This window comes from Fructobacillus papyrifericola (genome assembly GCF_018437235.1).
GTDB lineage: Bacteria > Bacillota > Bacilli > Lactobacillales > Lactobacillaceae > Fructobacillus > Fructobacillus papyrifericola.
Map to the genome: position 1 here is coordinate 1 of NZ_JAAMFJ010000007.1, position 102,105 is coordinate 102,105.

Sequence of the window (102,105 nt, forward strand, 5' to 3'; positions counted from 1 at the left end):
GCGCTGTGTTGATAACGCAGAGGTCCCTGGTTCGAATCCAGGATGGCCCATAACAGTCGACTTCGGTCGACTTTTTTTGTGCCTAAAAAGCGCTTGTCAAAGTCTTCTTTCTAGCATACAATAAGGGTATCAACTCATCATAAGTAGGTCATTTCAGAAAGGTAGCGGTTGTTGCGAGCTGCCAGACCGAAACTCCAATGAGTCACGCTTAGCAGGTAATGCTGCTCGGTTTCCACCGTTATCGGATAATGAGTGCTGCATTTATGCAGAAACTGGGTGGTACCACGGATTGCGTCTTTTTCGTCCCTGACTTTTGTTGGATGAAAAGGCGCTTTTTGTATAGAAGGAGAATAGTATTATGCTTGATATGAAGTACTTACGTAAGAATAAGGAAGAAGCAGCCAAGAAGTTGCAGGACCGTGGTGTTGAAGCTGGCACTTTGGAGGCTTTGCTTGAAAAGGACCAAAAGCGTCGTGACCTGATTGCCAAAGTCGAAGAAATGAAGGCCAAGCGTAACGAAGCCTCTGACAAGATTGCCTTTGCAAAGCGCCAAAAAGAAGACGCTTCAGCTGCCATTGCTGAAATGCAAGAAGTGGCCAAGCAGATTAAGGATATGGACCAAGAGTTGGCCGACCTTGATGCAGAAGTCAAGGAAGTGGCCGCTCACTTGCCAAACATTGCCGAAGACGATGTACCGGTTGGACCGGATGAAGACAGCAACGTTGAAGTGCGCAAATGGGCACCGGCCGACTATGAGGGCCGCCCAGAAGCCTTAACGGAAGCCCCTGCCTGGTTGAAGCCCCACTTTGAAATTGGGGAAGACTTGGGCATCTTGGACTTTGAACGCGGTGCCAAGGTTTCTGGAGCCCGCTTCCTTTACTACGTTGGTGATGGTGCTCGTTTGGAACGGGCCGTTTACAACTTTATGTTGGACGAACACCGCAAGGAAGGTTACACGGAAATGATCACGCCAATCGTGGTCAATGATTCCGCTATGTACGGAACGGGTCAGTATCCAAAGTTTAAAGACGACGCCTACCGTGTCCAGGACTTGGATCAAACTTACATTCCAACGGCCGAAGTGCCACTGACGAACTACTATTCTGGTGAGACTTTGCCAGCAGAAGATTTGCCAATCTCATTCACGGCGCTGTCACCATCCTTCCGTAAGGAAGCTGGGGCTGCCGGTCGCGACACCCGAGGCTTGATCCGCTTGCACCAGTTTAACAAAGTCGAAATGGTCAAGTTTGCCAAGCCAGACGATTCCGACAACCAACTGGAAATCATGACGAAGAATGCCGAAAACATTCTGCAAAAGTTGGGCTTGCCCTACCACGTGATTACGCTTTCAACTGGTGACATGGGCTTCTCGGCTGCCAAGACCCACGACGTGGAAGTTTGGATTCCGGCACAAAACTGCTACCGTGAAATTTCATCGGTTTCAAACACCCGGGACTTCCAGGCCCGCCGGATGCACATCACTTACCGCAACGATGAAGGGAAGTTGGAACTGGTTCACACGTTGAACGGATCTGGCTTGGCCGTTGGTCGTACGGTTGCCGCCATTTTGGAAAACTACCAAAACGAAGACGGTTCTGTGACGGTCCCAGAAGTCTTGCGCCCATACCTGGGTGGTCAGGAAAAATTGAACAAGACACCACACCACTAAAAAGCCCTAAAAGCGCGAAATTGACGGATGGACCATCTGTTTTTTTCGGGCTTTTTTTGCTATAATTAAGCTTAGTTTCTAAATTATTTCAGATTAAGTATGACTTTTATGAAAGGGGCGTATCTGGGCAACTAGATACCGAACATTCGATGGCAAATCCAATTCGTAAGGTGCTTGACAACTCCAAGCACAAATTAAAGAAAATTGACAAGGTGGCAAACCAGGTCGAAGCGTTGGCCGATGACATGGCTTCTTTGTCCGATGAGGCCTTGCAAAAGAAGACCCAGGACTTTCAAATTCGAATCCAACAGGCTTTGGCCGGTGTAAAGGATGAAAAGGCCAAGCAAAAGGCGACAGCCAAAGTCTTGGACGAACTCCTCCCCGAAGCCTTTGCCGTTGCTCGTGAAGGGGCCAAGCGTGTGCTTGGGTTGTACCCTTATCACGTCCAAGTCATGGGTGCCATCGTCTTGCACGGTGGAAACATCGCCGAAATGAAGACTGGTGAAGGTAAGACCTTGACGGCCACGATGGCAGTTTACTTGAACGCCCTTGCCGGAAACGGTGTGCACGTTGTTACGGTTAACGACTACCTGTCAAAGCGAGATGCTGAACAAATGGGTCAGCTCTACAACTGGCTTGGCCTTTCTGTTGGAATCAACGTTGGTGACGATTCACCCGATAAGAAGCGGGCCGCCTACGACGCTGACATCACGTATTCTACGAACTTCAACATCGGATTCGATTACTTGCGCGATAACATGGTGGCCCGTGCCGAGGACCGTGTGATGCAGCGTGGTTTGAACTACGCCCTGATTGATGAGGCCGATTCAATCTTGATCGATACGGCCCGGACGCCGTTGATTATTTCCGGTCCTGGTTCAGGCATTTCTCCACTCTACCAGCGTGTTGACCGTTTCGTTAAGACCTTGACCCGCGATCAGGATTACAAAGTCGACGAAGAATCAAAGAACACGTCCTTGACGCCGGAAGGAATCAAGAACGCCGAAGTCTTCTTCAATTTGGACAACATTTACGGCAGTGAAAACACGGCGTTGACCCACCACATTGACCAGGCCTTGCGCGCCAACTTTAACTACTTGCGCGACAAGGATTACGTGGTTCAAGAAGGCGAAGTCAAGTTGATTGACCAGTCAACCGGTCGTATTTCGGAAGGAACTCGTTTGTCCGATGGTTTGCACCAAGCCATCGAAGCCAAAGAAGGCGTCGAGATCAAAGAAGAAAACAAGTCAATGGCCCAAATTACCTACCAGAACCTCTTCCGGATGTACAAGAAGTTGTCTGGTATGACGGGAACGGCCAAGACCGAAGAAGAAGAACTGCTTGAAATCTACAACATGGAAGTCATCGAGATTCCAACGAACCGTCCGGTTCAACGAGTTGACATGCCAGACCTCTTGTACCCTTCACTGAAGTCCAAGTACAACGCGGTGGTCAACCGGGTGGCGGAGCTGCACAAGAAGGGCCAACCAGTCCTCTTGGGAACCGGTTCCGTTGAATCTTCTGAATTGGTTGATAAGCTGCTGACGGCACACAACATTCCGCACAGCGTTTTGAACGCCAAGAACAACGAAAAAGAAGCCGATATCATTGCTAACGCCGGTCAAAAGGGCGCCGTTACCGTTGCCACCAACATGGCCGGTCGTGGAACCGACATCAAGTTGGGCCCTGGAATCGATCAGCTTGGCGGCTTGGCCGTGATTGCAACCGAGCGACACGAATCACGACGGATTGATAACCAGCTGCGTGGTCGTGCTGGACGTCAGGGAGACAACGGTTTCTCACAGTTCTACCTGTCTTTGCAAGACGACCTGATGATTCGTTTCGGTGCTGAAAAAGTCCGCGCCCTCTTGCAACGGATGAACATGGATGATGACGAAACGGTCATCACCCACCGCTGGATCACTCGTTCCGTTGAATCCGCACAGAAGCGTGTTGAAGGAAACAACTACGATACGCGTAAGAACGTCTTGCAGTACGATGACGTTGTCCGGGAGCAGCGTGAATTGATTTATAAGGAACGCGATCAAGTTTTGGATGAAACAAAGTCATTGGATAACGTGTTGATGCCAATGGTTAAGCGGACCATCGACCGAGTGGTTGACGCTCAAACGCCTGGTAAGGACCAAAAGGAATGGCACTTGGATGCGATTAACGCCTTCATTGAGTCTTCCTTGACCTCACCAAAGCACGGGTCCGTTCGCTTGCAGAACTTAAACCGCGATGAAATCAAGGACAAGCTCTACACCCTTGCCCAGGAAAACCTGGATGAGAAGAAGCAGGACTTGCCAGACGAAGGCCAGCTCTTGGCCTTTGAACGCGTGGTTATCCTGCGTTCCGTTGACCAACACTGGACGGATCACATCGATGCCTTGGACCGCTTGCGTCAGGGAGTCGGACTCCGTGGTTACGGTCAGTTGAACCCATTGGTTGAGTATCAAAACGAAGCCTTTGCAAACTTTAACAAAATGATTGCTGACATCGAATACGATGCCACTCGGACTTTCATGAAGGCCGAGATTCGCACCAACATGTCAGCCTAAAAACAAAGCGAACGATGAGTTCGCTTTTCTTATGGGAGGATCGCCATGGAAGTAGTGGCAGCCAAACAGGCCTTAGCCGGTATTCGAGAAGAAGTTGCCGGTTTTGAAAAAACATTGGATTTGGATGCATTGACGGAAGAAATTGCCGACTTTGAAAACCAAATGACAGAACCTGGTTTCTGGGACGACCAGCAAAAAGCACAGGGCGTCATTGATGAAACCAACGTCTTGAAGAAGCGCCGTGATTCCTTTTTAGCGCTTGGTGAAGCGGCCGACGAAATTGAAATGCTCATCGAAATCGTCAACGATGATCCGGAAGATGCCGATTCTGCTGAAGAACTTGGTAATTTGGTCGAAAAGACCCAGGACGCTGTGACGGCCTATAACCTGGAGCAGTTGTTGACTGGTGAATACGACGCCAACAACGCTATCTTGGAAATTCACCCGGGATCGGGTGGAACGGAATCAACGGACTGGGGTGAAAAGCTCTACCGGATGTATACGCGTTGGGCTCAGGCCCACGACTTTAAAGTCGATGTCTTGAACTACAATGCCGGTGACGAAGCCGGGATTGATTCAGCCACGATCAAAGTCTCCGGCCACAACGCCTACGGCTTCCTGCGCTCTGAAAAGGGTGTGCACCGCTTCGTCCGTATTTCACCCTTTGATTCGGCCGGCCGTCGGCACACCTCCTTCGTTTCGGTTGATGTGATGCCAGAATTAGACGACTCAATCGAAGTCGAGGTTCGCGATGACGATATCAAGATGGACGTTTTCCGTTCCGGTGGAGCCGGTGGTCAGAACGTCAACAAGGTGTCAACCGGAGTCCGCTTGACCCACGAACCAACCGGGATTGTGGTGTCATCGACCGTTGAACGAACGCAGTATGGTAACCGTGATTACGCCATGCGCCTGTTGAAGGCCAAGCTTTACCAACTGGAGTTGGAGAAGAAAGAGGCCGAACGTGCCGCCTTGGCTGGTGAAAAGAAGGAGAACGGCTGGGGTTCCCAGATTCGTTCCTACGTCTTGCACCCCTACCAAATGGTTAAGGATCACCGGACTAATTACGAGACCAACCAACCACAAGATGTCTTGGATGGGAACTTGGATCCTTTCATCAATGCCTACCTCCAGTGGCAGTTATCACTGAAGAATCCGGATTAATCAAAAGAGCAGCCGCAGCTGCTCTTTTTATTTTGACCGGGTCAGACTTTATGAAGAAAGGTCCCTGCGTTATAATAGAAGCCAACAAAGTAAACGAAAGAAACAAAGGAGCAGAACATGGCTAATCAGTATACGAATTCCGCAAAGACTGCCCTGACAATTGCGCAGGACCAAGCCAAGTACTTCCGTCACCTAGCGGTTGGCACCGAGCACCTGCTCCTGGCCTTGGCCATGGAAAAGCAGGGCGTGGCCGGTAAGATTTTGGCCGAATTCTCAGTTGGACCAAAGGATGTCCAAGAAGAAATCGAGCACTACACCGGTTTTGGTATTGAACAGGCCTTTGATAACGACCTGTATTTGCCTTACTCACCAAAGGCTGGAACGGTGTTGAACTGGGCCAAGGAGCAAAGCGAAACCCTCAATCAGGGTGAAATTGGCACTGAACTGCTTTTACTCGCCTTGATTCAGGATCAAAGCATCCTGGCAGCCCGGGTGCTGCTGGCCTTGGATGTCAACTTGATGGACTTGCAAAAGGCCATTCTGCGCCGCCTTGGTATCTCGGACTTGCGTAAGCAGATGAAGCGGGGCAAGCCCGCACAAAAGCCTTTGGAGGGCACGCCAACCCTTGATAAGTTGGGTCGGGACCTGACGCAGGTGGCTCGTAGTGAACACTTGGATCCGGTCATTGGCCGCGATCAAGAGGTGCGCCGCGTGGTTCAGATTCTGTCCCGACGGACGAAGAACAACCCTGTCTTGGTTGGTGAACCAGGGGTTGGAAAAACGGCCATTGCCGAAGGCTTGGCCCAACGGATTGTCAAAGGGCAAGTGCCGGATAACTTAAAGCACAAGCGCCTCATGGTCTTGGACATGGGTTCCTTGGTGGCCGGAACCAAGTACCGTGGTGAATTTGAAGCCCGCTTGAAGCAGATCATCGATGAAATTGAGCAGGATGGCCAGGTCATTCTCTTTGTTGATGAATTGCACACCCTTGTTGGGGCCGGTGGTGCCGAAGGGGCCATTGATGCTGCTAACATTTTGAAGCCGGCTTTGGCCCGTGGCGAATTGCAGTTGCTTGGGGCCACGACTTTTGATGAGTACCAGCAGTCGATTGAATCCGACGCTGCTTTGGAACGGCGCTTTGCCAAGGTGACGGTTAACGAACCATCCACCAACGAGGCCGTTGCGATTTTGAAGGGCATCCGGCCCAAGTTTGCCAATTACCATCGGGTCAACATTTCAGACGATGCCATTGAAGCAGCCGTCAAATTGTCCGCCCGCTACATCACGGACCGCTTCCTGCCCGATAAGGCCATCGACTTGATGGATGAGGCCGCTGCCAAAGTCCAAATCGACGCCGTCGATCGGCAGACACCCCTTCATAAGGAACGGGCGGCACTGGCCAAGATTGTCAACGATAAAGAAAACGCCATTGCCGAAATGGACTTTGAGCTGGCTGCGGACTTGCGCTTAAAGGAAATCGCCCTTCGTCAAAAGATTGAAAAGGCGGTTGCTCGAGCTGAAAAGAAGCAAGGCCAACAGGAAGAATATAGCATGGAAGTGACCAAGGAAGACATTGCCACGGTCATTTTTGAACAGACCGGTGTGCCCTTGACCCAGGTCCACGAAAGCGAAACCGACCAGTTGATTAACTTGGAAAAGGAATTGGGCAAGCGGGTGATTGGTCAAAAGGATGCCGTTTCAGCAGTGTCTCGCGCCATTCGTCGTTCCCGTTCTGGCTTAGCGGATCCAAAGCGGCCAATGGGAACCTTTCTCTTCCTTGGCCCAACCGGGGTTGGAAAGACGGAATTGGCAAAGGCCCTGGCAGAACTGGTCTTTGGTTCAGAAGACAACATGATTCGAATCGACATGTCCGAATACCAAGAACAGTACTCCGCCTCCCGCTTGATTGGTTCGGCCCCTGGATACGTTGGCTACGATCAGGGTGGCCAATTGACGGAGCAGGTGCGCAAGCACCCTTACTCCATCATCTTGTTAGATGAGCTGGAAAAGGCCAACAAGGACATCTATAACCTGATGCTCCAGGTCTTTGACGATGGCTTCTTGACCGACGCCAAGGGTCGTCGCGTGAACTTCCGTAACACCATCATCATCATGACGTCAAACCTCGGGGCCACCCGCCTCCGTGATGAGAAGACGGTTGGCTTTGGCTCGCTTGACCAAGCGGAAAACAACGAGGCCGTTGCCGCCAAAATCAAGGAAACGGTGAAGGAAACCTTCCGCCCCGAATTCGTTAACCGAATTGACGAAGTGCTGGTCTTCGATGCCTTGGAAGAAAAGGAAGTCGAACAGATTGTGCGCCTCTTGTCCAAGTCGCTGCTCGAGCGAGTAGCCGAACAGGGTGTCAAAATTAAGATTACCAAGGCGGCCGTTCAGGCGATTGCCAAGGATGGCTATGACCGTGAGTACGGTGCCCGTCCAGTCCGGCGCTTGATTCAAACCGAGATTGAAGATAAGCTTTCAGAGGCGCTTTTGTCCGGTGAAATCGAGACGGCTGACATGGTAACGATTGGCGCAACCAAGGGTAAGGTTACCCTAAAGATTCAAAAGGCCAAGGACCCGGTCCAAGCCTAATAAACATTGAAAAAGTCCCGCTACGAAAGTAGCGGGACTTTTTTTACTCTTTACATCATATCTAAGTGAAGATCGTTTTCCTTGGTTAAGCCAGCCTTCTTCAATAAGAAGTAGTAGGCAAATCCGGCAGCTGCTGGCAACAAAGCGCCGAAGACCATGACCAGTACCAAAGCATGCACGTTAGTACCCAGCAAGGCCAGGGGTGCGATTAGCGAGGTGAGACCCAAGCCGGCGATGGTGAAAGGCACCTTCAAATCAAAGACTCCAACGGCCAACATAGCGGACACACCGGCAATAACCGCAGGACCGAAGAAGAGCAAAGGGCTCTTTAACAAGTTAGCAAACTGGATTTTCGGTGTCACGATGGTTTGGGCAACGTTGGCACCGACGTTGTTTTGACGAAAGCCCATTACGGTATACATGACAAAGCCGGCGGTTGTACCAACCAATGCGGCCCCACTGGAAAGGGGGTCAAGCATGACGGCGATGGCAAGGGCGGCAGACGAAGCCGGTGTCATCAAGAAGAGGAACCAGAAAAAGGAGACGACAAAGGCGCCTAAGAAGGGACTCACGGCCATTGTCTTGGCAAGGTTTTCAGAAACCCAGTTCAAAAACGGTGTCGTGTAGGTTGCGGCCACTAAGCCGGTAACGGTACCTGTTAAGGCTGCAGAAAAGGGAACGAGTAGCATGTCCAAGGCCGTTTTGCCGGTTAGGTAATTACCGACTAAGACCGCGACAACGGCGGCAAAGACGGCAGAAACCGGTTGGCCCGAGGTCATGACCAAAGAGCCGACGGGCTGTGTTGCGGCCCAATTGGTCGCTGTGTGCGTGTTTGCAATCGCTGTGCTAGCAAAGTAGACGGCGTTTGAACCAACTGTTGCGGCAATTAAGGCAGCCCCGGTTGTTAAAACGGTGGCATCAAGGGCCATGGCGACACCGACACCGAGTGCGGGGGCCAACATCTTTTGCCCCATGGCACCGGCCTGGACTAATGCGGGAAGGTGCAGGATGTTGCCCAGTGAACTAAGCAGTAAGCCCATTCCTAAAACAGATAGGATGGCGTAAGTGATTCCCTGTGAAACAGCGTAAAAGGCTGATTGTTTCTTTTTGTTTGGTGTAGCCATTTCCTGTGGGCGAACATCCGCCGCTTGTAAAGTTGTTGCATCCATCGATACTTCCTCCAAATTTCTTCTCCAACAAAAAAGACGCCAGAAACTGGCGCCTTCCCATAGCATTGGATAGAAAGTAGAGGATTGGCCGCCAGCCCAAGTCAATGTGCTGGCAGCTAAAAAGGTGACCAGCAGTTATCAAATAATGATAATGCTAATCACGATTGCGTTATTCAATTGAGTTGATTGCTGATTTGTTGTCATCATCTTTTCTCCTCGATTGGTTGTATTCACTATACTAAGATTAAAAATAAATGTCAATCTTTTAATAAAACTTTTATTTAAACCTGAAAACAAGCAAGGTAAACAGCCAACTAAAAAGGAGAAAAGGAATCATCGGCATTTTTTTGTGTTGATATTGAAAGAAAGCAAAAAGGCCGCTGGTTGATGCCAAAAAGAGTAGGAATAATACATGGTGAAGATCAAAAACCAGAAAAGAGAGCAAAAAGACCGGCAGGTCCCCCAAACCGAGACTTTCCTGTAAAACAAAGAACAGGAGTAGGAGGAAAAGGAGAACAAGGGGCCAGTTGAAGGCGGGTGGCTGAAAGATTAAAAGGAGGGAGTCAATGACCCAGACAAAGTCGGTATGGGCAGCCATGCCTTGCGAATCCTCGCGTGCTAAAAACAAAAGGGGGTAGGCCAGGAGGTAAGGCGTTTGGAAGTCGAATGGCAGGCTGGCCATGACCAGGGGAAATAAAAGTTCGAACAGAAAACACTCGCCAAGGGAACCAAAGGCCTGCTGACAGTTGGCGCAGCGAAAACGGAGGAACAGGGCGGAAAGAAAGGGGATGAGTTCGTACCAGGAGAGGTTGTGTCCACAAGAAAAACAGTGGGAACGGGTTGAAAAAAGTGGTCGCTGATGGATAGCCCGGTCGGCCAAACAGAGGATGGTCGATGCCAGCGTTGATTGTAATAGAAAGTAAAGAAGGAAGGTCATACTATATAGTACGAAAGCAAAGGGCAAAAGTTTGCTTGTCCTTTGTTCTTTCTTAAGAAAAAAGACCGAAAAAACGTCAAAAAGCGCCTTGACTTTACCGGTAAACCTGCTATTATATTCAACGTGCTTTTAAGACATTCAGCTCGGATGTCGCAATAACTGCGACAAAGAGCGGTGTAAAGGCAAGTCTAAGCAGGACTTCCGGGAGCACTTTTGTTTAATGACAAAAATGATACACCTGGAACTGTGAAATGAAACGAAGGAGAATAGTAGGATGCCTACAATTAACCAATTGGTTCGTAAGTCACGTAAGTCTCAAGCGACTAAGTCAAACTCACCCGCTTTGAACTTCGGCTACAACTCAATGAAGAAGCAAGCAACAAAGAATGCTGCCCCACAAAAGCGTGGTGTTGCCACTCGTGTTGGAACTTTGACGCCAAAGAAGCCTAACTCAGCTTTGCGTAAGTACGCTCGTGTACGTTTGTCAAACCTGTATGAAGTAACGGCTTACATCCCAGGTATCGGTCACAACTTGCAAGAACACTCGGTTGTTTTGATCCGTGGTGGTCGTGTTAAGGATTTGCCTGGTGTGCGTTACCACGTTATCCGTGGTGCACTGGATACTGCCGGTGTTGACGGTCGTATGAGCTCACGTTCTAAGTATGGAACGAAAGCTCCTAAGAAGTAAAAAGGAGAGGAAAACTTATGCCACGTAAAGGTTATACGAAGCGTCAGGAAGTTTTGCCTGACCCAATTTACAATTCAAAGCTGGTTTCCCGTTTGATCAACAAGTTGATGATCGATGGTAAGCGTGGAACGGCATCAACGATCTTGTACGATGCCTTCGACCGTATCAAGGAAGCAACTGGTAACGATCCATTGGAAGTTTTCGAACAAGCCATGGAAAACATCATGCCAGTCTTGGAAGTTAAGGCCCGCCGTGTTGGTGGATCAAACTACCAGGTGCCAATCGAAGTTCGCCCAGACCGTCGTACGACTTTGGGACTCCGTTGGTTGGTTAACTACGCCCGTTTGCGTAACGAACACACAATGGACGAACGTTTGGCCAAGGAAATCATGGATGCAGCCAACGAAAACGGTGCATCTGTTAAGAAGCGCGAAGACACGCACAAGATGGCGGAAGCCAACCGTGCCTTTGCTCACTACCGTTGGTAGGATTAGCTGGACTAGCTTGCTAGCCCATGCTTCTTAGCAAGGAATATTCTTTTTAAAAAGCGAACTGAAACTAGGTCGCTTTTTATTGCAATAACGAAAAATTTTAGGAGATCACAATGGCAAAGCGTGAATATCCGCTTAACCGTACTCGTAACATTGGTATCATGGCCCACATCGATGCTGGTAAGACGACGACGACTGAGCGTATCTTGTACTACACTGGTAAAATCCACAAGATTGGTGAAACGCACGATGGTGCTTCACAAATGGATTTCATGGACCAGGAAAAGGAACGTGGAATCACGATCCAGTCAGCCGCTACGACGGCCGTATGGCGTGGATTCTTTGACCAATACGAAAAGGATCCTTTCCGTGTTAACATCATCGATACTCCAGGTCACGTGGACTTCACGATCGAAGTTGAACGTGCCCTCCGTGTCTTGGATGGTGCCGTAGCCGTGTTGGATGGTGCTGCTGGTGTTGAGCCACAGACTGAAACTGTTTGGCACCAAGCCACGACTTACAACGTCCCACGTATCGTCTTCGTTAACAAGATGGATAAGTTGGGTGCTGACTTTGGTATGTCAGTTGAATCAATGCACGAACGCCTCCGCGTTAACGCCGAAGCCATCCAATGGCCAATCGGTGCTGAAGACGACTTTGCTGGTGTGATTGATTTGATCACGCAGGAAGCTTACTACCCAACCGATGATCTTGGATCAACTTGGGAACCAAAGCCAATTCCTGACGACTACAAGGACATTGTTGCAGAACGTCGCGAAAAGTTGATTGAAGCAGTTGCTGATGTCGATGAAGACTTGATGAACAAGTACCTTGAAGGGGAAGAAATCTCAGTTGACGAATTGAAGGCGGCTATCCGCCGTGCAACGTTGGCCTTGGAATTCTACCCAGTTCTTGCCGGTTCTGCCTACAAGGATAAGGGTGTTCAAATGATGTTGGATGCCGTTGTTGACTACTTGCCATCACCTTTGGAAGTTCGTCCTTACGTCGCTACTGACCCTAAGACGGACGAAGAAGTTGACTTGGTTGCCGATGACTCAAAGCCATTTGCTGCCTTGGCCTTCAAGATCATGACGGACCCATTCGTTGGTCGTTTGACATTTATGCGTGTTTATACTGGTTCTTTGCAAGCCGGTTCATACGTACAAAACACTTCTTCAGACTCACGTGAACGTGTTGGTCGTTTGCTCCAAATGCACGCCACTTCACGTACTGAAATCGAAGAAGTCTTCTCTGGTGATATCGCCGCTGCCATCGGTTTGAAGAACACGACGACTGGTGATTCTTTGACGGCCGTTGACCACCCATTGATCTTGGAGTCAATGGAATTCCCAGAACCAGTTATCGAATTGGCCATCGAACCAAAGACGAAGGCCGATCAGGACAAGTTGGCAACTGCTTTGCAGAAGCTTGCTGAAGAAGATCCTTCATTCCGTGCTACGACGAACCAGGAAACTGGTGACACGTTGATCGCCGGAATGGGTGAATTGCAGTTGGACATCATGGTTGATCGTATGAAGCGTGAATTCAACGTTGAAGCCCAAGTTGGTGCCCCTCAAGTTGCCTACCGTGAAGCCTTCACCAAGGACGTTAAGGCGCGTGGATTCTTCAAGCGTCAGTCCGGTGGTAAGGGACAGTATGGTGATGTTTGGATCGAATTCTCACCAAACGAAGAAGGTGCTGGATTCGAATTCGAAGACGCCATCGTCGGTGGTGTTGTTCCTCGTGAATACATCCCTTCTGTTGAAGCAGGTTTGAAGGATGCTTTGAACGCTGGTCCTTTGGCTGGCTTCCCATTGGTTGACTTGAAGGCCAAGTTGTACGATGGTTCTTACCACGATGTCGATTCTTCTGAAGCTGCCTTTAAGATTGCCGCTTCATTGGCATTGAAGGAAGCATCAAAGACTGCCGGTGCCGTTATTTTGGAACCAATCATGGCCGTTGACATTGTTGTTCCTGAAGAAAACCTTGGTGATGTGATGGGACACGTTTCCGCACGTCGTGGTTTGATTGAAGGACAAGAAAACCGAGGACCTGTTTTGGCCGTTAAGGCTCAGGTGCCATTGTCAGAAATGTTCGGTTATGCAACGACTTTGCGTTCAGCTACGCAGGGACGTGGAACCTTCCAGATGGTCTTCGACCACTACCAGGCCGTTCCAAAGAACGTTCAAGAAGAAATTATCAAGGAACACGGCGGCGAAGCATAAGCTTTCCCCCATTTTCCTTAAAGCAGATGAGCTTGCTCGTCTGCTTTTTTCGTACATAAAAGTCGGATGAGTTCGCTAAAATCACGGCCAAAGGGCTATACGCCACCCGCGGGGCGTTGTAAAATGGAAACACTGACTGATTGGAGAAAAGTAATGGCAGAAGTAGAAAAGATTCTTGAATTTAAGCAGGTTGCCCTTTCCTTTGGGGAGACCGAAGTCTTAAAAAACATCGATTTGAGCTTGGATTCCGGCCAGTTTTACACCCTCTTGGGCCCCTCTGGTTCTGGTAAGTCGACGATCTTAAAGTTGATTTCCGGCCAACTCCAGCCCTCAGCCGGACAAGTCGTCTTTGACGGTGCGGTCATCAACGACCTGCCTGCAGAAAAACGGCGGGTGAACACCGTCTTTCAAAACTACTCGCTTTTTCCAAACATGAACGTTTACGACAACGTGGCCTTTGGTCCCCGTTTGAAGAAGATGCCAGAGGAAGCCATCGAAGAAAAGGTCAAGGAGATGCTTGGCTTGGTCAAGTTGGCCGGTTATGAAAACCGGGAAATCAACGAACTGTCCGGTGGTCAGCAGCAGCGCGTGGCCATTGCCCGGGCGCTGGCCAACGATCCGGAAGTGCTGCTCTTAGACGAACCGCTTTCCGCCTTGGACTATAAGCTACGCAAAGTCTTGCAGACGGAACTGCGGACAATTCAACGGCGCCTGGGAATTACCTTTGTTTTCGTAACTCACGATCAAGAAGAGGCCCTGGCCATGTCGGACTGGATCTTTGTCATGAACGACGGGGTCATCCAGCAGCAGGGAACGCCGGAAGACATTTACGATGAACCGGTCAACCACTTTGTCGCCGACTTTATCGGAGAATCGAACATCGTGCCCGGGGTGATGAAGGGAGACTATTTGGTTCACTTTGTCGGCAAGGACTTTGAAAACGTGGATGCCGGCATGCGGCCAAACGAAGCGGTCGAAGTCGTCTTGCGCCCGGAAGACTTGGATTTGACCACGCCCGAGGAGGGAAAGCTGGTGGTCACCATCAAGAACCAGTCCTTCCGCGGGGACTACTATGAAATCATGGCCCAGGATGACGACTTGAACCTCTGGCAGGTTCAGGTCACCAATCCGGCCGTCATTGGGTCTCGGGTGGGGCTGACTTTTGACCCGGAAGACATTCACATCATGCGCTACAACGAGTCCGAAGAGGACTTTGACGCCCGGCTGGAAGCCTACGAGGATGACGAAACGCCAACCGATCCGTCGGGTTCCGCTGACAAAGTCCCCGAGGTGTTCAACCATGAATAAGACCAAGAAACGTTTTACGGAAGCCTACCTCGGCATTTACGGCCTCTGGCTGCTGGCCTTTGTGGTCGCACCACTGTTGCTCCTCTTGATTCAGTCGCTCAACGTGCCTGGTAAGGGCTTTTCCCTCGAAAACTACCGGGACTTTTTCACATCTGGTCCCTACTTAGCCATGACGGTTAATTCGATTTGGTACGCCTTTTTAATCACGGTGATTACGCTGGCCATTTCCTATCCGTTGGCCATTTGTCTAACCAAGCTCAAGCACCGGCAGTTCTGGCTTCTGCTGGTCATCTTGCCAACCTGGATTAACCTTTTGCTCAAAACCTACGCCTTCATCGGGCTGCTTGGCAAGGGGGGCTTGCTGAACCAGGCCTTAAGCAGCATGGGCTTTGGTCACAGTCAGCTCCTCTTTACCAACGGAGCCTTCTTGTTGGTGGCTGCCTACATTGAACTGCCCTTCATGGTGCTGCCGATCTACAACGCCCTGCTGGACATCGATCCCCTGTTGCCAGCGGCCTCCCGTGACCTGGGGGCCTCGTCCTTTGACACCCTTAAAAAAGTCATCTGGCCACTGTCCATGCCCGGGGTAAAAACCGGTGTGCAAACCGTCTTTATCCCCAGTCTTTCCCTCTTTATGATTACCCGCCTGATTGGTGGTAACAAAGTCATCACGCTGGGAACGGCAATCGAGGAACACTTTTTGGTTACCCAAAACTGGTCTTTTGGTTCGACCATCGGCGTTGTTCTGATTATTGCCATGGCCCTGACCATGGCTTTGACAACCGATAAGAAGAAAACAAGAAAGCGAGGTCGCAAATGAAAATCATTGAACGTTCCTGGCTGACCTTCTGCTTCTTCCTGCTCTATGCACCAATTCTCTTCTTGGTCGTCTACTCCTTTAACTCGGGGGAGGCCATGCAGGGCTTTGCTGGCTTCTCCTTCGTTCACTATCAAGAACTCTGGCAGGACACCCGACTCTTGCAGATTGTTTTGAACACGCTGATTCTGGCCCTGTCCGCCGCCCTGATTGCGACAGTCATTGGGACTATTGGCGCTTTGGCGATTTACCGGACGGAACGGCAGCTATTGAAGCAGTCCTTGCTTAGCCTAAACAACGTCTTGCTGGTTTCGCCCGATGTCATTATCGGTGCCGCCTTTTTAATTTTGATGACGGCCCTAGGCTTGAAACTGGGCTTTTTGACGGTTTTGATGGCCCACGTGGCCTTTTTGATTCCAATCGTTGTTTTGATGGTCTTGCCCAAGCTGCAGGAAATGAACCGGGATTTGGTTCTGGCGGCTTCCGACTTGGGGGCTAAGCCGACCGAGGTGCTGACAAAAGTCACGCTGCCGGTCATTACGCCGGGGATTTTTGCCGGCTTCTTCATGGCATTGACCTATTCCTTGGACGACTTTGCCGTGACGTTTTTCGTTACCGGAAACGGCTTTTCAACGCTGGCCGTTGAAGTCTACTCCCGGGCCCGGCAGGGGGTCTCACTTGAAATCAACGCCCTGTCGACGATCATGCTTGGCCTGGCCTTTATTCTGGTCTTGGCCTACTATGCCTATAGTCAAAAGCGGCGCGGGCAAAAGCCAACCAAGCTAAAGGAGAAAGTCAAATGAAGAAACTACTGATGACTTTTCTAGCGGTTTGCTGCCTGATTTTGGCCCTGCTTGGCCTGGACTTTGCCCTGACGGCAAGTCGGGCACAGCCAAGTAGCCAGAAGGGGCAGACGCTGACTTTTTACAATTGGGGCGATTACATCGACCCAAGCATCCTGTCCGACTTTGAAAAGGAGACGGGCTATAAGGTGAACTACCAGACCTTTGACTCCAACGAGGCCATGTACACGAAGATTCAGCAGGGTGGAACCAACTATGATTTGGCCGTGCCTTCGGATTACATGGTCGCCAAGATGAAGAAGGCCGGCTTGCTGGCAAAATTGGACAAGAGCAAGCTGACTGGCATGGATAACTTAAACAAGCAGTTCCTAAACCAGTCCTTTGATCGAGGGAATCAATACTCGGTTCCATACTTCTGGGGAACGCTTGGCATTTTATACAATACGAAGCGGGTCAAGGGTTCTGACCTCACGAGTTGGTCCTCGCTTTGGTCCGACCGCTACAAGAACCGGTTGCTTCTGGTTGATTCGGCCCGTGACATTTTGGGGATGACTTTGCTCTCCCAGGGAAAGTCGGTCAATGATCAAAACAAGGCCGACTTGGCCGCTGCCCAGGGTAAGCTGTCCTCGCTCATGCCAAACGTCAAGGCGATTGTCGGCGATGAGTTGAAGATTTACATGGCCCAGGGGGAAGGCGACTTGGCCGTGACCTATTCTGGCGAGGCTAAAAACGCCATTGAGAAGAACTCGGACCTGGCCTACACCGTGCCAGAAGACGGCTCCAACCTCTGGCTAGATAATTTGGTCATCCCAAAGTCGGCCGAGCACAAGCAGGCCGCTTACGCCTTGATCAATTACTTGAACCGACCAGACGTAGCAGCAAAGAACGCCAAGTACATTGGCTATGCCACGGCCAACCAGGCCGCCTACCAGCAGTTGCCAAAGTCAATTCAAAACGACAAGGCCTTCTATCCAAAGCAAGCCATTTTGGATAAGCTGCAGGTTTATCAAAATTTCAATTCCTATTGGACCCAGGCATACAACGATGCCTTTTTGGAGTTTAAGTTGGGAAAGTCGTAAAAAAATAAGTGATTTTGTCAAAAAACGACTTTGACAAAGCGAGTTAAAATTTAAGCAAAAAAACATGATAAATCCACGAAAAACCCTTGTATACCAAGGGTTTTTCTGCTATTATATTCAAGTACGCCTTTTGGGGATGCCGATGCAAACCCGCTAAAAAGACTGGTGTATCAACGTTTAGCGATGATGATTAAGGTTGCGACACGCGCGGCCGCGTTGCCATGGGCGCGCAAACACAACAGTGTTGTCGGTTTTTGATCGGAGTTAGCTGATTTACAAAATCAACGAGGAGGCAGAAAATGGCACAAAAGAAGATCCGTATCCGCTTGAAGGCATACGAACACCGTATCTTGGACCAATCAGCGGACAAGATTGTTGAAACGGCAAAGCGTACCGGCGCAGAAATCGCTGGTCCTATTCCGTTGCCAACTGAACGCTCTTTGTACACGGTGCTTAGCTCACCACACAAGTACAAGGATGCCCGCGAACAGTTCGAAATGCGGACGCACAAGCGTTTGGTCGACATTGTGAACCCTACTGACAAGACAGTTGACGCATTGCGTAAGCTTGAATTGCCAGCAGGTGTTGCAATTGAAATCAAGCTCTAATAAATAAGTACCACCCCGCTGGACATGAGTTCAGCGACGAAATGAAGGAGATTAGTCATGACTAAAGGTATCTTAGGCCGTAAAGTCGGTATGACTCAGGTTTTCACTGAATCTGGTGAATTGATCGCCGTGACTGCTGTCGAAGCAACGCCAAACGTTGTCTTGCAAGTAAAGACGCAAGCAACTGATGGTTACAACGCTTTGCAGTTGGGTTACCAAGACAAGCGCGAGATTTTGTCAAACAAACCTGAACAAGGCCACGTTGCAAAAGCCAACACAGCCCCTAAGCGCTACATTCGTGAAATCCGTGATGCGGAAGGCGAATACAGCGTTGGGGATGCAATTGCTGTTGACACTTTCCAAGCCGGTGAATATGTTGATGTTACCGGTGTTACTAAGGGACATGGTTTCCAAGGTGCAATCAAGAAGCTTGGACAATCACGTGGACCTATGAGCCACGGTTCCCGTTACCACCGTCGCCCAGGTTCAATGGGTGCCATCATTAACCGTGTTTTCCCTGGTAAGCTTTTGCCAGGTCGCATGGGTAACAACAAGCGTACGATGCAAAACATTGCGATCGTTCACGTTGACGTTGAAAACAACCTCTTGTTGTTGAAGGGGAACGTTCCTGGTGCCAACAAGTCATTGTTGACCATCAAGTCAACGGTTAAGACAAACGCAAATCACCCTGAAATCAAGATGGCCGGTTCAAAGCCTGCTGCTGATTCAGAAGAAAACTAAACTAATAGAAAGGAGAACAATCAATCATGACTAAAGTTGCTGTATTAAAGCAAGACGGTTCAAAGGCTTCTGACTTGGAATTGAACGAAGAAGTTTTCGCCGTTGAAGCAAACAACGCTGTGATTACTGATGCCGTATTGATGCAACGCGCTTCAATGCGTCAAGGTACGCACGCTGTCAAGAACCGTTCTGCGGTTTCTGGTGGTGGACGTAAGCCTTGGAAGCAAAAGGGTACTGGTCGCGCACGTCAAGGTTCAATCCGTGCACCACAATGGCGTGGCGGTGGAATTGTCTTCGGACCAACTCCTCGTTCATACGCATACCGTATCAACAAGAAGGCCTACAACTTGGCCTTGAAGTCAGCCTTGTCACAAAAGGTTGCCGACAACAAGTTGGTTGTAGTTGACGCTTTGGCCTTTTCAGAAGCTAAGACAAAGGACTTCAAGCAAGTTCTTGCAAACTTGGCAGTTGATTCAAAGGCCTTGGTAATCGTTGACGAAGACAACGAAAACGCAATGCGCGCTGCTCGTAACTTGGCAAATGTTCAAGTAATGACTGCTGCAGGCGTTAACGTCTTGGACGTGGTAAACGCGGACAAGCTGGTGGTTGTTCAATCAGCGATTGAAGAAATCCAAGGAGGTCTCGCCTAATGGATGCACGCGATATTATCCGTCGCCCAATCATTACCGAAGCTTCAATGGCGCAAACTGAAAACAAGCGCTATGTCTTTGAAGTAGACGTACGGGCAACTAAGCCAGAAATCAAGCGAGCTATCGAATCAATCTTCGATGTACAAGTTGCTCGTTTGAACACCGCTAACGTAAGCGGAAAGAAGAAGCGTCAAGGTCGCTACGTCGGCTTCACTCGTAAGATGAAGAAGGCTACGGTTACTTTGAAGGCTGATTCAAAAGATATTCAAATCTTTAACGAAGGTTAATTTTAATAGGAGGATAAGACATTGGCTATCAAGAAGTACAAGCCAACCTCGAACGGACGACGTAACATGACTTCTTCTGATTTCTCTGAAATCACGAAGTCAACGCCCGAAAAGAGTTTGTTGGAAAAGAAGTCAAAGACCGGTGCCCGTAACGCACAAGGTCGCATGACTGTTCGCCACAAGGCTGGTGGACACAAGCAAGCCTACCGTATTATCGATTTCAAGCGTGTCAAGGACGGCAAGTTCGCGACTGTTAAGGCGATTGAATACGATCCAAACCGTACGGCTAACATTGCTTTGATCGTCTATGAAGACGGAATCAAGAGCTATATCTTGGCGCCTAAGGGATTGAAGGTTGGCGATAAAGTTCAATCTGGTCCTGATGCCGATATTAAGATCGGTAATGCCTTGCCATTGAGCGCTATCCCTGAAGGTACTTTGATTCACAACATCGAATTGAAGCCTGGTAAGGGTGGTCAATTGGCCCGCTCAGCCGGTGCATCAGCACAGGTTTTGGGACGTGACGGCAAGTACGTTATCGTTCGTTTGACTTCAGGTGAAGTACGTTTGGTCTTGGAGACTTCACGTGCAACTATCGGTGAAGTTGGTAACGCAGAACACTCATTGATCAACTGGGGTAAGGCTGGTCGTAACCGTCACCGTGGTATTCGTCCACACGTTCGTGGATCAGTTATGAACCCTAACGATCACCCACACGGTGGTGGTGAAGGTAAGGCACCTGTTGGTATGCCTAGTCCACTTTCCCCATGGGGTAAGAAGACTGCTGGTAAGAAGACTCGCGACAAGAAGAAGAGCTCAACGAAGTTCATTATTCGTGGTCGTAAGAAGAGTAAGTAAGGGAAAGGAGATAACTAATGGCTCGTAGTTTGAAAAAGGGACCATTTGCGGACCCGCACTTGCTTAAGAAGATCGAGGCCCAAGCGGACCAAGAAAAGAAGTCAGTGATCAAGACATGGTCACGTCGTTCAACGATTTTCCCAAGTTTCATCGGCTTCACGATCGCAGTTTATGACGGTCGTAAGCACGTTCCTGTTTATGTCCAAGACGACATGGTTGGTCACAAGTTGGGCGAATTCGTTCCAACGCGTACTTTCCGCGGACACAAAGTAGACGATAAGAAGACTAAGTAAGGAGGAAATGCAAAATGGCTGAACAAGTAACATCAGCTCGGGCGACTGCCAAGATCGTTCGCGTTGCCCCTCGTAAGGCACGCTTAGTTCTTGATACGATTCGTCGGAAGAATGTCAACGAAGCCTTTGCAATCCTAAAGTTCTTGCCAAATACTTCTACTGAAGATATTTACAAGGTATTGAACTCAGCAGTTGCAAACGCCGAAAACAACTTTTCACTTGACCGTGAAGATTTGATCGTTAAGGAAGCATTCGCAAACGAAGGACCTACGCTTAAGCGTTTCCGTCCACGTGCGAAGGGATCTGCTTCCGCTATTAACAAGCGCACTAGCCACATTACGATTGTGGTTGCTGAGAAGGAGGAAAAGTAATGGGTCAAAAGATTAACCCAACTGGCTTCCGTGTCGGTGTCATCCGTGACTGGGATGCGAAGTGGTTTGCTGACAAGGCAGACTTTTCTAACCAACTTCTTGAAGACTTGCGTATTCGCAAGTACATCGAAGAAAACTTAACGGATGCGTCAGTTGACCGCGTTGAAATCGAACGCTCAACGAAGTCACGTATCGATTTGACTTTGCACACTGCCAAGCCAGGAATGGTTATTGGTAAGGGTGGTTCCGAAGTTGAAAAGTTGCGTACGCAATTAGCTAAGTTGACGGATGTTGACTCACGTGGCCGTCACAAGCGCGTGTTCATCAACATCGTTGAAATCAAAAAGCCAGACTTGTCTGCTCACTTGGTGGGTCTTCAAGTTGCTGGTGATTTGGAACGTCGTGTTGCCTTCCGTCGTGCAATGCGTGGTGCGATCCAACGTGCCCGCCGTGCCGGTGCTAAGGGAATCAAGATTGTTGTTTCAGGTCGTTTGAACGGGGCAGATATGTCACGTATCGAACAGTACACTGAAGGAACTGTTCCGCTCCACACACTCCGTGCCGATATCGATTACTCATGGGACGAAGCAGTTACTGCTTACGGAAACTTGGGTATCAAGACTTGGATCTACCGCGGTGATGTGTTGCCAAAGAAGAAGAACAAGTAAGGAGGGAAGCAAACATGTTAGTACCAAAGCGTGTTAAGTTCCGTCGTGTACACCGTGGCCACATGCGTGGTGAAGCAAAAGGTGGAAAGACGGTTGCCTTCGGTGACTACGGCTTGCAAGCAACGACTTCAAGCTGGATCACTAACCGGCAAATTGAAGCTGCCCGTATTGCAATGACCCGTTATATGAAGCGTGGTGGTAAGGTCTGGATCAAGATTTTCCCACACAAGTCATATACATCGAAGGGTGTTGGTGTTCGAATGGGTAACGGTAAGGGTGCTCCCGAAGGATGGGTTGCCCCAGTTAAGCGTGGTAAGGTAATGTTCGAAGTTGGTGGCGTGGCTAAGCCTGTTGCCTTGGAAGCATTGCGTCTTGCCTCACACAAGTTGCCTGTACGTACAAAGATTATTGCTCGGGAGGCTGAATAATGGCTAAAGCAAATGAATTAAAAGCTTTGTCACTTGCGGATTTGCAAAAGCGCGAAGCCGAATTCAAGGAAGAATTGTTCAACCTTCGTTTCCAATTGGCTACTGGTCAATTAGAAAACACGGCCCGTATTTCAAAAGTTCGTAAGGACATCGCACGTGTGAAGACTGTCATTCGTGCACAACAGTTGGCAGAAGCCAACAAATAAGACGAAAGGAAGAAGCTGAATAATGAGTGAAGAACGTAACGCTCGTAAGGTCTACCGTGGCCGCGTCGTTTCCGACAAGATGGAAAAGACGATTACTGTTGCTGTTGACACTTACGTCAACCACCCAGTTTATGGTAAGCGAGTTCGCTATACGAAGAAGTTCAAGGCCCATGATGAAAAGAATGTTGCCAAGCAAGGCGACATCGTCCAAATCATGGAAACTCGTCCTTTGTCTGCAACGAAGCACTTCCGTTTGGTTAAGGTCATTGAAGAGGCCGTTATCCTTTAATTTGGGTTAACCATTCGTCTGTAATAATTGCTAACAAGGAGGATGAACCATGATTCAACAAGAGAGTCGTTTGAAAGTGGCTGATAACTCTGGCGCACGTGAAATCTTGACGATTAAAGTGCTCGGTGGTTCTGGCCGTAAGGTTGCTGGCATCGGTGACATGATTGTTGCTACTGTTAAGCAAGCTATTCCTGGTGGTACAGTAAAGAAGGGTGACGTCGTTAAGGCTGTCATCGTGCGAACTGTTTCTGACGTACGTCGTACGGACGGTTCATACATCAACTTCGATGAAAACGCTGCTGTTATCGTAAAGGATGACAAGTCACCAGTCGGAACGCGTATCTTTGGCCCTGTTGCACGTGAATTGCGTGACAACAACTATACGCGTATCGTTTCATTGGCACCAGAAGTGCTCTAATACTGACAAGGAGGAGCCAATCATGTTTGTAAAAACAGGTGATAAGGTTCGCGTCATTGCAGGTAAGGACAAGGGTAAGGAAGGAACAATCACTAAGACTGTTGCCTCAAAGAACCGCGTCGTTGTCGAAGGCGTAAACCTCGTTAAGAAGCATCAAAAGCCTTCTAACGAATATCCACAGGGTGGTGTTATCGATACTGAAGCACCTATCCACGCATCAAACGTGCAAGTACTTGACCCTTCAACCAACGAACCAACGAAAGTTGGATTCAAGTTTGAAGACGGCAAGAAGGTACGTTTTGCCAAGAAGTCTGGCAACAAGCTGGGCTAATTAAGCTAACCATTTGAAAGGTAGAAATCATTATCATGGCAAATGAATTGAAAGAAAAATATGTTAATGAAGTTCAACCTGCTTTAATCAAGAAGTTTAACTTCACGTCAATCATGCAAGTACCCAAGATCGAAAAGATCGTTTTGAACATGGGTGTTGGTGATGCCGTGTCAAACTCGAAGAACCTCGATGAAGCGGTTGAAGAATTGAAGCTGATCGCTGGTCAACAACCAGTTATCACGCGTGCTAAGAAGTCAATCGCCGGTTTCCGTTTGCGTGAAGGTATGGCAATCGGAACCAAGGTTACTTTGCGCGGAGAACGTATGTACGAATTTTTGGACAAGTTGATTAACATCTCCTTGCCACGTGTTCGTGATTTCCACGGTGTTTCTGGTAAGGCCTTTGACGGTCGCGGAAACTACACGTTGGGTATCCGTGAACAGTTGATTTTCCCTGAAATCGACTTTGACAAAGTGAACAAGGTTCGCGGTTTGGACATCGTTATCGTAACGACTGCCCAAAGCGATGAAGAAGGTCACGAATTGTTGGCTCAACTTGGCATGCCATTTGCTAAGTAAGACAACTTTGAACGGTCACTCATTTGAGTGACCCGTTCTTAAGTCTGGTAGACGTTGGTCTACTGGACTTAAGAACGTATCAATTGTTGTTACGTTCAAATTAAAAAGGAGGATATCGATAGATGTCTATGACTGATCCAATTGCTGATTTTTTGACTCGGATTCGTAACGCCAACTTGGCCCGTCACGCTTCCGTATCAATTCCAGCATCAAAAATGAAGAAGAGCATGGCTGAGATCTTGAAGCAAGAAGGTTTCATCCGCGACTTTGAATTCGTTGAAGACAACAAGCAAGGTGTTATCAACGTATTCTTGAAGTACGGGGAAGATCAACAGCGTGTCATCACTGGAATCAAGCGTGTGTCAAAGCCAGGTTTGCGTAAGTACGCCAAGGCCGAAGACATGCCTAAGGTTTTGAATGGCCTGGGTATCGCTATCGTTTCAACATCAATGGGTGTTGTCACTGATAAAGTCGCACGCGCTAACCAAGTTGGTGGCGAAGTGCTGGCTTACGTTTGGTAATATATCTAAGAAAGGAGACTTACCATGAGCCGTATTGGTAATAAAGTCGTTACGATTCCTGCTGGCGTTGAAGTTAAGCAGGACGGACAACACGTCACGGTTAAGGGACCTAAGGGTGAATTGTCATACAACATCAACCCTGAAATCACCATGCACATGGATGGAACGGAAGTTCGTTTCACTCGTGCAGCCGAAGACAAGAAGCACCGTGCCTTGCACGGAACAACCACTGCTAACTTCTTGAACATGATCGAAGGTGTAACTAATGGTTTCACTAAGACGTTGAAGATGGTCGGTGTTGGTTACCGTGCCGCAAAGAAGGGTTCAGTATTGAACCTGTCAGTTGGTTATTCACACCCAGTTGACTTTGAAGACCGCGAAGGATTGACGGTTGAAGTGCCTGACGCTTTGACGATCAAGATTTCTGGAATTTCAAAGCAAGCCGTTGGTGACTTTGCCGCTGAAGTTCGCGCTATCCGCCCACCAGAACCATATAAGGGTAAGGGAATTCGCTACGAAGGCGAAGTTGTTAAGCGCAAGGAAGGTAAGACTGGTAAGTAAGCTTTACGCTCTACGAACAGTTTTCACCGATTTAATTAATTATTTTGAACAGGCAATTCCGATTGCCTAGAAAAGGAAAGCACAGCTATGATTTCAAAACCAGATAAGAACAAGCTCCGTGCACGTCGCCACAAGCGCGTCCGCGGAAAGGTCTCTGGTACTGCTGCTCGCCCACGTTTGAACGTTTTCCGTTCTAATGTAAACATCTACGCTCAATTGATTGATGACGTAGCGGGTGTAACGCTAGCAAGTGCCTCATCACAATCTGCCGATGTTACCGGTACTAAAGTCGAACAGGCCGTTAAGGTTGGTGAATTGATCGCCAAGAACGCCAAGGCTGCTAAGATCGAAGAAGTTGTCTTTGATCGTGGTGGTTACGTCTATCACGGACGTGTGAAGGCTTTGGCTGACTCAGCCCGTGAAAACGGCTTGAAGTTCTAAGGAAAGGAGGAATAAACAAATGGTTGAATTCGTAAACCCTAAAGAATTAGGTGAATTAGAAGAAAACGTTGTCGCAATTAACCGTGTTACCAAGGTTGTTAAGGGTGGACGTCGTTTGCGTTTCGGTGCTTTGGTTGTCGTTGGTGACAAGCAAGGACACGTTGGTTTCGGAACTGGTAAGGCGCAAGAAGTGCCTGAAGCCATCCGTAAGGCCGTTGAAGATGCAAAGCGCAACTTGATTACTGTCCCAATGGTTGGTACGACTATTCCTCACGATGTTCTTGGAGAACACGCTGGTGGTAAGATCTTGATCAAGCCAGCCGAAGAAGGTGCCGGGGTTGCTGCCGGTGGTTCTACCCGTTCCGTTATGGAATTGGCCGGAATCTCTGATGTGACTGCTAAGTCACTTGGTTCATCAACTCCAGTTAACGTTGTCCGCGCAACTTTTGATGGTTTGTCAAAGTTGAAGGATGCAAACGACGTTGCAAACTTACGTGGTGTTTCTTTGGAACACTTGGCTGAATAAGGAGCGATAACATGGCTGATTTGAAAATCACTTTGATTAAGAGTGCGGCTCATCGCTTGCCTAAGCAACGTGCCATCGTTAAGTCACTTGGACTTAACCGTGTGTCAAGCTCAGTGGTGAAGCCAGATAACGCAGCGACTCGTGGCGCAATCTTCCATATTGCACACTTGATCTCTGTTGAAGAAGTAAAGTAAAAAAATTAAGAAAAGGAGGGACCAAACCATGGATTTGAACGAATTACAACCTGCTGCTGGCTCACGTTCAGTACGCAACCGTGTTGGTCGTGGTACATCATCTGGAAATGGTAAGACTGCTGGTCGTGGACAAAAGGGTCAAAAGGCCCGTGGTAAGACACGTCTTGGCTTCGAAGGTGGTCAAATGCCTTTGTACCGTCGTATTCCAAAGCGTGGATTTACGAACATCTCACGCAAGGAATTCGCTGTTGTTAACTTGGACAAGTTGAACAACTTCGATAACGGTACTGAAGTTACGCCTGCTTTGTTGATCGAATCTGGTCTCGTTAAGAACCAAAAAGACGGTGTGAAGATCTTGGCCAACGGACAACTCGACAAGAAGTTGACTGTTAAGGCACACAAGTTCTCAGCATCTGCCGTAAAGGCAATCGAACAAGCTGGTGGAAACACTGAGGTGATTTAATGTTTCGCACGTTATTTAATGCCATCCGACAAAAAGATATTCGCAAGAAGATGCTCTGGACGGTGTTTCTGATTTTCGTTTACCGAATCGGAACACACATTACGGTGCCTGGTGTGAACCCTGCTGCTCTGCAGTCAGTGGCAAACTCTGGCCTCTTGAACATCTTAAATATCTTCTCGGGTGGGGGATTGTTGAACTTCTCCCTCTTTGCGATGGGAGTGTCACCCTATGTGACCGCACAAATCGTTGTGCAGTTGCTGCAATTAGATATCGTGCCACGTTTTGTCGAATGGAGTAAGCAAGGTGAAGTCGGTCGACGGAAGCTGAATCAAGCGACCCGTTATTTGACCATTGTCTTTGCCTTTTTGCAATCAGTCGGAATTACGGCTGGTTTCAACTCCTTAGCCGCCTATGGCCTGGTACAGCATACCAACAACGTGACCTCCTTCTTATTGATTGGGTCGGTCATGACAATGGGTACTTTCTTTGCCATGTGGCTTGGTGAGATGATCACTGAAAAGGGTCTTGGAAACGGTGTTTCCATGATTATCTTCTCCGGTATCATTTCCCAAACTCCTTCTTCGTTCAAGGAAATCTTTACTGAAAACGTTTTGCAGGCGTCAAAGTCGCAAGTCGTTAACGGTTGGATTTTCGTGACAGTTTTGCTTTTGGCCATTATTTTGGTTATCGGAATCACGACTTGGTTCTACGAAGCTTCCCGTAAGCTGCAGATCCAATACACGCGTTCCGCTGCCTCATATGGTTCCGAAGCCTACCTGCCCCTAAAGTTGAACGTTTCCGGTGTTATTCCGGTCATCTTTGCTTCGTCATTGATTTCCACACCGCAAACGATTCTCTTTGCCTTCCAAAGTAAGTATGCGAGTGCCCAGTGGTTTAAAGTCTTGAAGGAGGTCTTCTCCATGCAGACAACCACCGGTGCCATCTTCTATACGGTGATGATCATTCTCTTTACTTACTTCTATGCCTTTGTTCAGGTTAACCCGGAGAAGCTTTCCGAAAACTTGCAAAAGCAGGGTGCATACATCGTGTCGGTTCGACCTGGTATCGAAACACAAAAGTTCATCACGAAGCTCTTGCTTCGTCTGTCCTTTGTCGGTGCCCTCTACCTTGGCTTTGTTGCCCTGGTACCGTTGATTGCCTCCGATGTTTGGGGATTGAACGAAAAGATTGGTCTGGGTGGAACATCCCTGCTGATCACCATTGGAGTTACGCTCGATTTGCTTCGTCAAATCGACGGTTTGCTGCAGAAGAAGAACTACGTGGGCTTTATCCACTAGTCTGCTAAAGGAGTCTCGTCATGACAAAAAACTTAATTCTTTTGGGCCTGCCTGGTGCGGGTAAGGGAACCCAAGCAGAGAAGATTGTTGCCGATTATCCGATGGTTCACATCTCAACCGGTGATATCTTCCGTGCCAACCTCCGTGATAACACGCCTTTGGGTGAAAAAGCCCGGGCCTACATGGACGCTGGAAACTTGGTGCCTGATGAAATCACAAACGCCATGGTTGCCGATCGGTTGACCAAGGAAGACGTGGTGGAAAACGGCTTTATGCTGGATGGCTACCCCCGAAACGAAGACCAAGCAAAGTTCTTGGATCAATTCCTCGCAGAACGAAACGAAGCCGTTTCGGCTACTTTGTACTTCAAGGTAGCAGACGATGTTTTGGTTCAACGTCTCTTGGGACGTGGCCGTGCCGATGACACAAAAGAAGTCATCGCACACCGCTTGGAAGTCAACAAGAAAGCGAACTTACCATTGGTTGACTACTATGAAAAGCACAAGGTCTTGCACACGATTGATGGTGAAGGCGACTTGGATACGATTTATTCAGCCGTTAAGACTGTCTTGAATGGCTTGAACTAAGCATTTCTTGTCAGCTATTGATAATTCTGGTATAATTTGATAGGTTAAGCACTTATCGATTATGTTGAAGCATGGTTACATAGGAGGTAATCTGCGTGGCCAACGATGTCATTGAAATTGAAGGCAAAGTCAAAGAGACGATGCCAAACGCAATGTTTCAAGTCGAACTTGAAAACGGGGCGGTAATCCTGGCGCATGTTTCCGGTAAGATTCGAAAGAACTACATCCGTATCTTGCCAGGTGACCGCGTCACAGTTGAGATGTCACCCTACGACTTGACAAAGGGTCGTATTACTTACCGTTTCCGTTAAGGAAGCGGTCAATAATCAGTTAACCGAATAGGAGGAATAGATTATGAAGGTACGTCCATCAGTAAAAAAGATGTGTGAATCTTGTCGCGTAATCAAGCGTAACGGCCGGACAATGGTTATTTGCCCAGCTAACGCTAAGCACAAGCAACGCGCAGGTAAGTAAAACTTACCACTTAATAACACTTGAAAATGAACCTAAAAGTTCTTTCAAAATATCAAAAGGAGGTAAATTGTTATGGCTCGTATTGAAGGTATCGATTTGCCACGTGACAAGCGAATTGTCATTGGCTTAACATACATCTACGGAATCGGTGCAAACACTGCACAAAAGATCTTGAAGACGGCCGGTGTGTCAGAAGACATCCGTGTTCGTGATTTGTCAGTTGATGACGAAGACAAGATCCGTGAAGCAATCGCTTCATTGAACTTGCAGTTGGAAGGTGATTTGCGTCGTAAGGTATCACTTGATATCAAGGGACTCCAAGAAATCGCTTCGTACCGTGGTATTCGTCACCGTAAGGGCTTGCCCGTTCGTGGACAACACACGAAGAACAACGCCCGTACTCGCAAAGGCCCAGCTACGGCAATTGCAGGTAAGAAGAAGTAATTTTTCTTACCATCTCTTTAATGAAAAAGCGGCTTAAGCCAATTTTTAAAAGAGCCTCACTTTCGTGAGAAATGATTATCACAACCAAAGTTGTGTAATGTTGATGAGTTTGACTCATCCGAGAAATTATAAGAAAAAGAAGGAGGCATATTATGGCAGTTCGCACTACGCGCAAGCGTCGCGTCAAAAAGAACATTGAATCTGGTGTGGCACACATCCACGCTACTTTCAACAACACGATCGTCATGATTACCGATGCACAGGGTAACGCTGTTGCCTGGTCATCAGCCGGTGCCCTTGGATTCAAGGGATCCCGTAAGTCAACGCCATTCGCTGCTCAAATGGCAGCGGAAGCAGCCGCAAAGTCAGCATTGGACGTTAACATGCGTACCGTTGCTGTTACGGTTAAGGGCCCTGGTTCCGGTCGTGAATCAGCCATTCGTGCATTGGCCGTAGCTGGTCTTGAAGTAACGTCAATCAAGGATGTTACCCCAGTTCCCCATAACGGATCACGCCCACCAAAGCGTCGTCGTGTATAATTGATTTTCATTGCGCTTTGCTTTGAAAAGAGGGGGGTTAGAGTTAACAGATGATTGAATTTGAAAAGCCAGATATTCATAACATCGAAGAGGATGCCAACTACGGTAAGTTTATCGTAGAACCTCTTGAGCGTGGCTATGGGACGACATTGGGAAATTCCCTTCGTCGTGTCTTGCTGTCATCGCTTCCTGGCGTAGCAATCAACACCGTTCAAATTGACGGCGTTGTTCACGAATTCTCCACCGTTGACGGTGTTGTAGAAGACGTTACGCAGCTGATCTTGAACTTGAAGAAAGTTGTCTTTGCTACGGATTCAGCTGAAGAACACGCTTTGGAAATTGATGTTCAAGGTCCAAAGGATGTTACGGCTGCCGACTTGGTCGGTTCTGCTGACATCGAAGTGTTGAACCCTGATTTGCATATTGCGACTTTGGCAGCTGGTAAGTCATTACACATGACGGTTACTGCTGTTAAGGGCCGTGGTTATGCTTCAGCTGAAGAAAACAAGCAATTACGTGATGAAATGCCAATCGGTGTTTTAACGGTTGATTCAATTTACACACCAATCGAACGAGTAAACTACCACGTTGAACAAAAGCGTGTTGGTGCTCGTGATGACTTTGATAAGTTGACGATGGAAGTTTGGACCAACGGTTCAATCAAGCCATCCGATGCTTTGAGTCTTGGTTCAAAGATTCTAACAGAACACCTGAACTTGTTCACGGATATTTCCCCAGTCGCACAAGAAACCAAGGTCATGGTTGAAGCCGAAGCTCCTGTTAACGCAGCTGCCGATGCCGCACCAATCGAAGACTTGGACTTGTCAGTTCGCTCATACAACTGCTTGAAGCGGGCCGGCATCAACACCATTGAGGAGTTGACTGACCGTTCCGAAGCCGACATGATGAAGGTTCGCAACTTGGGCCGCAAGTCATTGGACGAAATTCAAGAAAAGTTGACTGAGATGGGCTTGGGCTTCCGTCAAGAAGATTAATTCATCAAAAGTTTAGAAAAAAGGAGGATTAACCGATGTCATACCGTAAGTTAGGCCGTACTTCATCACAACGTAAGGCAATGATGCGTGATTTGACTACTGACTTGTTGATCAACGGCCGGATTCAGACCACTGAAGCCCGCGCTAAGGAAATCCGCAAGACAGCAGACCAAATGATCACGCTTGGTAAGAAGGGTGACTTGGCTGCACGTCGTAAGGCTGCCGCCTACGTACGTAACGAAGTTGCTGACGTCAAGGAAGACGGTGACAACATCCGTATCCAAACGGCTTTGCAAAAGTTGTTTGAAGATGTTGCACCTCGTTTTGCTGACCGCAATGGTGGTTACACGCGCATCATGAAGACTGTTCAACGTCGTGGAGACGCTGCACAAATGGTTATCTTGGAGTTAGTCGACTAATTTCCTCGTAACCTTTAACCTCCGACTTTTGGGTCGGGGGTTTTTCTTTTGCCTATAATTCAAGGACGGCATATGAAGGAAAATCATAAATGGGGCTGAGAGGCATTCTCAGCCCTTTTTACTAGCTGCCAAAGTCGTCTCCGCCCCGGCAATATGGTAAAATAACAGGTAATGACAGACGCAATCACAATCAAAAATCTGACTTATTCCTACCCGGAGCAGGGGGGGCTTTTCCAGGACTTTAGCTTGTCGGTCAAAGAGGGCGAGTGGCTGGCCATCGTTGGCCACAACGGTTCTGGTAAGTCAACGCTGGCCAAGCTAATTCTGGGTCTTTTGGACTTTGAAGAAGGGCGGATTAAGGTCTTTGACCAAGTCCTTTCGGAACAGACTTTGGCAGCCGTTCGATCAACGGTCGGGATGGTTTTCCAAAACCCGGACAACCAGTTTGTCGGGGCAACGGTGGCTGACGACGTCGCCTTTGGCTTGGAGAACCGCCAAATTCCTTCGCTTGAAATGCCAGCCAAGATTGAAAAGGCTTTGAAGCAAGTTGGCATGAACGCCTACGCCGACCGAGAGCCGCACACCCTGTCCGGTGGGCAAAAGCAGCGGGTGGCCATGGCCTCCGTTTTGGCCCTGGAGCCCAAGGTTATTATTTTAGACGAAGCAACGGCCATGCTGGACCCCGAGGGGAAGCAAGCTGTTTTGCAGAACCTGAAGGAACTAAAGGCCCGCTACCAAGACGAACTGACCCTCATCATGATTACACACGATATGGAAGAGGCCGCCATGGCTGACCGCGTGGCCGTCATTGATGATGGCAAGCTGATCTTTGATGAAAAGCCGGAAACGCTCTTCTTGAAGGGGGAACGCTTACGGGAACTGGGTCTGACGCAGCCCTTTGCCATGGCCCTTCGGGAACAACTGGGGATTCAAAACCCAGCCTATCAGACAACGCAGGAGTTGGTCGCATGGTTATCAACATTGAAGGCTTAGACTTTGCCTACGGGGCCGGCAAGCAAACCGTCCCGGTCTTAAAAGACATTAATTTAACAATTGAATCGGGTAAAATCACCGCCATCATTGGCCAAACTGGATCGGGTAAGTCAACCTTAGTCCAACAGTTAAACGCCCTGCTGAAGCCAACGGCCGGCCAGGTGGTCGTCGGTGAACAGGTCGTTACCAGCCAGACCAAGGAAAAGGACCTGGCCCCCATCCGGGCAAAAGTCGGGATGGTCTTTCAGTTCCCTGAATCTCAGCTCTTTGCGCCAACGGTTCTAGAAGACGTCATGTACGGGCCGCTGAACTTTGGCGCCAGCCAAAAAGAAGCAAAGGAAGCGGCTGAAAAGGCGTTAAGCGCCGTTGGCTTTGACCAAAAGCTCTACGAGCAGTCACCCTTTAATTTGTCCGGAGGGCAGATGCGCCGAGTGGCACTGGCAGGGGTCTTAGCTATGAATCCAGAAACCATGGTCTTTGACGAGCCGGCTGCCGGCTTGGACCCAGCGGGCCAGGCAGAATTGCTTCAGCTCTTAAAGGACCTCCGGGATTCTGGTAAGACCATTGTGCTGATTTCTCACCAGATGGAACAGGTGCTGGCCTTAGCCGATCAAGTGGTCGTCATGAAGGACGGCCAGGTGGCCGCTGCCGAGGCAGTCGATACGCTCTTTTCAAGGCCCAAAGCCTGGTTTGAAGAGCAGCACCTGGACCTGCCGGAAACGATTGCCTTTCAAAAGGAAATGGAAGCGGCCGGCTTTACCTTTGACCACCTAGCCAAGACGGGCGCTGATTTGGCCGCTCAATTGAAGGGCCAGCTGGATCTGTCGAAGTTGGGAGGTGACCACCATGAATAACCTCGTAATTGGGCAATTTGTGCCGGGTGATGGCCTTCTATACCGCCTGGATCCACGAACCAAAATTTTGATGACCATCGTATACGTCTTCATGCTCGTTTTCGCTAACGGCTGGACGACCTATCTTTGGTCCGCCGCCTTCCTGCTGCTGGCACTGATTCTGACCAAGCAGGGTCTGGGCTTGTACTGGCGGGGCATCAAGCCAATCCTCTGGCTGATTCTCTTCACGGTCGTCTTGCAGCTGCTCTTTTCCGGTGGCACACCGGTTCTCTTTGCCCTTGGCCCTGTCAAAGTCACCGCTCCTGGCCTAATGAATGCCATCTACGTGGTCGTGCGCTTCGTTTTGATCGTCCTCATGTCGACCATTCTGACGATCACCACGCCACCGACGGCCATTGCTTCGGCCATTGAGTCGCTCTTGAAGCCATTGAAAGTCCTCCGGGTACCAGTCGCCGAGTTAGCCCTGATGCTGTCGATTGCCCTGCGTTTCGTGCCACTTTTGATGGGCGAAACCGACAAGATTATGAAGGCGCAAAAGTCCCGGGGCATGTCACTGTCAACCGGCTCGCTGGTTAAGCGGGCCAAGGCCGTGATTCCCTTGCTGGTCCCGCTCTTCGTCGGTGCCCTGCAGCGGGCTCTGGACCTGGCCAACGCCATGGAAGTCCGCGGCTTTGAATCGGCTGAGGGACGGACCCGCTACCGCGAGCTGGCCTACGGGCGAGACGACACGCTGGCCTTTTTTGCCACCTTACTCTTCTTCCTGGGCTTCATTTGGCTCAGCATTTTATAAGACAAAATCATTGAAAGGAGCCCGGTATGCCACGCTACCGTGCAGTTGTTTCATACGATGGCTCGGATTTTCTGGGCTTCCAAATCCAATCGAAAAACGGGGTTGAACGGCACCGAACGGTTCAGGGTGAACTGATTAAGGCCGTCAACCAGATGGGCAAAAATCCTGCCGAACGAATCAAAGTCGTCGGTGCCTCCCGCACCGACACCGGAGTCCATGCCAATGGCCAGGTCATTCACTTTGACCTGCCCTATGATATTCCCGGTGAGGGTGTTCGCAAGGGCTTGAATACCATCTTGCCCAGAGATATCTTAATTAAAGAAGTCCACCAGGTCGATGAGGACTTTCATGCTCGTTTTTCCTCACACAACAAGCGTTACTACTACCGGGTTTCAACCTCTGATTACGTCAATCCCTTTAAGCGCCGCTACACGGGCCACTTCCACTGGCACCTGGATCCAAAGCGGATTGAACAAGCCCTACCCGACCTGATTGGTGAGCAGGACTTTGCCACCTTTGCTGCTTCGGGCAACCAAACGGCGACGACCGTTCGGACCATCACCCGGGCGGAGGTCGAGGTGAAGGAAGATGAGCAGGAACTAGTCTTCACCTTTGAGGGCAACGCCTTCTTGTACAACCAGATTCGCATCATGGTTGGCGTTTTGCTTGAAATCGGCACGGGCCGTCGCGAGCCCGACTGCATTCCGACTTTGATTGCCGCGCGGGACCGTGAGCAAGCGCGCTATACGGCACCGGCTGCGGGTTTATATTTGGATCATATTGACTATAATGGAAGTAGTGACATTGAAGGGGGAAGCAAATGACCTTGTTTGAAGAATACGCGCAGGCCGCAAAGGGCTTGCTATACGTCGCAACGGAAAAGGATGGCCAGCCGGGACTGCGAATCATGGGCTTTGCCATGGACCCCAAGCGGGTGAACCACTGGTACCTGGTCAGCCAGCCGGACGCCGGTAAGATGGCCGACTTGAAGGCAAACGACCGGGTCGCCATCATGACCAAGATGAACGAAAACGGGGCCCGGATTGAATCCAACCAGGCCACGCTTCGTCCCACTGACAAGACTTGGGCCGACGTGAAGGACTACTTTACCAACCCCGTCTTCCACAAGAACCACCCCCATCCCGAAGAGGAAGTGCTACTGGAACTGACGATTCGTTCGGCTCGCTTGGCCTCCTTTGCTGGGGATGAAGTCATGACATTTGAAGACTAATTCATAATCAAAAGCGCTTGTTTAGACGAGTGCTTTTTTTCTTGCCGATTTTCTGAAAAATTCCCAAAATCATGTTTTAATAAAAGCATACAAATCGGGAGGAAATGTATTGTAATGGAAAAGTCAGTCGTGAAAAAGTCAGCCGTCCAAAAGGTGACTCGGTTCATGGTGTTTACCATGCTCCTGCTCGTGCTGATTTGTCTTCTACACGATTATCTTGACTTTCCATTGAACGATGATTTCGCTAATGACCTTGCAACCATACTGCCAATCTTCTTATCCTTTTGGGCCTTTCTGGATTTCTATTCGAGAAGAAGAAATGACAAGTAAAAAAGATGATAATATACACTGTATTTAAAAATGTATATTATCATCTTTTTATTTAAAATAATCGAAGTTTTCTATTGCTTAATTATTCCAAAGCGTGGTATAAAGGAAGCGGGAAAAGGGGTTATTTCTCAACTGCTCTTGCAGGCAACCACGCCAAGATTGCTGTCTTACAATTGGCGCTCTTCTCTTCCGATACGTCTTTTGCCCGGTTCGGGGATGATGAACCCGACTGGTCCGTCTTTCTACTTGGCGAGCCTGCCGGTGCAAAGGAATGGTTAACCTGTTATTCGAGTAGTCTTTTCAAAGTGTTCTCATGCAAATCCTCTTACTTTGCTGAATGGACTTCCTTAAAACTTGTCTTTAGTAGCAGCGGGATGCTACTGGTAACCCCTTTTCCTGATCGATCGGTGGCTAAACTTTCTTAGCCGCCGGTCTTTTCATAATTTAGTCAAAAAAGAAAAGCCGTCCGATTAGGACGACTTTTTTATTCATAACAATTTAGTGCTTGCGGGTGACGAAGTAGAGACCGGCAGTTGTCATGCCGGCTACTAAACCAACCAAGAGCAAGGATTCATTTGTCTTCTTGCCTGTTTCGGGAAGGGGAGCGGGCGCTGCAGCCTGCGTGGTGCTTGCTGGTGTTGAGGCGCTCTTTGATTGCGAGTTGTTCGACTGGTTGGAATTCTCCGGTACAGCCGGCGTGTTTGGGCCTGTTGGCGTCGTTGGTGCGACCGGTTGGTTCTTTGGTGTGTCCGGGGTATCCGGCGTGTTATCACCGCTACCATTGGAGCTTGCCGAACCTGATCCGGAATAGGTCGGAGAGTTGACTGATTGTTCCTGCTTTTGGATGTCACTTCCAGTCAAATCAACCGTGTTGCCATACTTCTTCATGGCGCCACCATCGGTGATTTCCGTTTCGTAGTAAATCAGGTAGGTCGAGTTAATATCGCCCATGTTTAAGTGGAAGGAGGTGTCGCTATCCTTTGAAAAAGCAGAATGGGTGTAAATTTCTGTGGTACTGGTTAGGTTACCGTTTGCGTCATACTCGGCTTTCTTACCCGTGAAGGTACCGACAATCTTTTGGCCAGGGCCAATGGTGTCGGTCAAGACCGCATTGTGAACCGTCAGCTTTTGATAGTTGACGCGGATTGCCCAGTGAATAATGTTGGCATTGTCTGGATCGTACCAAGACCACTTAGCCAGTTTTTCATCGGCAGCAGGCCCAGTGGCAGGATTAATGATGACGTCCGTCGCATTTGGCGTTGTGCCATCCTTGTCGGGTAGGTTCCAGTTGATGGTCGTTGTCACACCGGTATTGACGTGATTCAAATCCCACTTCAGTGTGATATCAAAGGTACCGGTAATGTCGCCATTTTTATTTTCTTGCATACCAAAGTCGGTGAACTTCACGCTAACGGTTTTGGTTGACGGATTAGCCGTCGCCTTACCAATGACGTTATTGTTGGCATCCTTGATGTCAAAGTTTAGGACCGCTTGCAAGTTGAATTGCTCGGGCACTTTGACGGTCAACGAATCGTTGGAACTGCTGAGTGAACCCTTTGGGATTTTGAAACCGTAGGTTACATGCATGTCGTCAATCGGGCCATACTTGGTTGCACCGGGATTCGTTGTATCCTGCAATGAAACACTGGTCAAATACTGATTATTTTCGTTGGCCGATACTCGCTTGGCCTGGTTGATGGCCAGGGCAAAGACGGCCAGGCCAGCCAGAAGCATGAGGACGATTGAACGAATCGTCAGGCTTTTTCTTGTCATTTGTTTCCTCCTCGCTGTATTCAATTGGATTGCTTTGAAACAATCGTTTCATCACAGTTTTCCTACAATAAAAGTCCAATTGTAACAAAAAATTCTTCCCCTGTATTCTACTCCCTCACTTTGTAAAAGGGGAATATAATGTAGAAAAGTCTCACATCTTAACCATTTTGAAAGAATTACCGGACTTGAATTAAAAAGGCAAAATTCCATTGAAAAGTCAGCGACTTTCGTTGACAGGCCTGGATTTATTTTATATACTGTAAGTCGGTATTGTTTACCTCACGATAAGCCCCGGAAACTTATTGTAACCGTCTGAGAAGGAACGCTCAGACATTGTAAACAACTAATTAAAGGAGCGCGCCATGCGTACAACATTTTTAGCAAAGCCAGGCGAAATTGAAAAGAAGTGGTACATCATTGATGCAAAGGACGTCGTAATGGGACGTTTGTCAACGGTTGTTGCCGCCATTTTGCGTGGTAAGAACAAGCCAACTTTCACGCCGAACGTTGACATGGGTGACAACGTCATCATCATCAACGCTTCAGAAGTAAAGTTGACTGGTAAGAAAGCAACCGACAAGATTTACTACCACCACTCAAACCACCCAGGTGGCTTGAAGGAACGTACGGCTGGTAACTACCGCCAATACGATCCAGAAAAGTTGTTGGAATTGTCAATCAAGGGTATGTTGCCTAAGACTTCTTTGGGTCGCAAGCAAGGTTTGAACCTCCACGTATACGCTGGAGCCGATCACAACCACGCTGCACAAAAGCCTGAAGTGCTTGACATCAACAAGTTAGTTTAAGAAAGGAGACCAAGAATATGACTGAAGCAGTACAATATGCCGGAACCGGTCGTCGTAAGAACTCAGTTGCCCGTGTACGTTTGGTACCAGGTACTGGTGCAATTACGATGAATGGTAAGTCTATTGAAGACTACATTCCTTTCCCTAACTTGCGTGAAGTTGTTTTGCAACCATTCAACGCAACGGATACTTTGGGTAACTACGACGTTCTCGTTAACATTAACGGTGGTGGTTTCTCAGGTCAAGCTGGTGCAACTCGTCACGGTATCGCCCGTGCCTTGTTGACGGTTGACCCTGACTTCCGTTCAGCATTGAAGCAAGCTGGTCTTTTGACTCGTGACGCTCGTATGAAGGAACGTAAGAAGCCAGGTCTTAAGAAGGCCCGTAAGGCATCACAGTTCTCAAAGCGTTAATCTTTGGATTACCGTTTTACAAAAAGTCCGCATTCGCGGGCTTTTTTGTTTGCATAAAAAGTCACGAGCGAATAAGAATAAGGTTGTCACAATAGCTTTTATTTGTTTTCTAAACTTATAGGGAATAATCGACTTTTATTTAGAAAAAAGAGTTTTAATAGACAAAACATTCGTTTTTTATTCGAATATTATCTGAATATTAAACAATTTTTCCAAATAGTGCTATACTCGGTATTGTGTAAAAAATAGCATAGTAATAAAGGAGAAAAAATGACGAGTCGTAATGAATGGGAAGAGTACTTTGAACTAGTGAACGACCGAAAGCCTAGTGCGGATGAAATTGCTGCTGCCTTGCAGCGCGGTGAATTCGCAGAAGGAACCGGTCAAGAAAACTTTGATCAGCGTGCCCATGAAGACGCAAGAAAAGCAGAAGAACGTGTTTCAGAAGGTGCGGAACGTGCGAAGGAACAAGCCAACGTTGCCTTCAACTCAGCTAAGAAGCATGCGGGTAATTACTTTGCCTGGTTTAAGAACCGGGCTTTGCACCCAACCAACTATATTAATGAGGAAGAACCAAATAAGCTTTACCTTTGGTTGAGCTTTGCCTTTACCTCAATTCTGTCTGCTGGTATTTTCTGGAATGTCATTCGTCGAATTTTCGACGCCTTCTACAACTATATGACGAGCGAATATAGCCGGTCAGACGCTCAAAACGTTTCAAACTTGGCCGGTCGTGTTTTGCCTTCCGCCTTCTTTGACTTTTTGATTGCCTTTGTCATTCTTTTCTTGGCATCATTGGCTGGTTTGGCCTTGGCATCACGTGGGAAGGAATCCTTTAAGGCCTTGACCTTGAAGTACTTGACCTTCCAACCAACGGCCATGATCTTTGCCATTCTTGGTTTTCTTTATTCATTTGTGGCTTCGATTCCAAGTATTAACAACATTAACGATATCGAATCAGCTATTCAAGGAATCGCTGTAAACGTTGGTATTTTAGTTGTTTTGCCTTTGTTGGCAGTCGCAGTCACGACGATTGCTGCCACTTACTTCGTTCAAATTTACCGTCAAAATGATCAGAAGTTTGACTTGATTTGGTGGCAGATGATTCAAGCCGTTATCACGGGTCTTGTGATTTACATCGGCTATGCAGTCATCGTTGCCCCAATGTTTAAGTCACTGATTTCGACATTGATGAGCGGTTCAAACTTCTAAGGGGGCGTCTATGAACCAGCAAGAATGGCGAGATGCCTTTAAAAAGGCGAATGGTCGCGAACCATCGCTTGAAGAGTTTAAGCAGGCAAAGGCAAAGAGTTTTGCTCTTGGGAATTCTGCTGAAAGTGCGCAAAACGAACTGAAGAATTGGGTTCGTCAATTCGAATCGGACTACAACCGTAAGCCATCATTACAAGAGGTGAAAGAACGACGGTTTATTCCAGCAAACGATGGCCAAACGGTCCAAGGAACCAGTGCAAGCAATCAGTCATCTGCTGCAAGAGCTCAAGGTGCAACACCACACCGTCAACGAAAAAATGGTAAGAAGAAGCATCGCAGTATTTGGGCTTTGGTGATTGTCCTTGTCCTCCTCATTGCCGGTTTCCTCTTTGGACAAAACTATTATTCCTATGATGCTTCGATGGACCGTGCCGCTTCAATGCTAAAGCGGCACAACCTCGATCAATACAGCCACCAGATTGTTTGGTCTGATTCAAAGGATACGCTGTCGGGTAGTGAAGCAACGCCGATTGCAAATTGGATGTCGGAAGGTTTCACCAAGCAGAGCATTAAGAAGCTTTTGGCTAACAATAACTATGGATTGACCTTGCAGAAGACGGGAACCAAGTTCTTCTTCTTTAACGACTACAAGGTGGTCGCCACTCCTGTGACGATGAAAATTTCAACTTCCGACTCTGGTTTGACGGTTAAGGTCAATGATAAAGTCGTTGATAACGATTCCGATGAGGATAGCGACATTACCGTTAAGCACCAGGCGCCTGGTTTGTATGACATCACCGCTACTGGTACATCAGATGGCGACAAGGTGAAGGCTAACTATCGAAATATTCTTGGCTATGAACGTGTCGTGGATATTGACTTGAACGCGAAGAAGCTTTCTTCCTCTTCGTCGTCATCGAAGAGTAAGCTATCAAAGGACGAAGCAAGCACCTTGATTCAATCAATGGCGGATTTGATGTCAGCCAAGGGGGCTTCCTCGAATTCCGACTACAATAGTTCGGTTGATGCCGATGACGTCTTTGTTGACGGTTCGGATAACAAGGCTTACACCGACTTTTCACAGATGATTGACAACAACAAGACCAAGTCAAAGCGGGTGGCCGATTCCGTTGCCTTTAACTCGCCAGACGTTCAAGATGTTTCGTCAACTGGTCAGAACAAAGCCGATGTGACCTTCAAGATTTCCGAAGTCTTCCACTATACCGAAGATACCGATCCTGACAACCATACTTCCGGTGACTTGACACAGGTATACCTGCTAAAAGCACACGTCAAGTATGACAAGGATTCTTCGAAGTGGTTGATCGATAGTATTGATTCCGATCAGAAGAAGTTGTCAGAACAAGACAACACGAAGTAATTGATTACGTTACAAAAAGTCCGCATTTGCGGGCTTTTTTGTTTTCTTAAAAAGTCGTCTGTACTCGTGAAAACCTTTCCTTCCAATCGTTTTTGACAAGGAATGACATTAGCGGGAAAATAGGGCAAGAGAAGGACCGGTTTTAATAAGCGGGCCTGGGTCCAAGCGCGAGCTTGGATCGACTACTTTTTGAGGAGAGAAGGATTCATGGATGAGAAGAAGTGGACGAGTCGAATCGAACGGGCTTCAGAGAACAAAGGCCGCTTGAAGAAGCGTTTTTGGCTGCTGCCAATGTGACTTTACTGATCTTTTTTGGCTTAAATGTTTTGACCTTTGAGACAAATAATGAAAATGAGTTTCAAAACTTTCACCGGGGCAACGGTTCGGCCGCTGCTTCGGCCGTTTTGAATCCCAAGGACTATATTACCAGCATCTCCCTTTCGGATAGCTCCCATCCCGGTAGCAGCCAGTACGGGGTCTATGATAACCTGCAGGCCATTTGGAACTTTGCGGTGCCGGATGACGCTCAGCTTTCAGCTGGTGATACGCTGACCATTCCGATTCCCGATCAGTTAGCGGTCCTGACTGATGATAATTTCAATATCAAGTCCACGGCCGGCAATATCTTCGCTGCCGTTCACGTGGACAAGGATGCCAGGACGGTCGTGGTGACTTTTAACGACTATACCGCCCAGGCCATTAAGACCCACACGGTGACCGGTAAGTTGAAGTTGCCGCTGACCTTCCAGAGTGGCAAGATTCAGCCTGGTAAAGACAACGTGATTCCTTGGGGCATTGGCGATTTGAAGACGGTCGTTAACGTTGCGCCGTCAAGCAACATCACCAAGTCCGAGCAAATCTTCAAATGGTCTTGGTTTGACCCCGAAGACAAGGACCTAATTCACTGGCGGATTCGTCTGAACGCCCTGTCGGACTTAGACATTCAAAACGGGGTGATTAGCGATCAGGTCTTGAGTAACCACCAGATTGTTTCACCAATCACAGCTAACTACGCGACCTTTACCGACGTGAACCACTACACGCTGGGAGCGGCCATTCCGGCTAGTCAGATTCATCAGACCTCCGGCAACGACTTTACCGTCGACGTGGGGAACACGCACAGTTCGGTCGTTGTTGGCTATGGCACGCGTATTACCGATGGCGAAGACTCGCCATCATACGGGAACACGGCCAAGTACACGGCCAGCAACCTGCCCGGTGATTCGATTACCGTTTGGCAGGGGCTGACCAATGGCTCTGGTTCGGCTAATTCTGGTAACCGGCCAACGCCGCAGCCAAATCCAAATCCTGACCCAAATCCAAACCCACAGCCGGATCCAAATCCGACACCTAACCCTAGTCCCAACAAGGGCGGCAATGACCAGCCCAAGGATAAGGGGGACAAGAAGGGTTCTGACCAGCCGGCGAAGGGAGCATCGAATAGTGACGATAACCAAGCCAAGGCGCCTGCACAAAGTGTCACAGCCGACTCCGTTGCTTCGGCCTTCCGGATTGGCAAGCCATTGCCCGAGACCGCCCAGGTCGTCGGCAAAAAGCTGCCCGTGCTTTTGGGACTGGCCACGGTGATGACCGTCGCTCTCAGCTGGTACTTCAGCAAGAAAAAATAAGTAAGTAAAAAAGCAGCCACTTGGCTGTTTTTCTTTTGGCCTCAGGGGGTTGGCAAAGTCGTAAGTAAGAGTCGCAGACAGACGGCAACAGGCACCAGCCGCTTCTGCCCCAGTCACTGCCAATTCATGGTAAACTGAATTATCATTAAAAATCATAACCAAGGAAGAAAAACATGGCATTCATTAACAAGGTTATCAACGCATTTAAGCAAATCCGTCCCCGCACCTGGCTGATCGTGGCCATCTTGATTCTGGCCATCATCGCCATTGCCCCATCAGCCTTTCAGGGACTGGAACGCTAAAGTCAAAAAAGAAGCGAGTAGCTTGCGCTGCTGGCTTTTTTTATTAGGATTAGCCAGAAAGCTGTCGATAACTCGGTCGATAAGTGCACGAATTCCACACAGCCTGTCGATAAGTAGAAAAGGGATTGTTGAAAAGCTAGCGACTTTCAAGGTTTTTGGCAGGACGAACCGTTCATTATTGAAAAAAGAGCGAAATTTCAAGAAAGAACGTTCGAAATCAATTATTTATTGAAAAAACGGCCAAATTTCAATAAAGAGCGTTCGAAATCAATTATTTATTGAAAAAATGGCGAAATTTCAGGAAAGAACATACGGAACCGATTATTTACTGAAATAATGGCTAAATTTCAATTAAAAGCAGACAATGAATTTCATAAAGTATTCAGGTCAAGTAATCGGGTGTAAAAAAAGGGAAGAATCATCAGATCCTTCCTTTTTTGATACCGTAATTTAAAGTTTTCACAAAACATTTCTTTCAAAATGACAAAATATAGGAAACACTGTAATACCGATTTGCTTCGAAAATCCATAACATAAACCGTTAAAAGTCAGTATTCAAGCCGTTTATCGGCAAAGATTAAAAATAGCTAGCCAATGAAACGCTGAAACAATGAGTCTAACTTAGAAAATTAACGGTAAGCAAATTGTAATTTTGCTGTATCTTTCACAAGTATCTTTGTGATATTATGAATATGCATAATGATAAGCAGCAAGTTGGAGCTTGTCCTCAAGTTATGCACGAAGTCTTTTTTCTGTTATCGATTTCATCTCGACCCAACTTGCATCCTCAACCTCGGTTGGGGCTTTTTTTTATGCTTTCAGAACATAAGTATAACAATTTGTGACTGGCTAAACGTTTATAACCAATAGTGGTAGAATGAAACTAATCTATATGAGGAGAATGTTATGAATCAATCAGATGAATTGTTGAATCAAGTTCAAAATGAGATGAAATGTGTCGTTTCATATCAAAGCGGATTGTTGGCGCTTAAAGACATGAAGGCGCAACTAAATAGTTCAGAAGAATATGCTAGACAAATTGGTTCAAAGCAGCATAAGCTGGCCAAAAAGTTAGCAAATGTAACAGGAAAACTTGAGAATAAAGATCAGTTTAAAAGTAATTTGTTGGCGGAAAATAGTCATGCTGGAATTGATCAGTACAGGCCGAAAATAAAAAAGGATAATGCTTCAATTCCAGTTCAAGTGTTCATTTTAGACTTTTTAATTTTGATGATTTCGGTTTTGTTGTCATTTGTTTTTGGTTCATTCAAAGCAACAGCAATGCAATTAGTAACTGGTGATTCTTCACAGACTCTTTTGAACGCGGCTTCCATTGCACCATTTGTGGCGATTTTCTTTATAATTTTTAGGCATAAATATCCAAAGGAAGTACACCGCAACAACATGTTTTTGAATCGTAAGTTATTGGTTCGACTGTTCTGTGTGCTTCAAATAATTGCTGGATTCATTATTCCAACTGTAATGATTCGAAACTTTGGGAATGTTCAACCTGCGATTGCAATTTTATTTCCAATTTTATTAATTGCCAGTTTCATTATCACTGTTCCAATTTTTGGTAAAATTGCAAAAAAATATAATAGTCGTTTTGTACAGGAACAAAACAAACATGATGCAGTTGTCTTCAATAAAGGCCTTAAAAAACTGGAAGAAGAACAAAGTGAACTGCAAAGTGAAAATAATTGGTTGTTGTCTGTTGTTAATGACGTGGATAATAGTATTGCCCAAATGAAGAATGTTCAATTACCTGCTGCCGAAAAGGAAGTTCAACGATTGCATGATGCGCTTCCAGGAAAAATTAAAGTTCCCGACAGGTATTTATACGATGTCTTGTATTATCAGTATTTAGTTGAAATTGTTAAAAGTGATCAAGCTAAAGAAATTGGTGAAGCACATCGCATAGCGACTGATCGTTGGACTGAGCAGGTACATCACAATGAAAACCATAAGGATGCAGAAACAATTAAGGATCTTGTAAGTAAACAAATGGATAAACAAGACGTTGCATTAGAAGGAATTATGAAGGAATTTTGGCAATTAAACACAAGTGTTCAAAGTGGATTTAGCGACGCTAGTGATCGTATGAGGGATGTTGAAGATGCCATCAATGGACGCGATTAATCTTGTATTTTAATTAAAAAAGGCCACACCATAAGGTGTGGCCTTTTTATCCATTCAAAATCAATCTTCAATAATGGCTTCCATTTGCTTTAATTTATCACTGTTCTTGTACTGCTTGTAAAGGGCAGAGAGCGAAGCGGTACCAACCACTTTCCCCTTCCGAATCTCTTCAGATTCACCACCGGTACGAGTTCCTTCAACACGATAAGTCACGGTATCACCGTCAATGGTATAAACACCCATGGTATCGGCACGGTTATTGTCCTGAATGTCTTGTGGCACATTCTGCAAGCGCAAAACTTGTTCATCGGGGTGGCCGTCATTTGGTACGATCTTTACACCGTTGAAAGTCGAGTCGACATCCTCAAAGTTCATCTTCATAATGGTGGTGTGCAATTTTCCGGACAACATCATATCGACATTGGTTTCCCCATAATCCGAGTGGAACTTGTCTGGCATGCCAAGCAGTACGAGTGCCTGCTTTTCCTTCGTTGAAAGCTTGTCAACCGATGCGGCTTGAGCAGCATCAGCCTGACTTTGCTTGTAGAAGACGGCATCGTCACTGACTTGTTGACCATAATAAATGCGGTCAACGCTATCATTCGTTGTTCCTTCGAGTTTGGTACCCTTAGGAATGAAGTAGGTATCAACAGCTCCAGAAGGACCTATATCGTCAGTGTTCTTTGGTCCAATAAAGCTTTTTAACATGCCATCTTTTTCTTCAGCTCCGTGGATTGAACCAACTGATTTGATGTAGACCATTTGATCAGTTGTTGTCTGTCCAGAATAAGTGGCCGACACCAACCCATTCTTATCAAAGGTAAAGCTGTCACCTTTGCTATTCTTCCAAGTACCTTCCACTGATGAAAAGTCACCCTTTGAGATGGCCGTTAAATCCATCCCAGTGGCTTTCTTATCCGACGTAGCAGACTTCTTTGTCTTGGTCACCGTAGCCGTTGTTTTGTTCCCATTATGGTGCGACTGACCGGCCGCATAACCAAATGATGCACCACCGATCACCACCACAGCACCAACGGCTGCAATGGCAATCTTACTAGCTTTCGTAAGCATTTTCCTCTCCATTTCTTCAATTCAACATCAAATCTGGCAGGAAAAGTAAGCAAACTTGCTCCTTCTGTCGTGAATAGTATAACACTCTACGTTTTTGGCTGAAAAAGTCGCACCCAACCGTCAAGACGTGGACCAGCGATTCCAATCGCAGTCAATCAAAGAGATGTCGTCGGGCAACAAGCTCGCAACAATGTTTTTATACAATAAAACTAACTATCGAGGAGGACAAATACATGATGCATTACTTTGGCCCTGGCGCCGATATCTGGTGGGAGCGCGCAAAAGAACGCTACCAGCAAAAGTTCCACCAAAACTTTCCAACCCTAAACAGCACATTTGACCGACTCAAATCAGCAAAAGACGGCTGCATCACCGCCCGCCGCATGCGCTTCATCTACCACCTCATCTTCTTCATGCCCAAACCCTTCAAAGAAGAATTTGAAGATGGGATGATGTTTTAAAAAAATAGGCCTCAATCGTAGTTGCAGCCTATTTAAATAATTCAATTCCAGTTTATTAAATTGTTGATAACGTGCTTGAATTGAGAAAGTACGGACATTTATTAGATTCAATATGAAGTATCATAGCATCTGAAAACTGAGCGCTAAATTAAACTAAGAATATTGATAGAAATAATGGAAGATACGGAAGTATTGTTATAAATGTATTTTTAAAATATTTTTTCAGCAGTCGTGTTATCTTGTTGCGTGCTTTTACCATGTTAAGCTGGTCTTTGAAGTTGGAATGAGAAGAGAAATAGAGGCAACACCATGTATAAACTTATTTTTCGTAATTCTTTGTCTCATCGATATCTATAATCTGAATTCTATGCTGAATGAGCAAACGATTGAAGAGATCCTTTTGCTGATTTTCTGGAAGTGTATCTTGATATCTACGTATTAATTTTTCCACGTTTTCACAAACAGATGCTTTAATGGCGTGTGCATTATCTGAATCATATGCAGTTGCGTATTTAAAAATAAGATTACAGTTACTTGAATATAGATTTACTTCATCGAAAATATATTCAAAATATGAATAATCTGCATCACTAAGAGAGTGTCCGAAGAAGACTATGTTGTGGTAGGACGAACGGATGCTAAAATCTGTTGATTCAGTCATCCGTAGTTTTCGTGATGTTTTGGTGAAAGGCTGAACTAACAATTGAAAATCGTGATTTTGTAATTTTTGGTCATCATGTGAATCAATGCCAAAGATTATATTTTGCTTATCTATTTCACCGTGTATGTTTTCAACATTAATTTTTTTATAGTAGGTTAAATCATGATTTTCGGAAACGAGTTTTTCACCGTTTTGGACATTGAATCCATCAAGGCAACGTAGAGAAACATTTTTTAAATCTGTATAATTAAAATTTAAAATTTCAACCTGACTTTTGTCACCTGTAATGTGAGCAGAATCATAACTACCAACTAATGTGGAAAGTTTGTCAATAGCATTTTTTTTATAGCGTTCTGTAGTACCAATCTCCTGTCGTAAATATTTTTCAAATTCTTATTCCAGTTGATTTAGTTCTTCCAAAAGAAAAGGAGCCATAATGGACAAAAAATGGTAATATGTTTTTTCTAATTGTATTTCCTGATTTTTAATCTCTGAAGGATTTTGGGTGTCTTTGGTTGATGGTTGTTCTTTTGAATGGCTAATATTTCCATAAGAATTTTCGGATAAATATTCTACAATTCTTAAAAGTTTTTTTGAACTATTTTTCTTTAAAAGTTTGGCAGTAATCAAAAATAAAATATGTGAACTAATAGGTAACTTTGTATTGACTATTGATTCTTCGATTTTTACTTCATCCCAGATCCAATGATAATTGGAAGAATATGAATTGATTTTTCGTAGGGCTGAATCCATATTTGAATTGCTATAGCTTTTGAAAACACCGAATGCTGAATCAATTAAGACTTTTGCAATTGCAGATTCAATATCCATCCAGTTAGCTTCCTCAGCATCTGGAACTAATATAGGAATTAAATATGACCAAATTGAATCTGAATTTTTGAAAATAGTACTCTTATAAAAATCTTCGTATTTAGATTTTATTTGTAACGACAAATCAAAGCCGTTGCCAAGAATGAGTAAAGTATGTTCGTTCGGTGATGTCATTGTATTAAGTTCTTTCCTTTTAATGATCATAAACTATTCTCTCAAGAAGATTAAATTTACTGTTAATTATAACAGTTGAATCCTTTGAATAAAGTCGACTGTGGGTCATCCGACCTTGGCCGGATATACCCAAAAGGGTATAATGTTAACTATATTTGTCACAAATGGCTATATATATTAATTATACGAAAACGACACTGATTATTTGTCTAAGGAGTCCAAAATTCATGCTTGCGAGAGACGAGAGAGAACTGCAGTTTGAAGAGGAACTAATTGCCTACTTACAGCAATTAGGAGGAACAAAGCAATGGGAATATCGTGCAGATATTAAAACCAACGAACAGCTTTGGAACAACTTCAAACAGATTTTGGAACAAAATAATCAAAAACTGAAGAAGCCACTCTCAGACCAAGAGTTCAAGCAAGTTCAAACAATCATCAATAACATCAAGACACCATACGAAGCTGGTCAATTTTTGTATGGTTCCAATGGAATTTCTCAAATTGAGATTGACTTGGATGATGGTAATCATGTGTACTTAGATATTTTTGACTCCTCACAGATTGGTGCCGGTAACACGGTTTACCAAGTCGTGAATCAAATTCAACGTCCTAAGAAGTTGGCAAGAAAGGGCGATTGTCGTTTTGACACGACGCTTTTGATCAATGGTTTACCCGTTATTCAAATCGAGGAAAAGTCAAACTCTCTCCCATCCGATCGCGCGCTTAATCAGATGAAGAAATACACCAAGGAAGGTCAGTATTCAGATATCTTCTCAATGGTGCAAATTCTGATTGCCATGACACCAACGGATATTCAGTACATGGCGGCAACAACAGCTGATAAGTTCAATAAGGACTTTGCTTTCCGTTGGCAGCGTGAAAAAGATAATTCTCGCGTGAACGACTGGAAGGAATTTGCTAACTCCTTCTTGTCCATTCCAATGGCGCATCAAATGGCCACTAATTTCATGGTTTTGGATGGAACCAAAGGACGTGAAATGCTTAAGGTGATGCGCTCCTATCAAGTGTATGCAACAAAACGTGTCTTGGATTCCATATCAAACCACCACTTTGGGACTGACGACCCACGGCTTGGATATGTCTGGCATACAACAGGTTCAGGAAAGACTATCTCATCTTTCAAGGCGGCTTGGTTGGCTTCACGTATGCCAACCGTTGATAAAGTGATTTTCATGGTTGACCGTGTGGCATTGACTGATCAAACGACTGCTCAGTATTCAGCCTATGATCCTGATTCCACGTCGGATAGCAAAACATCTGTTGTTTCAGAAACTGCCAGCGTTTATGACTTGAGAAAGAAGCTCCTTTCAAAAAATGTTAAGGGAATCATTGTAACTTCCAATCAAAAGATGAATCGTCTGGCTGACCGTTTTGCTGATGAAAAAGATAAGTTCGACAAGAACATCCTTTTTGTTGTGGATGAAGCCCATCGGTCAACTGGTGGTGAAGGGTTTGAAAAGGCGCGAAACTTATTTAAAAACGCAGCTTGGATTGGTTATACCGGAACACCAATGTTTGAAAAGAACCCAAGTACCAAGGATATCTTTGGTGATCTCCTTCACTCCTATACCATTCGTGAAGCAATTTCGGATAAGAACGTTCTTGGATTTAACGTTGAATTCCGAACAACATTACCTGAAAAGACCATTAAAGAAGATTACTTACCAAAGTATTACCAAGCCCAACATCCAGATTGGGACTATGAAAAGATTCAGAAAAAAATTAATAACATGACAGCGGCTGACCTTGATTTGGCCGTTGAACCTGATATCTACGACCACAACGATCAGCACGTTAAAGAAGTTGTTTCTGAAATTTTGGAACACTGGCAGAACCGATCGGCAGACTACAAATACAACGCCCTATTCACCACGCACGCTGCGGGGAATAAACCTTCTGTTCCACTCGCTATGAAGTATTACCGTGAGTTTAAGCGACAAAACACGGAAGACAATCCAAAATTGAAGCGTAAGCTCAATATTGCGATTACGTTCTCCTTGAATCATCTGAACGATGACAACATGGATGAAAATAACGAAGCCTGGGACGAAGCGGTTGAGGATTATTCTGAAATGTTTGGTGGTCGTTTTGGGCAAGACAATGAAGATGAATATACTGCCGACGTTGCCGCTCACTTGAACCGTTCATCTGGGGATGGCAAAGTCTTAGACTTAGTCATTGTTGTTAACCGTTTCCTGACTGGTTTTGATGCTCCAATGTTAAACACTTTGTATGTTGATCGTACTTTATCGGGAGCAAGTTTAATTCAGGCCTACTCACGTACCAATCGTATTGAAAGTAATGAGACCAAGCCATACGGGAACATCATTAATTACCGCTGGCCAGAATTATCAAAGCAAATCATGAACCGTGCCTTGGAGCTCTACTCCAACAAAGACTCGGCTGATATTGATAATCGGAAAGCCATTGGACCAGAGTGGCCCGACATTTTGGCAAGCACTTATGAAAAAGTGACGGATAAATTGGCGGAAGTCGTTAACCGACTACGAGAATATTCCATGAGCTTTACGGATATTCCAAGGTCTGAGAGAGAACAGCTGGCCATGTATGGTGAGTTACAGCAATTCAACCGTTTGGTTAACTTGGCTAAGCAGTATCCTAGCTATGATTATGTGCATCCAGAAGAACTGCTTGAAAGAATTGGCTTGACTGAAGAGCAGGAGAGGACGCTTACCGGATCGTTGGCAACACAATTGATTAAAGCCATTAACGATCACCCTGATGGGAGCGAACAAGGTGAGCTAGAGTTAAAGATGACCCACATCTCGGACGTTCGAGTGAATTATGACTACTTGCGCGACTTGCTTGCTGATCTGGCGAACCACGTGCACAACAAGGATTTCGACAAGGCGCAACAGGCATACGACGATATCCAAAAGCAAACGAAGCAATTGGACGACCAAAAGTATGCCAAGCAAGTTGAGCGAACTGCTGCTGGCATCCAGTCGGGTGAGATGAAGGTGGATAACTATCCTGTAAAGGCAACGGATGTTGATGGCATTATCGTTGGCTCCGAGGATAACTTAAAAAAGGCGAAAATCAATCATTTCATTGGTGAATGGGGACTAGATGTCACGACGGCACAGGTACGTGAAGTCCTTGAAAAGCACCAAAAGGGTCACGATGATCTGAACCGGATGGGCGAATTGGATGCTCTTCGTCAAAATGGGCAGGAAAACTACCAGTTAATGGCCCGGAATTCAGAAGTGAAAGCTCTGAAGAAAATTCGCTATCGAAATGCTTTCAGTGACGCATTTACAAAATTCGCTGATAACTTTGTTAATGAGTATTAATTAAAGGAGACACCATGTCTGAACAACAAACTGCTCAGTCCATCACCAGCCAGCTCTGGTCAATGGCGAACGATTTACGAGGTAATCTTGATGCCTCTGAATTCCGTAACTACATTTTGGGCTTCATGTTTTATCGTTACCTTTCAGAACACCAAGAAGAATACTTGGTGAACGAAAACATTCTCGATTTAAAAGAGGGTGAGACGGTTAATGATGCCTACCGTCGGGAAGCAGACGGCGAAGACCGTGCTGAATATCTCGAAGACATTGCCCGTAACCTTGGTTATGCCATCGAACCTGAATTTACTTGGAAGACAATTGTTGGAAAAGTCAATTCTGGGGAAATCAAGCCTTCGGATTACCAAGATATGTTCGATGAGTTTAATAAGAATGCTCAGTTAAACCAATCAGCAAGGGAAGACTTTAGTGAAATTTTCGCTGACGTTAACTTGGGAAACTCACGTCTTGGAAATTCGACTGCTGCCCGTGCTAAGTCATTGGGTGCTGTGGTTGAATCCGTTGATACTTTTGAATATCAGGATGACCAAGGTCATGATATTTTGGGGGATGTTTACGAATACTTGATCGCTGAATTTGCTGGTAACTCAGGTAAGAAGGCCGGTGAATTCTACACCCCACACCAAGTATCCAAGATTTTGGCCAAGTTGGTTGCCCTTGATGCCAAGCAAGACGGACAGTTCACTGTCTATGACCCAGCCATGGGGTCAGGATCACTGTTGTTAACCGTTCAAGATCAGTTGCCAAATGGTAAAGAAAAGGGCCGTGTTGCTTTTGAAGGACAAGAGCTGAACACGACCACTTATAATTTGGCTCGGATGAACTTGATGATGCACGGTATTGATTACCAAAACATGGACTTGCGAAATGCCGATACTTTAGAAGATGATTGGCCATCACGTGAAGAAAACGGTGTGATGGCACCCGTTACTTTTGACGCCGTTGTTGCTAACCCGCCATATTCAGCGAAGTGGGACAACAATGACAATAAAATGAAGGATCCTCGTTTTAAGGACTTCGGTAAATTGGCTCCAAAGACGAAGGCGGACTATGCCTTTGTCTTGCACGGTTTGTATCACTTAGACCGTGAGGGAACCATGGCCATTGTTTTACCACACGGGGTTCTTTTCCGTGGTGCCGCAGAAGGCATGATTCGTCAGGCCATCATTGAAAAGAATTATTTGGATGCTGTGATTGGGCTGCCAGCGGGAATTTTCTTCTCGACAGGTATCCCAACGGTTGTTCTTGTCTTTAAGAAGAACCGACAGAACAAAAACATATTGTTTATTGATGCTTCAAACGACTTCGAAAAGGGTAAAAAGCAAAACGTTCTTCGTGATTCAGATGTTGATAACATCATCGACACCTACACGAAGCGGGAAGACGTTGAAAAGTATGCCCACGTTGCGCAGATTGACGAGATTGAAGAAAACGATTTCAACTTAAACATTCCACGTTACGTAGATACTTTTGAAGAAGAAGAACCAGTTGATGCGGAAGCATTGCTGTCAGACATGCAATCCATTGATTCAGAAATTGCTGAATTAACGAAGCAAATCAATGACCAGATGCAAGATTTGGTTGCCACTGACGAAGAAAGTCAAAAGACACTTCATATTCTAAAGCAGGTTCTCAAATGATGGATAAATCAAAACAAAAAAAGATGGTTCCAGCAATTCGTTTCTCCGGCTTCACCGACGATTGGGAACAGCGTAAGTTTGAAGATATATTAGTTCCATTCAGTATAAAGTCGAAAGTTGAAAATGAATATCCGGTGCTTTCAAGTACTAATGGTGGGATGGAATTTAGAAGCGGTAGGGTTTCAGGTGCGTCGAATAAAGGGTATAAAATTATTGGGAATGGTGATTTGGTGCTTTCTCCTCAAAATTTGTGGTTAGGAAATATCAATATTAATAATATTGGTAAGGGGCTGGTCTCACCAAGTTATAAAACTTTTAAATTCAAAAATATCAATCCAGAATTTGTCGCTCCACAGTTAAAAATAGGCAGAAAGTTAAAAGAATATAAAGATTCTTCAACACAGGGAGCCAGTGTCGTCCGAAGAAATTTAGAAATGAATTATTTTTATGAAATAACATTATTGGTTCCAAATATTGAAGAACAAAATCGAATTGGTGAATTAATAAAGAAATTAGAAATAGCCATCACTCTTCATCAGCGTAAGTTAGAGAACCTGGAAGCTTTAAAAAAGTTGCTTCTTCAAAAAATGTTTCCAAAAAATGGACAAGATAAGCCAGATATTAGATTTAATGGATTTACTGACGATTGGGAACAGCGTAAGGTGAGCGATATTTTTCAAGTTACTAGAGGGCACGTTTTATCGGCTAAAGCTGTTAGCCCTATTAAAACAGATAGTAATCCGTATCCAGTTTATTCATCTCAAACTAAAAATAATGGCTTAATGGGCTATTATAACGAGTATCTATTTAATAATGCTATTACATGGACAACGGATGGGGCCAATGCTGGGACTGTTAATTACAGGCCAGGCCAGTTCTATAGTACGAATGTTAATGGTGTTTTACTATCGAATGATGGCTATGTTAATAAAGCTGTTGCTGAATCTCTTGATAAAGTATCTTATAAATTTGTTTCCCATGTTGGAAACCCCAAGCTAATGAATAATGTAATGTCTGAAATTATCATAAATATTCCTTCGGAAATTGCCGAGCAGGCTAGGATGTCAGAGCTTCTCATAGATTTAGATCACTCTGTTACTCTTCATCAGCGTAAACTTCAAAAATTGGATGATGTAAAACGCTCATTGCTCCAAAATATGTTTGTTTAAACCAAATTTTTTCGGGGTTAACTTTTGCATTTATATAAATAATATATTTCTGTTTTTCTACTTTAGAGTAATCTACAAAAATAGTTCGTAAATTTTAGTAAATATATTAGAATGTATAAATAAATACTGATTTTCTAAACTACTAGCATGATGCTGGTAGTTTTTTTAGTTGATTGGGAACAGCGTAAGTTGGGTGATGAGTTTGTAAAAGTGAATGAACGCAATAATGGTCAATTTGCAAAAGACAAATGGATTTCCGTTGCCAAGATGTATTTTCAATCTGTAGATAAAGTACAAAGTAACAATATCGATACCCGTACCTATGTTATGAGAATGGGGGATATTGCTTTTGAAGGACATCCAAATAAAGATTTTAGATTTGGACGATTCGTTGCAAATGACATTGGTGATGGGGTTGTTTCTGAGCTTTTTCCGATATATAGGCATATCGGAAAATATGATTTAGAGTACTGGAAATATGCTATCCATCTTGAAAGAATTATGGGTCCGATTCTGTCAAAGTCGATAACTTCATCTGGTAATTCTTCAAACAAGATAAATGAACATCATTTCCTAAAACACAGGATTAATGTTCCTAATCTAAATGAACAAAGGAAAATTGGACATCTATTAAAAGAACTCGAAATAGCTCTTACTCTTCATCAGCGTATAACTTCTTATGTAGAATGGGCATTTCATAGCGCATTCTTTTTTATAGAAAAAGTGATGTACGATTGGGAACAGCGTAAGTTAGACGAAATATCTACAAGAGTGCGCGGTAATAATGGAGATATGACTTTGCCAACGTTAACAATATCTGCTGCAATGGGTTGGTTAAATCAAAAAGAACGTTTTTCCGGTAATATAGCTGGCGCTGAACAAGAGAATTACACATTATTGAGTAAAGGCCAACTTTCATATAATCATGGTAACTCTAAATTGGCTAAATATGGTACTGTATTCACTCTGGAGAATTATCAAAAAGCTTTAGTACCAAGGGTTTATCATAGTTTTGATGTTTCAACAGCGGCAAATCCTAAGTTCATTGAATATTTATTTGCAACAAGAAAACCTGATAGGGAATTACGTAAGTTGATATCTTCTGGAGCGAGGATGGATGGACTACTGAATATTAACTACGATGCTTTTATGTCTATTACTATTTCGGTACCTATGAAAGAGGAGCAAGAAAGAATCAGTAGAATTATTGATGGATTAAATGATTCTATTACTCTTCATCAGCGTATAGTACCGCCATAATTAACTTAAACTAGAAAGTGAACGCATAACGAGGTCAACGTCTTGGTTTTCTAGTTCTTGGATGATGTGAAGGTATGTTTTTTGAGTAGTTGTCATTGATGCATGGCCAAGTCGTCGAGCCACACTGGCAATGGATACGCCTGCGAAAAGAAGTAGAGATGCATGAGTGTGACGCAGACCGTGAATAGAAATGATTGGGAGATCGTTTTTACGGCAATGTTTGGCGAGTAGGTTGTTCAGTGTTGAATTGTAGACGGTTTCTTTATCTTGAACGAAGATTGGTTTTCCTTCAGGAAGATTCTTGATAAGTTCTGAGAACTGCATAACAGTTTGCCAGTCAATCTGCATTTTTCGAACGGAGGATGGGTTCTTTGTTGGTAGGAAGCCACCTTTACCTTTATAGTCCCAAGTTTTATTAATGGTGAGCATTTGATGCGCAAAATCAAAGTCGCCTGGTGTTAAAGCTAATGCCTCAGAAAAACGAATGCCAGTCTTAGCTATTAGCAAGATAAACCAATCCCAATTCACTTCTGTCTCTAAGTTGAGTTGTGTGAGTAGCTTGTGTAATTCAAATTGGTTTAGGTATTTTGGCTTTTTCTGCCTTGGCGTTTTACCCTTGATGATGGCTTTTCGGGTTGGATTACGTTCAATCAAGTTATCGTCGACTGCATCCAATATCGCTCCCTTTAATTGATGGTGAAAATCCATTGTTGTCTGACGTTCGTGTTCTTCAGCTAGTCATTTAGTAGTTGTTGATAAGTAATTCGAGTTAATTCACCGACTTTTAAATTGGGTGCAAGTTTGATCAACCATTTATGTGTCATGCGATACTTTGACATGGTAACAGGGCGAATAGCTCCTTCCTTATACATGAGAATCCAACGTTTGTAGTAACGATGGAAAAGTTCTGTTTTGTTCTGATTAGTCATAATGACCTCTTTCTGTATTCTTTTGAATAAATGAAAAGCACTCCGGACGGAGTGCTTTTTTCACAGTCTTATCCAATTATAGTGTGAGAGGTGAATCTTAAATGGATGCTAATGGGATTTTATTTTAAATTAGTATTCTTATTACGAAATTTCATTATTTTTTACATATGGAATTGCTAAAATTTTCTTGAAAGTTTGGAGGAAGAATTCGTTATAATCAGCATAGATAAACCGAAGTGAAGAACGGAGGTCGAAATGAAAACGATTGAACTGAAGTTTGCTAACCCGCATAATCCTGCATTGGGTGGGGTGGAACTTGGAAAAGAGACATATGACCAACAGGTACTCCCAATGATTGATGATCGTGTATTGGAGGGGGAACTGACGATTCGTTTTCCGGATAATATTGTCATTATTGGGAACTCCTTTGTAAAAGGATTCTCTGCTGACTTAATCGATAAGATAGGAATCGATGGTGTACGAGAGCGCGTTCATTTTGTGACATCTCGAAAGAAACTAACAAGGGAGATGTACGATGGGCTACTATAATGCAATAACAATTGTGATATCGTCACTCGCACTGTTTGTGACTGTGGTCAGGTGGTGGTTAGATAAGCGAATGAAAAAATCCAACCGTGAATTGATAATATCAGCACCACTCTATGAAAAACATTTATTGCACACGATACCAGAAGCATTCGAAGAATTTGTCAAATCGAAGAATGTAAAACGCGCAGGTCTTGCCTTCTCTATGGAGCTAAAGAATATTGAGATGGATTTGTACTACTTTAAGTATACACGTCCCAAAATTCATAAAATGGTCATAGATTCGCTTTCGGAATTAGATAAACTAATTATGAAAGCTTTTGAAAACAGTGATGACGGAGTTGTTTCGGAAGAAATCCAGATAAAAATGGTCGACGCTCTCGATAACATTTTCAAAGCCTTTCTCTACGACCTTCCCGATGACCGCATTGACCAATACTTCCGTTTACACTAATAAAAAAGCCTTCCGTTTGGAAGGCTTTTTGTTTATTCTTCGTGGTGCTTGTGTTCGAGTTTGTCGATGACGCGCTTGGCACCCTTTTCGACTTTGATGACTTTGTCTTCGACTTTTTTAATTTCGTCGGGCATGGCGAAGCGGTTGATGGCGATGGCGAAGAGGACGCCGACAAAGACGTCCATGACTCGCAAGAAGACGTAGTCGATGGTGGCGTCTAGGGGGATGGTCAAGGCGATCATGAGAAAGGCGGCCATTCCGCCGACGATGCCGATACTCTGGTCCAGCTTGTTGTGGATGATGATGCCGGCCATGACGAGGACGGGTACTAAGACAATGGTGATCCAGTCAGCGTTGTGAGTTGCCTCGCGAAAGAGGTAGAAGACGATGGCTAGGCCACCACCGACGGCGTTTGAGACCAGTCGGAGTTTGGCAAAGGATAGGGTGTTGTCCCAGTTCTCACGCAGGGCAAAGACGGCGGCCAGGGCGGGAACAAAGGCTGGACGATCAACAAAGTGGTAGGCGATCATCACGAGCATAACGGCGAGGCCAGTTTTGAATGTCCGTAGGCCGATGTGGACATGGAAGAAATTCATGGGTGCTCCTAGAAATTATTTTTTGGAAAGTGTAAGATGGCTGTGAGCCACACAAGTATAAAAGTATACACCGATTTATGGAGGATGTCATGGAGAATAACCAAGTCTTAGAACAATTGCAAAATCACCAATCTATCCGGGCCTTCCAGGATAAGCCCGTTTCAGACGAAACGATGGATACGATTTTCAAGGCCGCCTTTGCCGGACCCAACATGCAAAACTACCAACCCGTTACCTTTATTGAGGTCACGGACCAGGCTTTGAAGCAGAAGATTACCGACACGGTCCACATGGGCTACATCGCTTCAGCCCCTCGTTTCTACGTGGCCTGTGTTGATTGGAACCGCGATTTGATTGGCCAGCCAGAAGAGGCCAAGGAAATCATTGAAGACCGCATCCAACACTACCAGTTCTTAGAGGGTGGGATTGTTTCAACGGCCATTACCTTGTGTCGCGCCCAAGTTGCTGCCGAATCCCTTGGTTTGGGAACGGTTACCATGGCTGGTGTCATGGGCGCCTTTGAACTCTACGAAGCCGAATTGGACTTGCCAAAGTACGTCAAGCCGATCATGGGCTTCTCCGTTGGCTACCCCGACCAGAACCCTGGTGTCAAGCCAAAGTTGCCACTTTCTGGTTCGGTCATGGCCGGCAAGTACGACGAGAAAAAAGTCGAAGCAGCCGTCAAGGAATACGACCAAACGATGGCCGACTACTACGGCGAACGTGACATGGACACCAACTGGACCAAGCACAACGCCAAGCTCTTCAAGATGATTCCGGCCGACCCTCGCTTGTCCAAGTACCCAATGTCAAAGGGCTTGAACTTGAAATAAGTTTTTTCCAAAAAGACTGTCTGCGGACGGTCTTTTTTAATTGGCATTTAATCGTAGCTGGGGTATACTAGAGATAGCAATTAGCAGTCGTGTGCAACGAGTGCTAAAAACAAAATGGAGGTCATTGTGATGTTGAAACCATTGGAAGATCGGTTGATTGTTGCCGTGAAAGAAGCGGGTGAACAGCAGGTCGGCGGCATTGTCATTGCCCAGGCACAAGAAGAAAAGCCTGTGACGGGTAAAGTTGTGGCAGCTGGCCCTGGTCGTGTAACGGAAGCCGGTCAAAAGCTTGCGATGACGGTCAAGGAAGGCGACCAAGTCTTATTCGACAAGTTCGCCGGTCAGGCGATCGAAGTCGATGGGCAAAACTACCTTGCCCTGCGTGAAAAAGACGTCATCGGCATTCTCGCTTAAGCATTGACAGGTCGTTTGGTTGGCATGGCCGGACGGTTTTTTCCAGAAAAAGTAAATGAAAAAGGAGATTTTATCATGGCAAAAGAGCTCAAATTCTCTGAAGACGCCCGCAGCAAGATGAAGGTTGGCGTCGATAAATTAGCAAACACGGTCAAGACGACCATTGGACCCAAGGGACGCAACGTTGTCTTGGAGGAATCCTACGGTTCCCCAACGATTACCAACGATGGGGTGACGATTGCCAAGGCCATCGAATTGGAAGACCACTTTGAAAACATGGGGGCCAAGTTGGTCGCCGAAGTGGCGTCAAAGACCAATGATATCGCTGGTGATGGGACGACCACGGCCACGGTTTTGGCCCAGGCCATTGTTGGCGAAGGCTTGAAGAACGTAACGGCCGGTGCTAACCCCGTTGGCATTCGGACTGGAATCGAAAAGGCGACGGCAGCTGCTGTTAAGAAGTTGCATGACATTTCCCACACGGTTTCTACCAAGGACGAAATCGCCCAAATCGCCTCGATTTCTGCCGCTAACGAAGAAGTCGGTCAGTTAATCGCCGATGCCATGGACAAAGTCGGCAACGACGGGGTCATCACCATCGAGGAATCCAAGGGAATCGAGACGACTTTGAAGGTTGTTGAAGGAATGTCCTTTGACCGCGGCTACATGTCCCAGTACATGGTAACCGACAACGAAAAGATGGAAGCCAACCTGGACAATCCCTACATTCTGATTACGGACAAGAAGATTGGTAACATCCAAGATATCCTGCCCGTTTTGCAGGCCGTTGTGGAACAGGGCCGTTCGATGGTCATCATCGCCGATGACATTACCGGTGAAGCCCTGCCAACCCTTGTCTTGAACAAGATGCGCGGTACCTTTAACGTGGTGGCCGTCAAGGCCCCTGGCTTTGGTGACCGCCGCAAGGCTATGTTGGAAGACATCGCCGTCTTGACCGGTGGTACGGTGATTACCGACGACCTCGGCTTGAACCTGAAGGACGTGACTGTCGACCAGCTTGGTTCAGCCAACAAGGTCAACATCTCGAAGGATGCCACGACCATTGTCGAAGGGGCCGGAGATAAGGCTGCCGTTCAAAACCGGGTTGAAACGATTAAAAAGCAAATCGAAGAAACGACCTCAACCTTTGACAAGGAAAAGTTGCAAGAACGCCTGGCCAAGATGGCCGGTGGCGTGGCCGTCATCAATGTCGGTGCGGCAACCGAAACCGAGTTGAAGGAACGCAAGTACCGGATCGAAGACGCCTTGAACGCCACCCGTGCGGCCGTTGAAGAAGGCTTCGTGGCTGGTGGTGGAACGGCTTTGGTCAACGCCATGGTCGCTGCCGCAGCCGTTGAAGCCGAAGGGGATGTGGCCACTGGTGTGAAGACCGTGGTTGCCGCTCTGGAAGCACCCGTTCGCCAAATCGCCGAAAACGCCGGTTTGGAAGGTTCGGTTATTGTCAACAAGTTGAAGGAACAGCCCGAGGGCACTGGTTACGATGCCAAGGCCGACCGCTGGGTCGACATGGTGCAGGCTGGAATCGTCGATCCAACCAAGGTGACTCGTTCCGCCTTGCAAAACGCCGCTTCCGTTTCGGCCTTGCTGCTGACAACCGAAGCCGTCGTGGCCGAAGCACCAAAGGCTGATGATGCTGGTGCTTCTGCTGCCATGGCTGCTCAGGCCGGCATGGGCGGTATGATGTAGAAATAAAGGGACCGTTTTGTCTAACAAATGACGGTCAGACAAGCGAGCTTAGGCTCGCTTTTTTAGATGGAAAAAGAATTGCTTGGGCCGCTGACTTTCCTAGTCCCGGGCCGGTCCTTGTGCTACAATACAAGTCATGGAGGGTCTCATGACATTTTATTCCCTAAACTATTTGCTTAACCAAAACAACCTCACCAACAAGGTCTACATCGCCCTGTTGATCATCACCTTCGTGGCCGTGGGCATCGGGCTGGTCGCCTCGTTGCGGCACCGCTTCAACATGCGCTACCGGGATCTGACCATTATCGCCTTTTTGGCCTTTCTCTTCTTTGCCGGTTTGACCTACACCAACCTGCAAAACACGCAGACGCAAAACTTGCAGCAAAACGAAATGGCGACTTTTGCAACGTCTTACGCTAAGGATCAGAAGGTGAAGAAGTCCGATCTGGCCTTCAACTCGACGACCATGCAAGACGGCATGATTGCCAAAGAGGGCAGCAAGTTCTACCAAATCACCCTGTCCAAGGACCAAAAGTCCTACAGTCGGACCCAGGTCTACTTGATTAATGCCAAAGCGGAGGTGGCCCAATAATGTCAGTTTATATGCCAATCTTTTTGAAGCTGGGAATTGGTCTGGTCGTTATCATCATTCAGATCAACATCTTCGGTAAGGGAAACCTGGCGCCGACAAACGCCTTGGACCAGGTCCAAAACTACGTTCTTGGTGGTATCATCGGTGGAACGATTTACTCCGAGGCCATCACGGTCTTCCAGTTCATGATGGTCATGATCATCTGGACCCTTTTGGTTTTGGTTTTGAAGTTTGCTAAAGAGCACAACCGTTTTGCTAAGGTGCTGCTCGATGGGAAACCCACGATTTTGATCGATCGCGGGAAGGTCAAGGTGCACGCCGTCATGCAGGCGGGACAGTCGGCCGCGGACTTGATGTTTAAGCTTCGTGAACAGGAAGTTTATGACATTTCCAAAGTCAAGCGTGCCGTTTTGGAGCAAAACGGCCAGTTGACGGTCATTGAGTACGGGGATGAATCCCCCAAGTATCCAATCATCTATGACGGTCAGTCGAATGACGATGTCTTGGATGCCATTGAAAAAGATGAGGATTGGCTTCGAGAGCAGGTCGTGGCCCAGGGCTACGACGGCATTGGCGACATCTTCGTCGGGGAGTACATCTCCGGTGACATTCGTTTGACGCCATACGATGGCACGAAAAAGTAAAAGTGAATGATTTTTTGATAAGACTTTTTTGCCGGTTATCCGGTGAGAAAGTCTTTTTGATTACGTGTGATTGGGTGAGGGAGTGGACGGCATCGGCTAAAGAAAAAACCTTCGAAAGAAGGTTTTTTGTTTGGATTTGATTTTGATTGTTTTCGAGGGAGTGATTTCTGACTCCCTTAGGCAGTTGGGACAGGCCGTTGATCAGCTGATTGGCGTTGAGGCCGCTCAATCTCCTTGATGGGGTCGCTGCCAATGATTGCCTTGTCGCAGATGCCAAGGAAGAGGCCGTGCTCGACGACACCGGTGATTGATTTGAGCTGTTCGGCCAGCTGTGACAGATCAGCAACGGCCGAGATGTCCAGGTCGATGATGTTGTGACCGGAATCGGTCTTTTTCCTGTCCCGCTCGTTTTGCATGCGAAAGCGGGGATGGAGGCCCATGTGGACGAAGGTCCGGTAGACCTGTTGGGCGCCGAACTCAATCACCTCGACCGGGAGGAGGAAGGCACCGAGGCGGGGGCTCAACTTGGATTCGTCGATTAACCAGACGTTTTTCTTGGATCGGAGAGCGACGACTTTTTCAAAGAGGAGAGCCGCACCGCCGCCCTTAATGCCGTTTAGCTTGGGGTCGACCTCGTCAGCCCCGTCGACGGTCAGGTCGATGGCCGAGACCTCATCGATGTCCTTAACAATCAGTCCCAGGGAACGAGCCAGTTCGGCCGATTCCTTGGAGGTGGCCACGGTCTCAATTCGCCAGTTTTCCTCGTGGACGCGGTTGGACAGGGCTTGGATAAAATAAGCAGCGGTCGAACCAGTGCCCAGGCCGACGACCATTCCGTCTTGCACTTCGTTTAGGGCGGCCCGGGCCGCGTTCTTCTTTTGACGATCTTGGTCCATGCTGGCCTCCTAATTCATCGCCATTGGGGCGAGCTTGCGGGCGATTTCCTCCTGGGTCGGAATGGCGGGAATGGCCCCTGGTCTAGAAACAACAATGGCCGAGGCGGCACTGGCCTTCTGCAGGGTTCTTTCGATGTTTTGAAAGTCCGCTTCGAGCGTCGTGGCGATCGTGCCAATAAAGGTATCACCGGCCGCCGTCGTGTCGACAACGTCCACGGCGAAGTTGTGAACCGGCCCGACCCGGTCGTTCACCGCAAAGAAGGCCCCGTCCTCACCGAGTGTAATGACCAGTTGTTCGACACCCAGGCGTTCCTGGTAGAGGGGCAGGCGATCCTTTAAGGTCTTGTAGTCGGTGCTGGCCGGTAGGTTCAAGAGGGCAGCCGCTTCGGTTTCGTTTGGCACCAGCAGGTCGGTGTTTTCCAGGATGGCCGATTCGATTCGCTGGGTGACCGGGGCTGGGTTCAAGATGGTCATGGCCCCGGCCGCTTTGGCGATTTCAAAGCCCCGTTGGATGACTGGACGGGGGACTTCGAGCTGGGCAATGACCACGTCGGCGACCTCAAGTAAGCCCCGGGCCGCTTCGACATCCTGGACGGTCAAAGCCGCGTTGGCCCCACCGTGGACCAAGATGGTGTTGTGTCCGTCTTCTTCTAGCATGATGTAGGCTGTTCCGGTCGGCCCGTCCTTGACCGTTAAATAACGGGTGTTAATCCCTTCGTGCTCCAAAAGGGCCTGAAAAGTCCCGCCCTCGGGATCGGAACCGATGGCGCCAACGAAGGAGACAGCGGCCCCTTGGCGGGCGGCCGCCACCGCCTGGTTAGCTCCCTTGCCACCGAAGTTGCTGGACTTGTCTAAAATGCTCAGGGTTTCTCCTTCCACGGGGAGACGGTCGATTTTCATCAAGACGTCCACGTTCAAACTACCAATCACCACAATGTTTTTCACTGTTAGCTCCTCCTGGGTTTTCTTTTAGTGTAGAAAGGTGTTGAGTGACTTTGAAAGGGCTGAGTCAAAAGCGGTCGTTTTTTTGACCTAACTGACAAAAAGATGGGCAAAGGCTGGTTGACCGTTGACTTTTTTGGTTGACTACGAATAGAGAGAGCTTTGACCCGACTGTTTTTAAACAGTCGGTGAAGGCAAGGGAGCGCTGTTCTGCTCCAATGACGCAAACCGCCTATCAGCAGAAGAAAGTAGAGGGTCATTACCATGTTTCTTGTCGTGAATCTGTTCAGTATTGTTGTCTTTGTTTTGATTGCCTACCTCCTGTCTAACAACCGCAAGGCCATCCAGTGGCGGTCGGTCAGCGTGGTCTTGGGCTTGGAAATGCTTCTAGCCTGGCTCTTCACCCAGTTTTCGGCCGGGCGAGCCGCCCTCTTACCGATGCTTCTGGTCGTGCCCCTCTTTGACATCTTGGCCTACTTCCGCTTTTTGCCATGGGTAATCAAGTGGGTCGGGCAGGGGCTGTCTAAAATCACCGGCCAACCAAAATTCGAAGCCTTCTTTTCCATTGAAATGATGTTTTTGGGGAACACCGAGGTCCTGGCTGTTTCCAAGGCGCAGTTGCAGCAGCTGTCGGCCCGGCGGAACATGACTTTGGCAATGATGTCGATGTCTTGTGTGTCGGCGGCCATCATCGGTTCCTACACGCAGATGGTGCCCGGTGAGTACGTTTTGACGGCCATTCCCTTGAACATTTTAGGGGCCATTGCCGTGTTGGCCCTGTTGAATCCGACCCCCGTCGCTCCGGAAGACGACGTCATCGTCCAGGTCGAGGGGGAAAGCGGCGCACGCGAACCCTTCTTCTCCTTTTTAGGCGGTTCGATTCTTGGCGCCGGTAAGATGGTTTTGATTATCGCTGCCACCGTGATTGCCTTTGTTTCTCTGGGGGAGCTGATTAATCAGATTCTGGGCCTGACCGGCTGGTCCTTTTTGACTCTGGAAAACATCTTTGGGGTAATTATGTTCCCCTTTGCCTGGCTGCTGGGCTTTTCGCCTAGCGACGCCTTTCAATTGGCCCAGTACATGGGCACCAAGTTGGTGACCAACGAGTTCGTGGTTATGGGTGAGGTGTCAAAGTCGATGATGGCCGGGACTGGGCTCTTTAAAAACGCCCACGCCCGAATCGTTCTGTCCGTCTTCTTGACCTCCTTTGCCAACTTTGGAACAATCGGCATGATTGTGGCCTGCTTCAAGGGCCTGGTCAATCAGGAGAAAAACGATTACATCGCCGCCCGGGTGCCGGAAATGCTTCTTGCTGGTGTTTTGGTTTCCCTTTTGTCTTCGGCAATGGCCGGGCTGTTTGTGTGGTGAAGTACCACTAAACAAAATTAAAAGGGCACAGAAAAAAGCCACCCATTCCGGTGGCTTTTTCGTTTACATGAATTGGGAGAGGTCTTCTTGAGCAACCACGAAGAAACGCTTGCGTTCCAGCTTCGTGATGATCTTGCGTAAGACCGGTGAATCGACCGTCAGTGGCAGGGTGAAGAGGACGGCCAGCGGCCCCTGGTTTTGGACCTGCAAAGACAGGACGGATTCGATGTTGGTGTAGCGGGTGATGATGCGCGCCATCCGCTGCAGGTCGCCGCGCCGTTGCCGATCTTTGACGGCAATGGCCACGCCACCCTTGGCCAGCGACCAGGACTTGGAGAGCAAGTCCATCAGAGCCGAGTGGGTCAGAATCCCGACGAAGTGGTGCCCGTCGTCCACAACGGCAATGTAGGGCAAATCGCGAATGGCGAAGAAGAGTTCGTAAAAGTCGGCCTTGGTCGAAATGAACTTGGTCGAGTTGCGCATGATCGACGTGGCCTTCTGGTTCATGTCGCCCTGGGCCGCCACATACTCGTAGACGTGCTGGCGGTAAATGTTGCCGCGGAAGAGGTGGCCGGTCGCATCGAGAATGGGGATGGTCCGCAGGTGCTTGCCTTCCTTGGATTCTTCGAAGATGTTGTAGACTTCGCCGATGGTCGTGTCTTCGGTAACCGTCAACAAATCTTGTTTTTTGATAATTAGGGACTGTGGAAACATGAGAAACCTCTTTTAAAATCGCTTGCTTTCCTATATCCTAGCATACTTTTGCCAAAAATCACCCGCTTTACATGTTAAGATTAGAGTACAAGACATTTTGGAGGGGAAAATCCATGAAATTCATCTTTGGATTAGGAAACATCGGCAAGCAATACGACCAAACGAGGCACAACATTGGCTTCATGGCCTTGGATCACTTTGCGGACAGTCAGGGTGTTTCCTTTGCTCCCACCAAGCTCTTTGCCTCGGCTGCCAAGCTGCAGATCGATGGTGAAACGGTCTGGCTGGTTAAGCCAACCACTTACATGAACGATTCCGGCCAATCCGTCCGGGCCTTTTTGGACTTTTACGGGGCAACAGCCAAGGATATTTTGGTCTTGCACGATGACCTGGATTCCGATTTTGGTAAGTTGCGTTTCCGGGCCAAGGGTTCGGCCGGTGGTCACAACGGGCTGAAGTCAATCATTGCCCACACGGGGACCCAGGATTTTCTCCGCTTGAAGTTTGGCATTGCCCACCCGGAGCACACCCACGAAGCGGTGATTAAGTACGTTTTGGGCAAGTTTTCAAAGGACGATTTGGCTCATTGGGATGAGACCTTTGAGAAGACGGATCAGGCACTTTTGGATTGGATTAAAGGAGCAGATGCGGCGGCGCTCAGTAACCGCTACAACGGATAGTCAATGAAGCTAACGGATTACCTACAAAAAGAAAAAAGTTTTCAGCAGTTTGCAAAGGATGAAAAAGTCGGCCAGCGCCAGTTGCTCTTGGGACTGAACGGTTCGGCCAAGGCGGCCGGGATCGCCGCCCTTTATCAAAACCGCAAGCGGCCCATTCTCGTCTTGACTGACACGGTTGCTCACGTCGAGGAACTGGCCCAGGACTTGACCGACCTGCTCGGATCCGAAGCGGTCTTTCGCTTTGTTGCCGAAGAGGCCGTGGCGACCGAGCTAGCGATTTCATCCAACAATCACCTGGCCGACCGAGTGGCCGCCCTAACCGCCTTGGCTTCTGGCCAACAGGGCGTTTTTTTGACGAACTCGGCCGCCTTTTGCCGCTATGAGCCAAGTCCGGAGACGTTGCAGGCCGCATCCTTGCAGCTTGAAGTGGGCGGAGTCTACGACTTTGCCGATTTGAAGGGCCGCTTGGTGACTTTGGGCTATGTGAACGCACCACAGGTTGAGCAGATTGGTCAGTTTGCCCAGCGGGGGTCGATTATCGACGTTTATCCGGCTGACCAGGACGAACCCTTCCGACTGGATTTTTTCGACGATGAACTGGATGCCATGAAGACCTTCGATCCGGTCACGCAAAAGTCGACCGGCTCCGTTAAGGAAGCCAGCATCTTACCGGCCTCAGATCTGGTCATGGACGAGGCAGCCTATCAGGCGGGAAAAGCCGCTGTCGAAGAGGCCTTTTCTGCCTACCGAAAAGAAGCCGACGGCGTGGCCAAGAAGCACATTACCGAAGGCTTTGCGCCAACCCAGCGGGCCTTAGACGAAGGCAGGCGGGACGAGGCTATCCTGCCTTACCTGGGCTACTTCTATCCGGAAAAGAGCACGATTCAAGACTACCTGCCAGAAGAGGGCCTGCTCGTCATTGACGAATACGCTCGCTTGCAGGAGTCCTTGCTGACCCAGACCGGCTTGGACCAGGACTGGTTCGACTTGCAAGTTGAAAACAATCAATTGGTTCCACCGCTTGCCTTGCGGGCCGAGCTGGCCGACCGCTTGGCGGATGTTAAGCAGGCCCAGACTTACTTGGCCAACTTAAAGCGGGGCTTGAACCAGCTGACTTTTGACCACCTGCTTGAATGGACCTCCCGTCCGGCCAAGCAGTACTTTGGTCAGCTAGACGCCTTGCTACCGGACCTGACTTTTGCAAAGGAACGGGGCCTGACCTGGGTCCTATTGGTTGGCTCACAGAGTCAGGCTGACCGGCTGGTCGAATCCTTGGATGCCAGAGACATTCAGGTGCCCATCAACCAGGCGGTGCAGCCAAACCAGGTCCAGGTTATCATCGGTAATCTATCGGCCGGCTTTGAGTGGCCAATGGCCCACCTGACCCTCTTGACGGAGCGGGAACTCTTCGCCAAGGCTAGAAAGCCGATTGCCCGCAAGCAAAAGAAGTTGCAAAACGCCGAACGGCTGAAGTCCTATAACGAACTGGCCGTTGGTGACTACGTTGTTCACCTGAACCACGGAATCGGTCAGTACCAGGGGCTGGAATCGCTGGAGGCCAACGGGGGCAAGCAAGATTATCTGGTCATTGCCTACCAAAAGAACGCCAAGATTTTCCTGCCGGTTACCCAGTTAAACTTGATTCAGAAGTACATCGGGGGATCTGACGCCGGCAAGGCGCCGAAGATCAACAAGCTCGGTGGCAGCGAATGGCAGAAGACCAAAAAGCAGGTCCAAGAAAAGATCGACGACATCGCCGACGACCTGCTGGCCCTCTATGCCGAGCGTGAGGCTAAGCAGGGCTTTGCCTTTCCAAAGGATGACCAGGCCCAGCTGAAGTTTGACACCGGCTTTCCCTATCCGGAAACACCGGACCAGATTCGCTCAATCGAAGAAATCAAAGTCGACATGCAAAAGAAGCGGCCAATGGACCGGCTGCTGGTTGGCGACGTTGGCTTCGGAAAGACCGAAGTCGCGCTGCGGGCCATCTTCAAGGCCGCTCATGCTGGCAAGCAAGTCGCCATGCTGGCACCAACGACCATTTTGGTTCAGCAGCACTACGAAACCTTGGTCGACCGTTTCTCGGACTTCCCAGAAATCCGGATTGGTCATTTGTCCCGTTTTCAAACAGCCGCGGAGAACAAGAAAACGATTGAGGCGCTGGAAAAGCATGAAGTCGACATCGTGGTCGGGACCCACCGACTCTTGTCCAAGGATGTTCATTTTGCCGATCTCGGCCTTTTGGTCATTGACGAGGAGCAGCGCTTTGGAGTCAAGCACAAGGAGCGCTTGAAGCAGCTGAAAACCAACGTCGATGTGCTGACTTTGACCGCCACGCCAATTCCACGAACCTTGAACATGGCCATGGTCGGTGCGCGTGACCTATCGGTGATCGAAACGCCGCCGCTGAACCGCTTTCCCATCCAGACCTACGTGGTCGAATTGGACTGGACCTTGGTTCGCGACGTCATTCAAAAGGAGCTGGCCCGAAATGGTCAGGTCTTCTACCTGCACAACCGGGTGGCCGACTTGGACCGGATTCGCTCGCAGATTGAAGAGGTCGTGCCCGATGCCCGGGTGGCGGTCATTCACGGGCAGATGTCCGAAGTTCAGCTGGAGTCGATCCTCTATGACTTTTTGAACGGGGAGTACGATGTTTTGGTCACGACGACCATCATTGAAACCGGGGTCGACATTCCAAACGCCAACACGCTGATTGTCGATAACGCCGACCACATGGGCCTCTCCCAGCTCTACCAGCTTCGTGGTCGAGTCGGCCGTTCGGCCCGCCTGGCCTACGCCTACTTCACTTATCCCTTCACCAGGACACCGTCCGAAGAAGGGGAGAAGCGGCTGGAGGCCATTCGCGACTTTACTGAGTTAGGCTCTGGTTTCAAGATTGCCATGCGCGATCTCTCCATTCGTGGCGCCGGGGATTTGCTGGGTAAGCAGCAGCACGGCTTTATCGATTCAGTTGGCTATGATTTGTATACCCAGATGCTAAAAGAAGCCGTTGCCAAGAAGCAGGGCGAAGTGCCCGCTGAAGAGCAACCGACGACCGATGCCGAATTGGTTCTTGGCGTCTTGGCCTTCCTGCCGGATGACTACGTTTCTGACAACGCGCAAAAAGTCGCCCTCTATCAGCAGATTCGCCAGGCCCGGACCGACGAGGACTTTGACCGAGTCGAAGACGACTTGACCGACCGCTTTGGTGAATTACCTGACGAAGCCGCCCGCTTGATTCTGGTTTCCCGCCTGAAAACGGTGGCCGATCAGGCCCAGGTCACGCAGATTCGCCGGCAGAAGGACAAGGTGACGATTCGCTTTAACGAGGCGATGACCAAGCAGCTGGCCGGTGAGCCAATCTTTGCCGCGTTAAAGGACGTTCCTTACAAGGCGGTCGTCGATGGCAAGTCTGCCCAGTTGGCCGTGATTTTGACGGTCGATTTGAAGCAGGAATCGGCCTACTGGCTAAGCGCCGTCAAGGACTTTTTGGAGGCGGCCATGGAAGAAGTGGCCGAGGAAAGTGACGGGGCTGAAGGTGGCGAAACTGACGAAAGTACGGAAGGCGCTGAAGCCGCCCACGACACAAAAACGATAAGTAAAAAGGAAGAAGACCATGCGGATTGATAAGTTTTTGAAACTCTCACGAATTATTAAGCGCCGGACGGTCGCCAAGGAATTGGCCGACCAGGGCCGGATTTCCATTAACGGCAAAGTCGCCAAGTCATCGGCCTCCGTTGGCACCAACGACGAAGTCGAGATTCGCTTTGGAAACAAGACCTCGACTTTTAAAGTCTTGAAGCTCCAAGACATCGTGAAGAAGGACGAGGCAGCCGAGATGTACGAAGTCCTTTCGGAAAAGTACGAGCGCGACTACCAAAACGAGAACAATGAAGGTTAAGAAAGAGCAAAAGTTCAGGCTTTATCTTGTAAGTTTGCTTAAAGTGTGTAAAAATAAAATCTAAGGAGGAGTGGCGATGGCAGATAATAGTCGACTACAACCAAATATTCGACCATTAAACGCGCGAATTGCGCAGCAAATCGCCGCTTCAGACGCCAAGCGTGAAGCAACCCGCAAGCACTACGCAAGGGCTCACCGCCGGCGCAAAAAGCAGATCGTCTTTGTCGGTCTGGCGATTGCCTCGGTCTTCATGCTGCAATTGATTTTTGGTCAGGTTCGTTTGCACGCCGCAAACAAGACCTTGACCAAGTCCGAAAACCAGCTGGCCGTTGTGCAAAAGTCCAACGACTCCCTGAAGAAGGAAGCCAGCCAGTTGCAAGACGAAAACTACTTGAAGCAAATCTTGCGTGACCGTTACGGTTATTCGAAGAAAAACGAAACGATTTACAACCTGCCCAACTAGGCAGTGATTAAAAGCCACCCCTTGGGGTGGCTTTTCTAGAAAGCATGCAAAAAACCATTGAGGAAACAATTCAAGACTTGGCCCTGCCAAAGCGGGTCGTCATCGGCTGTTCGGGTGGCTTGGATTCGACGGTCTTAGTTGATAGTTTGGTTCGCTATCGACCGGACCTGACCGTGATTTTAGCCCACGTCAACTACTCCCTGCGGGAAGAAAGCAACGGGGATGCCGACTTTGTGCGGGCCTTAGCTGAAAAACAGGACTTGCGCTACTTTGAAAAGCAAGCGGACCTGTCCGACTTGGCCAGCGGGGTGGAAGAAGCGGCCCGGAAGATTCGCTACGACTTTTTTGAGGCGGTGAAAGAAGAAGTGGGGGCCGACGCCATTTTGCTGGCCCACCACCAAGACGACCAGGTCGAAACCATCCTGCTCCAGGTTATCCGGGGCGGCCTTTTGCAAAAAAAGACGGGGATGGCGGTCAAACAGGGTCACTATCTGCGGCCCTTTTTGGGACTGTCAAAGGCAAGCCTGAAGGATTATGCCGAGGAACAAGGCCTGACTTGGCGGGAAGATGTCACCAATCAGGACCCGGACTACACCGGGCGCAACCAGCTACGGCAGGTCGTTGTTCCGGCCTTAACCAAGATCAATCCCAAAGCCAAGGAGCACTTGCTGGCTTTGGCTGAGCAGTTGGGAGGGGCTGAAGCCCTTATTGAAGAACGGGCGAAGGAATTGCTGCCGGCCTTTTGTCAGGATTATGAATCCGTTCCCAGCTCCTGGTGGCCAGCCCTGCTAAAAGAAGAAGCAAGACAGGCCGGCCTCTTTAAGCTGACCGAGGCACAGCTGAAAGCCATGGTTCGACTGCTAAAAAACGAGCAAAAGCCCCAGGGCCGAATCGATTTGGCCGAGAGCTTCAGCTTTCAAAAAAGCTACCGACGGGTCGCCTTTGTTAGACTCAGTCAAGAAAAGAAAAAATCGGTCGAAAAAATCGGCAAAGACGGGCAACAGGCCGGCTCTCTTGTGTTAGAATTAGACCAATGGTATTTTTGGCAGGGTTTATGCCTTGGCGTCCGCTCAGTTAGCGAGCAAGAGAGTGGTGAAAACCGGCTCTTATTGCCCGCCGATTATGTCGGACCGCTGACATTGGAACGGGCCAAAGTGAATGATCGGATTCCCTTGAACGGGGGTAGTAAGACCGTCCGCCGGCTTCTAATCGATGAAAAAATACCAGCAGAAGAAAGGCCGCAAACCGATCTTCTCAAGGACCGAGAAAAGAATGTTTTGGCCGTCTTTTTAGGACAAAAGCGTTGGTATTACACCCGTTTTTGGCCAAAGGATCGACCAAGTGGCAAGCAAAGCTTAGTATGGCGAATTGAGGAAAACTAGTGGATAACGATATTCAAGAAGTATTATTTGACCAACAGCAAATCCAAGAAGCAGCAGATCGGCTCGGTCAGACAATTACCAAGGACTACGCGGGCCAAAAGCCTTTGGTGCTCTCCGTTTTGAAGGGGGCCTACCTGTGGACGGCCGACGTGATTCGTAAAATTGACCTGTACGTTGACTTGGAATTCATTAAGATTTCTTCTTACCATGGTGGGGTTTCGTCATCAAACGAAATCGCTTTGGTAACCGACGTGCAGTCCGATGTGAAGGGCCGTGACGTCTTGATTCTAGAAGATATCGTGGACACTGGTCAGTCGCTGCAGTTCTTGGAGGACTTGCTGCTTTCCCGTGGCGCACACTCAGTTCGGGTGGCCACCCTTTTGGATAAGAAGGAAGGGCGCAAAGTCGACATCAAAGCAGACTACGTCGGCTTTGACGTTCGCAACGAATTCGTTGTCGGCTACGGCCTTGATTACAAGGGTCTTTACCGCAACCTGCCATACGTTGGCATTCTAAAGCAAAGTATTTATAGTTAAGCGGGTTTTTGCTCGTTGACTTTTTTATCGGAAACGGTAGAAAAATTTTAGATAAGGATTGAGGATTTCAGATGAAAAACCAAAACGGCGGCTTCTTTCGAAGCTCCTTTCTATACGTCATCATCTTCCTGGCGGTAATCGCTGGGATCTACTCCTTCATGGGTGGATCAAAGACGACGACAAAGACGGTTTCCCAGTCGGAATTCGTAAAGAGTCTTTCCGATAAGGAAATCGATTCCTTTACTATCCAACCTGGAAACGATGTGTACAACGTTAGCGGAACGTACAAGAAGAGCCAGTCGCAAAAAAGCTCAAACTCCGGTTTGAACGCCTTGATTGCCCAGCAATCATCAACGACGAAGTTCCAAACGTCCGTTTTGCAAAACGATTCGTCCATTAAGGACATTACGGCTGCGGCCAAGAAGACCAACACGGAAATGACGACCAAGCCGGCCGCTTCTTCTGGTTTCTGGTTGAACCTGATTATTTCCATTGTGCCAATGCTTTTGATTTTGGGCATTGCCTACATGATGATGTCCCAGTCAGCCGGTAAGGGTGGCCAGGGCGGCATGATGGGGAACTTTGGCAAGTCCAAGGCTAAGCCTTCGGATCCAAAGGACAACAAGACCCGCTTTACCGACGTGGCTGGTGCTGACGAAGAGAAGGAAGAACTCGTTGAAGTTGTTGAATTCTTGAAGTCACCAAAGAAGTTCACCGAAATGGGTGCCCGCATTCCAAAGGGTGTCTTGCTCGAAGGACCTCCGGGAACTGGTAAGACGATGTTGGCCAAGGCGGTTGCTGGTGAAGCTTCCGTGCCATTCTTCTCAATTTCTGGTTCCGACTTTGTCGAAATGTTTGTCGGTGTTGGTGCTTCCCGTGTTCGTGACCTCTTTGAACAGGCCAAGAAGAACGCGCCAGCCATCATCTTTATCGATGAAATCGATGCCGTGGGTCGCCGTCGTGGCTCCGGTATCGGTGGTGGAAACGACGAACGTGAACAAACGCTGAACCAAATCCTGATTGAAATGGACGGTTTTGATAACTCCGAAGGTGTCATTATCTTGGCATCAACCAACCGTTCTGACGTTTTGGATCCCGCCTTGCTTCGTTCCGGCCGTTTTGACCGAAAGATCATGGTTGGGGCACCGGATGTTAAGGGTCGTGAGGCCATCTTGAAGGTGCACGCGAAGAACAAGCCATTGGCTGATTCCGTGGACTTGAAGGCGATTGCTCACCAAACGCCTGGCTACGTCGGGGCCGACTTGGAAAACTTGTTGAACGAAGCGGCCTTGCTGGCTGCCCGTCGCAACAAGGAGACCATCGACGCCGCCGACTTGGACGAGGCCGAAGACCGAATCTTCCAAGGACCGGCCAAGGCGAACAAGACCATGTCTGACTTGGAGCGCAAGACGACCGCCTTCCACGAAGCCGGTCACGCCCTGGTTGGTTTGGTGAAGTCCAACGCCTCGGTTGTCCGCAAGGTGACGATCGTTCCCCGTGGGCGCATCGGTGGTTACGCCTTGATGACGCCAAAGACCGACCGTTACAACATCCGTTATTCCGAAGCCCTCGAACAGTTGGCTGGTTTGATGGGTGGTCGGGCTGCCGAACTCGCAACCTTTGATGAAGCTTCATCTGGGGCTGCTAACGATTTCCAGCAGGCAACCAACCTGGCCCGTCAAATGGTGACGGCCTATGGTATGTCTGACAAGTTGGGCATGGTTCAACTTGAAGGAAACGCCTCCGTTTCATACAACGAGGGTGGCGGTGCCAAGTCTTATTCAGAGCAAACGGCTGCCTTGATTGACGAAGAAGTTCGTCGCTTGACTAAGCAGGCCTTTGAAGAAGCAACCAAGATTTTGACTGAAAACAAGGAAAAGTTGGCTCAGATTGCCAACGCCTTGCTCGAAGTCGAATCACTTGACGAAAAGCAAATTAAAGACATCTACGAAACCGGTCACTTCACGCCAAAGAGCGAAGAAGAAGACGATGATGCCAAGTCTTATGACCAGACGAAGGAAGCCTTGGACCACAAGGAAGACCAAGTCGAAGACGCTGAAGAAAAGGGACAAGCTGACGCTGACCAGGCCTTGGAAGACGATTCCGAAAAGCCTGAAAACCCCGATGACGCACCGTCTGATGACGATTCAAAGGCATAAGCACAAAAAAGTTGGCCTCGGCCAACTTTTTTTCTTGAAAGGAGAACGCAATGGCAGATCAATTAATCAAAGTCATTACAAAGGACGAGGCCTTCCGTGCCTTCGCCGTTGATGGCACTAAGCTGGTCCAAGAAGCGGCCAGTTCACACGAAACTTCCCGTCTGGCAACGGTTGTCTTAGGGCGGGCCCTTTTAGCCACTGAAATCCTGGCCCAAGCAACCTTGAAAGGTGAGGAGCGCTTGAACGTTAAGATGGCCGGCCGGGGACCAATTGGCCAGATTGTGACCGAGGCCGACACGAAGGGTGCGGTTCGGGGCTATGTGTCAAACCCAACCATCGAACCGATCGTTAATGACGACAACCAATTGAACGTGGCCGGTGCCGTTGGCAATAACGGTTCCTTCCAGGTGACCAAGTTTGCGCCCTATTCCAACCCCTACATTGGCCAATCCATCATGGTCTCTGGTGAAATCGGTGACGACTTTACCTACTACTTGACCCATTCGGAACAGATTCCTTCCGTAATTGGTGTTGGGGTGACGATGAATCCGGATGACACGGTTAAGGCGGCCGGGGGCTTCTTAGTTCAGGCCTTGCCGGGCGCTACTGACGCCCAATTGACCGAGCTAAACGAGAAGCTGCAGCAAATGCCTGCTTTGGCGACCTTGCTTGGCAACAAGAAGGGGCCTTTGGCCATCTTGGACGCCATCTTGGGTGAGCAAAACTACAGCAAGCTGCAGGCCGTGACAATCGGCTTGGCCGCTGAGCCTTCAAAGGAGGCCTACGCTGAGCAGTTGGCAACACTGCCTTCTTCGGAAATCCAAGCGATGATTGATGAAGACGGTGGGGCCGAAGTCCGGGGCAAGTTCTCCGGCAAGCGCCACCAGTTTACCGCCCACGAATTAGACATGATTTTACAAGATGTCTTAAAACGAGAAGCGGAACAAAAAGAAGACGAAGGGTCCGATAAGGATCAATAAAGTTAAAAAAGTCGGCTCTGGCCGGCTTTTTAAATGGACTGGCATTTGCTATACTGTTTAATAGATAAATGCGAAAAATCGCCGACAGGAAGGTAATCAACCATGGCTGAAGAAAAAGCCCTTAACGATCAGATGCGTGCGCGCCGCCAGAAGATGGCCGCCCTGCAAGACGATCTCAATATCGATCCGTTCGGTCACCGTTTCGATCGCGATGCGTTGGCTTTCGATCTACACGAAAAGTTTGATGGCAAGAGCCAGGAAGAGTTGGAAGAAAACCCGGTCAAGGTTGTCATTGCCGGGCGAATGGTTGCCAAGCGTGGGGCCGGTAAAGTCATCTTTGCCGACCTCCGCGACCGTTCCGGTCAAATCCAAATCTACGCCCGCCGCGACGACTTGGGGGAGAACTACCCAATCATCAAGCGTGCCGACTTGGGTGACTTTTTAGGAATTGAAGGGCAGATGATGAAGACCGAGGCCGGTGAATTGACGGTTTTGGTTTCCCACCTGACCCACTTGTCAAAGGCTTTGCGTCCAATGCCCGACAAGTTCCACGGAATTTCAGATGTCGAAACCCGTTACCGTAAGCGTTACCTGGACTTGATTGCCAACAAGGAATCACTGGTTCGCTTCCAACAGCGGTCAAAAATCATTTCGGCCATTCGTGCCTACATGGAAGGCCAAGACTTCTTAGAAGTCGAAACGCCAATCCTGCAGACCCAGGCTGGTGGTGCTGCGGCTAAGCCATTCATCACCCACCACAACGCTCTAAACATCGACATGTACATGCGGATTGCTACCGAGCTTTACCTGAAGCGCTTAATTGTTGGTGGCATGGAACGGGTATACGAAATTGGCCGGATCTTCCGTAACGAAGGAATGGATCCTAAGCACAACCCAGAATTCACTTCCCTTGAATCCTATGCTGCCTACTGGGACTTCCACGACGTCATGGACGAAACGGAAGGCATCTTTAAGGCCGCCGCTGCTGCCGTGCACCCATCTTTGAAGCTGAACTACCAGGGAACGGACATCGACTTGAACCAGTCCTTTGCCCGCAAGCACATGGTTGACTTGATTAAGGAAAAGACCGGGGTCGACTTTTGGCCGGAAATGACGGTTGAAGAAGCCCAAAAGCTGGCCGATGACCACAAGGTCAAGTACGAAAAGTACTGGACGGTTGGCCACATTATCAACGCCTTCTTTGAAGAATTCGTTGAAGATACTTTGGAACAACCAACCTTTGTCTTCGGACACCCGGTTGAAGTTTCCCCATTGGCTAAAAAGAACGCCGATGATCCACGCTTTACGGATCGTTTCGAGCTCTTTATCATGGGTTCTGAATACGCCAACGCCTTTACCGAATTGAACGACCCAATCGACCAGCGGGCCCGTTTTGAAGCACAGGTTGCTGAACGTGAAAACGGTAATGACGAAGCCGAAGGAATTGATGAAGACTTCATCGAAGCCCTTGAATACGGTATGCCACCAACAGGTGGTTTGGGAATCGGAATTGACCGTTTGGTCATGCTGCTGACGGATACGAACACGATTCGTGACGTCATCCTCTTCCCAACGATGCGCCCATAAAACGCTTTCTTATTGACGTGCTTAACTTTTCTTTGTATACTGATTGAGTTAGTTAAGCACTAATTATTCCGAATTAGCTCAGTTGGTAGAGCACACGACTGTTAATCGTGTTGTCGTCGGTTCGAGCCCGACATTCGGAGTTTTCAGACCGCACATTTTGTGCGGCTTTTTTTTGCTTTTTTTAAATGTTTCGGATATAGTTTTTAATAACGAATTATCTAGGATGGTTCGGTTTGAAATAACTGGTGACTGTGAGCACCGATTTTGAAAGGAATTGAATATGCATGATGTAAGTACGCAAGTGGAACATTTGCACTACCGGGACTTCTCAAAGAACCAGAAGCTAACGCTCTGGTCTTCGACCGCTGGATTTGGTTTGGAGCAGATGGATTTGTTGCTCATCTCTTTTGCAATGGCCTCCATCATTAAGACCTTTGGGATTTCCAATTTCCAAGGGGGATTGATTGCCACCTTCACGACGTTTGGAACGTTGCTCGGGGGATTGGTTTTTGGAATGTTGGCTGACCGTATCGGACGTGTCCGCGTCTTTACTTGGACAGTGGTCATCGTTGCTTTTGCGACAGGGGCCATTTACTTCGCCCACAACATTTGGTTGATCTACATTCTTCGTTTTATCGCGGGAGTCGGAACTGGGGCTGAATACGGTGCTGGAATCACGTTGATTGCTGAAAACTTTGCCGGTAAGAAGATCGGTAAGTTGACGTCACTCACGCAGATTGGTGGACAGATGGGCGTTATCATCGCCGCCCTCGCTTCTGCCGTTATCATTCCTAACTTCGGTTGGAACGCCTTGTTCTTGTTTGGTTTGTTCCCAGCCTTCTTAGCCTTTGTTTTGCGCCCTTAAAGGAATCAGATGAATTCCTTGAAACGAAGGAAGCGCGTCAGGTTGAAAAGGAATCCGTTGTTGAAAAGGCCCCAATCTTGTCCGTCTTCAAGACACCAGGATTGGCTTACCAGACCGTCGCTTTGATCTTGATGATGATGGTCCAAACTGGGTGTTACTTCGGGTTGATGAACTGGTTGCCAAAGATTATGCAAATGCAAATGCACTTGAAGCCAGCCAATTCAAACCTTTTCATGATTATGACAATCATTGGAATGTCACTTGGAATGTTCATCTTCGGGTACGCCCTGGACCACTTTGGTCCTCGCGCAGCCTTTGGTAGCTTCTTGTTCATGGCTTCTCTGAGCGTTTACCTCTTGCTCTTTGCCAAGACCACGATGGCTTTGGTTCTGATCATGATGGTTGTTGGCTTCTTCTCGAACGGAATGTACGCCGGTTACGGGATTGTTGTTTCACGCCTTTACCCAACGTATGCACGAGTAACGGCGAATTCCGTTGTTTCATCAGTTGGAAAGATGCTCGGTGGCTTCTTTACGCCAATCATCGGATTCTTAATGGATCAGTACACATTGGGACACGTGATGATGTTCTTCACGATTGCCTACTTGTTCTCACTCATCATCATGTTGAGTATCCCAGCGCTTCGTCGCTCGGATGTTAAGTTTTGAAATGATTTTATTTTTTAAAAAGCCGACAAATGTCGGCTTTTTTGTTGCTTTTTAAAAGAAAAACCGCTATCATATTCGATAGTGTTAAGACATTTGTCCGCACAAAATAAATGGCGTCTGTGAGCGTCACTTTTGAAAGGAATAAAAAGCATGCAAGAAGCGGCTAACAAGCAGTCGGTAGAACACTTACGCTACCGCGATTTTACTAAGAACCAGAAGTTGACCCTCTGGTCAACAACCACGGGATTTGGTTTGGAGCACATGGATCAGCTCTTCATTTCCTTTGCGATGTCATCAATCATCGCCTCCCTGCACATCTCAAACTTCGCCGGGGGATTCATCTCAACGATTTCAATGTTTGGATCATTGATTGGTGGATTGTTCTTCGGAATGTTGGCTGACCGTATCGGTCGTGTTCGCGTCTTTACTTGGACGTTGATCATTGTGGCCTTCGCCACTGGTATGATTTACTTCGCTCACAACATTTGGTTGGTTTACTTGTTCCGCTTCATCGCGGGAGTTGGAACCGGAGCCGAATATGGTGCCGGAGTGACGTTGATTGCCGAAAACTTCGCTGGTAAGAAAATCGGTAAGTTGACTTCCCTCACGCAAATCGGTGGCCAGGTTGGTGCTGTTTTGTCTGCCATCGCCTCAGCCATCATCATCCCAACCTTCGGATGGAACGCCTTGTTCTTGGTTGGTTTGGTCCCAGTGCTCTTGGCCTTTGTTTTCCGCCTTCACGTGAAGGAATCAGACGAATTCGAAGCCCAAAAGAAGCACCGTCAAGAAGCTAAGGAAACGGTTGTCGAAAAGGCACCAATCCTTGAAGTCTTCCGTACGCCAGCCATGGCTTACCAAACAATCGCCTTGATTTTGATGATGATGATTCAAATCGGTGGGTACTACGGTTTGATGAACTGGTTGCCAAAGATCATGCAAAAGCAATTGCACTTGTCTGTTTCAGGTTCATCACTCTGGATGATTGTCACAATCGTTGGAATGTCACTTGGAATGTACATGTTCGGGTTCTTCTTGGACAACTTCGGTCCACGGGTTGCCTTCGGTGTGTTCTTGGCTTTGGCCGCCATTTCCGTTTACTTGCTCTTGGTTGCCCACAGCGCCTGGTCGCTGCTCATCATCATGATGGTCGTTGGATTCTTCTCTAACGGTATGTACGGTGGTTATGGAGTGGTTGTATCACGTTTATACCCAACGTACGCTCGTGTAACGGCAAACTCCGTTGTGGCCTCATGTGGAAAGTTCTTGGGAGGATTCTTCCCACCAATCATCGGTTGGTTGATGGACAAGTACACGTTGGGACATGTCATGATGTTCTTCACGGCCATGTATCTCTTCTCACTCTGCGTGATGTTGACGATTCCTGCCTTCCGTCGCAAGGATATCAAGTTCTAATACAACTTATTTAAAATCGTTTAAGAGTCGCCTTTGGCGGCTCTTTTTTCTTTTTGCAAGCGCTTGCGTTGGTTTCCTGAACTCTGTATAGTAGCAGGTGGTGTTTTAACGCCAAACAATGTTTAGGCGAAATAATTGGGGCCTGCGAGCCTCGGTTTTGAAAGGAAAATTGAATAAATGACAAAGACTGCCAACGATGCTGAGGCAATTCATTATAAGGATTTTACTAAGCAGCAGAAAGTGACCATGCTTTCAACGACTGCTGGCTTCAGTTTGGAACACATGGATCATTCCTTGATTCCAATCGCGACAACTGCCATTGTGACTTCGCTTGGGGTAAGCCAAGCAGCGGCCGGATTAATTACGACTTTTGCTATGACGGGAACGCTTTTAGGCGGTCTTTTCTTTGGTATGTTGGCCGATAAAATCGGTCGTGCCCGTATTTTTAACTGGACGATTTTCGTGGTGGCCTTCGCCACCGCTGCCCTGTACTTTGCCGATAACATCTACGAAATTTACTTCTTAAAGTTCGTGGCCGGCTTTGGTACTGCCGCCGAATACGGGGCTGGGGTAACCCTGATTGCCGAAAGTTTTGCCGGTAAGAAAATCGGTCGCTTGACTTCCCTGGCCCATATTGGTGGCCAAACGGGAACGATATTAGCGGCCATTGCCTCGGCCGTTATTTTGCCAAAGTACGGCTGGAATGCGCTCTGCCTCTTTGGCCTTTTGCCAATTGCCTTTGCCTTCTTTGTTCGACGAAACCTGCAAGATTCAGCAGAATTTGAAGAAGCCCGTCGGCAACAGGAACTGGAAAAGAAGAAGCAACGCCTCCCAATCGTTGAAGTTTTTAAAACCCCGGCTTTGGCCTATCAAACGATTGCCCTTGTCCTGATGATGATGGTTCAAATTGGTGGGTACTACGGGATCTTGACTTGGTTGCCAAAAACCATGCAGGCCCAGCTTGGTTTGCCAGTTTGTAAATCAACGCTTTGGACCGTTGCCATGGTTATTGGGATGTCGCTTGGAATGTATTTCTTCGGTTCCTTCCTCGATAAGTTTGGTCCACGCAAGGCCTTCGGGTTCTTCTTGTCCTTCTCGGCCATCGCGCTTTATTTGCCAACCTTTGCCAATAACGCGGCAACGCTTTTGATCATTATGCTGATCGTCGGCTTCTTTTCAAATGGCATGTATGCCGGCTTTGGTGTTATTGTTTCACGACTTTACCCAGCCGAAGCCCGGGTGACGGCAAACTCGGTTGTTTCATCCGGAGGAAAGTTCCTGGGTGGCTTTTTCCCTGCTATTGTGGGGGTCTTGATGGATAAGTTTTCTTTCACTTACGTTCTTTTGTTCTTTACGCTGAGCTATCTCTTCTCACTAGCCGTGATGATGACGATTCCTGCTTTGAGGCGGCGCAACGTTGAATTTTAAATTGCTTTTTAGTCGCCTTTAGGGCGACTTTTTTAATTGCTGCTTAGTCCCCTTGGAACTTTGTTGTTGCGGTTAAAAGAGCTGCGGGTGCCGTAGAAAAATCTTTTTCGTTTTTTACGAAAAAACGTTGACAGGGATGGGGTGAGATGGCATAATTAAATAGTTGTTTTGATACAACACACGCATTATTCCGAATTAGCTCAGTTGGTAGAGCACACGACTGTTAATCGTGTTGTCGTCGGTTCGAGCCCGACATTCGGAGTATGCCGATGTAGCTCAGTTGGTAGAGCACGGGTATCGTAAACCTGGGGTCGAAGGTTCGAATCCTTTCGTCGGCATCCCTAACGTCTCACTTCGGTGAGGCGTTTTTTTGTTGTTCTTTGTCCAAGATGGCCAAAAGCAGCAACTTAGCTGGTCAATCCAGCTCGAAAGTGTTTGAATAAAGCAAAGGGGAGTGCTTTGCTCTTGTTCTGGACGAAAAAATGGGCAGAAAAAAAGCAGGCCCGAAGGTCTGCTTTTCTTGCTTGATGCGGATGGCGGGAGTCGAACCCGCACGTCCTAAAGCGGACACAGGATCCTTAATCCTGCGCGTCTGCCAATTCCGCCACATCCGCAACTTAACTTTTAAAAGTTTACCGGGAAAGTCGACTTTTGTCAAGCTTCTTCTAAAAAATGCGAATCTTTTCGTCGCCGGGGCAAATCTCTGATAAACTAGTACAAGATTGGAGAAATACTGATGAAGTTATTTAATTGGTCGAAACAAGACCAGCAACGAAAAACCGAGTTAAGCCGGGTCGAATTCCTGCAAGAAGAAAACGACCAGCTCTTGGATCAAATTGAGTCCTTAAAGCTCGATGTGACCGAATTGGAAGCCGAACGAAACCGCCTGCAGGAACTCTTGGAACGTTCCGGCTTTAAGCGCCGCTTGCTGCGGATTGGCGCGGGCTTGATTGTTCTCGCTCTGACCTACGCACTGCTGGTCTTTGTTGGCGAACGAAACAGCAACTTACCGTGGTTGCTGCTGATTGAAGCGGCCTTCATTGTCTTCATGGGCCGGGGTGAAGAGAAATGACCGGGGCCGTGCGTCGGCCATTGGTCTTGGCCAACTGGAAGATGAACATGGCACCGGATCAGGTGAAGCCCTACTTGGCAACTGTCTTACCGGAAGTTGAAAAGGATGAGGCTGCCGATGTGGCCATTGCCGCCCAGGACCTTTACCTGCCTGAGATGCTGTCGTTGACTGCTTCTAGTCGCCTGATGCTTTCTGCTGAGAACGCCCACTGGACCGATGACGGAGCCTACACGGGCGAAACCTCTCCGAAGGCCCTGGCGGCGCTCGGAGTGGATTACGTTTTGATCGGCCACTTTGAACGGCGCAAGCTCTTTAATGAAACCGATGAACGGGTGAATTTGAAGACCAAGGCTGCGCTGAAAAACGGGTTGAAGCCAATTGTCGACTTGGATGAGGATTTGTCAGCCTACGCTTCTGCCGACCCGAAAACGGTTGTCTTGAAGCAACTGGCCCTGGCCTTGGACGGTATTTCCGAAACGGCCATGAAGAACGTCGTGATTGCCTATGAGCCAACCTGGGCAATTGGCTCCGGGGAAGCTGCTTCCGCTGAGCAGGCTGAAAAGTCCGCCGCCCTGATTCGCGCTAGCCTGGCCAACTTGTATAGCCCGGCTTTGGCCGAACAGACCCGGATTCTCTACGGGGGCTCGGTCACGACGAAAAACGCCGCGGACTTCTTGTCGCAAGAAGACATTGATGGGATTTTGGTTGGTAAAGCCGCGCTGGACCCCAAGCAGTTCTTGGAGCTGATTGACATCGCCCAAGAAACCCGTTAAAGCCTTTGCGACATCGCAAGAATTTAAGATCTTTTGTCAGTTGGCCTTGCCGACTGACTTTTTTATTGCAAATAAAGGGGGAAGTCTTCTAGTTTACTGTTCAATTTGCTAAATAAGGGTGGTATACTTTAATTGGAATTATTTAAAGAATAACCCACAGACAAAAGGAGAACAGCTAAATGTCTTTGATTTCAGATATTATCGCACGTGAAGTTCTGGATTCCCGTGGAAACCCTACGGTTGAAGCCGAAGTTATCACTGAAGTTGGTGGATTCGGACGTGGTATCGTCCCATCCGGTGCCTCAACTGGTGAACACGAAGCCGTTGAATTGCGTGACGGTGACAAGAACCGCTTTGGTGGTAAGGGTGTAACGAAGGCCGTTGCCAACGTTAACGGTGCAATCGCTAAGGCCTTGGTTGGTAAGTTTGACGTAACGGACCAACGTGCCATCGACCAAGCCATGATCGACTTGGACGGTACGAAGAACAAGGGTAAGTTGGGTGCCAACGCCATCTTGGCTGTCTCAATTGCCGTTGCTCGTGCAGCTGCTGACGAATTGGGTATGCCATTGTTTGCTTACATCGGTGGTATGAACTCATACGTAATGCCAACGCCAATGATGAACGTCATTAACGGTGGTGCTCACTCTGACAACAAGGTTGATTTCCAAGAATTCATGATCATGCCTGTTGGTGCTCCTTCAATCAAGGAAGCCATCCGTTATGGTTCAGAAACTTTCCACGAATTGAAGAAGTTGTTGGCCGCTGACGGCAAGGCTACTTCAGTTGGTGATGAAGGTGGATTCGCCCCTGACTTTGCTAACAACGAAGAACCTTTGCAGTACTTGATCAAGGCCATCGAAGGTGCTGGTTACAAGCCAGGTAAGGACATCGCCATCGCTGTCGATGTTGCTTCTTCTGAATTGTGGGATGCTGAAAAGCAAAAGTACGTTTTGCGTTGGTCAACCAAGGAAGAATTTGCTACGGCAGACTTCATCAAGTACTTGGAAGACTTGGCAGACCGTTACCCAATCATCTCAATCGAAGATCCTATCGACGAAAACAACTGGGATGACTGGGCTGAAATCACCAAGGAACTTGGCAAGAAGGTTCAATTGGTTGGTGACGACTTCTTCGTTACGAACACTGAATACTTGGCTAAGGGAATCCGCATGGGTGCCGCTAACTCAATCTTGATTAAGGTTAACCAAATCGGTACGATGACTGAAACGATGGAAGCCATCGAAATGGCTAAGGAAGCTGGTTACACGGCTATCGTTTCACACCGTTCTGGTGAAACGGAAGACACGACGATCGCTGACTTGGTTGTTGCAACCAACGCTGGTCAAATCAAGACTGGTTCAATGTCACGTACTGATCGTATCGCAAAGTACAACCAATTGATCCGCATCGAAGAATTGCTCGGCGACACTGCCAAGTACAAGGGTGTTCACTCATTCTACAACTTGTCAGCACAAGCTCGCGAAGCTATCCAAGCAAAGTAATTTGCTTAAGAAAAACGCTCCTCTGGGAGCGTTTTTTTATTTGCTTTCGTGTTAAGGTGTAGAACAAAGAAGTCAAAGGAGATGCTACCATGCTAACACGCTGTCTTTGGGTCACCAACGGCCTGCTGATTCAAGAATTGGTCGATTACCACGATAACGAATATAGCCGGCCGGTTCATGATGAACAAAGGGCCTTTGAATACCTCTGCCTCGAACTCTTTCAATCCGGCCTGTCCTGGCAAACGGTATTAAGGAAGCGGGCAGCATTGAGGGAGGACTTCTTCGACTTTGATTTGGAGCGGGTGGCGGCCATGCGGCCGGTTGATGTGGAACGGTTGATGGCTGATCCGCGGATTATTCGCAACCGGCGCAAGATTGAGGCGGTGATTCGAAACGCCCAGCTGTTGTTGGACTGGCACCAATCCGGTGAACAACTGATCGATTGGCTCTGGTACTTTACCGATGGGGAGGTAATCGACATCGGCCCGGGTCCTGGGGAAAAGTTACCGGCGCAGACGACTTTATCAAAGGTGGTTTCGGCGGAATTGAAGCAGGCCGGCTTCTCCTTTACGGGACCGGTCGTGATCGAGTCCTTTTTGCAGGCCGTCGGCATTCACAATGGCCATAATCAAAACTGTGATTGGCATGATTTGATGGCAAAATAAAAAGAGGAGGAGCGCTTGCTCTTCCTCTTTTTTCGTTCATAGAATGCGCGATCCGGGAGTCGAACCCGGATTGCAAGAACCGGAATCTTGCGTGCTATCCATTACACCAACCGCGCGAACTATGTTATTATAACCTACTTTTTTGGAATTTCCAAGTAGGTCTCACCAATCTTTTTGAAGGTAATGCGCCCTGCAAAGCGGTTGGTTAAGGCGTTTTCAAAGTCGGCCACGGCCGCTGGGTCAACGGCTACCTGATGGTGGACGGCCGTGTCAAAGACCGTGTCCAGCAGGGGGTAGTCTTCTTCTTTTAGCCAATAAGTCAGCTCATCGTTATTGGAGTAGTCGACGGTCAGTTCGAGAACGGCCCGGTTTAAACGCTGAACTAGGCCTAGGGCGTCTAGTCCCTGGGCCGTCGTCCCCGCATAGGCGCGAATCAAGCCACCGGCCCCCAATTTGATACCTCCAAAGTAACGGGTAACAACCGCTAGGACGTTGTGGACTCCCTGCTTCTGCAGGACTTCAAGCATTGGCACGCCAGCGGTGCCAGAGGGCTCGCCGTTGTCCGAGTAGCGTTTGATTTCATCGTTATCGCCAATCACGTAAGCGAAGACGTTGTGCGTGGCCTTGTAGTGCTCCTTGTTTATCCGCTCAATCCTTTCCTTGGCCTCTTCTTCGCTGTTGACGCGTGCCAGGTAGATGAGAAAGTCGGACTTCTTAATGGTCTGTTGCCAGTGGCCCTCTTCTGGTTTTAGTAAGTAAAAGTCTTCCATGCCTCGTATTATAACATGAAGGTAATTCAGCAGTTAGTCGCCATGGCGTGACAGGGGAGGTGGGTCTTTATGGAGCATGAAAACTTGTACGGCCGCTTGCATACCTGGCCGAAGAACCGGCCTGTTCCAGAAGGCGCCCAAGTTTTACCGGTGCGTGTCAACGGCCGTTGTTTTCGCTGTGCCGGTCGCCGAAAGGCCCTCTTGCCACATGGCCAAAGTTACTGCCTCGATTGTCTAATGATTGGCCGGGTATCGTCACTCGATTGCTTTTTAACGATTCCGGAAGCAAACGACTTTGCGCAATTGAGGCAAATGCGCTGGCAGGGTCAGTTGACTGAGAGACAGCAGGAGGCAAGTGCAGCGCTCCTGGAAAATCTGAAGGCTGGTCGAGACCAACTGCTTTTTGCGGTTACGGGAGCCGGTAAGACGGAGATGCTCTTTCCAATTCTCGATTGGGCCTTGGACCAGCGAATGCGCATTGCCTTTGTGGCCCCGCGAGTGGACGTGGTCTTAGAGTTGGCCCCGCGAATTCAGGCTGCCTTTGAGGTAACCATGCAGGTTCTCTATGGCGACCAAGTGGCTCCCTACCAATACAGTCAACTGGTCCTTGCCACCACGCATCAGCTCATGCGCTTTTACAGGGCCTTTGACCTGGTCATCATCGATGAGGTTGATGCCTTTCCATACAGGGGGAATAAGACGCTTGAACGAGCAATTCAGCAAGCCAAGAAAGAACAGGGCCGCTTGCTTTGGATGACGGCAACGGCTAGTCCGGCCATGCTGCGGGCGGTCAAAAAACAAAAGCTAATCCTAGTGTCTTTGCCTGCTCGTTTTCACGGTGGACCCTTGCCCAATCTGCAAGTTGTTTATGCGCCGAACTGGTCAAAGCGGCTGCCCGGTAAGATTGAGAAAAGACTACGGCAGTGGCTAAAGGAGCAGAAGCCCTTCTTTGTCTTTGTACCGAAGGTGGCTGACTTAGAAAGGGTCTGTCAGCATGTCCAAAGGGCCTTGGGTAATGAAGGGAAGGGCGAAACCGTGCATGCTAAAGACCCCAACCGTCTCGGAAAAGTCGCAAAAATGCGAGCAGGTGACTTCGACTTTTTAGTAACGACGACCATTTTGGAGCGGGGCGTGACCCTGTCGAATCTACAGGTGTTGATTCTCGGTGCTGATGATCCGACTTTTACAAGGGAGGCCTTAGTGCAGATGGCCGGTCGGGTTGGCCGGGACAAAAACCATTCGGATGGCGACGTGTTGGCGGTAGTTAGCGGTCCGAGCCGACGTGTCAAGGCGGCCCAAAAAGAAATTCGCCTGGTTAATGAGCGCGCCGAGAGGAGGCATCGATGAACTGTTTGCTATGTGCAGAGCCCCTTGTTGAAGAGCAGTCCCTTTTCTACTTGCTGACCGGCTACCGACCAGGCAAAGGGTTGCTCTGTCCAATCTGTTTGAAGCAATTTCAAAAAATCGGGCCCGTTTCCTGTCCGGGTTGCGGCCGAATCCAAGACGAGTGGCGGCTCTGTCAGGATTGTGAGCGTTGGAAGCATCAGGGACAAGCACTGCTCGAAAACCAGGCCCTTTATCAATATAACCAGCAGATGAAAGACTATATGGCCCGCTACAAGTTTATTGGCGATTACCGCCTCCGCCGGGTCTTTGCACAGGAAATGAGAGGGGCGGTTGGCAAGAAAATGCAAGAGGAACGGCTCGATCTGCTGGTACCGATTCCCATCAGCACAGAACGAATGGGTTCACGGGGCTTTAATCAGGTGCTGCCCCTTCTGCCAAAGTCAAAGAGGATGGAAGAGCTCCTAGCGGTTTTGCCTGGAAAACGAATCGATCAATCGGCTTTAAAGCGGGCAGACCGTTTAAGGAGTCGACAACCTTTTGAATTGGTCGAAGGAGCGAAGACTTTACTAGCGGGCCGGTCGGTCCTGTTAGTGGACGATGTCTATACCACCGGTCGAACGCTCTATCATGCGGCTCATCTTTTACTTGAAGCGGGCGCCACACGAGTTTGCAGTCTAACCTTGGCCCGCTAATTTTAAATGCCCCCGTGAAAAAATATGGCCAAAACGGGGATGCTTAAGAAATCCTAAGGTTTCAACGGAATGCTCCCTTGTTCAAAGGCGAAATATGGTATAATTGAAAGGATTTTAGGGAAGCGATTCCGTCTTCCTCAAGTAAGCAAAATTTGGAGTAAATGAACCATGGCAAGAGATATTGGAATTGATTTGGGAACAGCCAATGTGTTGATCTATGTTGAAGGTGAAGGAGTGGTTTTGAACGAACCATCCGTTGTTGCCGTTGACGATAAGACCGACCGCGTGTTGGCCGTTGGTGCTGAAGCCTACCGCATGGTCGGCCGTACGCCTGGAAACATCCGTGCCGTTCGTCCTTTGAAGGATGGCGTGATTTCGGACTTTGACATCACGGAAGCAATGTTGACTTACTTCGTGAACAAGTTGAACGTGAAGGGCTTCATGTCAAAGCCAAACATCATGATTTGTGCGCCAACCAACATTTCTGAAATCGAACGTAAGGCCATCATTCAGGCCGCTGAAAAGGCCGGTGGTGCCAAGGTTTACTTGGACTACGAACCAAAGGTTGCAGCCATTGGAGCCGGCTTGGACATCTTCAAGCCCGTTGGTTCCATGGTGATTGACATGGGTGGTGGAACTTCTGATATCGCCATCCTGTCACTTGGTGACATCGTTGTTGCCGAATCAATCCGTGTTGCCGGTGATCGCATGAACGTGGACATCGTCAACTACTTGAAGCGCGAACACAACTTGGTGGTTGGTGAACGTTCTGCCGAAACCATCAAGATTGAAATCGGTTCCGCTTTGCCATCTGAAAATCCAAAGACCATGGCCGTTCGTGGACGTGATAACTTCCAAGGAATGCCACAGACGATTACGGTTAACGCCAACGAAATCGAATCCGCCTTGCACGAAACGCTGTCACAAATTGCTGACGCCGCTCACTTGGCTTTGTCAAAGTTGCCACCAGAATTGGCTGCCGACATTATTGACCGTGGTATCATGTTGACCGGTGGTGGGGCCCTTCTTGAAGGAATTGACAAGTTCTTGTCAGACCGTCTTGGTGTGCCTGTCTTCATCGCTGATTCCCCATTGGACAACGTTGCCAAGGGAACGGGTGCCTTGCTCGAACACATGATGGCTAAGGACTAAGGAGTTTTTTGATGTCGAAGAAAAATCAGAGCTTTGCTGTTTCCTTGAAAAAGGAAGACGATTTGACGAAGGTCTTCGTTGAAGAACGCGAAATCGGTCAGATTGAAAAGAACCAGGGGGCCTTTGTTGGGACGCTTGGTAAGCAGGTTGTGATTGCTTCTGCTCAATCGGAAGACGAAGCATTGCAAACCATGCTTGCGACTTACAACCTTTACTATTAAAGTTTGAAAAGAATCCTTTGCCTCGGCAAGGGGTTTTTGTACATAAAGACTCATTATTTAGGGAGAAAACGATGCAACGTATCGGTGCTCATCAATCAAACCGGACTTCCGCTTCCGAACTGGACTGGGGAATGATTCTGGTCCTTATCTTGCTCATGTTGATTGGAATCTATTCGCTCTATTTCGCCATTCTAAACGGTGGAAAGGGGGCCTCACCCATTCGGGCGGTCATTATGCAGCTGCTTTACTGGGTGGTTGGTGCCTTCATGATTGCCTTTATCATGCGCTTTGACGCCTTTCAACTCTGGCGCTTGGCACCGGTTGCATACGGACTCGGAATTGTCCTCTTAATCGGGGTGCTCTTCTTCTATAACCGTGCCTTGGCTGCCTCTGCCGGTGCCAAGTCCTGGATTGCCTTTGGACCGGTTTCTCTGCAGCCCTCAGAAGTCGTTAAGCCGGCTTTCATCCTGATGCTTTCCAAAGTCGTGGCCAACCACAACCGACTTTATCCGGAGCACACGGTTGATTCCGACTGGCTTTTGATTGGAAAGATGGTCGGGGTCTTCCTGCCGGTTGCACTGCTAATCGCCTTGCAAAATGATTTGGGAACCCTTCTGGTCTTCATCGCCATGCTCGGTGGAATTACCATTGTTTCTGGCATTACTTGGCGCATTCTTGGCCCAATCTTGATTGCGGCTGGGACCTTTGGTTCCTTGATGCTCTTCTTGGTTACCTCGGCCATCGGACGAAGCATTCTGGGTGCCTTTGGCTTCCAAGCCTACCAGTTTGCCCGAATCGATGCCTGGCTGCACCCGGGACAGGATACGTCGGACACGGGTTATCAGACGTATCAGAACTTGAAGGCCATCGGGTCCGGTCAGTTCTGGGGATCTGGTTTTGGTAACATGCGAGTCTTTGTGCCGGTCCGTGAATCCGACATGATCTTTTCGGTTGTTGGTGAATCCTTCGGCTTTGTCGGGGGCGCCTTCTTGATTGCCGTTTACTTCTTGCTGCTCTACTTGATGATCAAGGCGACTTTCAAAGCTCGCAACTCCTTTTACGCATACATAGCAACTGGCGTTGTGGTCATGGTCCTCTTCCACGTCTTTGAAAACATTGGGATGAACATCGGCCTTCTGCCACTGACTGGAATTCCACTGCCCTTTATTTCGCAGGGAGGATCGTCTTTGCTTTCCAATATGATAGGAGTGGGGCTGATCATGTCCATGTCTTACCAGCAGCAAAGTCGAACCTTTAACGAATCAAATGACTTCTCACTCTAAGGGGGAATTCATGGATCAACTACAGACAATTGCAGAAAAGCAGGCCATCTTGCTTCGGCAATTACGGGCTGGCGACCTCTTCGAATCACTGCCCGACTTGCTCCGGGCGATTCGAGAGGAAGTCACTTATCAACCCGCTACGCCCCTTAGCCCCGTTCTTTCTGCAGACGAGGCCCTAGAAGAAATGGCCGCCTACCAAAGTCGCTGGTCTAGCCAGGATCAACTGGCGCCGGCCTATTTGGAAGATGCCGACTTGCGCCGTTTTGTCACGATGCTGTCGTCAACAAGGGAAAACGTCCGGGATACCGGCGCCTTCTTCTTTTTGGGCAACGCCATTCAGGGTGGCCATCTGAGTCGGCCACAGCTCGATTGGCTGACAGCCGAATTGATTGCTGACGAAAGACTTTTCGCCCATCTCTTTGAGGAAGAAAACGACGGGGCCTATTACCGGTCCTACTGCCTGGCCCTCTTAGCGATTCTTCTAAACGAGAATCTATCAGCCGATGAACCCTTTCTTTCCGAGCGTTTGCTAGAAGAAATCATTGGCCAATTGGGCATTTACCTCCTGGTCGAAAAGGATAGCCGGGGTTACGTGCCAGAGCATGGTTGGGTTCACGCCTACACCCACCTGGCCAACGTCTTGGGCCTGCTCTTTGACCAAGAGGGACTGAAACGGGCGGATAAGCTATACCTGCTGGCCTGCTTAATGACCAACCTACGTTCACTGAATACCCCCTTGACGATGGGGGAGATGGGCCGCTTGGTTGGCACGGTCTTGAACTTGGCCAAGCGGCACAAGCTCTATGCCGATTACCTGCTTCTTACTTTGAAGCTCTGGCGGCAGGACTTGGTTAACGAGCCCTTTGCCTCTTCTCGGGAAAGCTGGCAAATGCTCTACAACCGGGTCGACTTTTTCCAGCAGATTCTGGCCTATGGTCAGGAGGCCAGTCCGGCAGACGTTTGGCAGTACGCACAAACAACCAAAAACTATTTATCATAAAAAACAGCCGACCGGCTGCATTAGAAAAGGAATTTCTTATGGCTAAACAACACGTTGTCTTACTCTTTGGCGGAAACTCTTCGGAACACGATGTGTCCAAGCGTTCCGCTTATAACTATTACAAGGCGTTGGAAGAAACGGGCAAGTACGACCTGTCCGTTGTGGCAATTGCCCCAAACGGTTACTTCTTGGACGCTGACCGTTCCATGAAGATCATGATGCAAGAAGACGAGCAACCACTCGTCGATGCCTACATGGCCGAATTAAAGGACCGTGGTGTGCTGTCACCAATCAAGGCGCTGGAAGACTTGGCACCAATCGACATCTTTTTCCCAGTCGTTCACGGAAACTTGGGAGAAGACGGGACTTTGCAAGGCCTCTTCCGCTTGTTAGACAAGCCATACGTTGGCGCAGCACTCCGTGGCCACGCGGTGTCCTTCGATAAGGTTTTGACCAAGGAAATTCTGACGCAAAACGGCGTTCGAAACACCAAGTACTTGGTTACCTATGCTGCTGACGAGAAGCCATTGACTTGGGCCAAAGTCGAGCAGGAACTCGGTTCAGTTGTCTTCGTGAAGGCCGCTAACCAGGGATCATCGGTTGGTATCTCCCGTGCTGAAAACGAAGCCGAATTCGAAGCAGCCTTGAAGGATTCCTTCCAATACGATCGCAAGGTCTTGGTCGAAGCGGCTGTCAACGGTCCGCGTGAATTAGAAGTCGGTGTCATTGGAAACGATGAGATTTTGGTTTCTGAAATCGGGGCCCACCAAGTGCCCGACCAGGGTGGCGACGGTAAGGGCTGGTATGACTACCACTCCAAGTTCGTTGACAACTCTGAAGTGGCCTTTGAAATTCCAGCCAAGCTGCCGGCCCCTGTCACAGAAGAAATCAAGGCGATGGCTAAGAAGGCCTACCGCGTCTTGAACTTGCAGGGCGAAGCCCGCATGGACTTTTTGATTGATGAAGACAACGTGCCTTACTTGGGTGAACCAAACACCCTGCCAGGCTTCACGAACATGTCCCTGTTCAAGCGCCTTTGGGATTACTCCAACATTAACAATGCCAAGTTGGCTGACATGTTGGTCGAATACGGTTTTGACGCTTATAAGAAGTCAAAGGAAATTTCTTATTCCTTTGAATCACTTGGTGAAGAAAAAGTCGGAACCTTTAACGGGGAAGACGGTAACCAAGGCTAATAAAAAAGCAGACCGAAAGGTCTGCTTTTTTATATTGGAAGGGCTTATCATTTCTCGCGGACGACCAGCACGTCGGTTTTACTAATTCGTGTAACGTAGGAGGTAACAGAACCAACCACCAAACGCTCCACGGCGTTTAGCCGGTTGCCCCAATAATGATCAAGTCGGCGTGAATTTCTTCTGGAATATCGTGGGCCAACAGGGCCTTTGGGGAGCCGTAATCAATTCGGTAATCAACCGTTTCAATCCCTGCTTTTTGGGCTTCTGCTTTATAAGCTTCCAGCATCTGGCGGGCGTCTTCGGTAACGGTATCCACCATGCTGTTATCAAAGGCGGAGATGTTATGAATGGCCCGAGTATCAATCACGTTGGCCAGCGTGATTTGACTCTGCTTTTCCCCGCCCAGGTTTTTCGCCAATTGGATGGCCCGGTGCAAGGCAGCCTGCGATTCCTGTGAACCGTCCATTGGGACGAGAATTTGTTGGTAGAATTCGGACATGGTGGTGCCTCCTTTTTTCTTAAGTATAGCCCTGGCGTGAAAAAATGACAATAAAAAAAGCCCACCCGCAGGTGGACTCGTGGGTCATGCCCACGATACTTCCTTGGCACCGTTAATCGCTGCTCAGATTTTCCTCGAAGTTATCGAGGTGGGCGGTTCATGTTCGAGCCGACCTACCAAATGAGAAGGCTTGGTTGGCTTGTCGCAATTCCCGTCCAAATAAAAAGGTTGTAAGGAAAAAGCTGGTGTTGCAGCAACGCGTATACCGAAGTATTCGTCTCTAGTATAGGAAAAAAATTCTTAAAATAACAGTCTTGACAGAGTGGAATTTTCGATTTAACGGTGCAAAGTCACTTTTGACCACGCAGGCCCTTCTGCTGCTTATCCTTTAGGGTTTCATTGACTTCTTTCAGCTGCTTTTCAAAGGGTGAATTGCCCTTGGGTGAAAAGTAGCGGTCGCCTTTGATGGCGTCCGGCAGGTACTGTTGGGCAACCCAGTCATTGTCAAAGTCGTGCGGGTAGACATAGTCTGTTCCATGGCCCAACTTCGCCGAACCGGAATAGTGGGCGTCTTTTAGATGGGCAGGAATGGCCTGGGCCTTGGAGCGGCTGGCCTGGGCCAGGGCGGCGTCCATGGCCGTATAGGCGGCGTTTGACTTTGGTGACAGGGCGAGTTCAATGACGGCGTTGGCCAAAGGAATGCGCGCCTCTGGTAGACCGAGCTTTTCAGCCGTTTGAATGGCGGTTACGGCCCGGAAGGCGGCATTTGGGTTGGCCAGGCCAATGTCTTCATAGGCGATGACCGTTAGGCGACGCACCAGAATGGGCAGGTCACCGGCGGCAATTAAGCGTGCGGTATAGTGCAAGGCGGCGTCGACATCCGATCCACGAATCGACTTTTGCAAAGCGGAGATGACGTCGTAATGGGCGTCACCGTCCTTGTCAGCAACCAGCGCTTGTTTCTGTGAGGTTTCTTCGACGACCTCTAGGGTCACGGGAATCTCGCCGTCTTCGTTTTTCTTTGTGGAAAGGACGGCTAGTTCGAGTGAGTTCAAGGCAGCGCGCAGGTCACCGTTTGTTGCTTGGGCCAGGTGGGCCTTGGCTTCGTCGCTGATTGAAACCGGATAGTTGCCAAGACCGTTTTCCTTGTCTGCCAAGGCTCGGTCAATGGCCTTTTCAATGTCCTTTGTTGACAAGGGGTGAACCTGGAAAATCTGGGTTCTTGAACGAATGGCTGGTGTGACGTTTAAGTAAGGGTTTTCCGTTGTGGCACCAATTAAGATGATGGCGCCGGACTCCAAGTGGGGCAGTAAAAAGTCCTGCTTGACCTTGTTTAGACGGTGGATTTCATCTAAGAGAAGGACAACGGTACCAGACATCTTGGCCTCGGCCGCCACGGCCTGTAAGTCCTTTTGTGAATCGGTGGCCGCGTTCAAAGCACGGAAGGCAAAGTTGGTTGACCCGGCAATGGCCGAGGCGATCGACGTCTTTCCCGTTCCTGGTGGTCCGTATAAAATCATGGAAGAAAGGCGCTTGGCCTCGACCATGCGCCAGATGATTTTATTTTCACCAACCAGGTCTTCTTGACCAACGATGTCTTCAATTCGTTCTGGTCGCATCCGGTAAGCGAGTGGTTTTTGTCCGGCCATGCTGGCTCCTTTCTTGCTAACGTGTTTGATTTGTTAAGAAAAGCCGACCGGTTCGTCAGCTTTTTAGAGGTTGATATTGTCGATGTTGACAGCCGTTTTGGCGGCTAAAACAAAGGCGTAGGGATCCGTTGTTTGCTTTGAGATTTCGTTGTTGGAAAGCAGGGTGTAGGCATTCCCAGACTGAATGGCCAATTTGAGGTAGTCGATGTAGTCGTCCCCCGCTTGGTTTTGGTCAATCAATAACGTGGCATCCGGATAGGCCTTTAACTTGTCAGCCAGGACAGTCTTGCTTTCTTCTGAACCGACTTCAGAGGCTTTGATGGCCAAAATAACTCGCTCACGGAAGGTCCCCAGGTAAAGTCGTTTTTCATCAGGCTTTAGGTTTGGCCCTGAACCGTTTTGATTTTGTTCGAGTCGTTCGTTGACGTCCATCAAGCAATCCTCCTTTTTTCATCTGTCCTCTATTATACGGAAAAACGGGAGGGGACACAAAGGAGGTGATAGTTAATCGAAACAAAAAAGCACCCGCATAAGCGGGTGCTTTTTGTACCGTAACCGGTTGAATAAAAAATTATCCCAAACGGTTGTAGTATTCGACGATCAATGCTTCGTTAATGTCAGCATCGAGTTCTTCGCGTTCTGGCAAACGAACAAGCTTACCTTCCAACTTTTCAGCGTCGAATTCAACGAATTGTGGACGTGAAACAACTGATTCAACAGCGATTTGGATAGGAACAATGTTCTTTGACTTTTCACGAACAGAAATCACTTGGCCAGGTACCACTTCGTATGAAGGGATATCAACGCGCTTGCCGTCAACCAAGATGTGGCCGTGGTTAACCAACTGACGTGCTTGTTGACGCGTCGTTGCCAAACCGAGACGGTAAACCAATGAGTCCAAACGACGTTCGAGCAAGATCATGAAGTTGGTACCGTGAGTACCTTGACGGATCTTACCAGCCTTGTTGAACAAACCGTGGAATTGACGTTCAGTCAAACCGTAAGTAAAGCGCAACTTTTGCTTTTCGCGAAGTTGAACACCATATTCAGAAACCTTACCGCGACGACCTTGTCCGTGGTCACCAGGGGCGTAGGCACGACGTGCCAATTCCTTACCAGTTCCTGAAAGAGAAACACCTAAACGACGTGAAACACGCCACTTTGGTCCAGTATAACGTGACATATATATGTCCTCCAAAATGTAGTTTGCTGTACATTTGAGGGCCTGCACCAGATGCGTGCAACGTCGATTGATTCGTTTCTCAGAAACCGTAGCTCAGTTCTTACTAACGAGTTGGGACGTTGTTGACGCGCTTCTTTGCAGACTGCTACCAATACAACTTCGATAAGTATAGCAGGAAAAAGGCGGGAAGGCAAGAAAATCAGGGGAAGAGCGGTTGTTGCTGACTTTAAAAAGTTAAGAAAAGTGTAAAAAGTCGCAAGCAAAGCGGATTTTCTCCTTAACTGGTGTAGAGTGGAAATTAGCATATAGAAGAGACGAGGGCAAAAACCATGTGGATTATCTTTGGCATCATTCTTGTCCTGCTGGTATTTGCAGCAGTGGCCTGGGCGATTTTAGAACAGCGCAAAGCCGCCGGACAAGTGGCGGATTTTGAACTGGCGAAGAACGCCCTGTTGAATGAGCACGTGGACCAGGCCATTTCGGCAGCCAAGAAGATTTCGCTGTCGGGTCAGGCTCTAAAGGAATACGAGACGATTCAGGGACAGTACTCCTATTTAAAGAAGAACTTGTTTGCCAAGATGGACCAGGAACGGGCATACGCAGAGTCAAAGACCGGCGGTTTAAACGTTTGGGCAACGAAAAATAGCCTTCACCGCCTGCTTGCCTTAACAAAGGAAGCTGCCCAAGTGCAGGCCAGCATTAAGGATGGCTTGGACAACTTATACAAGCAAAACGACCGCCACCACGAAGCCATCCGTCAATTGCACGACGACCATGGCAAGATTTTGGAGCGGATTGCAAATGAACCCGACACCTTTGGGCCTTCCGCTGCAGCCTTGAGCGACTTTATTAGCCAGGGAGAAGAAAACTACCAAGCTTACCTGAAGTTAGTCGAAGAGGAAAAGGCGCTGGAAGCATCCGAAGCCTTCGAGGCCCTTGGAATGGAAGCCGGTCAGCTGACCCACTACTTGCAATCAATTCCTTTGATTTTTGGGCAACTGAACGGCAAGTTCGTTGAGCAAATCCAAGAAATCGTTGCTGGCCAGGCCGACTTGGAAAAGCGGGGCGTGATTTTTGATGAAAAAGCGATTCAAAAGGCCCTCGACCAAATTGACCAAGACCGCTTGCAGGCTTTAGCGGCTTTGGAAGAACTAAAAATCAAAGAAGCCACCGATTTGCAGCTTGGTGTTAACAAGCAGATTCAGGCCCTCTATGATCTGCTAGAAAGTGAAATGACCGCTTACAAGCGTTATTTCAAGCAACAAGAACTGGTGAAGCAAGCCTTTGATCGCATTTCGGAACAAAACCACTCCCTAATGATCGAACTGGCTTACCTGAAGGGCCGTTTCCAGTTGACCCATGACGAGGAAGGCAAGCAGCAGGAAGCTGCCAAGGAAATCGAAGACCTGGTCAAGGCGCAACAGGAAGTTTCGACTGCTTTGTCTGAAAAGACCATGACCTATTCAGAAGCCTGCCAGCGGCAGGAAAAGTGGTTGGCCATCGATGCCGAACTGGACCAGGAACAAGTGGCCCTCTACAAGCAAATTGAGGCCTTCCAGCCGGCCTTGAAATCAGCTAAGACCCATTCAAGTGCTGCCATCAGTGAAATGAAGGACTTGAAGCGTTCCTTGGAACGGCGGGACTTGCCTGGCTTGCCCAAGTTGTTTTTGGACCACTTCTTTGCCCTTTCAGATGAAATGAAGCGGCTGGATGAGGGAGTCAACGCCTCCCTGGTCGACTTGGATGCCGTACAGCGTCAGCTAAACATTGTTTCCTCTGACTTGGATACATTAAAAGAAGAGGCCAAAGTCGTCGCCGAACAAGCCGAACTGGCAGTCTCTTTGCTGCAATACGCTAGTCGTTATGCAGCTGAAAACAGCCAAATGAACCAGACGCTAAAAGAGGCCCAGCGGGACTTTGACGAGAATTTCGACTATGCGTTGGTGATTGATAAATTAAAACCAGTGCTAAACGAGGTCGAGCCCGACGCCTACGCGCGTTTAGTGGCCAATCAAGACCCAATTGAACTGTAAATAAAAAGAACGGTCCGCTCAGTGCGTACCGTTCTTTTTTATTGTTTTGGATTGCTAATGGCTGAATGCTTGATGCCGTAAGTAAAGTACCAGATTAAGCCAAGGGCGACCCAGACGGCGTAGAGCTTCAAGGTCAGGATTGGCAGGCGAATGATCAAGAAGAGTGAAAGTCCGGCTGCCAGTGCGGGGAGAACCGGATAGAAGGGCATCTTGAAGCCGTCGTGGGCCAAGTCCTTGCGCTTGCGTAAGAAGAGAACCCCGAAGGTGATGAACATGAAGGCCGTCAGCGTTCCGATGTTAATCAAGTTCGTCAGTGTGGACAGGGGGATAAAGCCGGCCAGCACCGCTTCGACAACCACGGCTAAGACGATGGCGTTCTTGGGCAGGTGTTGGCTGTTGACTTTACCAAGACCTCTTGGCATCAGGCCGTCCCGACCGAAGGAGTAGGCCAGGCGGGAGGAGGCGAAGATCAAGGCTAAGATGGCGGTAAACATCCCAATCAAAGCCCCGATTGTAATGACAACGGAGAATTGCGTTTGCTTGATGGTCTGTAGCGCAAAGGCGGCGGGGTCGTCGACGCCGAGTTTCTTGTAGTTGACGATTCCGGTCAGCACAATGGCAAAGAGCGTGTAAAGGGTTGATGAAATCAAGACGGTCCCAAGAATGCCCCGCGACATGGTCTTAGTCGGATTCTTCACCTCGGCGGCGTGGGCGGCGATGGTGTCAAAGCCCAAGAAAGAGAAGATGATCGAAGCCGTGGCCGCCGTGATTCCACCAAGGCCAAAGAGCCCAGTCTGGAATTGCTTGGGGTAAAAGTCGGCGTAGTTGCTTGGCTTAATAAAGAAGAGACCACCAATGACGAAGAGTAAGATGATGGCAATCTTTAGGACGACGCCGGCGTTTTCGACTTTTTTGGATTGGGAGAGGCCGGCAAAGAGAATGAAGGTCGCAATCAAAATAACGACGACCGCTAAGAGATTAACAAAACCACCCTGGTCGGGACCTGCGCGAAGGATTTGGGGCAGGGCGAAACCGAGTTGTGCCAAAAGCGAGTTCAGATAGGCGGAAAAGCCGGTTGCAATGGCTGAAACTGCCAGGAAGTATTCCAGAATCAAGGACCAACCAAGAATCCAACCGATGACTTCGCCATAGACGACGGATCCATAGGAGTAGGCGGATCCGGCAACGGGCATGGCCGAGGAAAATTCTGCAAAGGCCATGCCACAGATGCCAGAAAAGAGGGCGGCCAATAGAAAGGCAATGGCAACGGCTGGTCCGGCGTTGTTGGCTGCTTCATGACCGGGTAGAATAAAAATTCCTGAGCCGATAACGGTTCCGACACCAAGGCCAATCAAATCCTTGGTCGAGAGAACGCGGGCCATTTGCCCGTCTTTTTTTAAGTAGCCGGCAACCGACTCCTTTTGGAAAGCGCGTGATAGAACGTTCATTTCATTTTTTCTCACTTTTTTCTAATTAATAAAACAATTGTAGCAGGTATAAAATAGCTTGTCGATTTTTTTAATGGTAAAATGTAGCCATTGGTTTGGAGGAAAGCGTCATGGCGAAACGAGTCATTGTTTTAATGGGACCTGCTGGAGCGGGAAAAAGTTCAGTTGCTTCTTATATAAAGGAACGCTTTGGAATTCCGCAAGTGATTACCCACACCACCCGGGCAATGCGCCAGGGTGAAGAAGATAACGTTGACTACTACTTTGAAGACGATCAGAGCTTTGATCAAAAGCACTTCTTAGAAGAGGTCAACTATGGTGGCCATCGATATGGTTCTTCGATGGAAGGTCTGGAGCGTGCTTGGTCAAGAAACGACTTGGCTTCGATTGTTCTGGATACAAAGGGTGGCGAGACCTACCAGGAGATTCTCCACGATCAGGCTTGGCTTTGGTACGTGACAGTTTCCAAAGTCGAAGAACTCGAGAAACGCTTAGTTGCAAGAGGGGATGCCAAGCAGGCGATTGAAAAACGTTTGTCATCTGCGGAGTTCAAACGGGACTTAAGCTTGCCGGATTCGCTTAAGAATAAGGCTGTTGTGATTGAAAATGATGACTGGACGACTACTAAAAGGCAAATTGATGGCTTGATTCAAGGCACTTTTGGCAACTAAAGACTTTCTTAAAGATTTTCTTCCAAAAAACCATTGACCAACCCCCAAGCAGCCGGTATACTAATTATTGTTCCTTGCGA

General features: G+C 48.1%; 106 protein-coding genes, 5 tRNA genes and 2 pseudogenes. 94 read left to right on the top strand and 19 right to left on the bottom strand.

The genetic code is table 11. The annotated features are described in order from the left end of the window. Positions 1–358 precede the first annotated feature (358 nt). From serS to G6R28_RS05885, 4 genes are all read left to right on the top strand, one after another. Positions 359–1,669, top strand: coding sequence for a serine--tRNA ligase (gene serS / locus G6R28_RS05870; RefSeq protein WP_213793313.1), 1,311 nt, complete (start codon positions 359–361; stop codon positions 1,667–1,669). A 149-nt stretch (positions 1,670–1,818) separates the two neighbouring features. Further along, complete coding sequence (gene secA / locus G6R28_RS05875; protein WP_213793314.1) at positions 1,819–4,230, top strand: preprotein translocase subunit SecA; 2,412 nt, start codon at positions 1,819–1,821, stop codon at positions 4,228–4,230. Positions 4,231–4,275: 45 nt separating this feature from the next. After that, a complete protein-coding gene (gene prfB, locus G6R28_RS05880; protein WP_213793315.1) occupies positions 4,276–5,394 on the top strand; it encodes a peptide chain release factor 2 in 1,119 nt (372 codons plus the stop codon). Positions 5,395–5,511: 117 nt separating this feature from the next. Beyond that, positions 5,512–7,986, top strand: a complete 2,475-nt coding sequence (locus G6R28_RS05885; protein WP_213793316.1) for an ATP-dependent Clp protease ATP-binding subunit — start codon at positions 5,512–5,514, stop codon at positions 7,984–7,986. Between the two features lie 50 nt (positions 7,987–8,036). Here the strand turns inward: G6R28_RS05885 and G6R28_RS05890 are convergent, their stop codons facing one another. Together G6R28_RS05890 and G6R28_RS05895 are read right to left on the bottom strand one after the other, a co-directional pair. Beyond that, a complete protein-coding gene (locus tag G6R28_RS05890; protein WP_213793317.1) occupies positions 8,037–9,155 on the bottom strand; it encodes a PTS sugar transporter subunit IIC in 1,119 nt (372 codons plus the stop codon). Between the two features lie 277 nt (positions 9,156–9,432). After that, positions 9,433–10,092 (bottom strand): prepilin peptidase, encoded by a 660-nt coding sequence (locus tag G6R28_RS05895; protein ID WP_213793318.1) that lies wholly within the window; start codon positions 10,090–10,092, stop codon positions 9,433–9,435. Positions 10,093–10,366: 274 nt separating this feature from the next. Between G6R28_RS05895 and rpsL the strand changes: the two genes are divergently transcribed. The 41 genes from rpsL (at position 10,367) to G6R28_RS06100 (ending at position 35,889) form a co-directional block, all read left to right on the top strand. Then, positions 10,367–10,780, top strand: coding sequence for a 30S ribosomal protein S12 (rpsL, locus tag G6R28_RS05900; protein WP_213793319.1), 414 nt, complete (start codon positions 10,367–10,369; stop codon positions 10,778–10,780). Positions 10,781–10,797: 17 nt separating this feature from the next. Beyond that, a complete protein-coding gene (gene rpsG / locus G6R28_RS05905; RefSeq protein ID WP_213793320.1) occupies positions 10,798–11,268 on the top strand; it encodes a 30S ribosomal protein S7 in 471 nt (156 codons plus the stop codon). A 116-nt stretch (positions 11,269–11,384) separates the two neighbouring features. Beyond that, complete coding sequence (gene fusA, locus G6R28_RS05910; RefSeq protein WP_213793321.1) at positions 11,385–13,496, top strand: elongation factor G; 2,112 nt, start codon at positions 11,385–11,387, stop codon at positions 13,494–13,496. 153 nt (positions 13,497–13,649) lie between these two features. Then, on the top strand, positions 13,650–14,804 hold the full coding sequence (locus G6R28_RS06670; RefSeq protein WP_213793322.1) for an ABC transporter ATP-binding protein: 1,155 nt from the start codon (positions 13,650–13,652) through the stop codon (positions 14,802–14,804). Beyond that, positions 14,797–15,624 carry an ABC transporter permease gene (locus tag G6R28_RS05920; RefSeq protein WP_213793323.1) on the top strand — a complete coding sequence of 276 codons (828 nt, stop codon included), beginning with the start codon at positions 14,797–14,799 and terminating at the stop codon, positions 15,622–15,624. The genes G6R28_RS06670 and G6R28_RS05920 overlap by 8 nt, the downstream gene beginning before the upstream one ends. Continuing rightward, entirely contained in the window at positions 15,621–16,424 is an 804-nt protein-coding gene (locus G6R28_RS05925) for an ABC transporter permease (protein WP_213793324.1), read from the top strand. Before G6R28_RS05920 ends, G6R28_RS05925 begins: the two co-directional genes overlap by 4 nt. Continuing rightward, the gene (locus tag G6R28_RS05930) at positions 16,421–17,503 is read left to right on the top strand and encodes an ABC transporter substrate-binding protein (RefSeq protein ID WP_213793325.1); all 1,083 of its coding nucleotides are present in this window, start codon (positions 16,421–16,423) and stop codon (positions 17,501–17,503) included. The genes G6R28_RS05925 and G6R28_RS05930 overlap by 4 nt, the downstream gene beginning before the upstream one ends. Before the next feature lie 299 nt (positions 17,504–17,802). Next, positions 17,803–18,111: a 30S ribosomal protein S10 gene (gene rpsJ / locus G6R28_RS05935; protein ID WP_010691177.1), complete on the top strand. Its 309-nt coding sequence runs from the start codon at positions 17,803–17,805 to the stop codon at positions 18,109–18,111. 57 nt (positions 18,112–18,168) lie between these two features. Further along, positions 18,169–18,852 (top strand): 50S ribosomal protein L3, encoded by a 684-nt coding sequence (rplC, locus tag G6R28_RS05940; RefSeq protein WP_213793326.1) that lies wholly within the window; start codon positions 18,169–18,171, stop codon positions 18,850–18,852. A gap of 26 nt (positions 18,853–18,878) precedes the next feature. Then, positions 18,879–19,502: a 50S ribosomal protein L4 gene (gene rplD, locus G6R28_RS05945; protein WP_213793327.1), complete on the top strand. Its 624-nt coding sequence runs from the start codon at positions 18,879–18,881 to the stop codon at positions 19,500–19,502. Then, on the top strand, positions 19,502–19,789 hold the full coding sequence (gene rplW / locus G6R28_RS05950) for a 50S ribosomal protein L23 (protein ID WP_010691182.1): 288 nt from the start codon (positions 19,502–19,504) through the stop codon (positions 19,787–19,789). Before rplD ends, rplW begins: the two co-directional genes overlap by 1 nt. A gap of 21 nt (positions 19,790–19,810) precedes the next feature. Next, complete coding sequence (rplB, locus tag G6R28_RS05955; RefSeq protein ID WP_213793328.1) at positions 19,811–20,647, top strand: 50S ribosomal protein L2; 837 nt, start codon at positions 19,811–19,813, stop codon at positions 20,645–20,647. A gap of 17 nt (positions 20,648–20,664) precedes the next feature. Next, a complete protein-coding gene (gene rpsS, locus G6R28_RS05960; protein WP_010691185.1) occupies positions 20,665–20,940 on the top strand; it encodes a 30S ribosomal protein S19 in 276 nt (91 codons plus the stop codon). A 14-nt stretch (positions 20,941–20,954) separates the two neighbouring features. After that, positions 20,955–21,311: a 50S ribosomal protein L22 gene (rplV, locus tag G6R28_RS05965; RefSeq protein ID WP_010691186.1), complete on the top strand. Its 357-nt coding sequence runs from the start codon at positions 20,955–20,957 to the stop codon at positions 21,309–21,311. Further along, positions 21,311–21,979: a 30S ribosomal protein S3 gene (rpsC, locus tag G6R28_RS05970; RefSeq protein ID WP_213793329.1), complete on the top strand. Its 669-nt coding sequence runs from the start codon at positions 21,311–21,313 to the stop codon at positions 21,977–21,979. Before rplV ends, rpsC begins: the two co-directional genes overlap by 1 nt. Positions 21,980–21,993: 14 nt before the next feature. Continuing rightward, the gene (gene rplP / locus G6R28_RS05975; protein ID WP_213793330.1) at positions 21,994–22,407 is read left to right on the top strand and encodes a 50S ribosomal protein L16; all 414 of its coding nucleotides are present in this window, start codon (positions 21,994–21,996) and stop codon (positions 22,405–22,407) included. Continuing rightward, positions 22,407–22,613 (top strand): 50S ribosomal protein L29, encoded by a 207-nt coding sequence (gene rpmC, locus G6R28_RS05980; RefSeq protein WP_010691189.1) that lies wholly within the window; start codon positions 22,407–22,409, stop codon positions 22,611–22,613. Before rplP ends, rpmC begins: the two co-directional genes overlap by 1 nt. A gap of 22 nt (positions 22,614–22,635) precedes the next feature. After that, on the top strand, positions 22,636–22,902 hold the full coding sequence (gene rpsQ, locus G6R28_RS05985; protein ID WP_010691191.1) for a 30S ribosomal protein S17: 267 nt from the start codon (positions 22,636–22,638) through the stop codon (positions 22,900–22,902). Between the two features lie 49 nt (positions 22,903–22,951). Then, positions 22,952–23,320, top strand: coding sequence for a 50S ribosomal protein L14 (gene rplN / locus G6R28_RS05990; RefSeq protein ID WP_010691192.1), 369 nt, complete (start codon positions 22,952–22,954; stop codon positions 23,318–23,320). A gap of 22 nt (positions 23,321–23,342) precedes the next feature. Continuing rightward, positions 23,343–23,651, top strand: a complete 309-nt coding sequence (rplX, locus tag G6R28_RS05995; protein WP_213793331.1) for a 50S ribosomal protein L24 — start codon at positions 23,343–23,345, stop codon at positions 23,649–23,651. Between the two features lie 35 nt (positions 23,652–23,686). Next, on the top strand, positions 23,687–24,229 hold the full coding sequence (gene rplE / locus G6R28_RS06000) for a 50S ribosomal protein L5 (protein ID WP_213793332.1): 543 nt from the start codon (positions 23,687–23,689) through the stop codon (positions 24,227–24,229). 122 nt (positions 24,230–24,351) lie between these two features. Then, complete coding sequence (rpsH, locus tag G6R28_RS06005; protein WP_213793333.1) at positions 24,352–24,750, top strand: 30S ribosomal protein S8; 399 nt, start codon at positions 24,352–24,354, stop codon at positions 24,748–24,750. 24 nt (positions 24,751–24,774) lie between these two features. Beyond that, positions 24,775–25,311: a 50S ribosomal protein L6 gene (gene rplF, locus G6R28_RS06010; RefSeq protein WP_213793334.1), complete on the top strand. Its 537-nt coding sequence runs from the start codon at positions 24,775–24,777 to the stop codon at positions 25,309–25,311. A gap of 87 nt (positions 25,312–25,398) precedes the next feature. Next, positions 25,399–25,752, top strand: a complete 354-nt coding sequence (gene rplR, locus G6R28_RS06015) for a 50S ribosomal protein L18 (RefSeq protein WP_213793335.1) — start codon at positions 25,399–25,401, stop codon at positions 25,750–25,752. A gap of 19 nt (positions 25,753–25,771) precedes the next feature. Beyond that, the gene (rpsE, locus tag G6R28_RS06020; protein ID WP_213793336.1) at positions 25,772–26,278 is read left to right on the top strand and encodes a 30S ribosomal protein S5; all 507 of its coding nucleotides are present in this window, start codon (positions 25,772–25,774) and stop codon (positions 26,276–26,278) included. 11 nt (positions 26,279–26,289) lie between these two features. Then, positions 26,290–26,472 (top strand): 50S ribosomal protein L30, encoded by a 183-nt coding sequence (rpmD, locus tag G6R28_RS06025; RefSeq protein WP_010691200.1) that lies wholly within the window; start codon positions 26,290–26,292, stop codon positions 26,470–26,472. A gap of 28 nt (positions 26,473–26,500) precedes the next feature. Continuing rightward, complete coding sequence (rplO, locus tag G6R28_RS06030) at positions 26,501–26,935, top strand: 50S ribosomal protein L15 (protein ID WP_213793337.1); 435 nt, start codon at positions 26,501–26,503, stop codon at positions 26,933–26,935. Continuing rightward, a complete protein-coding gene (gene secY, locus G6R28_RS06035; RefSeq protein ID WP_213793338.1) occupies positions 26,935–28,233 on the top strand; it encodes a preprotein translocase subunit SecY in 1,299 nt (432 codons plus the stop codon). The genes rplO and secY overlap by 1 nt, the downstream gene beginning before the upstream one ends. Positions 28,234–28,253: 20 nt before the next feature. After that, positions 28,254–28,820, top strand: a complete 567-nt coding sequence (locus G6R28_RS06040) for an adenylate kinase (RefSeq protein ID WP_213793339.1) — start codon at positions 28,254–28,256, stop codon at positions 28,818–28,820. Between the two features lie 95 nt (positions 28,821–28,915). Continuing rightward, entirely contained in the window at positions 28,916–29,131 is a 216-nt protein-coding gene (gene infA / locus G6R28_RS06045; RefSeq protein ID WP_010691205.1) for a translation initiation factor IF-1, read from the top strand. Positions 29,132–29,174: 43 nt separating this feature from the next. After that, on the top strand, positions 29,175–29,294 hold the full coding sequence (gene rpmJ, locus G6R28_RS06050; protein ID WP_010691209.1) for a 50S ribosomal protein L36: 120 nt from the start codon (positions 29,175–29,177) through the stop codon (positions 29,292–29,294). Between the two features lie 72 nt (positions 29,295–29,366). Next, positions 29,367–29,738: a 30S ribosomal protein S13 gene (gene rpsM / locus G6R28_RS06055; protein ID WP_213793340.1), complete on the top strand. Its 372-nt coding sequence runs from the start codon at positions 29,367–29,369 to the stop codon at positions 29,736–29,738. Between the two features lie 152 nt (positions 29,739–29,890). Next, positions 29,891–30,277 (top strand): 30S ribosomal protein S11, encoded by a 387-nt coding sequence (rpsK, locus tag G6R28_RS06060; protein WP_213793341.1) that lies wholly within the window; start codon positions 29,891–29,893, stop codon positions 30,275–30,277. 50 nt (positions 30,278–30,327) lie between these two features. Beyond that, the gene (locus G6R28_RS06065; RefSeq protein WP_213793342.1) at positions 30,328–31,272 is read left to right on the top strand and encodes a DNA-directed RNA polymerase subunit alpha; all 945 of its coding nucleotides are present in this window, start codon (positions 30,328–30,330) and stop codon (positions 31,270–31,272) included. A gap of 35 nt (positions 31,273–31,307) precedes the next feature. Then, the gene (rplQ, locus tag G6R28_RS06070; RefSeq protein ID WP_213793343.1) at positions 31,308–31,691 is read left to right on the top strand and encodes a 50S ribosomal protein L17; all 384 of its coding nucleotides are present in this window, start codon (positions 31,308–31,310) and stop codon (positions 31,689–31,691) included. 171 nt (positions 31,692–31,862) lie between these two features. Further along, on the top strand, positions 31,863–32,684 hold the full coding sequence (locus G6R28_RS06075; RefSeq protein ID WP_213793344.1) for an energy-coupling factor transporter ATPase: 822 nt from the start codon (positions 31,863–31,865) through the stop codon (positions 32,682–32,684). Beyond that, positions 32,660–33,538: an energy-coupling factor transporter ATPase gene (locus G6R28_RS06080; protein WP_213793345.1), complete on the top strand. Its 879-nt coding sequence runs from the start codon at positions 32,660–32,662 to the stop codon at positions 33,536–33,538. Before G6R28_RS06075 ends, G6R28_RS06080 begins: the two co-directional genes overlap by 25 nt. Beyond that, positions 33,531–34,328 carry an energy-coupling factor transporter transmembrane component T family protein gene (locus tag G6R28_RS06085; protein WP_213793346.1) on the top strand — a complete coding sequence of 266 codons (798 nt, stop codon included), beginning with the start codon at positions 33,531–33,533 and terminating at the stop codon, positions 34,326–34,328. Before G6R28_RS06080 ends, G6R28_RS06085 begins: the two co-directional genes overlap by 8 nt. A 26-nt stretch (positions 34,329–34,354) precedes the next feature. Continuing rightward, a complete protein-coding gene (gene truA / locus G6R28_RS06090; protein WP_213793347.1) occupies positions 34,355–35,152 on the top strand; it encodes a tRNA pseudouridine(38-40) synthase TruA in 798 nt (265 codons plus the stop codon). Beyond that, positions 35,149–35,559: a pyridoxamine 5'-phosphate oxidase family protein gene (locus G6R28_RS06095; protein ID WP_213793348.1), complete on the top strand. Its 411-nt coding sequence runs from the start codon at positions 35,149–35,151 to the stop codon at positions 35,557–35,559. The genes truA and G6R28_RS06095 overlap by 4 nt, the downstream gene beginning before the upstream one ends. Before the next feature lie 114 nt (positions 35,560–35,673). Beyond that, positions 35,674–35,889 carry a DUF4044 domain-containing protein gene (locus G6R28_RS06100; protein WP_213793349.1) on the top strand — a complete coding sequence of 72 codons (216 nt, stop codon included), beginning with the start codon at positions 35,674–35,676 and terminating at the stop codon, positions 35,887–35,889. A gap of 498 nt (positions 35,890–36,387) precedes the next feature. Here the strand turns inward: G6R28_RS06100 and G6R28_RS06105 are convergent, their stop codons facing one another. Continuing rightward, positions 36,388–37,662: a collagen binding domain-containing protein gene (locus tag G6R28_RS06105; RefSeq protein WP_213793350.1), complete on the bottom strand. Its 1,275-nt coding sequence runs from the start codon at positions 37,660–37,662 to the stop codon at positions 36,388–36,390. Between the two features lie 362 nt (positions 37,663–38,024). On the opposite strand from G6R28_RS06105, the gene rplM reads away from it, so the two are divergent. The 7 genes from rplM to G6R28_RS06135 all read left to right on the top strand — a co-directional run bounded on the left by rplM (position 38,025) and on the right by G6R28_RS06135 (position 45,543). Next, on the top strand, positions 38,025–38,468 hold the full coding sequence (rplM, locus tag G6R28_RS06110) for a 50S ribosomal protein L13 (protein ID WP_213793351.1): 444 nt from the start codon (positions 38,025–38,027) through the stop codon (positions 38,466–38,468). A gap of 17 nt (positions 38,469–38,485) precedes the next feature. Next, positions 38,486–38,881, top strand: a complete 396-nt coding sequence (gene rpsI, locus G6R28_RS06115; RefSeq protein WP_213793352.1) for a 30S ribosomal protein S9 — start codon at positions 38,486–38,488, stop codon at positions 38,879–38,881. Between the two features lie 270 nt (positions 38,882–39,151). Continuing rightward, positions 39,152–40,093: a hypothetical protein gene (locus G6R28_RS06120; protein WP_213793353.1), complete on the top strand. Its 942-nt coding sequence runs from the start codon at positions 39,152–39,154 to the stop codon at positions 40,091–40,093. 10 nt (positions 40,094–40,103) lie between these two features. Beyond that, positions 40,104–41,474, top strand: a complete 1,371-nt coding sequence (locus G6R28_RS06125; RefSeq protein ID WP_213793354.1) for a zinc ribbon domain-containing protein — start codon at positions 40,104–40,106, stop codon at positions 41,472–41,474. A 326-nt stretch (positions 41,475–41,800) separates the two neighbouring features. Beyond that, positions 41,801–43,102 carry a collagen binding domain-containing protein gene (locus G6R28_RS06130; protein ID WP_213793355.1) on the top strand — a complete coding sequence of 434 codons (1,302 nt, stop codon included), beginning with the start codon at positions 41,801–41,803 and terminating at the stop codon, positions 43,100–43,102. A 173-nt stretch (positions 43,103–43,275) separates the two neighbouring features. After that, the gene (locus G6R28_RS06635; protein WP_274381089.1) at positions 43,276–43,404 is read left to right on the top strand and encodes a hypothetical protein; all 129 of its coding nucleotides are present in this window, start codon (positions 43,276–43,278) and stop codon (positions 43,402–43,404) included. 906 nt (positions 43,405–44,310) lie between these two features. Beyond that, positions 44,311–45,543 carry a hypothetical protein gene (locus tag G6R28_RS06135; protein ID WP_213793356.1) on the top strand — a complete coding sequence of 411 codons (1,233 nt, stop codon included), beginning with the start codon at positions 44,311–44,313 and terminating at the stop codon, positions 45,541–45,543. 60 nt (positions 45,544–45,603) lie between these two features. Here G6R28_RS06135 and G6R28_RS06140 read toward each other — a convergent pair whose 3' ends face one another. Beyond that, complete coding sequence (locus G6R28_RS06140) at positions 45,604–46,614, bottom strand: DUF6287 domain-containing protein (protein ID WP_213793357.1); 1,011 nt, start codon at positions 46,612–46,614, stop codon at positions 45,604–45,606. Positions 46,615–46,847: 233 nt separating this feature from the next. On the opposite strand from G6R28_RS06140, the gene G6R28_RS06145 reads away from it, so the two are divergent. Then, positions 46,848–47,075, top strand: a complete 228-nt coding sequence (locus tag G6R28_RS06145; protein WP_213793358.1) for a hypothetical protein — start codon at positions 46,848–46,850, stop codon at positions 47,073–47,075. A 319-nt stretch (positions 47,076–47,394) separates the two neighbouring features. Here G6R28_RS06145 and G6R28_RS06150 read toward each other — a convergent pair whose 3' ends face one another. Next, positions 47,395–48,102, bottom strand: coding sequence for an AbiH family protein (locus G6R28_RS06150; RefSeq protein WP_213793405.1), 708 nt, complete (start codon positions 48,100–48,102; stop codon positions 47,395–47,397). Between the two features lie 27 nt (positions 48,103–48,129). Further along, positions 48,130–48,741 carry an AbiH family protein gene (locus tag G6R28_RS06155; protein WP_213793359.1) on the bottom strand — a complete coding sequence of 204 codons (612 nt, stop codon included), beginning with the start codon at positions 48,739–48,741 and terminating at the stop codon, positions 48,130–48,132. 227 nt (positions 48,742–48,968) lie between these two features. On the opposite strand from G6R28_RS06155, the gene G6R28_RS06160 reads away from it, so the two are divergent. From G6R28_RS06160 to G6R28_RS06175, 4 genes are all read left to right on the top strand, one after another. Continuing rightward, positions 48,969–52,079 carry a type I restriction endonuclease subunit R gene (locus tag G6R28_RS06160; protein WP_213793360.1) on the top strand — a complete coding sequence of 1,037 codons (3,111 nt, stop codon included), beginning with the start codon at positions 48,969–48,971 and terminating at the stop codon, positions 52,077–52,079. A 14-nt stretch (positions 52,080–52,093) separates the two neighbouring features. Further along, entirely contained in the window at positions 52,094–53,737 is a 1,644-nt protein-coding gene (locus G6R28_RS06165) for a type I restriction-modification system subunit M (RefSeq protein ID WP_213793361.1), read from the top strand. After that, positions 53,734–54,906 carry a restriction endonuclease subunit S gene (locus G6R28_RS06170; protein WP_213793362.1) on the top strand — a complete coding sequence of 391 codons (1,173 nt, stop codon included), beginning with the start codon at positions 53,734–53,736 and terminating at the stop codon, positions 54,904–54,906. The genes G6R28_RS06165 and G6R28_RS06170 overlap by 4 nt, the downstream gene beginning before the upstream one ends. Positions 54,907–55,053: 147 nt before the next feature. Further along, a complete protein-coding gene (locus G6R28_RS06175; protein ID WP_213793363.1) occupies positions 55,054–56,166 on the top strand; it encodes a restriction endonuclease subunit S in 1,113 nt (370 codons plus the stop codon). Here the strand turns inward: G6R28_RS06175 and G6R28_RS06180 are convergent. After that, positions 56,167–57,095: pseudogene (locus tag G6R28_RS06180) on the bottom strand (site-specific integrase). 255 nt (positions 57,096–57,350) lie between these two features. Between G6R28_RS06180 and G6R28_RS06190 the strand changes: the two are divergent. Continuing rightward, complete coding sequence (locus tag G6R28_RS06190; RefSeq protein WP_213793366.1) at positions 57,351–57,644, top strand: hypothetical protein; 294 nt, start codon at positions 57,351–57,353, stop codon at positions 57,642–57,644. Continuing rightward, positions 57,631–58,095: a hypothetical protein gene (locus G6R28_RS06195; RefSeq protein ID WP_213793367.1), complete on the top strand. Its 465-nt coding sequence runs from the start codon at positions 57,631–57,633 to the stop codon at positions 58,093–58,095. The genes G6R28_RS06190 and G6R28_RS06195 overlap by 14 nt, the downstream gene beginning before the upstream one ends. A 32-nt stretch (positions 58,096–58,127) precedes the next feature. Here G6R28_RS06195 and G6R28_RS06200 read toward each other — a convergent pair whose 3' ends face one another. Continuing rightward, entirely contained in the window at positions 58,128–58,691 is a 564-nt protein-coding gene (locus G6R28_RS06200) for an FUSC family protein (protein ID WP_213793368.1), read from the bottom strand. Positions 58,692–58,780: 89 nt separating this feature from the next. Between G6R28_RS06200 and G6R28_RS06205 the strand changes: the two genes are divergently transcribed. The 5 genes from G6R28_RS06205 to G6R28_RS06225 all read left to right on the top strand — a co-directional run bounded on the left by G6R28_RS06205 (position 58,781) and on the right by G6R28_RS06225 (position 62,881). Next, a complete protein-coding gene (locus G6R28_RS06205; protein WP_213793369.1) occupies positions 58,781–59,524 on the top strand; it encodes a nitroreductase family protein in 744 nt (247 codons plus the stop codon). A 129-nt stretch (positions 59,525–59,653) separates the two neighbouring features. Then, positions 59,654–59,938: a co-chaperone GroES gene (groES, locus tag G6R28_RS06210; RefSeq protein ID WP_213793406.1), complete on the top strand. Its 285-nt coding sequence runs from the start codon at positions 59,654–59,656 to the stop codon at positions 59,936–59,938. A 75-nt stretch (positions 59,939–60,013) separates the two neighbouring features. Next, complete coding sequence (gene groL / locus G6R28_RS06215) at positions 60,014–61,645, top strand: chaperonin GroEL (RefSeq protein ID WP_213793370.1); 1,632 nt, start codon at positions 60,014–60,016, stop codon at positions 61,643–61,645. A 148-nt stretch (positions 61,646–61,793) separates the two neighbouring features. Further along, on the top strand, positions 61,794–62,237 hold the full coding sequence (locus G6R28_RS06220) for a DUF3290 family protein (RefSeq protein ID WP_213793371.1): 444 nt from the start codon (positions 61,794–61,796) through the stop codon (positions 62,235–62,237). Next, positions 62,237–62,881, top strand: coding sequence for a DUF421 domain-containing protein (locus G6R28_RS06225; protein WP_213793372.1), 645 nt, complete (start codon positions 62,237–62,239; stop codon positions 62,879–62,881). Before G6R28_RS06220 ends, G6R28_RS06225 begins: the two co-directional genes overlap by 1 nt. Before the next feature lie 176 nt (positions 62,882–63,057). Here G6R28_RS06225 and rpiA read toward each other — a convergent pair whose 3' ends face one another. Both rpiA and rbsK read right to left on the bottom strand, forming a co-directional pair. Next, positions 63,058–63,777 carry a ribose-5-phosphate isomerase RpiA gene (gene rpiA, locus G6R28_RS06230; RefSeq protein ID WP_213793373.1) on the bottom strand — a complete coding sequence of 240 codons (720 nt, stop codon included), beginning with the start codon at positions 63,775–63,777 and terminating at the stop codon, positions 63,058–63,060. A gap of 9 nt (positions 63,778–63,786) precedes the next feature. Further along, on the bottom strand, positions 63,787–64,722 hold the full coding sequence (rbsK, locus tag G6R28_RS06235; protein ID WP_213793374.1) for a ribokinase: 936 nt from the start codon (positions 64,720–64,722) through the stop codon (positions 63,787–63,789). 261 nt (positions 64,723–64,983) lie between these two features. Here rbsK and G6R28_RS06240 point away from each other — a divergent pair, with 261 nt between their 5' ends. Further along, complete coding sequence (locus G6R28_RS06240; protein WP_213793375.1) at positions 64,984–66,087, top strand: nucleoside transporter C-terminal domain-containing protein; 1,104 nt, start codon at positions 64,984–64,986, stop codon at positions 66,085–66,087. A 63-nt stretch (positions 66,088–66,150) separates the two neighbouring features. Here G6R28_RS06240 and cbpA read toward each other — a convergent pair whose 3' ends face one another. Then, the gene (cbpA, locus tag G6R28_RS06245) at positions 66,151–66,801 is read right to left on the bottom strand and encodes a cyclic di-AMP binding protein CbpA (RefSeq protein ID WP_213793376.1); all 651 of its coding nucleotides are present in this window, start codon (positions 66,799–66,801) and stop codon (positions 66,151–66,153) included. Positions 66,802–66,914: 113 nt separating this feature from the next. Between cbpA and pth the strand changes: the two genes are divergently transcribed. The 16 genes from pth to G6R28_RS06320 all read left to right on the top strand — a co-directional run bounded on the left by pth (position 66,915) and on the right by G6R28_RS06320 (position 83,204). Next, positions 66,915–67,481, top strand: a complete 567-nt coding sequence (pth, locus tag G6R28_RS06250) for an aminoacyl-tRNA hydrolase (RefSeq protein ID WP_213793377.1) — start codon at positions 66,915–66,917, stop codon at positions 67,479–67,481. A gap of 3 nt (positions 67,482–67,484) precedes the next feature. Then, positions 67,485–71,111 (top strand): transcription-repair coupling factor, encoded by a 3,627-nt coding sequence (mfd, locus tag G6R28_RS06255; protein ID WP_213793378.1) that lies wholly within the window; start codon positions 67,485–67,487, stop codon positions 71,109–71,111. Next, on the top strand, positions 71,101–71,385 hold the full coding sequence (locus G6R28_RS06260; protein WP_213793379.1) for an RNA-binding S4 domain-containing protein: 285 nt from the start codon (positions 71,101–71,103) through the stop codon (positions 71,383–71,385). The genes mfd and G6R28_RS06260 overlap by 11 nt, the downstream gene beginning before the upstream one ends. 76 nt (positions 71,386–71,461) lie before the next feature. After that, positions 71,462–71,848 carry an FtsB family cell division protein gene (locus G6R28_RS06265; protein ID WP_213793380.1) on the top strand — a complete coding sequence of 129 codons (387 nt, stop codon included), beginning with the start codon at positions 71,462–71,464 and terminating at the stop codon, positions 71,846–71,848. A gap of 44 nt (positions 71,849–71,892) precedes the next feature. Then, positions 71,893–73,230 (top strand): tRNA lysidine(34) synthetase TilS, encoded by a 1,338-nt coding sequence (gene tilS, locus G6R28_RS06270; RefSeq protein WP_213793381.1) that lies wholly within the window; start codon positions 71,893–71,895, stop codon positions 73,228–73,230. Further along, entirely contained in the window at positions 73,230–73,766 is a 537-nt protein-coding gene (gene hpt, locus G6R28_RS06275) for a hypoxanthine phosphoribosyltransferase (RefSeq protein ID WP_213793382.1), read from the top strand. The genes tilS and hpt overlap by 1 nt, the downstream gene beginning before the upstream one ends. 71 nt (positions 73,767–73,837) lie before the next feature. Next, positions 73,838–75,925, top strand: a complete 2,088-nt coding sequence (gene ftsH, locus G6R28_RS06280; protein ID WP_213793383.1) for an ATP-dependent zinc metalloprotease FtsH — start codon at positions 73,838–73,840, stop codon at positions 75,923–75,925. A gap of 50 nt (positions 75,926–75,975) precedes the next feature. After that, positions 75,976–76,905 (top strand): Hsp33 family molecular chaperone HslO, encoded by a 930-nt coding sequence (gene hslO, locus G6R28_RS06285; RefSeq protein WP_213793384.1) that lies wholly within the window; start codon positions 75,976–75,978, stop codon positions 76,903–76,905. Between the two features lie 102 nt (positions 76,906–77,007). Further along, positions 77,008–78,492 (top strand): lysine--tRNA ligase, encoded by a 1,485-nt coding sequence (gene lysS / locus G6R28_RS06290; RefSeq protein ID WP_213793385.1) that lies wholly within the window; start codon positions 77,008–77,010, stop codon positions 78,490–78,492. Between the two features lie 67 nt (positions 78,493–78,559). Then, positions 78,560–78,632: transfer RNA gene (locus G6R28_RS06295), tRNA-Asn, on the top strand. 140 nt (positions 78,633–78,772) lie between these two features. Continuing rightward, a complete protein-coding gene (locus tag G6R28_RS06675; protein WP_476620505.1) occupies positions 78,773–79,357 on the top strand; it encodes an MFS transporter in 585 nt (194 codons plus the stop codon). After that, positions 79,294–80,025, top strand: coding sequence for an MFS transporter (locus G6R28_RS06680; RefSeq protein ID WP_476620506.1), 732 nt, complete (start codon positions 79,294–79,296; stop codon positions 80,023–80,025). The genes G6R28_RS06675 and G6R28_RS06680 overlap by 64 nt, the downstream gene beginning before the upstream one ends. 150 nt (positions 80,026–80,175) lie before the next feature. Continuing rightward, positions 80,176–81,438 carry an MFS transporter gene (locus G6R28_RS06305; RefSeq protein WP_213793386.1) on the top strand — a complete coding sequence of 421 codons (1,263 nt, stop codon included), beginning with the start codon at positions 80,176–80,178 and terminating at the stop codon, positions 81,436–81,438. 177 nt (positions 81,439–81,615) lie between these two features. After that, positions 81,616–82,866, top strand: a complete 1,251-nt coding sequence (locus G6R28_RS06310; protein WP_213793387.1) for an MFS transporter — start codon at positions 81,616–81,618, stop codon at positions 82,864–82,866. 189 nt (positions 82,867–83,055) lie between these two features. Next, positions 83,056–83,128: transfer RNA gene (locus tag G6R28_RS06315), tRNA-Asn, on the top strand. 3 nt (positions 83,129–83,131) lie between these two features. Continuing rightward, positions 83,132–83,204 (top strand) — tRNA-Thr (locus G6R28_RS06320). 190 nt (positions 83,205–83,394) lie between these two features. Here G6R28_RS06320 and G6R28_RS06325 read toward each other — a convergent pair. Continuing rightward, positions 83,395–83,480 (bottom strand) — tRNA-Leu (locus G6R28_RS06325). Positions 83,481–83,602: 122 nt separating this feature from the next. Between G6R28_RS06325 and G6R28_RS06330 the strand changes: the two genes are divergently transcribed. The 4 genes from G6R28_RS06330 to G6R28_RS06345 all read left to right on the top strand — a co-directional run bounded on the left by G6R28_RS06330 (position 83,603) and on the right by G6R28_RS06345 (position 86,881). Further along, complete coding sequence (locus tag G6R28_RS06330) at positions 83,603–83,938, top strand: hypothetical protein (protein ID WP_213793388.1); 336 nt, start codon at positions 83,603–83,605, stop codon at positions 83,936–83,938. Continuing rightward, a complete protein-coding gene (tpiA, locus tag G6R28_RS06335) occupies positions 83,935–84,711 on the top strand; it encodes a triose-phosphate isomerase (RefSeq protein WP_213793389.1) in 777 nt (258 codons plus the stop codon). The genes G6R28_RS06330 and tpiA overlap by 4 nt, the downstream gene beginning before the upstream one ends. A gap of 179 nt (positions 84,712–84,890) precedes the next feature. Beyond that, positions 84,891–86,216, top strand: coding sequence for a phosphopyruvate hydratase (gene eno, locus G6R28_RS06340; RefSeq protein ID WP_213793390.1), 1,326 nt, complete (start codon positions 84,891–84,893; stop codon positions 86,214–86,216). A gap of 89 nt (positions 86,217–86,305) precedes the next feature. Then, complete coding sequence (locus G6R28_RS06345) at positions 86,306–86,881, top strand: DNA-3-methyladenine glycosylase I (protein ID WP_213793391.1); 576 nt, start codon at positions 86,306–86,308, stop codon at positions 86,879–86,881. 44 nt (positions 86,882–86,925) lie between these two features. Here G6R28_RS06345 and G6R28_RS06350 read toward each other — a convergent pair. Together G6R28_RS06350 and G6R28_RS06355 are read right to left on the bottom strand one after the other, a co-directional pair. Next, positions 86,926–86,997 (bottom strand) — tRNA-Arg (locus G6R28_RS06350). A gap of 18 nt (positions 86,998–87,015) precedes the next feature. Further along, a complete protein-coding gene (locus G6R28_RS06355; RefSeq protein ID WP_213793392.1) occupies positions 87,016–87,651 on the bottom strand; it encodes a YigZ family protein in 636 nt (211 codons plus the stop codon). A 69-nt stretch (positions 87,652–87,720) separates the two neighbouring features. On the opposite strand from G6R28_RS06355, the gene G6R28_RS06360 reads away from it, so the two are divergent. From G6R28_RS06360 to G6R28_RS06390, 7 genes are all read left to right on the top strand, one after another. Next, positions 87,721–88,998, top strand: a complete 1,278-nt coding sequence (locus tag G6R28_RS06360; RefSeq protein WP_213793393.1) for a DEAD/DEAH box helicase — start codon at positions 87,721–87,723, stop codon at positions 88,996–88,998. After that, the gene (locus tag G6R28_RS06365) at positions 88,995–89,690 is read left to right on the top strand and encodes a ComF family protein (protein ID WP_213793394.1); all 696 of its coding nucleotides are present in this window, start codon (positions 88,995–88,997) and stop codon (positions 89,688–89,690) included. Before G6R28_RS06360 ends, G6R28_RS06365 begins: the two co-directional genes overlap by 4 nt. Before the next feature lie 168 nt (positions 89,691–89,858). Then, positions 89,859–90,842 carry a rod shape-determining protein gene (gene mreB / locus G6R28_RS06370; protein ID WP_213793395.1) on the top strand — a complete coding sequence of 328 codons (984 nt, stop codon included), beginning with the start codon at positions 89,859–89,861 and terminating at the stop codon, positions 90,840–90,842. Between the two features lie 11 nt (positions 90,843–90,853). After that, positions 90,854–91,063 (top strand): DUF2969 family protein, encoded by a 210-nt coding sequence (locus G6R28_RS06375; RefSeq protein ID WP_213793396.1) that lies wholly within the window; start codon positions 90,854–90,856, stop codon positions 91,061–91,063. Positions 91,064–91,134: 71 nt separating this feature from the next. Further along, a complete protein-coding gene (locus G6R28_RS06380; protein ID WP_213793397.1) occupies positions 91,135–92,346 on the top strand; it encodes an FtsW/RodA/SpoVE family cell cycle protein in 1,212 nt (403 codons plus the stop codon). Between the two features lie 10 nt (positions 92,347–92,356). Then, entirely contained in the window at positions 92,357–93,346 is a 990-nt protein-coding gene (locus G6R28_RS06385; RefSeq protein WP_213793398.1) for a DUF2785 domain-containing protein, read from the top strand. Positions 93,347–93,384: 38 nt separating this feature from the next. Next, on the top strand, positions 93,385–94,542 hold the full coding sequence (locus G6R28_RS06390) for a D-alanine--D-alanine ligase family protein (protein ID WP_213793399.1): 1,158 nt from the start codon (positions 93,385–93,387) through the stop codon (positions 94,540–94,542). A 47-nt stretch (positions 94,543–94,589) separates the two neighbouring features. On the opposite strand, the pseudogene G6R28_RS06395 reads toward G6R28_RS06390, so the two are convergent. The 4 genes and pseudogenes from G6R28_RS06395 to rpsD all read right to left on the bottom strand — a co-directional run bounded on the left by G6R28_RS06395 (position 94,590) and on the right by rpsD (position 97,873). Then, positions 94,590–95,041: pseudogene (locus G6R28_RS06395) on the bottom strand (universal stress protein). A gap of 350 nt (positions 95,042–95,391) precedes the next feature. Then, positions 95,392–96,690, bottom strand: coding sequence for a replication-associated recombination protein A (locus G6R28_RS06400; protein ID WP_213793400.1), 1,299 nt, complete (start codon positions 96,688–96,690; stop codon positions 95,392–95,394). Positions 96,691–96,753: 63 nt separating this feature from the next. Further along, on the bottom strand, positions 96,754–97,122 hold the full coding sequence (locus G6R28_RS06405) for a DUF1694 domain-containing protein (RefSeq protein ID WP_213793401.1): 369 nt from the start codon (positions 97,120–97,122) through the stop codon (positions 96,754–96,756). A 139-nt stretch (positions 97,123–97,261) separates the two neighbouring features. Continuing rightward, entirely contained in the window at positions 97,262–97,873 is a 612-nt protein-coding gene (rpsD, locus tag G6R28_RS06410; protein ID WP_091502630.1) for a 30S ribosomal protein S4, read from the bottom strand. 329 nt (positions 97,874–98,202) lie between these two features. Here rpsD and G6R28_RS06415 point away from each other — a divergent pair, with 329 nt between their 5' ends. Beyond that, on the top strand, positions 98,203–99,906 hold the full coding sequence (locus G6R28_RS06415) for a septation ring formation regulator EzrA (RefSeq protein ID WP_213793402.1): 1,704 nt from the start codon (positions 98,203–98,205) through the stop codon (positions 99,904–99,906). 38 nt (positions 99,907–99,944) lie between these two features. On the opposite strand, the gene G6R28_RS06420 is transcribed toward G6R28_RS06415, so the two are convergent. Next, complete coding sequence (locus G6R28_RS06420) at positions 99,945–101,354, bottom strand: APC family permease (protein ID WP_213793403.1); 1,410 nt, start codon at positions 101,352–101,354, stop codon at positions 99,945–99,947. Positions 101,355–101,464: 110 nt separating this feature from the next. Here G6R28_RS06420 and G6R28_RS06425 point away from each other — a divergent pair, with 110 nt between their 5' ends. After that, on the top strand, positions 101,465–102,025 hold the full coding sequence (locus tag G6R28_RS06425; protein WP_213793404.1) for a guanylate kinase: 561 nt from the start codon (positions 101,465–101,467) through the stop codon (positions 102,023–102,025). Positions 102,026–102,105 lie beyond the last annotated feature (80 nt).

Coding starts and splice junctions, on each gene's coding strand:
- serS (WP_213793313.1), top strand. CDS start 359: ATGCTTGATATGAAGTACTTACGTAAGAATAAGGAAGAAGCAGCCAAG.
- secA (WP_213793314.1), top strand. CDS start 1,819: ATGGCAAATCCAATTCGTAAGGTGCTTGACAACTCCAAGCACAAATTA.
- prfB (WP_213793315.1), top strand. CDS start 4,276: ATGGAAGTAGTGGCAGCCAAACAGGCCTTAGCCGGTATTCGAGAAGAA.
- G6R28_RS05885 (WP_213793316.1), top strand. CDS start 5,512: ATGGCTAATCAGTATACGAATTCCGCAAAGACTGCCCTGACAATTGCG.
- G6R28_RS05890 (WP_213793317.1), bottom strand. CDS start 9,155: ATGGATGCAACAACTTTACAAGCGGCGGATGTTCGCCCACAGGAAATG.
- G6R28_RS05895 (WP_213793318.1), bottom strand. CDS start 10,092: ATGACCTTCCTTCTTTACTTTCTATTACAATCAACGCTGGCATCGACC.
- rpsL (WP_213793319.1), top strand. CDS start 10,367: ATGCCTACAATTAACCAATTGGTTCGTAAGTCACGTAAGTCTCAAGCG.
- rpsG (WP_213793320.1), top strand. CDS start 10,798: ATGCCACGTAAAGGTTATACGAAGCGTCAGGAAGTTTTGCCTGACCCA.
- fusA (WP_213793321.1), top strand. CDS start 11,385: ATGGCAAAGCGTGAATATCCGCTTAACCGTACTCGTAACATTGGTATC.
- G6R28_RS06670 (WP_213793322.1), top strand. CDS start 13,650: ATGGCAGAAGTAGAAAAGATTCTTGAATTTAAGCAGGTTGCCCTTTCC.
- G6R28_RS05920 (WP_213793323.1), top strand. CDS start 14,797: ATGAATAAGACCAAGAAACGTTTTACGGAAGCCTACCTCGGCATTTAC.
- G6R28_RS05925 (WP_213793324.1), top strand. CDS start 15,621: ATGAAAATCATTGAACGTTCCTGGCTGACCTTCTGCTTCTTCCTGCTC.
- G6R28_RS05930 (WP_213793325.1), top strand. CDS start 16,421: ATGAAGAAACTACTGATGACTTTTCTAGCGGTTTGCTGCCTGATTTTG.
- rpsJ (WP_010691177.1), top strand. CDS start 17,803: ATGGCACAAAAGAAGATCCGTATCCGCTTGAAGGCATACGAACACCGT.
- rplC (WP_213793326.1), top strand. CDS start 18,169: ATGACTAAAGGTATCTTAGGCCGTAAAGTCGGTATGACTCAGGTTTTC.
- rplD (WP_213793327.1), top strand. CDS start 18,879: ATGACTAAAGTTGCTGTATTAAAGCAAGACGGTTCAAAGGCTTCTGAC.
- rplW (WP_010691182.1), top strand. CDS start 19,502: ATGGATGCACGCGATATTATCCGTCGCCCAATCATTACCGAAGCTTCA.
- rpsS (WP_010691185.1), top strand. CDS start 20,665: ATGGCTCGTAGTTTGAAAAAGGGACCATTTGCGGACCCGCACTTGCTT.
- rplV (WP_010691186.1), top strand. CDS start 20,955: ATGGCTGAACAAGTAACATCAGCTCGGGCGACTGCCAAGATCGTTCGC.
- rpsC (WP_213793329.1), top strand. CDS start 21,311: ATGGGTCAAAAGATTAACCCAACTGGCTTCCGTGTCGGTGTCATCCGT.
- rplP (WP_213793330.1), top strand. CDS start 21,994: ATGTTAGTACCAAAGCGTGTTAAGTTCCGTCGTGTACACCGTGGCCAC.
- rpmC (WP_010691189.1), top strand. CDS start 22,407: ATGGCTAAAGCAAATGAATTAAAAGCTTTGTCACTTGCGGATTTGCAA.
- rpsQ (WP_010691191.1), top strand. CDS start 22,636: ATGAGTGAAGAACGTAACGCTCGTAAGGTCTACCGTGGCCGCGTCGTT.
- rplN (WP_010691192.1), top strand. CDS start 22,952: ATGATTCAACAAGAGAGTCGTTTGAAAGTGGCTGATAACTCTGGCGCA.
- rplX (WP_213793331.1), top strand. CDS start 23,343: ATGTTTGTAAAAACAGGTGATAAGGTTCGCGTCATTGCAGGTAAGGAC.
- rplE (WP_213793332.1), top strand. CDS start 23,687: ATGGCAAATGAATTGAAAGAAAAATATGTTAATGAAGTTCAACCTGCT.
- rpsH (WP_213793333.1), top strand. CDS start 24,352: ATGTCTATGACTGATCCAATTGCTGATTTTTTGACTCGGATTCGTAAC.
- rplF (WP_213793334.1), top strand. CDS start 24,775: ATGAGCCGTATTGGTAATAAAGTCGTTACGATTCCTGCTGGCGTTGAA.
- rplR (WP_213793335.1), top strand. CDS start 25,399: ATGATTTCAAAACCAGATAAGAACAAGCTCCGTGCACGTCGCCACAAG.
- rpsE (WP_213793336.1), top strand. CDS start 25,772: ATGGTTGAATTCGTAAACCCTAAAGAATTAGGTGAATTAGAAGAAAAC.
- rpmD (WP_010691200.1), top strand. CDS start 26,290: ATGGCTGATTTGAAAATCACTTTGATTAAGAGTGCGGCTCATCGCTTG.
- rplO (WP_213793337.1), top strand. CDS start 26,501: ATGGATTTGAACGAATTACAACCTGCTGCTGGCTCACGTTCAGTACGC.
- secY (WP_213793338.1), top strand. CDS start 26,935: ATGTTTCGCACGTTATTTAATGCCATCCGACAAAAAGATATTCGCAAG.
- G6R28_RS06040 (WP_213793339.1), top strand. CDS start 28,254: ATGACAAAAAACTTAATTCTTTTGGGCCTGCCTGGTGCGGGTAAGGGA.
- rpmJ (WP_010691209.1), top strand. CDS start 29,175: ATGAAGGTACGTCCATCAGTAAAAAAGATGTGTGAATCTTGTCGCGTA.
- rpsM (WP_213793340.1), top strand. CDS start 29,367: ATGGCTCGTATTGAAGGTATCGATTTGCCACGTGACAAGCGAATTGTC.
- rpsK (WP_213793341.1), top strand. CDS start 29,891: ATGGCAGTTCGCACTACGCGCAAGCGTCGCGTCAAAAAGAACATTGAA.
- G6R28_RS06065 (WP_213793342.1), top strand. CDS start 30,328: ATGATTGAATTTGAAAAGCCAGATATTCATAACATCGAAGAGGATGCC.
- rplQ (WP_213793343.1), top strand. CDS start 31,308: ATGTCATACCGTAAGTTAGGCCGTACTTCATCACAACGTAAGGCAATG.
- G6R28_RS06075 (WP_213793344.1), top strand. CDS start 31,863: ATGACAGACGCAATCACAATCAAAAATCTGACTTATTCCTACCCGGAG.
- G6R28_RS06080 (WP_213793345.1), top strand. CDS start 32,660: ATGGTTATCAACATTGAAGGCTTAGACTTTGCCTACGGGGCCGGCAAG.
- G6R28_RS06085 (WP_213793346.1), top strand. CDS start 33,531: ATGAATAACCTCGTAATTGGGCAATTTGTGCCGGGTGATGGCCTTCTA.
- truA (WP_213793347.1), top strand. CDS start 34,355: ATGCCACGCTACCGTGCAGTTGTTTCATACGATGGCTCGGATTTTCTG.
- G6R28_RS06095 (WP_213793348.1), top strand. CDS start 35,149: ATGACCTTGTTTGAAGAATACGCGCAGGCCGCAAAGGGCTTGCTATAC.
- G6R28_RS06100 (WP_213793349.1), top strand. CDS start 35,674: ATGGAAAAGTCAGTCGTGAAAAAGTCAGCCGTCCAAAAGGTGACTCGG.
- G6R28_RS06105 (WP_213793350.1), bottom strand. CDS start 37,662: ATGACAAGAAAAAGCCTGACGATTCGTTCAATCGTCCTCATGCTTCTG.
- rplM (WP_213793351.1), top strand. CDS start 38,025: ATGCGTACAACATTTTTAGCAAAGCCAGGCGAAATTGAAAAGAAGTGG.
- rpsI (WP_213793352.1), top strand. CDS start 38,486: ATGACTGAAGCAGTACAATATGCCGGAACCGGTCGTCGTAAGAACTCA.
- G6R28_RS06120 (WP_213793353.1), top strand. CDS start 39,152: ATGACGAGTCGTAATGAATGGGAAGAGTACTTTGAACTAGTGAACGAC.
- G6R28_RS06125 (WP_213793354.1), top strand. CDS start 40,104: ATGAACCAGCAAGAATGGCGAGATGCCTTTAAAAAGGCGAATGGTCGC.
- G6R28_RS06635 (WP_274381089.1), top strand. CDS start 43,276: ATGGCATTCATTAACAAGGTTATCAACGCATTTAAGCAAATCCGTCCC.
- G6R28_RS06135 (WP_213793356.1), top strand. CDS start 44,311: ATGAATCAATCAGATGAATTGTTGAATCAAGTTCAAAATGAGATGAAA.
- G6R28_RS06140 (WP_213793357.1), bottom strand. CDS start 46,614: ATGCTTACGAAAGCTAGTAAGATTGCCATTGCAGCCGTTGGTGCTGTG.
- G6R28_RS06145 (WP_213793358.1), top strand. CDS start 46,848: ATGATGCATTACTTTGGCCCTGGCGCCGATATCTGGTGGGAGCGCGCA.
- G6R28_RS06155 (WP_213793359.1), bottom strand. CDS start 48,741: ATGACATCACCGAACGAACATACTTTACTCATTCTTGGCAACGGCTTT.
- G6R28_RS06160 (WP_213793360.1), top strand. CDS start 48,969: ATGCTTGCGAGAGACGAGAGAGAACTGCAGTTTGAAGAGGAACTAATT.
- G6R28_RS06165 (WP_213793361.1), top strand. CDS start 52,094: ATGTCTGAACAACAAACTGCTCAGTCCATCACCAGCCAGCTCTGGTCA.
- G6R28_RS06170 (WP_213793362.1), top strand. CDS start 53,734: ATGATGGATAAATCAAAACAAAAAAAGATGGTTCCAGCAATTCGTTTC.
- G6R28_RS06175 (WP_213793363.1), top strand. CDS start 55,054: ATGATGCTGGTAGTTTTTTTAGTTGATTGGGAACAGCGTAAGTTGGGT.
- G6R28_RS06190 (WP_213793366.1), top strand. CDS start 57,351: ATGAAAACGATTGAACTGAAGTTTGCTAACCCGCATAATCCTGCATTG.
- G6R28_RS06195 (WP_213793367.1), top strand. CDS start 57,631: ATGGGCTACTATAATGCAATAACAATTGTGATATCGTCACTCGCACTG.
- G6R28_RS06200 (WP_213793368.1), bottom strand. CDS start 58,691: ATGAATTTCTTCCATGTCCACATCGGCCTACGGACATTCAAAACTGGC.
- G6R28_RS06205 (WP_213793369.1), top strand. CDS start 58,781: ATGGAGAATAACCAAGTCTTAGAACAATTGCAAAATCACCAATCTATC.
- groES (WP_213793406.1), top strand. CDS start 59,654: ATGTTGAAACCATTGGAAGATCGGTTGATTGTTGCCGTGAAAGAAGCG.
- groL (WP_213793370.1), top strand. CDS start 60,014: ATGGCAAAAGAGCTCAAATTCTCTGAAGACGCCCGCAGCAAGATGAAG.
- G6R28_RS06220 (WP_213793371.1), top strand. CDS start 61,794: ATGACATTTTATTCCCTAAACTATTTGCTTAACCAAAACAACCTCACC.
- G6R28_RS06225 (WP_213793372.1), top strand. CDS start 62,237: ATGTCAGTTTATATGCCAATCTTTTTGAAGCTGGGAATTGGTCTGGTC.
- rpiA (WP_213793373.1), bottom strand. CDS start 63,777: ATGGACCAAGATCGTCAAAAGAAGAACGCGGCCCGGGCCGCCCTAAAC.
- G6R28_RS06240 (WP_213793375.1), top strand. CDS start 64,984: ATGTTTCTTGTCGTGAATCTGTTCAGTATTGTTGTCTTTGTTTTGATT.
- cbpA (WP_213793376.1), bottom strand. CDS start 66,801: ATGTTTCCACAGTCCCTAATTATCAAAAAACAAGATTTGTTGACGGTT.
- pth (WP_213793377.1), top strand. CDS start 66,915: ATGAAATTCATCTTTGGATTAGGAAACATCGGCAAGCAATACGACCAA.
- mfd (WP_213793378.1), top strand. CDS start 67,485: ATGAAGCTAACGGATTACCTACAAAAAGAAAAAAGTTTTCAGCAGTTT.
- G6R28_RS06260 (WP_213793379.1), top strand. CDS start 71,101: ATGCGGATTGATAAGTTTTTGAAACTCTCACGAATTATTAAGCGCCGG.
- G6R28_RS06265 (WP_213793380.1), top strand. CDS start 71,462: ATGGCAGATAATAGTCGACTACAACCAAATATTCGACCATTAAACGCG.
- tilS (WP_213793381.1), top strand. CDS start 71,893: ATGCAAAAAACCATTGAGGAAACAATTCAAGACTTGGCCCTGCCAAAG.
- ftsH (WP_213793383.1), top strand. CDS start 73,838: ATGAAAAACCAAAACGGCGGCTTCTTTCGAAGCTCCTTTCTATACGTC.
- hslO (WP_213793384.1), top strand. CDS start 75,976: ATGGCAGATCAATTAATCAAAGTCATTACAAAGGACGAGGCCTTCCGT.
- lysS (WP_213793385.1), top strand. CDS start 77,008: ATGGCTGAAGAAAAAGCCCTTAACGATCAGATGCGTGCGCGCCGCCAG.
- G6R28_RS06675 (WP_476620505.1), top strand. CDS start 78,773: ATGCATGATGTAAGTACGCAAGTGGAACATTTGCACTACCGGGACTTC.
- G6R28_RS06305 (WP_213793386.1), top strand. CDS start 80,176: ATGCAAGAAGCGGCTAACAAGCAGTCGGTAGAACACTTACGCTACCGC.
- G6R28_RS06310 (WP_213793387.1), top strand. CDS start 81,616: ATGACAAAGACTGCCAACGATGCTGAGGCAATTCATTATAAGGATTTT.
- G6R28_RS06330 (WP_213793388.1), top strand. CDS start 83,603: ATGAAGTTATTTAATTGGTCGAAACAAGACCAGCAACGAAAAACCGAG.
- tpiA (WP_213793389.1), top strand. CDS start 83,935: ATGACCGGGGCCGTGCGTCGGCCATTGGTCTTGGCCAACTGGAAGATG.
- eno (WP_213793390.1), top strand. CDS start 84,891: ATGTCTTTGATTTCAGATATTATCGCACGTGAAGTTCTGGATTCCCGT.
- G6R28_RS06345 (WP_213793391.1), top strand. CDS start 86,306: ATGCTAACACGCTGTCTTTGGGTCACCAACGGCCTGCTGATTCAAGAA.
- G6R28_RS06355 (WP_213793392.1), bottom strand. CDS start 87,651: ATGGAAGACTTTTACTTACTAAAACCAGAAGAGGGCCACTGGCAACAG.
- G6R28_RS06360 (WP_213793393.1), top strand. CDS start 87,721: ATGGAGCATGAAAACTTGTACGGCCGCTTGCATACCTGGCCGAAGAAC.
- G6R28_RS06365 (WP_213793394.1), top strand. CDS start 88,995: ATGAACTGTTTGCTATGTGCAGAGCCCCTTGTTGAAGAGCAGTCCCTT.
- mreB (WP_213793395.1), top strand. CDS start 89,859: ATGGCAAGAGATATTGGAATTGATTTGGGAACAGCCAATGTGTTGATC.
- G6R28_RS06375 (WP_213793396.1), top strand. CDS start 90,854: ATGTCGAAGAAAAATCAGAGCTTTGCTGTTTCCTTGAAAAAGGAAGAC.
- G6R28_RS06380 (WP_213793397.1), top strand. CDS start 91,135: ATGCAACGTATCGGTGCTCATCAATCAAACCGGACTTCCGCTTCCGAA.
- G6R28_RS06385 (WP_213793398.1), top strand. CDS start 92,357: ATGGATCAACTACAGACAATTGCAGAAAAGCAGGCCATCTTGCTTCGG.
- G6R28_RS06390 (WP_213793399.1), top strand. CDS start 93,385: ATGGCTAAACAACACGTTGTCTTACTCTTTGGCGGAAACTCTTCGGAA.
- G6R28_RS06400 (WP_213793400.1), bottom strand. CDS start 96,690: ATGGCCGGACAAAAACCACTCGCTTACCGGATGCGACCAGAACGAATT.
- G6R28_RS06405 (WP_213793401.1), bottom strand. CDS start 97,122: ATGGACGTCAACGAACGACTCGAACAAAATCAAAACGGTTCAGGGCCA.
- rpsD (WP_091502630.1), bottom strand. CDS start 97,873: ATGTCACGTTATACTGGACCAAAGTGGCGTGTTTCACGTCGTTTAGGT.
- G6R28_RS06415 (WP_213793402.1), top strand. CDS start 98,203: ATGTGGATTATCTTTGGCATCATTCTTGTCCTGCTGGTATTTGCAGCA.
- G6R28_RS06420 (WP_213793403.1), bottom strand. CDS start 101,354: ATGAACGTTCTATCACGCGCTTTCCAAAAGGAGTCGGTTGCCGGCTAC.
- G6R28_RS06425 (WP_213793404.1), top strand. CDS start 101,465: ATGGCGAAACGAGTCATTGTTTTAATGGGACCTGCTGGAGCGGGAAAA.